A 111301-nucleotide genomic window follows, 5' to 3' on the forward strand; every position below is an offset into this window, starting at 1 on the left:
TTCGATCCGGCCCTGACCCTGACACCGGTGCCCGGAGAGACTCTCGTCGAGGGCTTCGTGCTCTTCCGCTACGGCCTCACCGGCGACGCGGGGCTGCTCGGCACCGAGCTGCGCATCGACGGGCTGGACCGCACCACAATCGACACGCTGGTCAATGTCGCGCTGCTGGACGGCACGCATCACAGTTTCCTGCTGCGCCCGCGCGAGACCAGCGTGACCATCCCCGAGGTGCCCTCGGCCTGGGCCGTGGTCCAGACCTACACTCGGCTCGGCGTGCAGCACATCCTCGAGGGGGTCGACCACCTGACCTTCGTCGCGGCGCTGATGCTGATCGTGCGCGGTTGGCCGATGCTGCTGAAGACCGTCACGGCCTTCACCGTCGCCCATTCGATCACGCTGGCGCTCGCCACCTTCGGTTACGTCTCGCTGCCACCACCCCCGGTCGAGACGCTGATCGCGCTCAGCATTTTGCTGGTCGCCGTCGAGGCCATCCACCTGCGCCGTGGCCGCTCCAGCCTCGCGACGCGCTGGCCCTGGATCGTCGCCTTCGCCTTCGGTCTGCTGCACGGCTTCGGCTTCGCTGGGGCGCTGGTCGAGATCGGCCTGCCGCAGGGAGACATCCCGCTGGCGCTGCTCTTCTTCAACGTCGGCGTGGAACTGGGCCAGCTTGCCTTCATCGGTGTGCTGCTGGTGCTGGTGGCGGTGCTGCGCCGCCTCGTCGCCCTGCCGCGGGCGGCCCCGGTCGCTGCTGCCTACGGCATAGGGACCATCGCGACATTCTGGGTCTTCGAGCGGTTGGAGGGGATGTTCTTTTGATGTGGCTCGTGCGCCAGGTTCCGGTGATCTGCTGACAGGGCCGCGTGAGACAATGAAGAGGGATTCCGAAGCTCCATTTTCCGGATGATTTTCGATGGCTGTGCCATCAGTGTATGCCCTGCGCCTGCGAGATTTGCCGCCGCCCGAACGTCGCAATAGGATACGATGCTGTTCTGCGGCGGCGCAGCTTAGGACAAAGCGCGGTCGCCCTCAGTTGGGATCGGTCACGCAATCGCTCTCACATGGGATGACTTGGTGACTCAATTGTGAGGCCTTGCTACGCTCAGTCGGAACGGCGCACAATCTTGGTGGTTCGATGAAATTTTTCGAATGTGTTCGTGGCGTTGCTGCTGCAAGTTTGCTCTGCGCTCCCCTACCATGCCAGGCCGATGCGGCCTCACCTTATTGGATCCGCGACGCGCAGGTTTCGCCAGATGGCGCGTCTATTGCTTTCACCTACCGAGGCCAAATCTGGATCGTCCCAAGTGAAGGCGGCGATGCCTCCCCGCTGACTGAGCGCCAATTCAGAAGCACTGCGCCTGTCTGGTCTCCCGACAGCAGCCGCATTGCTTTCGCCTCGGACAGGTTCAATGTCTCCGACGTGTTCGTCATGCCCGTCGAGGGTGGCGAGATAACGCGGCTCACGCATCACTCGGCACCGGAAGCGCCGCTCGCCTTCTCGGCCGACGGGCAGGAAGTCTTTTTCCACGCGGCACGGCTCGGGTCGCCCGAAGTGGATTATCTCGACGGGCTCGGACAGTCTGTGGGCGTGCTCATGAAAGTGGCTGCGACCGGCGGTCGGGCAAGGATGGTGCTGCCCTTGCCTATGTCGCAGGCCGACCTGAGTCCGGACGGCCGCAAGCTGGCCTATGTCGAGCGCAAGACGGTCGAGAACCTCTGGCGTAAGGGCGAAATTTCGGACAGCACTTCCGACATCTGGCTCTACGACTTCGAGAGCGGCAGCCACGAAAAACTGACGACCTATCGCGGCGTCGACCGCAGCCCGGCTTTCGCGCCGGATGGGCAGAGCCTCTACTGGACCACCGAAATGCCGCAAACCGGCATCGAGGATCCGAACGCCGCGCCGGACACCTTCAACGTCTGGCGCATGCCGCTGCATGGCGGTGTGCCGGAACAGGTGACGTCGCACGACACTCTGCCGGTGCGCTTCGCCTCCGTCGCGGATGACGGCACGCTGGTCTACACGTTGGACACGCAGCTCTGGCGGCTTGATCCCGGTGCGCAAGAGCCGGTGCAGGTGCCGGTCAATATCCGTCAGGGCACGCTCTATACTGGCGAGGTCTGCAGCGATCTGGCCGGTCAGGTCTCCGAAGCCGTCACCTCGCCCGACGGGACGGAGATCGCGCTGATCGCCCGCGGCGAGGTCTTCGTTGCGTCCCCCGAAACCGGCGAGGTCCGCCGCATCACCGACACGCCGGAGGCGGAGCATTCCGTGAGTTACGCGCCGGACGGCAAGCGGCTGCTCTACGCCGCCGAGCGCGAGGGCGACTGGGACATCTACGAGACCAAGCTGGGTGAAGAGGATACGGGCTTTCTGACGGCGCTGGCGATGTCGGAACGGCGCGTGATCGACACGAAGAGCGACGCACTGCAACCGGCCTATGCGCCCGATGGCAAGCGCATCGCCTACCGCGACGACCGCAACGCGATCCGCATCTTCGACCCGGGCACCGGCACCAGCACCGAGATCCTCCCCGACAGCGCCAGCTACTTCTACACCGTCGACCAGTTCGATTTCGAATGGTCCCCCGACGGGGGCTATATCCTGACCACGACTGGCTTCATCTCGACCAATACCGAGATCGAGATGATCGAGACCACCGGCGCGCACCGTCGCTACAACCTCAGTGACAGCGGTTTCGGCGATGACGAGGCAGGGTTCAGCCCCGATGGCAGCGTCGTCTCCTGGGTGAGCGACCGGTTCTCGCAGCGGAACCTGTCCTCCGAAGGCGCCATGGTCGATGTCATGGCAACCTGGCTCACGGCAGACGGCTATCTTGCCCGCGAATTGGGCGAGGCAACGGCTGCGGACGCGGGGACGGAACCGGACTTCGATGGCGTGCCCTACCGCACGTCGCGCATCACAGACAGCCCTGTCTTGCCGATCCTGACCCGCATGACCGCCGACAACAGTGAGCTGCTTCTGGTCACCCTGCAGGTTACATCCGGCATGATCGAGGCCGAACTGATCGACCTTGCCACTGGCCGGCCCCGACAGGTCTTTGCCAAGCCTGGCACCGGCATCGAGCAGATCATCGCGAGCAAAGACGCCTCGACCCTCTTCCTGATCAAGGCCGGGTCCATCGAGACCGTACAGGTCGCCAGCGGTGCCAGTACCCAGGCGCCGTTTCAATTGCGCGCCAGCTTCGATCCGGTCGCCGAGATGCAGTACATCTTCGACCACCACTGGCGCTTTGTGCAGTCGAAATTCTACGATCCCGCGCTGCATGGCGTCGACTGGACGGCGATGCGGGACGCTTATGCAAAATACCTGCCACACATCACCCATTGGGAAGATTTCGTCACCCTGATGAACGAATTCCAGGGAGAGCTGAACGCCTCCCACATGGGTGCGCGCTTCGACCATGACAACGCTGGCTGGGACAGCACCGCAGAGCTTGGGCTCTACTACGACACGGCCCATACGGGCGCGGGTGTGAAAATCGCAGCGACGCTGCCCGGCGGATCAGCGGCATTGGCAGGCGGACCGCTCGGTCCCGGCGCAGTGATCCTCGCGGTGGACGGGGCCCGTATCGGCCCCGAGGATGACATCTATCCGCTCCTGAACCGTATGGCGGGGCGCAAGCTTCGCCTCACCGTTGCCCCGGCGGATGGCGGGGGTCCTGTCGACGTCACCCTGCGCGCGGCCGATCCGGGAAGCGACGGAGAGTTGGCCTACAGTGCCTGGGTCGAGAACCGGCGGGACATGGTGCTGGAACTCTCGGGTGGGCGTCTTGGCTATACCCATGTGCGGCGCATGATGGATGACTCCTACCGGCAGGTCTATTCCGACCTGATGGGGCGTGACCGTGACAAGGAGGGTGCCATCGTCGACACTCGCTTCAACTTCGGTGGCAATCTGCATGACCAGCTGAGCGCGTTCCTCACCGGCAAACGCCATTCGGGGCTGGTGACGCGGAACGGCGTCGATCTGGGGACGACGCCCTATCTCCGTTGGGCCAAGCCGAGCGCGCTCCTGATGAACACCTGGAATTACTCGGATGCCTCGGTCTTCCCCTACTACTACATCCGCGAGGGCATGGGCCCCTCGGTCGGCGACCGCGTGCCGGGCACCGGGACTGCGGTGCTTCGGCCCGATCAGCTTGATACGCGGGTCGTTCTTGGAGTGCCCCAGTTGGGCTTTCGGACGATCGAGGGAGATTTCTTCGAGAACCGGGAAATTGTTCCGGACGAGGTCGTCCATACGCCGCCGGAGGCAATGCTGAGCGGTCACGACCCCCAGCTTGAGGCAGCGGTTGCAGCCCTGTTGCGGGAGCTGGGCGAGTGACGCCCCACCGACGAAGGATAGGACGATGATGGCACGAACCCGGCGCAGTATTGCTCTTGTCTTGATGGCCGCGCTTGCGGGACCAGTCGCCGCTCAGGATACCCGCACCATCGAGGTGCGCTTCGCGCCAGGGACGACGGGTGCGACCTATAGCGGCGAGATCACCGGCTACGCGTCGGTCGACTATTACCTGCAAGCTGGGGTGGGTCAGACGATGAAGGTCGAGCTGCAGACCTCCAACCTGTCGAACTACTTCAATGTCTGGGCTCCGGGGGCGGATGCCGCGATGTTCGTTGGCGCAAGTTCCGGGGACCGCTTTTCCGGGCAACTGCCTGTGAACGGACGCTATCGCATCCAGGTCTTCCTGATGCGCAATGCCGCCCGCCGGGAGGAAACCGCGCGCTACAGCCTCGACATCTCGATCACCGATGGCGCGGGCGCGACTCCTACCGACTTCGCCGACGGCCTTGCAGGAGGTCCGGACTGGTACGTCGTCAGTGATCTTCCACCGCAGGACAGCCTGAACGTGCGGGCTGGGCCGGGGACCGGACACGACGTCGTGGGAACCGTGTCCAATGGCGCCGAGCTACGCAAATTCGGATGCCGAAGCGCTGACAACTCGCGCTGGTGCCAAATCGAGAATGCTGCGGGCAGTCTGCGCGGGTGGGTGAATGGGCGATACCTGCGTGAGGGCGCAGTTTCCGCAGCTCCCGGCGGCGCGGCTGGGGCTCCGCCGGAACTGCTGCGCCGGGACAGTGGAGAGTTCGAGGTTCGTTTCGACTCTGGCTGCACCCTGCTGTTCGCCCCCGCCGGCAGCCTGATCACCGCCGGCTCCAGCTGCTCGGCAGAGCAATCCATTCACGCAAGCAAGGCGGTCGATGCCTATCGCCGCGAGCAGGGCTTGTGACCGTTCCACGGCTGGTAGATTGCAATAGCTGCTGGTGGCGCGCATGCCCCTGACCGAGACCCCCTCAGGGTCCAAGAACTCCGCGTCAGGACTGACTATTCTGCTGGTGACATGGGTCACGGTTACGATCTTCGGGGCGAAGGTAGTCCACCCGAGCCCTCAACCGCTGCAGGAGCTGCTGACCAGCACCCTCGCTTGGCAGGTGCTTCTTGCCGGGGTCTTTCTGGCAGCCGTCATCACATGGGGGCCCGGATGGCGGGAGGTGGGATTCAGACGCCCGCGCGGGCGCGATCTTCCACTGCTTTGGTTCCCCGTCCTCGTGCTTGCCCTGATCCTCGGCCTCGCGGCGCTCATGGGGCTGCCTCCTGCAGGAGTTACGCTGCTCGTTCTCGCGAACTCGCTACTGGTGGGGTTCTCGGAGGAAGCGATGTTTCGGGGGCTGCTGTTCGATGGCCTGCGCGCGAGAGTTTCCATCTGGCCAGCCATCCTTTGGACATCGGGGCTTTTCGGCGCCGTTCACCTGTTGAATGGCTTTGTCACGGGCGACTTCGGTCCTGCCTTGGTTCAAGCCGCGATGGCCGCTTGCACGGGCCTTTTCCTGATGGCGATTTTCCTGCGCACCGGATCGCTCTGGGTCTCCGTCATCTACCACGCGCTTTGGGACTTCGCGATTTTCATGATCGGCCTCGCGTCGCAGCAGGCCATGGAGCAGCAACATGCTCTCGAGGAGGCAGGCAAAGGCCAGCAGATGCTGGTACCCCTCCTGCTGATATTGCCGAACGTTCTCTATGGAGCGTGGCTCCTTAGAAAAGTCAGACCCACAACCGCATATAGGTGAGTGGCACTTTCGAGCGCGGTTTCCATCCGCCGGGCGAGGGGAATGCCGGCGAGTTCGAAGCGTTTGCATTTCAGATGATGACATTTCGCGAGCCAGACCCCCGAGTTCGGCCTCAAAGTCAGCAATAAGCTTCGTGCCGCGACAAGATCGAATGTCGTGTTCGGGCTCGTAGGGGCCGATCGCTCCACTCAACCCGAACGGCAGGACGCCCGGATAACCGTTATCCATCCTTGCAACTCCCATAGAGATTTTCGGGAGATGTCGGTCGACATGGTGTTGGGCCAACATGGCCGTGAGCCGCAGGCTGCACCATTTACTGCAAGGGACTGGGACAACACGACGCCGTCCTTTCTCCCGCCCCTGTTCCGGGACGGGAGAATTTGTTCATCAGACTCGCGACATCTCCAGCAGGACGTGCTGCGCAGAGAGGTGGTCGAGCACCTCCTCGCGGAGGAACCTGAAGCGCTCGTAAGCGCGCTGAAGCTGAAGGAGTTCTTCACCGCGCTCAGTATAGGTCATGACTTCTGCGGCCTCGTAGCGTGGCCCATCGCCGTCTTGGCCAGCCAGTACCGAGTGCCACGCCTGCCCGAGATACTCTCCCTCGAGTTCACGCCCAAGGACTTGGGCGACGGCATCGAGGCCGACTTCGAGATCGGGGCCGAACGGCCGGCGTTCACCCGACTGCGCCAGGTAGCGGGCAACAATAGCAGGCTCGTGCGCCGTCCGGCCGAGATCAAGTCTGCGCGCCGCCCGGGCAATCTCGCGACCAAGTCCGACGGCCTCCGCCGCGAGATTACCAATGACTGGGGGGCTCTGTTTCTGGTCGTGCATGAACGGGCCTCCCGAATTCTGACTGATCCCTCTGACCAGTCTCAAGCAGCCGGCCCTGAGGAGGCCGGCGGGATTGCGGGAGGCCATCACACCGCATCTCCAAGGTAGGCAGCCGTTGCGGCGTCAGATGCGGCTTCCGGCGCAGCGATGCGCTCGAGGAGCTCTGTGAGCAGGTAGGTGAGCAAGCAGATGTCTTCGACCTCCGGCGACGACAGGTCGATTTCAGCGAAAAGCGCCGCTTCCAGGCTGCCGGGGTTGCCGACATTTTCGAGCGACAGCTGGTAGTGGAGATAGCTGAGCTCTCGGCGGTGAGCTCGTGTGAGTCGCCCACTCTCCTTGACCGCCTCAATGAAGCGCAAGACGCGCCCACGGGCGGCGCTGCCTCCGAGAAGATGGGCGGCGCTTACCAGCGCACTGCCGTGCTCGTGCATGAAGTCACGCTGTTGATTTCCACCCAGAACTGACCCGGGAGAGCGCGTAATTTTCATTGAGAATTGACCCATGTGACCCTCCCCGCGACGCAGCTTGCAGCGGGGGATTCCGGAGTGATCCACATGGGACTTTTGAACGTCATCCGCCGCATGGCTTTGCGGGAAAAGCTACCGATCCGAGAGATCGCACGCCGAACCGGTCTGTCGCGGAATACCATCAAGAAGTATCTGAGAGCAGGCACGATCGAGCCGAAGTTCAGCATTCCGGCCCGGTCGAGCAAGCTTGATCCCTACGCTGAAAAACTCGCTGCGTGGCTGAAGACGGAGGCTGCGAAGTCACGCAAGCAACGCCGAACCCTGAAGCAGTTGCATGGCGACCTCGTGGCGCTCGGCTACACCGGGTCCTACAACCGGGTTGCGGCCTTCGCCCGAAAATGGCGGGTAGAACGCCAGCGCGAGCAGCAGACCACCGGGCGCGGCATCTTCGTCCCCTTGTCGTTCCGGCCCGGGGAGGCCTTCCAGTTCGACTGGAGCGAAGACTACGCGGTGCTTGGCGGAGAGCGCACGAAGCTGCAGGTCGCGCATATCAAGCTGTCTCACAGCCGCGCCTTCCTCGTCCGAGCCTATATGCTGCAGACCCACGAGATGCTGTTCGATGCCCACTGGCACGGCTTCCGCGTCTTTGGCGGCGTTCCGGAGCGTGGGATCTACGACAGCGGGAATTGTCCGCCGTTGGTCCGAGGACAATGGACGCGAAGACGGCGGTGGACCGGGTTGGCCGTGGCAAAGAGCGTCAGGTGAACATGCGCTTCCTGGCCATGGCAAACCACTACGTGTTCGAGCCAGAGTTCTGCAATCCCGCGGCGGGTTGGGAAAAGGGTCAGGTCGAAAAGAACGTCCAGGACGCCCGGCCGCGCTTATGGAACCCCATGCCGACCTTCCCCGACCTTGCTTCGCTGAACGCATGGCTGGAGCGGCGCTGCATGGAGTTCTGGCGCGAGACACCCCATGGCACCCTCGCGGGTAGCATCGCGGATGTCTGGGGCTGGGAGCGAGCGGCGCTCATGCGGTTGCCACCCGCCTTCGACGGCTTTGTCGAGCAGAGCAAGCGCGTGTCACCGACCTGCTTGATCAGCTTCGAGCGCAATCGCTACAGCGTCCCCGCCTCCTTCGCCAATAGACCAGTCAGCCTCCGGATTTACCCCGATCGCCTCGTGGTCGCTGCGGAAGGGCAAATCCTGTGCGAGCACGAGCGGCTGATCCAGCGATCTCACCATCTGCCCGGCAGAACGATCTACGACTGGCGCCATTACCTGACCGTCATCCAGCGAAAGCCCGGAGCCCTGCGCAATGGCGCGCCCTTCGTGGACCTGCCGCCCGCCTTCCGACAATTGCAGAGCCAATTGCTGCGGCGGCCCGGGGGAGACCGGGAGATGGTCGATATCCTTGCCCTGGTCTTGCATCATGACGAGCAAGTGGTGCTGACCGCGGTCGAGCTGGCGCTCTCCGAGGGCGTAGCGACCAAGACCCACGTCCTAAACCTTCTGCACCGCCTGATCGACGGGAAGTCGACCGACGCTCCCTCCATCGACCCGCCGGGTGCCTTGGCCCTCAAGCGAGAGCCCCGGGCCAATGTGGAGCGCTATGACGAGCTGCGGCCTCGCGATGCTGGTGGCCGCCATGCGTCATGACCCAGCCAGCGGTGCCATCGTGATCATGCTGCGCAGCCTCAAGATGCACGGGATGGCTCAAGCCGTGACCGACCTGATCGAGCAGGGTGCGCCGGCGTTCGAAGCCGCCGTGCCGATCCTGACGCAGTTCCTAAAGGCTGAGGTCGCGGAGCGCGAGGTGCGCTCGATCGCCTACCACATGAAGGTGGCACGCTTCCCGGCCTACAAGGATCTGCCCAACTTCGACTTCTCGTCCAGCGAGATGAACGAGGCAACGGTGCGCCAGTTGCATCGTGGCGAGTTCATGGAAGGAGCGCAGAACGTCGTTCTCATCGGCGGCCCCGGCACTGGGAAGACCCACATCTCAACCGCGCTCGGCATCCATGCCATCGAGCATCATCGCCGGAGAGTGCGCTTCTTCTCGACCATCGAACTCGTCAACGCTCTCGAGCAGGAGAAGGCCAAGGGAAAAGCCGGACACATCGCGGAGACCCTCACCCGCCTCGACCTGGTGATCCTGGACGAGCTCGGATACCTGCCGTTCAGCGCTTCAGGGGGCGCCTTACTCTTCCATCTGCTGAGCAAGCTCTACGAGCGCACCAGCGTGATCATCACCACGAACCTCAGCTTCAGCGAGTGGGCCACAGTGTTCGGTGACGCCAAGATGACCACCGCGCTCCTCGATCGGCTGACCCATCGCTGCCACACCCTCGAGACCGGAAACGACAGCTTCCGCTTCAAGGACAGCGCGGCCGCAGCCACCCGGAAAAAGAGGGAGGGAAGCCATGTCTTGACCCAATCATGACCCGCTCAGCATAATCCAAGGTGGGTCACTTCTCGATGGAAAACCCGGGTCAGTTCTGGTTGGAAATTAACAAAACGCCCCCCTACTGGCGTCAGGACCGTGAAGCGACCTCCGACCGGAAGTCTGACGGGGTCTGGCCGAAGCGTTTGCGGAACATGCGCGAAAAGCTCTGAAAGTTCACGATTCCACGGTGATAGGCGATCTCACTAATCGAGCGATGGGACAGCTGACTGTTGGCGAGATCTGCCGCGATCCTATTCAGCCGAGCTGTTGCGATCTCGCGGGAAATGGAACTGCCCTCGATTTGGAACAACTCGTTAAGCCGGCGCACCGAAAGCCCCGTTTCCCCTGCGACCGCCGTCCGGTCCAGATCCGGGTTGCCCAGGTGCTGAGAGATGAAGGCACGCGCCCGCAACAGGATCAGTTGATCGTAAGAATGGAGGTCAGCAACCGCAGGTTGGATCGTGGCAAAAACCGCTACGAGGAGGTCCATGATCGCATTCTGGCTTTGCGCCTGCGCACAGTCCGGCGTCTCGTCCAGTGAAGCCACCAATCGGGGAAGGATCTCTGCGGCCAGCTTGCCGAACCCGCTGAGCGTCGGGGCCTTGATCGCGGTCAGCGCTTCAGCACAGGGCAGGCGGTCAAGGAAATCCGCCTTCGGAAACTGAAGGACGACCTGCGAGAAATCGTCTGGCAGCGTCAGCCGGTAGCTGCTGGAACTGCAGTAGAGCGCAAAATTGCCCGGCTCGAGCCGAGCCAGTCGCCCAGCCTGTTCCACGAACCCCGTCTTCTGCAGCTGCAAGCTGACGAGAAAGGTCTCTTCGCCGCTTCGGGATACATGGGTCTGACTCCGGGTCACGGTCTGGTTGCTGCCCTTCACGTAGGATGTGGAGAGATGCGCGCGTCGCTTGAGGTCGATCTGCCCGTGAAAGGACCGAGGTGTCGCCGTGGCGCAATCGAGTTCGACATAGCTATCGCAGACCGCCTCACGCCAATAGGCGAACCGATCCGTGGGGCGTGCATCCTGCGTCGTGAATCGCTTTTCCATAACGGAATCTTAACAGAGGCCTCACGAAACCCAAAAAAGACCTCTCCCCTCCGCTCAAAAATACACCACCTTCCGCCCAGGCGGACACGCGCGGCGATACGAGACGTGTCTATCCTCTCTTCATAACAACAAGACGCCAACAGAGAGATAGCACCATGACCGGACCCACCAAAGTCGCTGCCGTTCAGGCCGCCCCCATCTTCATGAACCTCGATGCCAGTATCGACAAAGCCATCGGCCTGATCGAGGAGGCTGCCGCCCAAGGCGTCAAACTGATCGCCTTTCCGGAAACCTATCTGCCGGGCTATCCGTGGTATATCTGGCTCGACGCTCCGGCGATGACTATGCACAATGTGCCGGTATATGCGGCGAATTCTATCACCGAGGGCAGCCCGCAGGACAAACAGCTGGCCGAAGCCGCCCGGGCGAACAAGATCCACGTGGTCATGGGCCTGTCGTGGAACCGCAACGGCACGCTCTACATCGCGCAGTGGCACTACGGCCCCGACGGGCAGGTCATTTCCCGCCGGCGGAAGCTGAAAGCAACCCATGTCGAGCGCACGGTCTATGGCGAAGGCGATGGCAGCGACATGAAGGTTTATGACACCGACATTGGTCGCGTCGGCGCGCTGTGTTGCTGGGAACACCTGCATCCGCTGAACAAATACGCCATGTTCGCGCAGAACGAGCAAATCCATATCGGCGCCTGGCCAAGCTTCTCGGTCTACGAGGGCGGGGCCTATGCGCTCGGGCCGGAGGTGAACACATCCGCCAGCCGCATGTACGCGGTCGAGGGTCAGTGCTTTTTCATCGCCCCCTGCGCCACCGTCTCGGACGAGATGATCGAGGCGCTCTGCGACACGCCGGTGAAGCAGCAGCTGCTGAAGAAGGGGGGCGGCTATGCCCGCATCTTTGCCCCCGACGGCTCGCCCATGGGCGAAAACCTCGCCCCGGACGAAGAGGGTCTGGTGATCGCCGACATCGACCTCAACATGATCGCCATCGGCAAGGCCGCCGCCGATCCCTGTGGGCATTATTCGCGCCCGGACGTGTTCCGGCTGATGGTCAACAACAAGCCCGCTCCTGTCGTCATGGCCTTTAACAACGAATACGCACAGCCGGTTGAGACGGCCGACAGCGAAACCGACGACGCGCTGGCCGAGTAGTCGGACTGGCGCCTGGCTTCGGTCGGGCGCCGCTATGCACGGGAGAGATGGACATGTTGACACCTGATCAATTCTACACCGAAGAGCAACGCAGCCTTCAGGCGCGCCACGACAGTCTGAAACTGGCCGACGCGGTGGTCCACGCCATCGTGCGCGATGAGATCGAAGAACCGCACATTCCCTTCATCGAAAGCCGGGATTTCTTTTTCCTCTCGACCGTCAGCGCCGATGGCGAACCGACCGTCAGCTACAAGGGCGGCCCCGTGGGCGCGGTCAGGTTTCTGGATGCCAAGACGCTCGTCTTCCCAAACTACGACGGGAACGGAATGTTCAAGTCGATGGGCAATATTGCCGCCGCCGCCAAGGTCGGACTGTTGTTCATCGACATGGAGACACCGCACCGCATCCGGGTGCAGGGCACCGCAATCCTGAGCGAAGACCCGGAGCTTCTGGCTGCCTTCCCCGGTGCCAACCTTGTGGTGCGGGTTGAAGTGACCGGCTGTTTCCTTAATTGCGCGCGCTACATCCACAAACACGTCCGCGTTTCCGAAAGCCCCTAGGTGCCGGATGCCGAGGGCCAGCAGCCTTTCCCGTCGTGGAAACGCATCGACATGCTGCAAGACGTCCTGCCCCCTAGGGACAAGGGCCGGACCGAAGCTGAAGGTGGCGAGATCACCTTCGACGACTATATGGGCAAGGTTATGGATGGCACGTCGTGAAGTTGGCGACGCACCCCTGATCGGCCCATTTAGACGTGGCAGGTGACATCGATAAATGTCGCAGCCGGGCAGGCAAAACAGATCGAAGCGCAGAGCGAGGCCAGTGTCGTCTCGGAGCCTTTCGCAACGACACTCCGCGACCTGACGGTCGAAGTCTCGGGCGGACAGGAGTTGCCGCAAGAGCTTGATGCAGTGCATCTTGGTCTCGGCGCGGCTTCCGAGGTGATAGCCGCTCCATCGTCGCCAGATCGACCGGCCAACACGCTTCATTGTCCGCAGGATTTCGTTCCGAACGATGGCTCCTGCGGTGTCAGGCTTGCATGGTTCGGCGTTGTTGCGGTGTGGGATGATCGCGGCATCTCCACGGGCGGCGATGGCGTCCTGACACTTGCGGGTATCGAAAACCCCGTCGGCAGTGACGCTGGCGATCTCCCGCACCGGCGGTATCTGGTCAAGCAGTTCGGGTACCATCGGGGCGTCGCCGATCTCGCTGGAGGTGAACTCCGCCGCCCGGATTTCCAGCGTTTGCTCGTCGATCCCGATGTGGATCTTCCGCCAGACGCGCCGCTTGGAACCACCATGCTTGCGGGCGTTCCACTCGCTTTCACCCTCGACCTTGATGCCGGTGCCGTCCACTGCCCAGCAGGGCATTGCAAAGCAATGTCCCGAGAGGGGATCAGCAGGTGCAGAGGGCCGTTCGATCCACAATAGGGAATATTGACCTTCAGGGTCTTCTGGCGCCGCGACAACGTGCTGAAGTCTGGCACGGCCCAGTCCAAGCCGATCAGTCGCTGCAGACTCTCGCCGAACCCTGTTGTCTGTCGAAGCGCCATGCCGAACAGCACCTTCATCATCGGGCAGGTCTGGATAGAGGCATCACCATAGGCGGGATGCCGTCCGCGCTTGCCGGTCGGCGCGGCTTCCGAGGTCATCGCGGGGTCGAACCAGATCGTCAGAGAGCCGCGGCGCTTTAACGCTTCGTTGTAGCTCGGCCAGTTCCGGGACTTCTAGGTCGGGGGTGTCTGTCTGCTCATGCAGCCCAGCTACAACGCTGTATTCACGATATAAATCTCTCACGGGATTTGTGCAATAGAGCCTCCGGGCGGGTTCCAATGCGGCAAAGGATAAGGCTCCTGCCGCGATGGCCCGGCGATGATCGCTGTCACGGCGCGAGGCTTCGATCTAAGGGCAGTCAATAGCCGACGGGTCGCAGCGGCGCCCCCGATCCGATTGGGCGTTACAGTGGCGCGAGCGGAGTTTGGCTGTCGAGCCCGCCGAGCTCGCTCTTCGCGAAATCGATCCAGTCCTGTACGTCGACGAGTTGCCCCACCAGACCCAATCCCTGCGTCAGCCTGACGGCGTCGGCTGTGGTCAGCTGCTCAAGCGAGCCGATCCCATTCGCATGAAGCAGCCATACGAGCCCGATCCCGGCGCCGGGGAGGCGATTCAATGAGCTGGCACGCAGCTCCGCCTCCGTCCAGCACAGCGTGCTGTCCGGCGCTTCGGCTGTCTCGCTGGACACATCCGCGCAGGGAGCCTCTGGCGACGTCGGCGCCATGGCCGGGGCTTGCGGGGCTTCGTGATCAGCCTGTTCCCCCGCCGACTCCGCATCGCCGGGAAGTTGCTGCGGATCCGCGTCTCCCCCGGTCGGTCGCGCCTCACTGGTCTCGCCCTGGGGCTGCATGGGCTCGGCCCCTGCCCCATCCCCTGTCACATCGGCGGCCTTAGGCGCCTGCGACGCGTCAGCGGACAGCGGGTCGCCCACCTCTGAGCGCACCATGTCAGCCGTCTGACGGGAGACCAAAATCGGAAGCTCCTCTGCAAGGGCTCCCTGCGGCGACCGGGCCACTGCAGCGCGCCCTGGAGAACTGCGCCGCGCGAGCCGGTCTTGGCGCAGCGACCGCAGACTGCGCCTTGCTTCGGCACGGACGGAGCGCACCCAGTCCGCGTAGGTTTCGTGATCGCTCATGCGCGCTCCTTTCGCCCCGTCCCATCTCGAAGGCCGATCCACTGCGGCAGCGCCAAACCGGCAAGGCGGCGCAACCGCTCGGCCCGACGCGCCTCGCACAGCCAGGTTTCAAGCTGCTCGAGCAGCGCCCGGGCATCTTGGGGATGAGCTGCATCGCGGCGTTGCGGCCGGCACGCCGCCTCAATCCAGTCGAGGGCCGCGCCGAGATCGGCAACAACGGCCGCGTCGTCTTTCCCATCAAGCCGCAGCGATATCGCCAGCCGCCCATCGGTGCGCGCCCAGAGCGCCAGTTCGTCCGGCGGAGCCCCTGCCCCTGCCCCTGCTCCGGTGCACCAGACCGTGCGGCTGGCTTTGCGCCCCATGAAATTCAGCGGCTTGCGACCGGCCCGAGGCAGGATCACGCGCCGCGGATCACCAGCATCGGGCAGCCTGGCAGGGTCGGGGCACACCTCGGGCGCGGTCAGGGCCTTGGCCGAGGTCATTCCGCGTCACCTCCTTTCAATGACATCCCGGGGCGAGCCTGAGGGAAATACGCTAACCGAAAGTGAAGAAAAAAACTGAGGCGATTCTAGCAATGGAAGGGAAACCACTTAAGGATTGTTCGTTTGGAGATCCTGTACGCGTCGCTTACTCCGAAGCCACGGAAAAGTTCACGATAGAGCAGTCTTCTAAGCGGCTGAAAGGAGCGTTCCGAGTATGGAAACGATTGGATACCTGAAGGAAAGCGGAGGTCGCTTCGAATTCCACTCAGATCAGTTCGGCCTTGTCGTCCGCGGAAATTATCCCGAGTGGGTTCTCGCCGCCGCAGCCGAGATCATTCGTGACAACACGAAACTCGAAGCCGACAGCCGGATGGAGGAATTGACTGCCCTGGTGGAATTCGGCGAGGCGAGCGAGATCGATATAGACGCGCATAAAGTCGACATGAAGTTCCGCTACGAGGTGCTTCCGCAATGCGTCGTGACCATGGGCACGATGGATTATCGCTGGGCGGACCAGGAGGGGCGCGAGAAGCTGACCGAGTTCGACGGTCACACGATGCGCCGGCTGCATGACATGTCCCTGACCCGCAACGACAGCTTTCTCGACGACGAGGACGGCGTGGACAAGAGCTCCGACGGAGCGGCGTGAACGAGCGAGGATCGATACATGGAAATCATTCCCTTTGGCAGCCAGGACATCGACAACATCCTGAGCCGCGAGCCCCAGCGGGCCGAATACCTTCCCTTCGGCGCCGTCCTGCTTGATCGCATGGGCAAGATCATCAAGTACAACAAGTCCGAAGGCCTGATCTCCAACCGGGTTCCCGCCGAGGTGATCGGGATGGATTTCTTCAACCAGATCGCCCCCTGCGCCAAGGGCAAGCGGTTCCACGGGGAGTTCATCAAATTCCATCGCAGCGGCCAGGTGAACGTCATGTTCGACTATAAGTTCGCCTACAAGGGCACGGACGTGAACGTGAAGATCCACATGAAGTCGCAGCCGGACGGACAGTCCTGCTGGCTCTTCGTCAAAAGGGTCTGAGCACGGGGGCGAGCATGGTGGCCGAACAGAAATTCCTGATCCGGATCAAGCCGGAGCTGCGGCAGCTTCGCGCGAGGGCCGAGGCGGCGCCGCCGCTTGCTCTGCCGGCCGCCGCACCCGCCCGGCTTGTCCAGGGCGCCAGCCCCTCCGCGATCGTCACCGCCGGCGGCGATGCGCCCGCGAGGGCGGGAACCCGGCCGCCTCCCCGGCCGATCAGGTTGCGCAGGGATGGCCTGCGACCGCTGTGTGTCGAGGCAGTGCCCGTGCTCGTGCTCCCTCTCGAGTCAGGGCCTGTTTCGGCCGGCCGCGGCGAGGAGAGGCGCGAGGCGACCCCGGTTGGGTGTTCCGTCGGTCCGCAGGAGCGCGGGCACTTGGCGCTCTACCTCGATCCCGAGGACCGCCTCGTCGCCCACATCAGAGAGCCGCAGGACGACACCAGGCGCCCGGCCTTCCGCGCCGCCTGGATCACCAATCAGTCTGATCTTCGAGCCCTTCTTGGGACGGCCCGCCCCGACGGATGCGCCACACTGCCCGCCGGTCCGCGCGGGCCGGAAGACGCGCGACCCCGGACCCGCCCATGGGACTCCGGTCCCGACCCTGTCACTCGAGCCCGAGCAGCCGGACCCACCCGGCAAGAGGAGTAGCGATGCCCTACATGACAGACCGACAGCCGAACGACCATGTCCTGCCCCTCCACGACGCCCCGTCCGACACCCACCCCGCCGACGCATTGACCTATTGCCTGCGGCGGGTCGGGGCTCGCCCGCTCGAGTTCACCGGCGTGGAGCTGGGCATGGCGATGAGCTTCAATCCTGAGCTGCCCTGGTGGTACGAGTTCAACATCTTCCGCAGCGACTCTGGCTTCGTGGTGAGCATTAAGCGGTTCCACGTGTCAGAGGACGAGACCGACTATTGCCGGGCCTGGCACTTTTCCGATCTCGACGCCGCCATGTCTGCGCTCGAAAGCTATGACGCTGCGCAGGATGTCCCCGTGGGTCGGCACATGCCCCCGTCCGATGCGACCGCAGCCGAGTTGGCCGCCACGGCCTTCCAGCTGCGGGCCGAGATCGCCGAGACCCGCGCGCATTTCGCAAGCCTCGTGGGCGAGTTCCTGCACGATCTGGATGAGACCTGAGGCCGGGGGGCCTCGCCGGAGGGCGCCATGATCCGCCGCAACGATGCCCTGCGCTTGTGCAAGTCCGTAATCTTCGAGGAGCTTCAGCGGCTAGACCCGTCGCGCGCACGGCGCATGCCGGCGGCGCTCTGGACGGATGAGACGCGGATCGACGAAGACGGTCTCGGCTTCGACAGCCTCTCGAGGATCGATCTCGTGTCGGCAATGACCGCAAGGTTCGCGCTGCATCGCTCGGGGGTCGAGGATTACATGCTGCTGCATCCCGAGCTGGGAACCTGGGCGCAGCTTCTCGAGTCGCATTTTCAGGGCGCGGCGCCAGATCTGTCCCTGGCCTTCCACAGTTCCGGCAGCACTGGCACGCCCAAGGTCGTGCAGCACCCTCTGGGGTTCCTGGTCGAGGAAGTCGAGGCACATGCGGCACGCAGCCTTGTCGAAAGGCCCGGTCGGGTTGTCGCGCTGGTGCCGCCGCATCACATCTTCGGCTTTCTGTTCACCGTGCTCCTGCCCGCGCGGCTGGGGGTGCCGGTGCTCGATCTCGCCAGCAGGGGGCCTGGCGCGCTGTCCCGGGAGCTGCGGGCGGGCGATCTGATCGTCGGCACGCCGCACATCTTCGGCCGGGTGTTGACGCTGCTTTCTGGCAAGCCCGTCGCGGCCCATGCGCTGAGCTCCACCGCCCCGGCCCCGCCGGAGCTCTGGACGGCGGTCGCCCGGGCGGGTCTGGGCGCGCTGACCGAGGTCTTCGGCGCCTCCGAGACGGGGGGCGTCGGGCACCGCGCCGACACCGATGCGCGCTTCCGCCTCATGCCCTATCTCGAACCGGGCAATCCGCCACGGCGCCGGGGCGCCGCCATCGCCCTGCAGGATCACCTCCGCTGGTCGGAGGACGGACGGGCCTTCACCGTTCACGGCCGCCACGACCGGAGCGTGCAGATTGCCGGTCACACTGTCTCGTTGAACGCCGTGGTCGCGGCGTTGGAGGCGCAGCCCGAGGTCGCCCATGCCTGCGTCCGGCAGGACGGCGATCGACTCAAATGCTACATCGTGCCCTGCGCCGGAGCCGATGCCGCCGCGCTGGAGGAGCGGTTGCGCGCGGAGATGGCGGCGCGCCACGCGCCGGCCGCACGCCCGCTTAGCTACACATTCGGTCCGCAACTGCCGCGAGATTCCATGGGAAAGCTGGCCGACTGGCAGTCTTGAGTGCGCCATCCCGCAAAAAACTCCGCCCGCGATTAAGACCGGATTCACCACCATCGCGCTAAGACAAGACCAGAGACCGTCCCGCGTTCGATGTCGAGGAAAGGAGTTCGCCATGGCCCAGCCCGAGTGCCCCGCAGATTTCCGGCTGCCCATGCAAGAACGCCCGCTGTTCGAAGATGACGAGATCGTCTCGCTGCAGAGCCGCGCCATGGCCTATCTTGCCGCGGATGTCCCGGTGCACCTGCGCGGCCCTGCCGGCATGGGAAAGACCACCCTGGCGCTGCGCATCGCCGGCCGTCTCGGGCGACCTGTCTCCTTTCTCACCGGCGATCGCTGGCTGACGCGAGAGGATCTCGTCGGCCGCGAGATCGGTCGCATCTCGCGCCAGACCGTGGATGCCTACGTCAGCCGCGTCCGGCGTACCGAGACCCAGGAGCGGACGGACTGGCAAGACGCGATCCTGGCCGACGCCATGCGCCTGGGGCACACGCTGGTCTACGACGAGTTCACCCGTGCCCCGCCGACGGCCAATGCCGTGCTTCTGCCGGTGCTCGAGGAGCGTGTCCTTGTGTTCCACGACGCCCGCGCGGGGCGGCAGCGCCTCGAGGCGCATCCCGACTTCCGCATGCTGCTGACGTCCAATCCGCACGAATATGTCGGGGTCGAGCATCCGCCGGACGCGCTGATCGACCGGGTGGTGACCTTCGATCTCGACAGCATGCCTGCCGAGACCGAAAGCGGCATCGTCGCGGCGCGCACCGGGCTCGACAGGGCCAAGGCGGCGCAGCTGGTCACGCTTGTGCGATCCCTGCGCCGGATTTTGCCCGGCACCCCCGCCTCGCTGCGCACGGCGCTGCTGCTCGGGCGCCTCCTCGCCGCCCAGAAGGTCGAAGTCGACGCGCGAGACAGCCGTTTCGTGCAGATCTGCGTCGATGTTCTGCGCAGCCGCTCAGTGCGTGGATCGGGTTCGGCCGATGGCTTCGAAGCCGCCCTGAAGACCGCGCTGGACGGGCTGCGCGCCGGCGACGCGCCCGCCTCCGACACCCCCATGCAGGTGGCTTCATGAGACGCCCGCCCGCATGCCCTCCGCGGCGCCCCAACTCCGCTCTGCGCCGCCCACCCCGCACCCGAACCGAAGCCGCGGTGGAACTGGTGAAGGTGGAGTTCAAGCGCGATCGCCTCCGCCGGGAGCTCGAGGCTATGAAACGCCGCGCCGGTCTTTCCGCGGCCGAACTTCGCGCCCACGCGCTTCGGGCGCAGCGGCTGCTGGCCCGGCTGGCCACGCCGGAGGAGGATCCCTGGCCGTGACCGCCCGCAAGAGACCCGCCCCCCCGGCCCCGGCAACGGCCCCGGCCGCGCAAACAAGTGATCCGGGCCGCCCGATCTCCCTGCAGCAGGCGATGGACAGGGCGCGCGCCGCGCTGCAGGACATCACCCCGCTGCCGGTCGAGGGCATCGCGAGTTCCGAGCGGGACCCCGGCGGATGGCGCATCGTCGCCGAGGTGCTCGAGGCACCCGCCCGCATGGGCGACAACGACCTCCTGGCTGCCTACGAACTCGCGCTTGACCCCACCGGCGAGTTGACCGGCTTTCGCCGTCTGCGCCGCTACCATCGAGAGGATCGCGAAGAATGACCCATAGCAGCCATCACGGGCAGTCCATGCAGCCGGACGGGCTTGCTGACATCCTCGAGCGCATTCTCGACAAGGGCATCGTCATCGCCGGCGATGTCTCGGTCTCGCTGGTCGGCATCGAGCTGCTCTCGATCCGGCTCAGGCTGCTGGTCGCCACCGTCGACAAGGCCAAGGAACTGGGCATCAACTGGTGGGAAAGCGACCCCCACCTTTCGGCGGAGGCACGCCGCCTGGAGCAGGAGAACGCGGCCCTGCTTGAGCGGGTGAGCGCCCTCGAATCCCGGCTGGAGCAGCTGCCGATACCCGGAGCGCGCGCATGAGTCCCCGAAACCTCGGAACGGGTCCGGCGGACGATACCGGGCAGGAGCCGCCCTCGGACGGGGCCTCCGAGTCAGCCGCGCGGATCGAGGCGCTCAACCTGCGTCTGCGCGGGCTGATCGGCGCGTTTGCAGAGAGTTTGCAGAGGATCGGTGAGAGCCTGCCTCCGCGTTCCGAAACCGCCATTGCCGAGGTTTCGCGCAACGTCCGTCTCGGCACCCTCGCCGATTTCCTGGCAGCCTCCTCGCACCGAGACCGCAGCGTGCCGGAGCACCGCATCGTGCAAGACGCCACCGCCTGGACGCTCGAGGCGCATCTTCCTGGCGTCCCCCTGCACGAACTCCGCATCGAGGTCCATCGGGGCCGCCTGACCCTGACCTCGCCTGGGCACCAGCTCCGCTGCTCGCTTCCCCAAGACCTGCGGGAAGGCGCGCTCCGGATGCGCTTTCAAGGGGGCTGGCTGACGTTGGAAGCCGCGCGCGGGGGGACCTCGGCATGACTGCGGCCTACCTCTACGGGTTGCTGCGCTGCGACACGCTCGGCGCCCGGCTGGCCCGCCATCCGATCGACGGCGCTTTCGGCCCGGTGCAGGCCCTGGCGATGGACGGTGCGGTGCTCGCAATGACGCCACACGACGGGCAGCCGGTGCCGCAACGCCGGCGCTATCTCATGGCGCATGCCCGCGTGCTCGAGGTGCTGATGTCTCACGGCCCGGTGCTGCCGTTCCGCTTCGGCCATGTGGTGCGCGACACCGCGCACCTCAGCGGGATGCTGCGCGCGGCAAAGGCGCAGATCACCCGGAACTTCACTCGGATCGAGGGCCATGCTGAGGTCGGTCTGCGGGTCGAGTTCGACCGCACCGCCGCGCTGCAGGCAACGCTCGCGGCCGCGCCGGGCCTTGCCCGGCAGCGTGACGCGCTGCTCGCGCGCGGCGGGGGCGGGCGCCTCGCCCAGATAGAGCTCGGGCGCCGGGTCGCCGAGGCGCTGGAGGCGCGGCGCACCGTCTGCCAGCACGCTTTGCTCCGGCGCCTCGCGCCCCTCGCCCGCGCTCATGTGCTCCATCCTCCCGAGGACGATGTGCAGGTGCTGCGTGCGGCCTTCCTCTTGCCTGAAACGGCGGTCGAGGCCTTTTCCCAGGCCGCGGACCAGGCCGCCTCGGCCTGTGATTTCGCCGGCGCGCCCCCGCACCTGCGCCTCGTTCATCCCACGCCGCCCTTCAACTTCGTCTCCTTCTCCCTGGCGGCGGAGCCGGACCCCGAGGTCGTCTGATGGGTCTCTTGCGCAAGCTTCTCTGCGTCCCGGTGACCGCGCCTTTCTCGGGCGCACTTTGGGTCACCGCGCAACTCGCGCAGGCGGCAGAGGCCGAATTCTACGACCCGGTCCGCATCCGGCGCGAGATCGAGGCGCTGGCCCGCGCGGTCGATCGCGGCGATCTCGACGAAGCAAGTTACGACGCAGAAGAAGAGGTGCTGATGGCGCGCCTGGCCGAAGCCGCGCGGCGGGGCGCACCATGATGGCGCCGCTCGCCATCTTGCGGCGTGACGCGCCGATGCCGCTGCCGGCGGGTCTCTCGACCGAGCCCTGCGGCGCGCTCCTGCTCGTGCGCGCGCCTGACATGCCGGGTCGCGGGGTGACCTTCGGCAAGGGACGCCGCGCGGTCCTGCAGCGCGCCGGACACCGCCAGGCGCAGATCGAGTCCCTTCTGCCCCTGGGCCCGGTCCTCGCGATTCAGGCCGGAACCCGGCTCACGCCCGGCGACCTGTCTCCCTCCCAGGCGGAACTGGCCGAGTGGTGCGACCGGCTTGCCGGCCGGATCCAGTTCCAGCTGACCGCCGCCTGGGACGGTCCTGCGCCGCGCCCACCGGCGCCGGCGTGGGCCGCGCTGAAATCTTGCATGGAAGAGCGGCTGTCGCACCTGGCGCGCGACAGCATCGAGCTGCCGCTCGGCGGCGGCGATACGCTGGTCAATCGAATCCTGCTCATCGACAGCAGCGACGCAGACCGGCTCGACACGTTGCTGGCAGAGATCGACGCGCGCTGCCCGGACCGGCTGCGCCTGCGGCTCGTCGGGCCGAGCCCCGCGGTGTCCTTCGCGCTCGCGTCGCTGCATCGGGTCTCCGGTACGGATGTGTGCGCCGCGGCAGCCGCGCTTGGCCTGGCCCTTCCCGCACCACCAACCGGCGCGGCGCTCGCCGCATTGGCCCCCCTGCTCCCCGAGCGCCGCAGGCAGGCGCTCATGCAAGGCTGCAGCACCGAGCACAGCCGACTTCTGGCCCGGGTCTGTGCGCTCACCCTGCCCTCGGGGCCGGTGGACGACGTGCCGATCCTCGCCGTCAGGCGCGAGGGATGCGCCGCTCCGGTCGGGCCACGCAGCCTTCCGGGGCCGAGCGCCGCGCCACGACACCACGGGACAGGCCGATGAGGGTGCTCCAGCTGCATGGGCTGATCAGCCCGAGCGGCCCCGCGCCCGCCCCTGCCGCACCGCCGCACCGGCAGCTTCCGCTTGGCCCGGTGACCGCGATAGTGACCGAGGGCGCCCTCGCACCGACGGAGCAATCCGCCCTCGACAGCTTGCTGGCGCATGACCGGCTGCTCTCGTGCTACCTCGTCCAGGGCCCCGTGATGCCCGTGCGCTTCGGAACCTGGTTTTCCGGTCTGCGCGCCCTGCAGGCGGCGCTGACCGAGCGTCTCGACGAATGCGCAGCCCGGCTCGAGGCGCTGCGCGGCCACGCGGAATACGCGCTGACGGTCGAGCCCGGGGAGGCGGCCCAGGCGGTCGATGCCGCGCCCTCTCCGAAGACCGGGCGGGAGTTCCTGTGGCGCCGCAAACTGCGGCGAGACGCAAGGCTCGAGGCATCCGGGGCGCGGGGCCTGGCGCTGCGCACGCTCGGCCAACGCGCGGTCGAGCTCGCCGCCGAAGCCGAGCCACGCCCGGCCCGGGCGCCTCGCCTCTCGGAGCTATCGCTGCTGATGACCTCCGCGAAGGCCGCGCATCTTCGCCGGCCTCTGCCTGGCTGGGGCGCCGAACACGGCCTGGTCGCGCGCCTCGCCGGCCCTTTCCCGCCCTACAGCTTTGCCCACGTCAGCATGGAGACGCCCACCGATGTCTGATCCGTTTCTCATTTCCCCCGCCGCCGCCGCCCGCAGCGACACCCCGGCGCTGGTCGACCTCGTCGACCGGGTGCTCGACCGGGGCTGCGTCATCGAGGGCGAGCTCTGGCTGACGGTGGCCGATGTCGATCTGCTCTATCTCGGGCTCAAGGCCGTCTTGACGACACCGGAGCGTCTGTCCCGGAGCAGCGGATGAGGGTGCTGGGCCTCTGCCCGGTCGAAGAGAGCGGCGCGCGGCCGCATCTGCGCGCCGGCCCGCTGGCGTTGCTGACCGCCGATGGGCCGGCGCAGGCCAGGCTCGGGCTGTGCCTGTCGGCGCATCGCGCGCTGCCCGCCTTCCTGCCGTTCGCGGTGAGGTCCGCACCCGAACCCGAGGTCGCCCGGTCCTGGGCCGCGGCGCGCAGCAGCCTGTTGCTCGAGGTGCTGGAGCGTCTCCGGGGGCAGTCAGAGATGATCCTCACCCTGTCGCAGCCCGAGCGCCAGACCGCCGCACCCGTCGATGGCCGCGCCTACCTGCGGGCGCGGCTGGAGAGGATCGAGGCGCAGCACCGGCTCGGCACCCAACTTGCGGCTCTGGCGCCGCGGGCGCTGGTTCTGCGCGGGGACAGGGGCGCGGCGCGGGCCGAGTCGGCCTTGCTGCTGCCCGGTGGCGAGATGAGGGCGCAGGCCCGGAGTCTTGCCGCCGCCTGCCCGTCCGAGCTTTGCCTCAGCCTGAGCGGACCTTGGCCCGCCTTCCTTCACGGCGCGCGGCTCTGCAACGCGGCCGATCGGACGGGCGACGCAGCCAGCGCCAAGGAGTCCGCGTGATGTCAGACCCGTCCGCCCCCCACGATGATGCCCGCGACGACCCATTGGCCGACGCGCTGCCCGACATGACAAGGCTCCGCATCGACCCCGAGCGGGTGGAGCAGGACCTGGCGCGGCTTGTCCTCGGACTGATGGCCTTCCTGCGCCAATTGATGGAGCTGCAGGCGGTCCGCCGGATGGAGGCGGGCAGCCTGACGCCCGAGCAGGAAGAGCGGCTTGGAACAACCTTGATGCGCGCGGAAGAAGCGCTGCACCGTCTGGCGGCGCAGTTCGGCCTCTCGCCCGAGGATCTCTCGCTCGACCTCGGCGCGCTGGGGCGCACGATCTGACGGCACTTAACCCCCTGTTAGCCCTCCCTATCTAGGATCGGACTCACCTACGACGGGAGACTGGCTTTTGGCTTCTGCACACGCGAATGAGCAGGTGATCACGGCTCTGGACGATGTGTCTGCGCCCGCTGCGCCTGCGACGGTCGATGCCGCCGAAGGCCGCGCGACCCGCGACGTCGGCGCAGCCGCTCAACATACGCCTTCAGAGCACGAGCCCCGTGCGACCCCGGCGGAGCAGCGGTCGCCCGAGCCGCCGTCCACCGGCCCCGCCTCGGACGCGGCGTCGGCCGTGGTCGCGATGGCGCAGGCCGAATTGGACCGCCTGCCCGAAGAGGACGGCTCCGCCGAAGCCCCGGTGACCCACGGCGAGGAGACTGAAAGGCCGGGGGCCGAACGCTGCGAGACCGCGCTCCCCGAGGGACCGGGGCTGCCGCTTTCATCCCGGGCCGAGAGTCCGGAGGCTCCTGCCCCACCGCGTCCCGGTCCGTCCGAAGCCGAGCCAGCGCCGCAACCAGGGGCGGCGGCCGAGCCGGCCAAGGTGGACCCGCGCGCCGCGACGGACGGACCGTCCAGGCGTCAGCCGAGCGAGATCTTCGGGCTCATCGACGTGGGCGGCTGCCGCCTGGCCATTCCGGCCCACAGTGTCCGCGAGGCAGTGCCCTTCCCCACGACCCTCAGCACGCTGGCGGCGCCCCTTCCGGGGCTGCTGGGGGCGATGGTGCTGCGCCGCGACACGATCCCGCTGGTCGATCTCGGGATGCTCCTCGGCCTCCCGTCGACCCTATCGCCGCAGGAACGCGTTGTGGTCATTCTCATCAGCCCCGGGACCGAGCGGCTGGTCGGGCTCGTGGTCGACAGCCTCGAGGGCATGACCGCACTCGAGCCCGAGCGGATCACCCGCATGGGAATTTCCGGGCACAGCGATCTCTTGGCCGGCGCGCGCAGCTTCGTGCGGGACGGCGTGGTGGTTGGGCTTCTCGATCCGCAGCGGCTCTTCGACCTGCCCGAGCTCCCCTACGCCTTGCCGCGCGACAGGGGCGCCGCAGCCGCGGCGGGCCCGGCGCGGGATACCCTGGCCGTTCTGCTCTGCAGCTACGCCGGCCAAGGCATTGCCTTTCCCGTGGCCGAGATCCAGGCCACCATTCCCATGCACCCCCTGTTGCCGAGCCCCATGGCCCATGCGCCCTGCGATGGCGTGATCGAACACCATGGCCGAGAAATCCCGATCCTCGACAGCCTGCATCTCTTGGGGTTCGGAGGCAACTTCTCCCGCCCCGAAAGGTCGGCCTCGGTCGCGATGCGGGTCCCTGGGGGCGGGCTGATCTGCGTCGAGATCGATCGCTTCTTCGACATCACGCATGTGCCGCGCGACGCGCTTCTCGCGCTGCCGCCGGCGATATCGCAGCGCAGTGACCTCTTCACCGGGGTCTACATGCACGGCGACGGCACGCACTTCATGGTCATCGACAGCGCGGCCCTGCTCTCGGAGGAGGTGGTGGTGCAACTCGCGGGCACGACGATCGCCGCCAGCGCCGGTACCGGCGCCGATCCCGCCATGGACCACGGTGCGCAGGGTGCGGATCCGTGCCTCATCTACCACGCGGCGCAGCGCCGGATGGGATGCCGACTGACCGACATCGTCGAGATCCTGCACCTGCCCGAAGAGCTGCTCTACGCCGAGGTCCGGCACGACGCCTACATGGGCTGCCTCCACCACCGCAGCCAGGTGATCCCGATATTTTCCGTGGCGCATGTCTTCGGTGAATTCGACTTCTTCGAAGAGGGCAAGGCCTGCGTGCTGCTCTTCCGCATCGGTCCGAACCTGGTCGGCGCGGTGGCGGAAGGACTTCTCGAAGTGGCGCAGTGCTGCCGGGCCGGAACCGCCGCCGACAAAATGCTGCGCAAGACCGACACCGGCGAGTTCATTCCCTTTTTTGATGTCCTTCAGGACCTGCCGGTCGCCGCGGTCATCGGAGGGCCGACGTGACCTGCAACGACGAGCCGACCCTGCCGGAGCCGGACGACAGGCCCGAGGCCGGCAGCGCCATCGCGTTTCCCGACGTCGCGGGCCTGATCCAGGGCACAGAGGCAGAACTCAACCGGCGGTTCGACGACATGGAACTGGTGCTGATGGAATTGACCCAGCAACTGGCGAGCCCCGACCCCGAAGTGTCTCCCGACGCCATGCCCCTCCGGTTGCAGGCGGGCTTCGAGCGGTTGGCCAAGGCGCTGGAAGATGTCCGCTCGGACCGCGCCGAAGTGGTTGCGCGCGTCGAAACCATGCAGTCCGACCTGCTGCGCGGCTTGGAACGCCTGGGCCGCAAGGTGACCGGCAGCGCCGCAGCGCGCAGGAAGGAGCAGGCCCTGCTCACGAGGCTGGAGGAGGCGCTCGAGCTGCGCGCCCCGGCCGGCCCGCCGCCAGACCAGGCCGAGCGGATCGACACGCTCGCTGCCAATGTCCAGCAGATCTCGGCCATCCTGCCAGACACGCTGGCGGAGATTCGGCGCGGGCTTGACCGGCTGAACGAGGGACATGCGCCGGACCTCGATCCGCTGCGCGGAGAGGTCGGGCGCGGCTTCGATCGTCTGGCCAGCGCCCTTGGCAGCAGCGACAAGCGCCTCGCTGCCGAGCGCAAGGCTCTCGGCCAGTATCTGGGGGGCCTCGAGACGCTCATCCGCCGCTTCGAGGCGACCGCTCAACGACTCGAAGCCGCCTCCCCCCGACAGGCGGAGGCTGCGGACCCGGGGATGGGCGCGCGTCTCGGCCAACTCGAGACGCGGCTTCTTGGTCAGCAGGCCAGCTCTGCCGAGGCGCTGCGCGACCTGACGATGATCGTCGCGGAATGGATGGCGCGGCAGGAGCGGCTGATCTCCGAAGAGCGCCGCGGCACCAGATGAGGGGCGATGAGAATTTTAACCACATGAATTTGGGGCATTCACCCGGGATTATGGTTTCGGCGCTATCCGTCGTTCTGGGCGATCCATGGCGTTTCGCAACGCGAAACGACATCGGCCAGATCAACGGGGGCCATTGGACCTCGCTCTTTGAAACGGGCCGCATGACACGGGCCTACTGAAAACGGGCTTCTGAAAGACGGGCCAACGGAAAACAGGCCAAAAGAAAACGGGCCAGAAAACCACAGGAAAGGGTATCCCATGGCAGTTGAGAAAACTTTGGCATCCACCAGCCTAACCGAGGTGGTGGATCGCGTTCTGGACAAGGGGATCGTCGTCGATGCCTTTGTGCGAGTGTCGCTTGTCGGGATCGAGTTGCTTTCGATCGAGGTGCGTGCGGTCATCGCCTCGGTCGAAACCTGGCTCAAATACGCGGAGGCCATCGGGCTCACGGTCGATCCGCAAGCCGCCTGAGGCCGGCGCGACCCGGGCAAGACAGGGTGCCATCAGGGCTCCCTCCCGTCTGCCCCAACGCGCGCGCCCGCGGTCCGCTGGAACCGCGGGCTGAGCACCCGTTCTGCGGGGGGCTTTGCGGGGAGCGACCTTGCTGCGACTTCTCTGAAAAGGAACCCGGACCGTGACCGATCTCACGCGCGGCCTGTCTCTTTCCGACCTGTGCCAGGACATCCTCAATTCAGGCTTCACGGCGCGCCTGCGGCTGTCCGACGGGATGGTCCTGGCGCTCTCGCCCGACGCTCGCAAGGGCCTAGCCACGAAGACCCGGCTGCCCTGCCCGCCGAGCGAGCTTTTCGACAGCGCCGCGCCGCTGCTGGACGCGCTCAAGAGCCTTGCGGCCCCGCAGGAGCTCGCGCTGACGCTCCGCGACGACCAGCGTCTCGCCGCCCGGCTGATCGCCGTGCCGGACACGGAACCGGCCGAGGCGCTGCTGATCGGCACGCGGTCCGAGCCTGCGCGCCGAAGCCGCTTTTTCGACGTGATCAACGCCACTCAGGGCCTGCTCGAGTTGACCGCGGATTTGACGATCCTGTCGTGCAATCCCCGCGCGCTCGCCATGCTGGCCAGACCGGAGAGCGCGGTTGTCGGCCTCGCGCTGGCAGAGCTCAGCGCCACGCCCGAGCAGATCGCGCCGCTCCTGCGCAGCATCGCGGCACGCCGGAGCGACTGCCACCGCCTGGATTTTCCCCTCGGCGACGGCAGCTGCAGACATGTCACCAGTAGCCTGGTGCCGCTGCTCGGCCAGTCGGGCCAGGTGGAACGCGTCTTTCTGGTGCTGCGCGACGCCACCGAGGAAACCACCGAGACCCGGCGCGCCCAGAGCATCGCCTCCGCCGTGGAAGAGACAATGTCAGTGGTGGAATTCGATTCCATCGGGACGATTCTGGAAGTGAACCCCTGCTACCTTGCGCTGACGGGCTACGCCGCAGAGGAACTCCTGGGGCAGAACCAGAGCATCCTCTGCGCGCCCTCTCAGACCGAGGATGCGGCGCAGGCCGAGTTGTGGCGCCGGCTCACCGCCGGCGAGATCGTCACCGGCACCTACAAGCGGCGCACCAAGGACGGTGGCACGATCTGGATCGCGGCCTCTTACACCCCCGTGCCGGACCGCGAGGGAAAGCTCGACCGGGTCATCAAGGTCGCCCAGGACATCACCGAGAATATCCTCCGGAACGCCGATCTTCGGGCGATGCAGAGCGCGCTCGACCGTTCGAGTGCCCTTGCGGAATTCGATTCATCGGGTGTGATCCTGCGCGCCAATGACAACTTTCTGGCGGCGCTCGGCTACGAGCTCGAAGAGGTCGTCGGGCGGCGGCACCGCGACCTCTTCCCCGCCCGAGTGGCGCAGGGCCCGGATCAGCGCGACTTGTGGAACAAGCTGAAGGCCGGCAGCCCGCAGTCCAGGGTCTTGGAGCACCTGGGCAAGGACGGCGCAAGCGTCTGGCTGCGCGCCAGCTATACGCCCGTGCGCGATGGCGAGGGCAAGGTCGGCAAGGTGCTGCAGATCGCCTATGACATCACCGCCGCGATGCAGGAGCAGGCCGAGGTCAGCGGCAAGCTGGCGGCGATCGATCGAAGCCAGGCGGTGATCGAGTTCGCGCTCGACGGCACGGTGCTCGGCGCCAACCGGAATTTCCTCGACCTGATGGGCTACGCGGAGCCCGAGATCTCCGGCAAGCACCATCGGATCTTCTGCGAGCCGGACTACGCCAAGACCAACAGCTATGCCGAGTTCTGGAAGGCGCTGTCGGAGGGCGACTACCACCAGGGCGAGTACAAGCGGCTCAGCAAGGAGGGTCGCGAAGTCTGGATCCAGGCCACCTACAACCCGATCCTCGATGCCTCCGGCCATCCGGTGAAGGTGGTAAAATTCGCCATGGATGTCACCGCGCGCAAGCGTCACGAACTGGACGCCCAGAACCAGCTGCGCGCCATCGACCGAAGCCAGGCAATGATCCAGTTCGACATGGAAGGCCACGTGATCACCGCGAATGATACCTTCCTGCGGACAATGGGCTATTCGCTGCGCGAGGTGCAGCACCAGCATCATTCGATGTTTTGCGACCAGGACATGATCCGCTCCGAGGAATACCGCGACTTCTGGGCCGACCTGCGCTCGGGGAAATTCCAGACCGGCCGCTATAGGCGGCTCGGGAAATTCGGCCGCGAGGTGTGGATCCTCGCGACCTATTCGCCCCTGCTCGACAGCCGCAATCGGCCGGTGGGCGTGGTGAAATGCGCCCAGGACATCACCCAGCAGGTGACGCTCGAGCAAGAGATCCAGAAGCAGGCTGACCGGATGAACGGCATCGTCGCCGAGCTCTCCGCCTCGATCAACAAGATCTCCGAGGCCACCCGCGCCTCGCTCGACGCCTCCGATTCCACCACGCGGACCGCCAGCGATGGGCTGGAGTTCCTCAATGCGGCGATCGAAGCGATCGAGCTCATCGAGAAATCCTCGTCCGAGATTGCCGAGATCACCCGGGTGATCTCGGAGATTGCCAACCAGACGAACCTTCTTGCCTTCAACGCCGCGATTGAGGCGGCGCGCGCCGGCGAGCACGGCGTGGGCTTCTCGGTCGTGGCCGACGAAGTGCGCAAGCTGGCCGAGCGCAGTTCCAAGGCGGCCCAGGAGATCGGCAAGCTCATCATCATCTCGGGCGAGCGGGTCAACCAGGGCACGGCGCGCTCGCGCAGCGCCCTGCAGAGCTTCGAGCAGATCGTGAATTCCTTGGGCCACACCGCGGACTCGATCCGGACGATCGCGGACTGCGCAAGCTCTCAGGAAAACGTGTCGAGCGTTGTTGTTAGGATGATCGCGGATCTGAACAAGGCCGTGATCGCCAGATCGGGAAAATCCGATGGCGCGTGACGCTACCACGCGATTGGCAGGGCGCCGGATGCCCACCGCACTCGAGATACTCCCGAATGCGGCGGCGTCCGCAAATTCGGCAGGGACAGCGCTGGGCGCCGTCCGCCCAGATGTACCGCCCCCGCGCGCCCATTTGGCCGTTGCGAGCGGGGGGCGCCTGACCCGCGCCTGGGGCCGCCTGTTGTTCGATCTGGCGCAATCGCGCTCTACGCCCGTCCGACGTGCCGATCTACGCGGCGCTTGGCGCTCTCGCTGGCGGTGCCGCCGTGCTGGATCTCCTACGGAATGCGCTCCTTCTGGGCGCTGTGCTGGGAGAGAAGGGCGTGGTGATGAACATCTTCGTCGGGCTTGGCCTGCTGGCGGAACCGGTTCAGGTTCGACCGGAACCAGGCGGTCCTGGTCCCGAGACGAAGGCCGCCGCATGACCCGCGCGCCACACCGCATCCCGCCCAAGGACGGGTACCGCCAACGCCCTGTCGGCAACGGCATTACCTGGATTGACGAGCGCTTCATCCAGGACTTCGACCGCTGCAACATCTGGCTCCTGCGCGGGCGGGAGCGGGATATCATGGTCGACAGCGGCATGGGCGTGCTGCTCTCGGGCGACATCGTCCATGACGGCCCGTTGACCGAAGCCCCCCTCACGCCAAGGCAGATGCCTACATCCGTTCGATGCAACGCCGCGCGCGGCTGCCGGTGCGGATCGTGCACAGCGGGCATTTCCCGTCGGTCTCCGGCGAGCGGCTGACCGAGATCTTCCCCGACTGGCTCAGGGACACGCGCGTCTAGAGGGCGTCTAGAGCGCCCCACCCGGATTGAGCGGCGGCAAGGCGGCCTGCCGCGCGCCGCGCGCTTCGCGGGGGCGGGCCGCCTCGAGTGCGCCGCGCAGGCCGGTCCAGGCCGTGTCCCCCGCCCCGGTCTCCTGCCCGCCGTAGCGCTGCGCCCCCAGCGCCAGCAGCGCCGCCTCGACCGGCGCGGCGCGGCGCGGGTCCGGCCCCTCCACGCGCCCGGCCCAGAGATCGAGCGCAGGGCGCAGCGCGACATGGTCGCGCGCCGCGATGACCCGCATCAACGCCCGCCAGGCATGGCCCTCGGAGGCCAGCACGCGCGCGCGCCGCTCGGCCCGCCGCCGCGACAAAGCCGGCAACAGGACGCGCAGCCCGAAACAGAGCAGCCCCAAGGCCAGCACGGCGGCCCCTGCCAGCAGTGCGAGGCGCGCCGGATCGAGCGGCGCGCTCCGCCCCGGCGGCGGCCCGTCGATCCGCAGCTCGATCCCGGGCGCAGAGGCGGTCTTCACCACCCCGTCGTCGGTATCATACCACTCGAGCCGCACCTCCGGCAGCGCCCCCCCGCCGCCCGCCTCGGCAAGATAGGTCACGCTTTCGACCCGCGTGCCGCTGAGCGCGCCCCGGTCGTCACTCTCGGACAGCCGTGGCTCGTCCGGGTAGGCGGCGACCCCCGGCAGCTCCGCCGGCGCCAGCAGCTGCGGCAGGAACATCGGCGACACACCCGTCACCGCGACCGTCACTTGCCGCTTGAGGCTATCGCCGGGCACCATCGTGCCGGGCTCGCCTTCGATCTGCTGCGTAAGCGACAGCTCAGAGGCGGCGATGAAGGGATCGAGCCCTTCGGCCCCGTCGGGCACCACCCCGGAAAAGGCAATCGGCCCGGTGGTCAGCGTCACCTGCCGCGCCTCGCCCGCGCCCACGTCCTGCCAGGTCACAAGCACCTCCTGCGGCGGCAGCACCACCTGCCCGGGCACCATCGGCGAGATGCGATAGTGCCGCGAGATGCCCGCCCAGGTCTCGCCGCCGATCCGCTCCGACACCGGGTTGGTCGAACGGGACGGCAGGCGCACCAGCAGGTTCGGCGCTTCGAGGCTCGGCCAGACCGGCGGCCTTGGCATGAAGCTCGGGACCAGCACGGTCAGCCGCAGGCTGAGCGGCTGACCGGGGATCGCCTCGGTCTCGGGGAAGTCGACGATGAGCTGCGGCATGTCCTCGGGCTCCTGCGCCCTGAGCGGCAGCGGCAGAAGCAGGACGAGCACGCAGAGGATACGGATCATTGTCCACCCTCCGAGGGCGCCGGAGCCGCAGGCTGTGCCGCCGCATCGCCATCTTGAGGCGGCTGTGCCGCCTCAAGCGCGAAGCGCATCCGCAGGAAGTCCTCGGTCCGCGTGTCGACGGTGTTCATCCATTGATCGGCGGTCAGCAACCCGCCGCCTCCCGCGTCCGCAGCCTCGCGCAGCGTCTCCTCGCCCTGCCCGCTCTCGTTGTCGTAAACCTCCTCATCGGCCCCGATCCCCTGGTCCTCGCCGGTGTCCGAGGCGAGCTGCGCTGCCTCGACATAGGCGACGATGCGCTGCGCAGTCTCGAGGTTCTCCGCCGCGCCGGGATAGTCCGGATCGCGCGCCAGCGCTGTCTCGAAGGCCCGCACGCCGTCCCGATAGTGCCGCCCCTTGATCTGCGCCACGCCCTGAAGGAAGGCCGCCTCGGCCGTCTCGACCCGGTCCAGCACCAGCACGGCATCCTCATATTGCCCGTCCCGGTAAAGCGCGTAACCGCGCCAGAGCGGATCGACGAAAAGATCGGCCGCGCGGTCGTAGTGCTTGTTCTCAAAAGCGATGCGCCCCTGCTGGTCTGGCGTCAGGAACCAGTCGGCGATCCCTTCGGCCCGCGCGCCCTGCGGCGTGAGCAGCAGCGTCAGCCCGGCGATCGCCGCCCACCGCATCGTCCAGCCCCGACGGAAGCTCAGCAGCAGGATCAGCGCGGCGGGCCAGGCCAGCCAATGCGCCCCGTCCTCCCAGGGCTGGTCCACGTCATCGAGTTGCGCACGCCGGTAAGCCGCGTTGAGCAGCCCGTCGAGCCTGCGGATATCCGACGGATCGGGCGTGGCCTCGACCACCGGCGCCGAGAGCGCATCAAGCCCCCGGTCGCGGCTGCCCTCCGGGCGCATCGAGAGCACCGCGAGCGGTGCCACGCTGGCATTGAGCGGCGCCACGTCGGCGGGGTCCAGACTGTCAGTGACAAAGAGGATGCCCCCCGGCGCGGTCTCCTCAGCCAGCATCGCGGCGGCCAACGCCAGCGCCTCGCCCGCCACCGCGCCTTCGCGCGGCATGACCTCGGGGCTCAGCCCCTCGAGATAGGGCACCATGACCTGCGCGTCCTCGGTCATCGGAAGCACCACATGGGCCGTGCCCGCATAGGCGACCAGCGCGGTGCGCGCCCCGGCGCGCAGGTCGAGGAAGTCGCGGATCTTCTGCTTGCCGCGCTCGAGGCGCGACGGGGCGAGATCGGTCTGCTCCATGCCCGTCGTCACCGCGAGCACGATCACCGCGGGGGCCGATTGTGCCGCAAAGGGGTCAGGCTGGCGCGACCAGCTCGGCCCCGCGGCCCCGAGCGCGGCAAGGAGCAGGATCGCCGCGGTGCTGTCGATCGGCAGGACGCGCCGGCGCTGCGCCCGACCCACCGTCAGCGCCTCGCGCAGGTGCGGGGCGATGCCCTCGGCTAGAATCGCGCCGCGCTGGACCGGGCGGCGCACCCACCACCAGGCAAGCAGGATCAGCGGCACCAGCAGCAGCCAGAGCGGGCGCAGGAAGTGAAAGGCCTCGAGGAAGAGCGGCAGGTCGGTCATGCCGCCTCCTCCGCCTGTCGCGCCGCCCGTGCCTGTCTGCGGCGTCCGCGCAGCTGCAGCCAGAGGACCGCGCCCAGCCCGAGCAGCGCCGCCAGCCCCATGGGCACCCAGGACAGCGAGCGGCGCGGGCGGAAAGACAGCGTCTCGGTCTCGCGCGGGGCAAGCGCGTCGATGCGGGCATAGACCGCCTCCAGCGCGGCGGCGTCCTCGGCGAAGAAATACTGCCCCCCGGTGCGCGCGGCGATGGTCTGCAGCGTGGCAAGGTCAACCCGGTTCTCGCCGGTGGCCTCGGGATCGCCGACGCCGATGGTAAATATCTCGACACCCCGATCGGCGGCGATCTCGGCGGCGTTGACCGGGCTCATCCGGCTGGCAGTGTCCGAACCGTCCGACAGCAGGATCAGCAGACGCTGGTCGATGTCGCTGGCCTCGAAGGTGCGGATCGAAAGGCCGATGGCATCGCCAAGCGCGGTGTGCGGCCCGGCCATGCCGACCTCGGTGGTGCCGAGCAGCTCGGTGATCGTGGCCAGATCATCGGTGAGCGGCGCCTGCAGGTAGGCCGCGGTGCCGAAGACGATCAGCGCCATGCGGTCGCCGTCGCGCCCGGCGACAAAATCCCCCACCACCTGCCGCACCCCGGCGAGGCGCTGGATCCGGGTGCCATCCGGCGTGGCGAAATCCTTGGCGTCCATCGACCCCGAAATGTCGATCGCCAGCACCACGTCGCGCGCCGCCTTTTCGATGGTGATCGGCGCGCCGACCCGCTCGGGCCGGGCCAGCGCCAGCACCAGCAGCGCCCAGCAGAGCCCAGCGGTGATCGCCGAGACCACCGGGCGCGACAGGATCACCGCCCCGGCGCGCGGCTCGGCCCCCGCCGCCTCGGCCATGCGCCGGAAGAACGGGAAGCGCAGCGCGCTTTCGCGCTCGCGGTGCGGCGGGAGCAGCCAGCGCACGAGCAGCGGCAGCGGCAGCAAAAGCAGCATCCAGGGCGCGGCGAGCGAGATCATGCCGCCAGCTCCCGCGCGGGCGCGGCGGGTGCGGCGCGATGGGTCTTCAGCCAGTGCTCGGCGGCGCGGCGCAGCTCGGGCGACGGGGCCGCCCCCGGGTCGCGGTAGGGCGCGCGGCGCAGCTCTTCGCCGGCGGTGTCGGGAAAGCGGCTCCTCGCGGTGCGCGACAGGAAATTCGTCCAGTCGGTGCCGGTGAGCGAGGCCACCTCGGCGCGCGGAAAGGCGGCGAGCGCGGCGCGGCGCAGGACAGCGGCGAGCTCGGCAGTGGTACCGGCCCGGTCCAGTTCGGCCAGCGCGGCGCGGCGATAGGCACTCGCCACGCGGCGGCGGTGGCCGAGCCCGAGCCCCCAGAGGGCGAGCGCCGCGAACAGCACCGCCAGCGCCACCCAGCCCCATGTCTGGGGCACCAGCGGCACCGGCGCGGGCGGAACCGGCTCGATCAGCTGATCGATCAGGCCCACGAGGCTTTCGGCTTCCGCTCCCTCCTCGTTCATCGCGGCCCGAGCCCCAGCAGCCGTCGCATCTGCGGCAGCGTTTCCTCCCCGGCAGAGAGCGGCAGGATCGCGACGCCGAAGCGCCGCTGCCAGTCGAGCACATCCGCCAGCCGCCCCTTCGACATCTCGATGAGCCCCTTGCGGGTGCCGGGCGCGGCCGTGTCGATCTCGGCCTGCAGCGCGCCGTCGGTGACGATGAGCTTCAGACCCGCCGGGATCTCGCCCGCGCTGGGGTCGGTCACCGGCACGAGGATGAGATCGTTGTGCCGGGCCAACCCCGAGACGATGCGGTCGGTCTCGGCGTCGATGCCGTCGAAGTCGCTCAGCACGATGATGAGGTGATTGCGGCTGACAATTCGGGCGACCGCGCGCAGCACCTGCGTCAGGCCGATCGGCGCGACGTTGGGCGCCTCGGCATGCAGCAGGGTGTTGGCCTCGGCCAGCGCGGTGAGGAAGCGGTTGAGCGCGGCGCGGCTGCGCTGCGGGCGGATCTCGGCGATCATTTCGTCGCCAAAGACGATGCCTCCTACCCGGTCGCCCTGGTCGAGGATGCGGAAGGCGGTCATCGCGGCGGCCTCGGCGGCGGTGACCGATTTCATCGCGCGCCGGGTGCCGAAGAACATCGACATACGCTGGTCGACGACGATCAGCGCCGGACGGTCGCGCTCCTCGGTCATCACCCGGACGTGCGGTTTGCCGGTGCGGGCGGTGACCTTCCAGTCGATGGCGCGGATGTCGTCGCCGGGCAGGTAGTCGCGCAGTTCCTCGAAGTTGAGCCCACGGCCGCGCAAGCGCGACGCGTGACGTCCGTTCAGCACCGACTGCGCCGGCTGGCGCGGCAGGAAGCTGAGGCCGCGCGCCGGACCTTCGAGGCTGCGCAGGTAGGCCAGATCGGTATGAATGCGCGGGTCATCCAAGACCTGCGGGGCCTTGCCCAGGGTGCCGGTGCGGATGCGGGCGGCGCGGTCCTTCATCTTGCCTCCTCAGGGCAGCGCCACCTGCCGGACGATCTCGGCCACCACGGTATCGGGGCTGACGCCCTCGCCCTGCGCTTCGTACGACAGGCCCAGCCGGTGGCGCAGCACATCGGGCACCACGGCGCGGATGTCCTCGGGGTCGACATAGTCGCGCCCCGCGAGCCAGGCGTGGGTGCGCCCGCATTTGTCGAGCGCCAGCGAGGCGCGCGGGCTGGCCCCGACCTCGATCCAGCGCTTGAGGTCGTCACCGAACTCGGCGGGCACGCGGGTGGCGTTGACCAGGTCGGCGATGTAGCGCTCCATCTCGGGTGCCACGCGCAAAGCGGCGATCTCGCGGCGGGCGGCGAAGACCGCCTCCTGCGGGATCGGAAGCGGCGCGTCGGCAGCGCCTTTCCCGGCGCCACCCTGCGCGGCGATCTCCTCGCCGCGCACGAGGCGGATCACCTCGACCTCGTCCTCGACCGGCGGATAGGTGATGTTCACATGCATCAGGAACCGGTCCATCTGCGCCTCGGGCAGCGGATAGGTGCCTTCCTGCTCGATGGGGTTCTGCGTCGCCATGACCATGAAGAGCGGCTCCATCTTGTGGGTGGTGCCCGCCACGGTCACCTGCCGCTCTTCCATCGCCTCGAGCAGCGCCGCCTGCACCTTGGCCGGGGCGCGGTTGATCTCGTCGGCGAGCACGAGGTTGGCAAAGATCGGCCCCGCCTCGAAGCGGAACTCGCCGCCGCCCTCGCCCTGGTAGTAGACCTCGGTGCCGGTGACATCCGAGGGCAGCAGGTCGGGGGTGAACTGGATGCGGCTGAAATCGCATTCGAGGTTGCGGGCAAGCGCCTTGATGGCGCGGGTCTTGGCGAGGCCCGGCAGCCCCTCGACCAGCAGGTTGCCATTGGCGAGAAGCCCGATGAGCAGCCGCTCGATCACCTCGCGCTGGCCAATGATCGCCTCGCCCATGCGGGCGCGCAGGCTGTCGATCTGCGCCCGCGTGCCGCTTTGGGTCATGCCTTCCATACCGTCCTTACCTTTCCACGCAACTCAGTCGGTGGGGAACACCTTGGCCCAGTCCTGCGCCATGTCGACGATGGTCCAGCCAAAGCCCGGTCCCTCGTCGAGGCCGCGGTTCAGCGTGCCGATATGGCCGTCGCGGTCATAGGCAAACTCGCGCGCCGCGTCGGTGTGATGCACCAGCAGGCCAAAGCTCGGCCCCTCGCCCGAGGTGGTGTATTGCAGCATGGCGAAATCACCGTCGGAATTGCCCGCGGCAAAGATCGGCTTGCGGCCGATGTGGCGGATGATGCCGACCGGCTTGCCCTCCTTGTCGTCGATGAAGGTGACGCCGCCGTTCTTGGTCAGCATCGGCAGCCCGTCGACCACCTCGAAGGAGGTGTTGCCCTCGGTGCCGACCACCTGCCACGGCGGGATGCCATAGGTTTCCTCGGAGAAGGCGCGGATGAAGTCGATGCCGCCGCCCGAGACGATATAGGTGGTGAACCCTTCGTCGCGCAGGTAGCTCAGAAGCTCGAGCATCGGCTGGTAAACCATTTCTATGTATGGTTTTTCCGTCGTTGGGTGGGTGTAGTTCATGAGCCAGTCGCGCGCATCGGCCTGAAACTCGTCCACGGTTAGCCCCGAATGCGAGACGTTGATCACCTCGAGCAGCCCGTCCATGCCGGTGGCGAGAACGCCGCCGACGTCCCCCTGGGCGCCAGCCTTCAGCGCGTCGGTGGTGAGGATATCGGGATCGGCCTTGGCCTTTTCCTGCAGCACGTCGAGCGCGTAGAGCGCCTGAAAATAGACCGGCTGCTCGGTCCAGAGCGTGCCATCATTGTCGAAGGCGGCGATGCGGTCCTCGGGGGTCACGTAGTCGTCCGAGGCTGGATCGGTCACCGCCTCGACAAATTCGATGATCGCAGACTTGGCGCCGGTGTCGTTCCACGAAGGCAGCGGATCGGCGAAGGCGGGGGCGGCAAGCCAGAGCGCGGCGAGAGCGGCGGCGCAGGGCGCGTGCGTGTGGGGCATGGGTATATCCCTTCGAGGGCGGGCGTCTGCGCTCGTCAGCGCGCCGGTATCAATCGGAACATAGAAGAAAGGTCGGGCCGGCGGTCTGTGCCGGCCCGAGACAGGCGGAGCTGGATCAGTTGCTGCCCATGTTTGCGAGGCTGGAGTTCAGTTCTTCCTGGATCTGGTCGATCGAGAAGCTGTCCGGCCGCTGCGAGGGCGGGAACTCCTTGAAGGTCTCGAAGAACTTCGCGACTTCCTGCGACGCCGGGGCGACGAGATAGGCGTGGTCGCTCACCCAGTCCCAATAGGTGTTCGAGGTGATGTCGGCCCGCTCGTAGGGGTCAGCCCGCAGATCGAACAGCTTGGGCACGCGCAGTTCCGTGAAGGGTTCAGCCCAGACCGCCATGGTGCCCGGCATCCGCTGCTCCTTGAAGACGACCTTCCAGTTCTCGTAGCGCAGGGCCACGATCTCGCCGTCGTCGTTGATGTAGAAGAACTCGTTGCGGGCGCCCTCATCCGACGCCCCGGTGAGGTAGTCGAGCTGGTTATAGCCATCGAGGTAGTTGTTGTACTCCTTGCCGTTGATGGTCGTCCCGTCGAGCAGCCGCTGCTTGATGTCGGTTTCGCCGACAGCCGCCATCAGGGTCGGGAACCAGTCGAGGCCCGAGAACATCTCGGTATAGACGGTGCCGGGCTCGATGGTGCCGGGCCAGCGGATGAGCGCGGGGACGCGGTAGGCGCCTTCCCAGTTGGTGTTCTTTTCGGAACGGAAAGGAGTGGTGCCGGCATCCGGCCAGGTGTTCTGGTGTGGCCCGTTGTCGGTGGTGTAGATGACGATGGTGTTGTCGGCGACGCCGAGTTCGTCGAGCGCGTCCAGAACCTCGCCGATCACGCCGTCATTCTCGATCATGCCGTCGGCATATTCGGTCCGTGCGGTCAGCCCCGGCTCGCTGCGGTTCTCTTCGCGCACGTGGGTTTTGTAGTGCATCCGCGTGGTGTTGTACCAAGTGAAGAACGGCGTGTTCGATTCCACCGCGCGCTTCATGAAGTCGATCGCCCCGGCGGCGGTCTCCTCGTCAACCGTTTCCATGCGCTTGCGGGTGAGCGGGCCGGTGTCCTCGATCTCGCCGTCGGCGTAGGAATGCAGCACCCCGCGCGGGCCGAAGCGTTCGCGGAATTCCGGGTCCTGGGGATAGTTGAACTGCTCGGGCTCTTCCTCGGCGTTGAGGTGGTAGAGGTTGCCGAAGAACTCGTCGAAGCCGTGCGCGGTGGGCAGGAATTCGTCCCGGTCGCCCATGTGGTTCTTGCCGAACTGGCCGGTGGCATAGCCCAGGTCCTTGAGCGCCGAGGCCAGCGTCACGTCCTTGTCCTGCAGGCCAGCGTTGGCGCCCGGAAGCCCCACCTTCGACAGGCCGGTGCGCAGTGTCGACTGGCCGGTGATGAAGGTCGAACGACCGGCGGTGCAGCTCTGCTCGGCATAGTAGTCGGTGAATTTCGCACCCTCGGACGCGATCCGGTCGATGTTCGGCGTGGTATAGCCCATCAGGCCGAAACTATAGGTCGAAAGGTTGGTCTGGCCGATGTCGTCGCCGAAGATCACGAGGATGTTCGGCTTGGCCGCAGCATCGTCTTGCGCCCAGGCCGCCGAGCCCAGAGCCATCGCGGAACTGACGACGACGGCCGTCAACATTGTCCGTTTCATGTAAATCTCCCTAAAAATCAGTTAAAAAGCGAAACCACTTATATAACTCACTAGCTCCGGCTGAGCGGGTCACCGGTTGTCTCATGAGACTTACGCCGCCCCCCAAAAAAACGGGGCAACCGAGGTCCGGGTGTACAAATTTCCGTCGAAACCAGCCCCTCATCAGCGGCGACCTGCCTCATGCGGCCAGTATCATGTTGCCCTAACGTAAATGCAACCATTCCATTGTGATCTATCGGAATATTAGACTTCTCGGCGGCAATGCGCTGCCGAGACTGTGCATATTTACGTCCGCAATGCGGCGCGAGGCCGGCTCGGCGCCGCTCAAGGGCCACATGGCGCGCAATCAACCGCGTTGCTGCCAAATTGCAAATGGCTGCCCCGCAACGATTTTGCGGGGCTGCAGAACCAGTTTGAGGCAGGGCCACGCCTTGGGGCCGCTTCGATCCATCGCCCCGACGCAGATCGCCTCGCCGGCGCCGCCGGGCGGCGGTTTGGCACCGATCCCGCCATGGCCACCGACGTCGGGGTACATTCATCTCGGGGACAAGTCGCGGCCCGGCCCGCGTCATCGCAACGTGCCCCTTGCGCGGGGCCCGTGATCGCGCCGCGATGACCAATCCATGGTGTGCCGTGTCAATCGGGCTGGCCGCGTCCGCCAGCGCCTCTGTTCGGCGCGCCACGACGCGAAACTTCAGGAAACATCGCAAAGACCTGCCCGAGACCCGACTCATGCCCGCCCGTCTTCCGTGACCCACAGCGCCCGGTCGCACCACCTAAAGCTGTCAAATAGCGCGGATTTCACACCTTTTGAGAGAGTTTGCCTGACAGAAGCGCCTCTGGACTTCACATCTCGGAAACACTGAGTTTGCACCAAGCGAGGCTTTGCCATCCTATCGGCAAGATTTAGCCCATGATTTCCGTACATTACCTTGCGGCAACGCAGAAAGGCCCCCAGTTACCGCGATGAAACACAGAAATTCCGGGATAGCCCAAGCGGACAAAGCCTGTATTCTGACCCTGTTACCAGTCTGACGTCATTTAGAATCATTTGTTTTTACGAGTCCCGCTAGGTCGACCAAGCGTCTTTGCGGCTCGGCGTTAAATTTTCCCTCAACGCCGGGCTTCCCCAGGAAAGGAGCCGCGTCCCAAGGCTCCAATCCTCAAGTCCCGAACCGACTCTGCCTGCCTCTGGCATCCTCGTCTCCCCAGCGATCATGGCCGGGGTGGAGGAGTCGCTCAAGGACCAAGAAGCCGCGCAGCTTTCTGCGCGGCTTCATACGCGTTCCCGACAGCGCGTTTCCTCAACTACGGCGTGGCGCATCCTCAGCGGTCCGCCGGAGCGATTTCTGGGCTCTTGCGCACACCCTCCACCAGCCCGTCCCCCACGGTCTGCAGCACGTCCGCGAGCTCGGTGAACCAGCCCTCGCGGTGACTCGACGCGCGGCGCGCCAGCGCCACGATTCGCGCCGGCTCCGGCGTCCCGAAGCGCCGCAGGTGCATGCCCGGCGACGCGCGCAGTTCGGTCAGCGCCGCAACCTCCGGCATCAGCGTCAGACCAAAGCCCGCCGCCACCAGCCGCGACAGCGTCGAGAGTGACGTCGCCCCCATGTTGATCCGCGCGTTGCCCCTGCCCCGGCCACAGACCGCCAGCGCCTGATCGGTCAGGCAGTGCCCGTCTTCAAGTAACAGAAGCTGGCTCTCCGCAAGGCCCTCGGGGCTGGGCACGCCGCCGATCGACGCAAGCCGCGCGGCGCTGCCGGCCAGCAGGAATCGGTCCTCGAAAAGCGGCAGCACTTCAATCCCCTCCTGCTCGATTGGCAGCGCCACCAGCGCCGCGTCGAGCGCGCCCTCGGCGAGCCGGGCAAGCAGCGTCTCGGTCTTGGTCTCGGTCACCTCGACGTCGAGCGAGATGTCTTCGGCCCGCAACGCGGCCAGCGCCTCGGGCAGAAAATAGGGGGCGATGGTCGGGATGACGCCGAGCGAGAGCGTGCCGGTCAGCCCGCCGCGCCGCCGCGCCGCGTGCTCCAGCCCCGCGACCTCTGCGAGGATGCGCTCGGCGCTCGCCAGCACCTCGCGACCGAAGGGGGTCAGCAGAACGTCGCGCGCCTGCCGCTCGACCAGCGGGCCGTTCAGCGCCGCCTCGAGCTCGCGGATCTGCACCGACAGCGCGGGCTGCGAGACATTGCAGGAGTCCGCGGCGCGGCGGAAATTGCGCTGCGCGGCGAGGGCACGGAAATAGCTCAGCTGACGAAGGGTGACAGGCATAAGAAATTCCTATCACTCCGACAAGGATCCGCAATTGGGAACTTACGTCCGCCCCTCTAGTTCATCGCACACAAGGGCACTCCCGCCTCATCTCCATGGAGGACTCATGAGCAAGCGACTGACCACATCCGCCGGCGCGCCGGTGCCGACAAACGAAACCTCGGCCACCGCCGGTCCGCGCGGTCCGGTGCTTCTGGAAGACTACCAGCTGATCGAGAAGCTCGCCCACCAGAACCGCGAGCGCATTCCCGAGCGGGTGGTGCACGCCAAGGGCTGGGGCGCGCAGGGCACCTTCACCGTGACCCATGACATTTCCCAGTACACCTGCGCCAAGATTTTCTCGCAGGTCGGCAATACCTGCGACATCCTCTCGCGCTGGTCGACGGTCGCGGGCGAACAGGGCGCGGCGGATGCCGAGCGTGACGTGCGCGGCTTCTCGCTGAAGTTCTACACCGAGGAAGGCAACTGGGACATGGTGGGCAACAACACCCCCATCTTCTTCATCCGCGACGCCTACAAGTTTCCCGACTTCATCCGCACGCAGAAGCGCCACCCCAAGACCAACATGCGCTCGCCCGAGGCCATGTTCGACTTCTGGGCCGGCCAGCCGGAGTCGGTGCATCAGGTGACGATCCTGATGTCGGACCGCGGCATTCCGAAGAACCCGATGCACATGCATGGCTACGGCTCGCACACCTATTCGCTGTGGAACGCGCAGGGCGAGCGCTTCTGGGTGAAATTCCACTTCCGCTGCCAGCAGCCGATCGCAAACTACACCAACGAGCAGGCCGAGAAGATCGTCGGCGAGACCCGCGAGAGCTTCCAGGAAGACCTGTACAATGCCATCGACAGCGGCAACTTCCCGAAGTGGGAGATGAACATCCAGGTGATGCCCGAAGCGCAGGCGGCCGAGCTCGACTTCAATCCGTTCGATCTGACCAAGGTCTGGTCGCACAAGGATTTTCCGCTGATCCCGGTGGGCATGCTCGAGTTCAACAAGAACCCCGACAACTATTTCCAGATGGTCGAGAACGCCGCCTTCTCGCCGTCGAACAAGGTGCCCGGCATCGGCTATTCGCCCGACAAGATGCTGCAGGGCCGGCTCTTTGCCTATGCCGACGCGCACCGCTACCGGCTTGGCACCCACTACGAGGCGCTGCCGCCCAACGCGCCCAAAAGCCCCGTCCACACCTACCACAAGGACGGCGCAATGCGGTTCTTCCCGCCGCAGACCGGACATATCGACGCCTATTACGAGCCGAACCAATACGAGGAGTCGGCCAAGGCGGACCCGTCGGTCATGGAGCCGCCGCTGAAAATCTCGGGCGACGCCGACCGCTACACGCAGGAGGACAAGGATGCCGACTACGTCCAGCCCCGCGCCCTCTACAAGGAGGTGTTGGGCGATGACGAGCGCGCGCGTCTGCATCTCAACATGGCCCGGGCCATGGCGCCGGTCTCGGACGGCGTGCGCGAGCGCTGGTACGCGGTGCTGGAGCGGGTGCACCCGGACTACCTTGCCGGAGTGAAGAAGGCCGCGGCGGACCTCGAGAGCGGCAATATCGACGACTACCCGGGGATCCCGGTCACCGGCGACACGCCGGTGCGCGCGGCAGAGTAAGCCCGCCGCGACCCAAGACACTGGGGGCGAAGCTGGCAGCTTCGCCCCCTTTTCATGCCCGAAGCGGTGGTCAGGTGCTCAGCCGATCAGCCCACCGCCCGACGAGTCCAGCGCCTCGTAGTGCCGCCGCAGTCGCTGCAGGGCGATGCGCAGCACCACCTTGCCCGAGCGCGCCGCCCACCCCAGGGTGCGTTCGGTTTCTTCGAGGCCCTCGAGATAGCAGCAGCACCGCAGCGCGACATCGCCGAGCCCCGGCCCGAGGTCGCGCAACGCCCCGGTAAAGCGCACCCGCGCCGCCTCGGAGCCCTGCGGGAGCCGCGTGGCAGACCCGGGCTTCACACCCGCCGTCAGGAAGTGATCCCAGTTCTGGGTCGTCCGTGGCCCCATCTGCGCCAGCTCGAAATCCTCGCGCAGCCGCTCGCCGGCGCGCACCAGCGCCTCGTCGAGAAAGGGCTTGCCGTCCCGGTCGCGACGGCGTCCGAGCGAGGCCAGCGGGCTTTCGGTCGCCGCGTAGCGCCGGCGGCCGCGCGGGTCGGCCTCTTCCTCGGCCATGGCCGCCTCGGCCGCGCGGCCGCTTTCGAAGCCGGCCTGCGCCTCGGCAAATCCGCGCAACCGGCTCTCCTGTTCGGCCATCAACTGCCCGAGCGCCCCGCGTCCCGCCGCGGTGATGCGGTAGCGCGAGATCCGCCCCGGCGCGTCGCAGCGGATCCAGCCCTTGAGCGCCATGGCCTCGGCCACCGGCGCATCGACCACCGCGGTGCGCGCAGAACCACCCCCTCCGGTGTCGCGAACGACCACGGCCTTGTCCATCTCGGTGGCCACCGCCAGCACCGCGCCGCTCTCGCAAAGCCGCCGCAGCACCCGCCGCGCCTCGCGCGAGAGCGTTGCCGCATCCAGGGTCGGAGCGCCGCTGCCGGCCTCTTCGCGATCTTCCTCGGGCTGCGTCATGCACGCCACCTCCTTTGCTGGCGCGGCGCAGGCGGCGCGCGCCGCCCCGAGCCGGCGCAGGGCCTCGTCCACCAGCGGGTCGTCCCGCAGCGTCTCCATCCGCCGCACCTGGCGCAGCACGGTCGAGGCATGGCATCCCGCCGATCGCGCCAGCGCTCGGATCCCCGCACCATCCTCGGTATGGGCCAGGTAGTGGCGGGCCATCTCGGGCACCCAGGCAGGAAGACCGGGTACCTTGTTGAAGTCCTTGGAAAAATCACTGTATCGCATCATTGCAGATGTCCCCTAGGTTGCACCCCGCCGACGCAGGGCTTGCGGAAGTGAACCTGAAAACTGCTCGCCTCAAAGTTATCTAAAAGTTAATGATTTTAGACATTTAACAGACTTCTCTACAAATTATAAACATCGGTAAACGCCGCGCGCGCAGCGCCACGCGCCGGGGCAACATCGCTGCCCCCCGTGTCACTCTCCGGGCCTATCCACCAAATGGGAGACGACCCGATGCAGGACCTCCAGAGCCTTCTTTGCGCCTTGCGCCGCCCGCGACTTCTCGTGCGCGCCGCGCGCTATGGTGCCGCCGACTACCAGCGCGAGGCGCATCTGCCACGGCTGCTCGGCACGCCCTATCCCGAGCGCCACGGAGCGGCGCTTCTGCGTCTGATGGAAATGGAAGACGGGATCGATGGCAGCCGCCGCGCCCGCGCTTCGAGCTACTCGGCGACGCGTCACGTGGAGGTGCTGGCGGCGATTATTGCGGAGGACCGCCTGCGCGAAGCCCAGCGCCACACCTCCGCTTGAAGCGGCGATCCGTCACAGAAATGCGTCGGGCATGGCGGCCTTGCGGCGCGCCACGAAATCGCCCAGCGCCTCGCTCGTGGCGGGATCCATCGCCGGCTGCTCGTAGCTTTCCAGCAAGGCTTTCACCCGCGCCGAGGCCAGCTGCATCGTGTCGCGCCCGCCCTCTTCGGACCATGTCTCGAAGGGCTTGTAGTCGAAGAGCTCGGAGCGCCAGAAGGCGGTCTTGAAGTTCTCCTGGGTGTGGGCGCAGCCAAGGTAGTGCCCGCCCGGCCCGACCTCGCGGATCGCGTCCAGCGCCTGCGTCGTCTCGTCGACGGTCACCCCCTGCGCGAACTTGTGCAGCGCGCCCAGCTGATCGGCATCCATCACGAATTTCTCATAGGAGGCGACCAGCCCGCCTTCGAGCCAGCCGCAGGCGTGCAACATGAAGTTGACCCCCGACTGCAGACCCATGCTGAGCGAGTTGGCGCTCTCGTAGGCCGCCTGGGCGTCGGGCAACTTGGAGCCGCAGAAAGCTCCCGCCGAGCGATAGGGCAGCCCTAGCCGCCGCGCCAACTGGCCGACGCCGTAGCTGATCTGCGAGGCCTCGGGCGTGCCAAAGGTGGGCGCCCCTGAATTCATGTCGATCGAGGTGACGAAGGCGCCGAAGATCACCGGCGCGCCTTTGCGTACCAGCTGCGCGTAGGCGATGCCCGCCATGCCCTCGGCCAGCACCTGCGTCAGCGTGCCCGCCACCGAGACCGGCGCCATCGCCCCGCCGACGATGAAGGGCGAGACGATGCAGGCCTGATTGTTGCGCGCGTAGACCTCGAGCGCGCCCATCATCGTGTCGTCGAAGGTCAGCGGCGAGTTGATGTTGATCAGCGAGGTCATCACGGTGTTGTGCTGCACGAAGTCCTCACCGAACAGGATGCCGCACATGTCGACGCTGTCCTGCGCCCGGCTCGGCTCGGTCACCGAGCCCATGAACGGCTTGTCCGAGAGGGTCATATGGGCGTGCAGCATGTCGAGGTGGCGCTTGTTCACCGGCACGTCGGTGGGCTCGCAGAGCGTGCCGCCCGAATGGTGCAGCCAGCGCGACATCTGCCCCAGCTTCACGAAATTGCGGAAATCCTCGATCGTGCCGTAGCGCCGCCCCTTCTCGGCGTCATGCACGAAGGGCGGGCCGTAGACCGGCGCCAGCACCAGCGAGCGGCCGCCGATTTCGACCGACCGCGCGGGATTTCGGGCGTGCTGGGTGATCCGCGAGGGCGCATGGCCGCACAGCTGCCGCGCCAGCCCGCGCGGGATGCGCACCCGTTCCCCCTCAATCTCGGCGCCAGCGTCCTTCCACAGCGTCAGCGCACCGGGGTTGTTGACGAAATTGACGCCGATCTCCGCCAGCACCGTCTCGGCACCGGCCTCGATCATCTCCAGCGCCTCTGCGGAGAGAATCTCGAAGTTGGGGATGTTGCGCTCGATGAAGCGCGCCGTCTCGACCTGGGCAGAGCCCCACGCCGCCCGACGGGCCGCGCCGCCGCCGCTGCGTGTCCGTTTCCGCGTTTCTGTCTCCGACATGGCGCCTCTCCCGTTCCGTCACACCCCCGACAAGTAGTAGCCGAGCCGCCCGAGGACCAGCGACGAGTTTGCGCCCCCTGACGGATAAATACGACATCCGCGCGGGCCCGCGGCGGCTGAAAGGGCATCTTAAGGTGTCTCTGCGCAGAATGTTTCACGGGGGTACTGCGCTTCGACCGGCCAAGGCTTCGACTGGCCAGGCTTCGATGGACAACTCGGGGGAGCAGATGAAAGACGTGCAACTCGAAATCGGCGGGCGGCCGCTCGACGGGGCAGAGCTCGGCGCGCTGGCGCATCTCTACCGCGGCGAGGTCTACCGCTGCAGCGTCTGGCGCACGCGGCTCGACACCACCACCAACTGGGCCGTCGTCACGCTGGGCGTGGCCCTGTCGATCGCCTATGCAGCGCCCGATGCGTCGCCGCTGCCGCTGGTGCTGGTGGGCATCTCCAACCTTTTCTTCCTGACGCTCGAAGCGCGGCGCTACCGCTATTGCGACCTCTGGCGCCGCCGCTTCCGCAGCATGGAGATGAACCTCTACGGACCAATCCTCAGCGGCACCGCCGCACCGGACGCCTCCTGGGCAAGGGACCTGCGCGACGGCTACGTGCGGCCCGAGTTCGGCATCACCTACCTGCACGCGATGGGGCGGCGCATCCGGCGAAGCTATTTCTGGATCATGCTCATCCAGCTCCTCGCTTTTCTCGGCAAGATCACCGTGCATCCCAGCCCCGTCGAGAACTTTGAGCAGGCCATGCAGCGCGCCTCCGTAGGGGTGATCCCCGGCGAAGCCATGGCCTTGGGCGGGCTGATTTATGCCTTAGTCTTGACCACACTCGCGCTCTGGTCGCTGCTGGCCGACAGAAGGACTCGAATCGCGGAGGACCTCTCCGCGCCCGACGCCACCTACTGAGCTGCGTTAAGCAATGCGTCAGCTCTTTGCGTCAGGGTCAGGTGGAGACGGGTCTCGGGATGGGGCGGCGAATCCCCAGGGCCGAGGCGCGGGCCGCCATACCCTGCCCCAGTGAATGCCAACCCACTGCCACGGCCACTGCCACGGTCGCCGGAGAGTCCACAGGAGGTTCCCATGACGCCCCCCCACGTCCTTCTTGCCCTGACGGTTTGCACGGTGCTGGTCCTGTCCTCGGCCGCAGGGGCCGACAACAAGATCACCTACCCGCCCACGGGCCATGACACGGCGCCCTCCCACGGCAGCGCCCCGCCCGGCGCGCCCGGCGCCCCCCCTGCGGCGGATCATGGTGCCGGACACGCTGCCCAGACCGCCAGCGCGCATGACGCCGATCCCGGGGGCGAACACGGCTCTGCCGACGGCCCGCTCTGCACAGGCTTCGGCCCGCAGACCCCGCGGGATATCGGCAATCCCTATGGCCGGAACACCGTTTCCTTCGGCCTTGCCCCGCCGCCGGAAGAGTTGACCCTGTGCAACATCCACACCCACACCAATGCCGAGCATCTCGGACCAGGCTTTTCCATCTACGCGGGCCCGGGCGAGCACGGCGGTTTCAAATGCGCGGGCTCGGCCAATCTCAGCGCCGCCGAACTCTCCCGCCCCGGCAACGGCCCCGCCCGCTTCGAAGGAGTCGAGCCCGGCGACACGATCGAGGTCCATTGGGTCTATTCCTCTTGCGACGTGGCGCCGGGCCCGGGTCTCGGCGCCTGCCTCTCGGCGTCCTGCTCGAACCCCGAGTTGCGGGTCGAGTCGCAGGTCTTTCTGGTGGTCAACGACCCCAATGCGCTCGACTTTCGCGATTTCATCTACCTCGGAACCATGCGCAACGGTCGCCACCAGGCCCGCGCTCTGCCCAGCGGCACCGGCGCGCCGGTGGTGTTCCGCGGCTCGACCACCGGGCCCAGCTACTCCCAGCAGGTCTGCTCGCCGCTGCAGGTCACCTGGTCGGTCCGCCCGCGCTGCGCCCGGCTCGACATTGCTACGCTCGACGCCTGGGCGGGCATGGGCAACGTTTTCGAGGAAACCCACAGCCACGGCGTGCGCCGGCTGGTCACGGCACCGGCACTGCTCAGCCAGATCGAATGAACGCGCGCCCGCCGATCCCCCGGCGCCGCGCCATTTCCCTCTGCGCGGCACCCAGCCTCTTGCGCGCCGGGCGCGGCCCGCCTAAAGCAGCCGCATGACCCAGCATGATCGCCTCCTTATCATCGACTTCGGAAGCCAGGTGACGCAGCTCATCGCCCGTCGCCTGCGCGAGCTGAATGTCTACTGCGAAATCCACCCCTATCAGAACGTCACCGATGCGTTCCTGAAGGAGTTCGCCCCCAAGGCCATCGTCTTCTCCGGTGGCCCCGACAGCGTGACGCGCGAGGGCTCTCCTCGCCCGCCCAAATCCGCCTACGAGCTCGGCGTGCCGATCCTCGGGATCTGCTACGGCCAGCAGGTCATGATGCACGACCTCGGCGGCAAGGTCGAAGCCGGCCAGAGCCACACCGCCGAATTCGGCCGTGCCTACGTGACGCCCAAGGAAGACCGCCTCGACCTGCTGTCGGGCTGGTTCCTCGATGGCTCGGGCCGCGAGCAGGTGTGGATGAGCCACGGCGACCACGTCTCGGAAATCGCCCCCGGCTTCGAGGTCTACGCGACCTCCCCCGGTGCGCCCTTCGCGATCACCGCCGACGTGACCCGCAAGTTCTACGCGGTGCAGTTCCACCCCGAGGTGCATCACACCCCGAACGGCAAGACGCTCTACGAGAACTTCGTCCGCGAAGCCGGTTTCACCGGCGACTGGACGATGGATGCCTACCGCGAGGAAGCGGTGCGCAAGATCCGCGAGCAGGTCGGCGCGTCCAAGGTGATCTGCGCGCTTTCGGGCGGCGTCGACAGCTCGGTCACCGCGGCGCTGCTGCACGAGGCGATCGGCGAGCAACTGACCTGCGTTTTCGTCGACCACGGGCTGCTGCGCCTCAACGAGGCCGACGAAGTCGTCGCGATGTTCCGCGACCACATGAACCTCTCGGTGATCCACGCGCAGGAACAGGACCTGTTCCTCGGCGAGCTCGAGGGCGTGTCCGACCCCGAAACCAAGCGCAAGATCATCGGCAAGCTCTTCATCGACGTGTTCCAGAAATACGCCGACCAGATCGAGGATGCGACCTTCCTCGCGCAGGGCACGCTCTACCCCGACGTGATCGAGAGCGTCAGCTTCTCTGGCGGCCCCTCGGTGACCATCAAGTCGCACCATAATGTGGGCGGCCTGCCGGAGAAGATGGGCCTCAAGCTGGTCGAGCCACTGCGCGAACTCTTCAAGGACGAGGTGCGCGCGCTGGGTCACGAGCTTGGCCTGCCGGCCAGCTTCATCGGCCGCCACCCCTTCCCCGGCCCGGGTCTGGCGATCCGCTGCCCCGGCGAGATCACCCGCGAGAAACTCGATATCCTGCGCAAGGCGGATGCGGTCTATATCGACCAGATCCGCAAGCACGGTCTCTACGACGAGATCTGGCAGGCCTTCGTGGCGATCCTGCCGGTGCGCACCGTGGGCGTGATGGGCGACGGCCGCACCTACGACTACGCCTGCGCCCTGCGGGCGGTGACCTCGGTCGACGGCATGACGGCGGATTACTACCCGTTCAGCCACGAGTTCCTCGGCGAGACCGCGACACGGATCATCAACGAGGTGAAGGGCATCAACCGCTGCACCTACGACATCACCTCGAAGCCTCCGGGCACGATCGAATGGGAATGATCAGCCAGTGATCGGGCAGTGATCATGAAGGCCGGGGAAACCCGGCCTCCTTTTGCGTTCGGGCCACGCATCAAGATCACACCCCGCCGCCAACCGCGGAGGGGCGGCCCGATTGCCTCTTGCCCCTTGCCGTGCCGCGCGCCAGTGTCCGCAGCGAGAGGACCCCCATGACGACCAGAGTTTTCGCGCAGCCGCGCCCCGCCGCCTTCCCGCACAGCCAGCCAACCCGGAGCGCGACATGAGCGCCGTGCAGCTGACCGGCCGCATGACCGCGCCGCCCGAGCGCTGCCCCAACGTGCGCGCTGCCATGGCCGACCACATCCGCCTGACGCGCGCTGAGCCCGGCTGCCTCTACTTCGATCTGCGCGAGAGCGAAGACGGGGTCTTCGAGGTCTCGGAACTGTTCCAGAGTCGCGACGCCTTCGAGGCGCATCAGCACCGCACCCGCGGCAGCGCGTGGTTCCGCATCACCGGCGATCTGCCGCGCGACTACGAGGTGGCAGAGCTGTGAGCACGCGCCCCCTTGCCGCTCCGAGCCTGGGCGCTGTGCCGAAGGCCGCGCTCTGGATGCTCGGCTCGATCGTCTCTTTCAGCGCCATGGCGGTGGCCGGGCGCTATGTCAGCTCCGGTCTCGACACCTTCGAGATCATGCTCTACCGCTCGCTGCTCGGGGTGGCGATCATCAGCAGCATCGTGATGCTGACCGGCAAGCGCCGGACCGTCGCAACACGCCATATCGGCACCCATATCATCCGCAATATCAGCCATTTCACCGGGCAGAACCTTTGGTTCTACGCGATCACGGTGATCCCGCTGGCGCAGGTCTTCGCGCTGGAATTCACCGGCCCGATCTGGGCCATGCTGCTGGCGACGCTGGTGCTGGGCGAGCGGCTGACCTGGCCGCGCAGCCTGGCAGCGCTGGTCGGCTTCCTCGGCATCCTGATCGTCACCCGCCCCTCGCCCGAGACGCTCTCACCCGGCCTCTTCGCCGCCGCGGGCGCGGCCATCGGTTTTGCCGGCTCGGCGATCTTCACCCGCAAGCTCACCCGCACCGACAGCACCCTGTGCATTCTTTTCTGGCTGACGCTGACCCAGGCGATCATGGGACTGGTCTGCGCCGGCTTCGACGGCGACATCGCCGTGCCCTCGGCCGAGGCCGTCCCAGGGGTGATCGTCATCGGCCTCGCCGGGCTTTGCGCCCACTATTGCCTGACCACGGCGCTCAGCCTCGCGCCCGCCTCGGTGGTCATGCCGATCGACTTCACCCGCCTGCCGGTCATCGCCATCGTCGGCATGCTGCTCTACGCAGAGCCGCTTGACCCCTGGGTGCTGCTTGGCGCGGCGATCATCTTCGCCGCCAATTACGCCAATATCCTGCGCGAGACCCGCGCCGCGCGCCGGGCCTAAGGATGAGGGCGGTGTTTGACGCGGCGCACGGGCGCAACTACCTGTCGGCGCAGACGACACAGGAGCCCTTTGATGCTGTATGAAACCGCCGCCGACTGGCAGGATGCCGCGCGCAAGCACGTCGTGCTCTTTGCCATGTCGGGGCTTGGCAAGACCCATGTGTCCTCGATGCTGCGGCAGTCCGGGGACTGGTTCCATTACTCGATCGATTACCGCATCGGCACGCGCTACATGGGCGAATACATCGCCGACAACGCCAAGGCCGAGGCGATGAAGAACCCCTTCCTGCGCGAGCTGCTGCTGTCGGACTCGATCTATATCGGCTCGAACATCACCTTCGAGAACCTGACCCCGGTCTCGACCTACCTTGGCAAGCCGGGCGATCCGGCACGGGGCGGTCTGCCGATGGACAGCTACCGCATGCGGCAGGATCAGTTCCGCCGCGCCGAGGAGCAGGCGCTGCTGGACACCGGCTATTTCATCGAGCGCGCCCAGCAGCTCTACGGCTACCCACATTTTGTCTGCGACACCGGCGGTTCGATCTGCGAATGGGTGGATGCCGCGAACCCGCGCGATCCGATCCTGTCGGAGCTTTCGCGCCAGGCGCTGATGGTCTGGATCCGCGGCAGCGAGGCGCACACCGAGGAGCTGATCCGGAGGTTCGATCGCGCCCCCAAACCCATGGCCTACCAACCCGAGTTCCTCGAGGCGGCCTGGAGGCGCTACCTCGACGAAAAGGGCGTGTCGGAAACGGTGGTGGATCCTGACGCCTTCATCCGCTGGACCTACGCGCAGGCGCTGGCACACCGGCAGCCGCGCTACCAGGAGATGGCGCGCAACTGGGGTGTGACCGTTGAGGCATCCGATATGGCCACGGTGCGAGACGAGGCGGACTTCGTGGCGGTGATTGCTGCGGCCATCAGCGCCAAGGAGTGAGCGCAGCTCAGGCCGCAACGCTTGCCCTTTCCAAAGCCACGGGTCCATTTTCGGCGACATTGAAGCCGCGCATCAGGTCAGACAGACGGCCCGCGTCGCCACGCAACATATGCGCCGCAGCGGTGCTTTCCTCGACCATGGCCGCGTTCTGCTGGGTGACCCGGTCGAGGTTGCTCACGCCCACGTTGATCTCGTTGAGTCCCTGTGCCTGTTCGGCGGCCACCCCCGCGATATTGCTGACCAGGGTCGAGATCTGGTTCACCTGCGCGACCACCTCGCCAAGCGCTTGACCCGAGCGCTCGACCAATTCGACGCCATCTCGGACCCGGTCCGCCGATCCGCTGATCAGCGTCTTGATCTGCTGCGCCGCGTCCGAGCTGCGCTGCGCCAGCGCCCGCACTTCTGAGGCCACCACCGCGAACCCCTTGCCCGACGCTCCCGCGCGCGCGGCCTCGACGCCGGCGTTGAGGGCGAGCAGGTTTGTCTGGAACGCGATGTCGTCGATCACACCGATGATCTCGTTGATCTGCTGAGAGCTGCGTTCGATGCCCGCCATGGCTTCGATTGCCGAGCGCATGACCTCGCCGTTCTGTTCGGCGAGCTTCGATGCGGTTTCAACACTGGTCTCCGCATCCTTTGCAGATTGCGCCGCTTCGCGCACCCGCGACAACATTTCGTCCAGTGCAGCGGCCGTCTGTTCGAGCGTAGCCGCCTGGGTTTCCGTTCGGCGCGACAGGTCATCCGAGGCGCGCGCGATCTCTTCGGCGCTGCTGTGTATGTTGAGCGCACCGGAATTGACCTCTGTCATCGTGGCCCGAAGGCTCTCGACCGCCCGGTGATAATTGCCGCGCAGCTCTTCGTATTCGCCGGGGAACTCCTCGACGATGCTGTGCCGCAGCGAGCCTGCTGCGAGTGCGTCCAGCGCATCGCTCAGGTGACGCACGACGAGGTTCTGCGCCTCATGGGCGCGGCCCCGTGCCTCTTGCGCCTCTCGTCCGCCCGCAAGTGTCTTAGTGAGATCTGCCAGATTGCGGGCCAATTCGCCGAATTCGTCGCGGCGCCGCTCGGCACGGAGCGTGACGTTGTAATCCCCCGCCGCCACCCGCGACATGCCCCTGCGCAGCGCGCTGAGGGGCGCGAGCACGATACGGCGCAGAAGCACCAGGGAGACGACCAGCATCAAGCAGAGGCTTCCTGCCGCTATGGCAAGCATGATCTTCTTCTCGCGCAGGATCGAGGCGCGCATGGCATTGTCGGTCCAGGCCATCGCCAGCGCGCCGAGCGGCGCCTCGCCCCCCGGCAGCGCGACGGCTTCGGTCGCGACGAAGTTACCCAGCACGCCTTGACGCTTCCCCTCTGTCAGGGCCTTGCGCGCCAACGCGACGAGCTCGGCCTCGCGGTTGCCTAGATCGCCCGTTTTCCCGAGCACCTCGCCCTCCGCGCCCAGCACCAGCGCACCGAGAAGATCACCTCCGGCGCCTTGAAACTTCTCCGTCAGGAGTTGCGTCAGACGGTTTTCATCGCGGAACCGCACCGAGGGTAACAGGCCTGCGGCCGTTGCTTCGGCTGAATGCTGCGCCATGCCGGCGATCCCTGCCACGGTCACCCTGTCGCTGAGACGCCACACCTGCACCGCGAGAACCGTGGCGACAACGAGGCTCGACAAGACTACGAGCCCCGCCACTTGCGCAAACACCGATCCCACGACCCGCCGGATTCCTGTCGCTGGCTCCCCCGGGATCCAGACTTGGTCTGCCGGTCTGCCCGCGTTCGCATTGCCTGCCTCCGCCCCGCCGGCAGACGTGCCCCCCGACCCGCCCCCTGACCCGAACAACCGGAACACCCGCAGCTTCACGGCAGCATCTCCGCATCGAGCCCGAGGGTCAGCGCGCCGAGCGGCTCGCCCGACTGGGGGTCACTGACGGTCAGCGAGAGTTGCTGCGTGTAGACCTGGGTCGATTCGTCGAACTCGATGGCGCCGACGTGGATTGCTCCGGCACCGCGTGGGAAGGTCTCGAGATACTTCTCCTCGTCCCCCTGCCAATAGTCCGAGGTCAGATGCGAGACCGCGACGTTGAGCCCACGGGCATCCATCACGAACATCTCCTTGATCAGCCCGCCGGACATGTCGACCTGCGCGCGCAGCGCGTCGGAAACCGGGTTGTCCCAGACAGGGGTGATGGTGGGAATCATGGTGGAACCGATCTCCGCCTGCCACTTCGAGTCGAGTTCGCCGATCTTTGCATCGTCGTAGCCGGCGGTGACCGCGTTCTGCGCCTTCATCGCCGCGATCAGCTGGGGATCCTCGAGGATCGGCTGCACGTATTGCGCGATTACCGCCTGAAGCGGCGCGTCGATCTCGGCCGCAGGGGCGGCCGGCGCGAGAAAAAACAGCGCGCCGACGGCAAGCGCCGTCCATTCGGAAACGATCAGGCAGCGGGACGAGGCTGGCGAGCGACGGGTAGACATGGAACACCTCCGCAACAGGAATTTCCGCCCCGGTCTAACCGTGATTTCCTCACACCAAGTTAAGACAGGCAGATTTTTGACACCCTGCGCCACCACACCCGTCCGTCCCCTTGGCGCCTCCCGGCTTGCAGCGCCGCGCGGCCCGGGCCAGAACGGCGCCAGCCTCAGCGGAGTTCGCAATGCCCTACATTACCCTCGCCCTTGCCGTCCTCGCCGAGACCATCGGCACCGCCGCGCTGCAGGCCAGCCAGCAGTTCACCCGGCCGCTGCCCTCGGCGATCGTGGTGGTCGCCTATGCCGCCGCCTTCTACCTTCTGTCGGTTGTGCTGCGCAGCATGCCGGTGGGGCTGGCCTACGCCATGTGGTCGGGGCTGGGGATCGTCTTCATCTCGGTGATCGGGCTCTTCGCCTTCGGGCAGAAGCTGGACCTTGCCGCGGTCGTCGGAATGGGGCTTATTGTGGCCGGAATACTCGTGATTCACCTGTTTTCCGGGGCCTCGCCGCATTAAGGGCTGGCAATTTCCCCCTTCCCCAGCTAACCCGCGCGCAAACCTCCCTTCAAAGGCATTCCTATGGACCTGCGCAATATCGCGATCATCGCACACGTTGACCATGGCAAGACCACCCTGGTGGACGAGCTGCTCAAACAGTCCGGCGCGTTCCGCGAGAACCAGGCCGTGGCCGAGCGCGCCATGGACAGCAACGATCTCGAGCGCGAGCGCGGCATCACCATCTTTGCCAAGCCGACCTCGGTCGAGTGGAAGAACACCCGCATCAACATCGTCGACACCCCCGGCCACGCCGATTTCGGCGGCGAGGTCGAGCGCATCCTGAGCATGGTCGACGGCGTCGTGCTGCTGGTGGACGCGGCCGAAGGCCCGATGCCGCAAACGAAGTTCGTGACCTCCAAGGCGCTGGCCCTCGGCCTGCGGCCGATCGTGGTGCTGAACAAGGTCGACAAGCCCGACGCCGAGCCCGACCGCGCGCTCGACGAGTGCTTCGACCTCTTCGCCTCGCTCGGCGCCGACGAAGACCAGCTCGACTTCCCGCACATGTACGCCTCGGGCCGCAACGGCTGGGCCGATGCCGAGCTCGACGGGCCGCGCAAGAACCTCGATGCGCTGTTCCGCCTGATCGTCGACCACGTTCCCGCGCCGAAGCAGATCAAGCACCAGGACGACGACTTCCGCATGCTGGCGACGACGCTGGGCAGCGATCCCTTCGTGGGCCGCCTGCTCACCGGCCGCATCGAGACCGGCCGCGTCAAGGTTGGCCAGACGGTGCAGGCGATCAGCCGCATCGGCCAGAAGATCGAGCAGTTCCGCGTCACCCGCGTGCAGGCCTTCCGCGGCCTCGCGCAGGCCGACATCGAAGAGGGACTCGCAGGTGACATCGTCAGCCTCGCCGGCATGACCAAGGCGACCGTCGCGGACACCATCTGCGCGCTGGCCGTGGACGAGCCGCTCGACGCGCAGCCGATCGATCCGCCGACCATCACCGTGACCTTCGGCATCAACGACAGCCCGCTCGCAGGGCGTGACGGCAAGAAGGTGCAGTCGCGCGTGATCCGCGAGCGCCTGATGAAGGAAGCCGAGGGCAACGTCGCGATCAAGATCGCCGACACCCCGGGCGGCGAGGCCTTCGAGGTTTCCGGCCGGGGCGAACTGCAGATGGGCGTTCTCATCGAGAACATGCGCCGCGAGGGCTTCGAGCTCAGCATCTCGCGCCCTCAGGTTATCATGAAGGAAGAAGACGGCCAGCGCATGGAGCCGGTCGAGGAAGTCACCATCGATGTGGATGACGATTACACCGGCGCGGTGATCGAGAAGATCACCGGCCCGCGCAAGGGCGAGCTCGTCGAGATGAAGCCCGCCGGCGCCGGCAAGACCCGCATCGTGGCCCATGTGCCCTCGCGCGGGCTGATCGGCTACCACGGCGAATTCCTCACCGACACGCGCGGCACCGGCGTTCTGAACCGCGTGTTCCACGGCTGGACGGCGCACAAGGGCGCGATCGAAGGCCGCCGTGCGGGCGTGCTGATCTCGATGGAGAACGGCGAGGCCGTGGCTTACGCGCTGTGGAACCTCGAGGATCGCGGCAAGATGTTCCTCGGCGCCCAGGCCCCGGTCTACACCGGCATGATCATCGGCGAGCACAGCCGTGACAACGACCTGGAAGTGAACCCGCTGAAGGGCAAGAAGCTGACCAACGTCCGCGCCTCGGGCACCGACGAAGCCGTCCGCCTGACCACGCCGATCACCCTGTCGCTGGAAGAGGCCATCGCCTACATCAACGACGACGAGCTGGTGGAAGTCACCCCGACCGCGATCCGCCTGCGCAAGCGCTACCTCGACCCGCACGAGCGCAAGCGCCAGTCGCGCAGCCAGTAAACCCGGCGCGCGGGCTTCGGGGGCTCTGCCCCCGGCCCCCCGGGCGTAGTTGCCAAGAAGAGAAGATGAAAGCGCGGTCCCACTGGGACCGCGCTTTTTTCATGCCCCGGTACAGCGGGATCAGCCGAAGGGGCCGCGGAAGATGAAGAAGGCGCCGAGCGCGATGAAGCCAAAGCCGACGGCGTGGTTGAGCGTCAGCGGCTCCTTCAGCCAGAAGGCAGAGAAGCCGGCGAAGACGATCAGCGTGATGACTTCCTGCAAGGTCTTCAGCTCGGCGGCCGAATAGACCCGGTGGCCGAGCCGGTTGGCCGGCACCGCGAGCCAGTATTCGACCAGGGCAATGCCCCAGCTGATAAAGACCACGGCCCAGAGCGGCGCGCCGGGAAAGCGCAGGTGCCCGTACCAGGCCATGGTCATGAAGAGATTTGAGGCCACCAGCAGCAGGACCGGCAGCAGATGCGCGAAGCTCAATCGCGGGCGCTCACTCGCTGGTTTCGACGATCAGCAACTCGCGCTCCGATGCGCCACGCGCGTGGCCCAGGGCCTCCTGGTACTCGGGCGAGTGGTAGCAGGCCTCTGCAGCCTCGACCGAGGGGAATTTCGCCACGACATTGCGTGGCCGCTCCTTGCCCTCGAGCTGCACGTAACGACCGCCGCGGGCGACGAATTCCCCGCCGTGCTTGGCGATCGCGGGACCGGCGAGCTTGGCGTACTTGCCGTAGGCCTCCTCGTCGGTGACGGTGACATGGGCGATCCAGAGAGCGGGCATTAGAGTCCTTCCACGATGACGAGATCGCGCGTCGAGGCGCGCAGGGCGATGGGCAGGATGCGCTGGTATTCGGGTGAGTTGTACCAGCGTTCGGCGGCGATGCGGCTGGGGAATTCCACCACCACGTGACGGCCCGGCCCCTCGCCTTCGACAAAGGCCTGCGGCCCGCCTTTCACAAGGAAGCGCCCGCCGAATTTCTCGGCGAGCGCAACGGTTTGCCCAGCATAGACGGCATAGTCCTCGGGGTCTGTGACCTCGATGCGGGCGATCATGTAAGCAGTCATAAGCTCCTCCCTAAGCGATTGATTAGCCTACCAGAACTGCCTCGGCCGCCGCAATGGCCGCCTCGGCCTGGCTGGCATCCTTGGCGCCGCCCTGTGCAAGGTCCGGACGCCCGCCGCCGCCCTTGCCTCCAAGCGCCGCGACCGCCGCCTTGACCACATCCACCGCCGAGACGGTGGCCTTGAGGTCCTCGGTGACGCCAGCGGCCACGGCCACCTTGTCACCGGTGTCGGCGATCAGCAGCACCACGCCGGAGCCAAGCCGCGACTTGTGCTCGTCGATCAGCGGGGGCAGATCCTTGCCCTGGACGCCCGAGAGCACCTGGCCGACGAACTTCATGCCGCCCACCTCGCGGGCCTCGCCGCCGCCGCCTTGACCGGCACCGCCAGCCATGGCGAGATCGCGGCGCAGCTGGGCGACCTCGTTCTCGAGCTTGCGGCGCTCGTCGAGCAGCGCGGAGACGCGGGTGACCGCCTCTTCGCCGCTGACCTTGAGCAGCCCCTCGATGCCCGAGAGGGCCTTGTCACGGCGGCGCAGCGCGGCCATGGCAGCCTCGCCGGTCAGCGCCTCGATGCGGCGCACGCCGGCCGAGGAGGCGGTTTCCGAGGTCAGGGCGAACAGGCCAATGTCGCCGGTCTGCGCGACATGGGTGCCGCCGCAGAGTTCCAGCGAGTAGGTCTGCCCGTCCGAGCCCTTGCCCGATCCCGGCAGCGCGCCCATGGAGACCACGCGCACCTCGTCGCCGTACTTCTCGCCGAAAAGCGCCTGGGCGCCGAGTGCGCGGGCATCGTCCGGGGTCATGATCCGGGTGCTCACCGCCGAGTTCTGGCGGATGAAGGCGTTCACCTCGGTCTCGACCTGCGCGATTTCCTCGGCACTGAGCGCCTTGGTGTGCGAGAAGTCGAAGCGCAGGCGATCCGGCGCGTTCAGCGAGCCGCGCTGCGCGACGTGATCGCCGAGCGCGCGGCGCAGGGCCTCGTGCAGCAAGTGGGTTGCCGAGTGGTTGGCGCGGATCATGCCCCGGCGCGTGTGGTCGACCTCGAGCACCGCGGCCTCGCCACGCTTCACGCTGCCCTCGGAGACCTCGCCGATGTGGAGGAAGACGCCCTCGACCTTGCGGGTGTCGGTCACGGTGACCTTGCCGCCCTCGGTGCGGATCACGCCGGTATCGCCGACTTGGCCGCCGCTTTCGCCGTAGAAGGGCGTCTGGTTGAGCACCAGCGTCACCTTCTCGCCTTTGGCGGCGGTCTCGGCCAGCGCGCCGTCCTGCACCAGCGCGAGGATCTGGCCCTCGGCGGTCTCGGTGTCGTAGCCGAGGAAGTCGGTGGCGCCGTGCTTGTCGGCGATGTCGAACCAGACGCGGCTGTCGGCGGCCTCGCCCGAGCCGGACCAGGCGGCGCGCGCCTTGGCCTTCTGTTCGGCCATGGCGACGTCGAAGCCTTCGGTGTCGACGGTGCGGCCCTGCTCGCGCAGCGCATCCTGCGTCAGATCGAGCGGGAAGCCGTAGGTGTCATAGAGCTTGAACGCCGAGGCGCCGGGCAGCTCGGCCCCTTCGGGCAGGCCGATCAGCTCTTCGTCGAGCAGCTTGAGGCCGCGGTCGAGGGTCTGGCGGAAGCGGGTTTCCTCGAGCTTCAGCGTCTCTTCGATGAGCGGCTGCGCGGCGCGCAGCTCGGGGTAGGCCTCGCCCATCTGGCGCACCAGCTCGGGCACGAGGCGGTGCATCAGCGGATCCTGCACGCCCAGGAGGTGCGCGTGGCGCGCGGCCCGGCGCAGGATGCGGCGCAGCACGTAGCCGCGACCGTCGTTGCTGGGCATCACGCCGTCAGCGATGAGGAAGGAGGTCGACCGAAGGTGGTCGGCGATCACCCGGTGGTGGGTCTTGCCGGGACCGTCGGGATCGCTGCTGGTGGCATTGGCCGAAGCCTCGATCAGCGCGCGCATCAGGTCGGTGGCGTAGTTGTCGTTGGTGCCCTGCAACAGCGCCGCGACCCGCTCGATGCCCATGCCGGTGTCGATCGACTGCATGTCCAGCGCGCGCATCGAGCCGTCCTCGAACTGCTCGTTCTGCATAAAGACGACGTTCCAGATTTCGATGAAGCGGTCGCCATCCTCCTCGGGCGAGCCCGGAGGGCCGCCCCAGAACTTCTCGCCATGGTCGAAGAAGATCTCGGTGCAGGGGCCGCAGGGGCCGGTCGGCCCCATCTGCCAGAAGTTGTCCGAGGTGGCGATGCGGATGATCCGGCTTTCCGGCACGCCGATCTTCTTCCACAGCTCGAAGGCCTCGTCATCGGTGTGATAGACGGTGGTGTAGAGCCGCTCGGGCGAGATGTCGAAATGCTTGGTCACCAGTTCCCAGGCAAAGGGGATCGCCTCGGCCTTGAAGTAGTCGCCGAAGGAGAAGTTGCCGAGCATCTCGAAGAAGGTGTGGTGCCGCGCGGTGTAGCCCACGTTGTCGAGGTCGTTGTGCTTGCCGCCGGCGCGCACGCATTTCTGCGCGGTGGTGGCGCGCTTGTAATCGCGCTTCTCCACCCCGGTGAAGCAGTTCTTGAACTGCACCATACCGGAGTTGGTGAACATCAGCGTGGGGTCGTTGCGGGGAACAAGCGGGCTCGAGGGCACGATCTCGTGGCCCTGCTTGGCGAAGTAGTTCAGAAACGTCGAGCGAATGTCGTTCAGCGTGGGCATGGGTGTTCTCTTGCGCCTCGTCTGCGGGTTCCGGACGGGTGTATCTCCCCATCCCGCGCCTGTCCATAAGCCGCCCGCGAAAAGCGCGATCGGCGTGAGGAGCTGCGTTCTGTCCCGATCAGATGTGGCACCGACGCGGCGACGTCTGGTCTAGAGCCGCAGTCGCCGCCGTGCCGGCAGGGCCTCGTCGGCCACCAGCCAGAGACCCGAGCCGATCACCAGCGCCGCGCCGAGACTGGCGCCGACGCCGGGCATCTCGCCAAAGCCGAAAACCCCGATGCCCACCATCCAGACGAACTGCAGGTTCATCAGCGGTGTCGCCACATAGGCCGGGAGCAGCCGCAACGCCTCGACCGAGACGAAACGCGCACCGAAAAGGAAGAGCGCGTAGCCCGCGACCCAGAGCCAGTCGGCCAGCGGCATTGGCTGCCAGACGAAAGGGAGCGCCACGCCCATGACCAGCGCCAGCGCGAGGTTGGGCCAGAAGACCTGTGCCAGCGGCTTGCGCTCGCGCCGCGCAATGGCGCGGGCGGCGACCATCGACGCGGTTCCGGAAACGGCCCCCAGCAGCGCCCAGACATGCCCCGCATCCACCCCTGCCCGGCCCTCGGGCACAAGGGCGAGAAGGCCCGACGCACCGAGCGCCAGCGCCAGCCAGGCAGCGGGGCGCACCGGCTCGTCGAGAGCCACGCCCGAGAGCGCGGCGGCGATGAGCGGCATCAGCCCGATGAAAAGGAAGACGTCGGCGAAGGGCAGAAGGCGAAACGCCTGGAAAAAGCCGATCGCCGCAAGCACGGTCAGCAGCGATCGCAGCGCCATGGTGCCCCGGCTCTGCACCCCCAGCGCCGCGCGCAGCGACCCCTGCCGCCGCGCCGCACAGAGCGCGAAGAGCAGCACCAGCGCCGAGGAGACGGCCAGGAATTGCGGCGCCGCGTAGCTTCCCGCGATCAGCTTGGTGATCCCGTCAGCAGCGGCGATGAGCGCGGTGTAGAGCGCGACCAGCGCGGCGCCGGCGAGCGCGGCCCTCATGCCCGGCCCGCCCGGGCGAAGCCCTCGAAGAAGGCGTCGAAATGCGCCGTCTCGCGGGCCATGAGGTCGAGCAGGTCGATCACCCCGGGCGGCAGCGCCCCCTCCATGCGGCGGCGCATCACCGTCCAGTCGGCGCTGCGCCGCCCCTTCATCGCAAAGAGCGCCCGCGACAGCTCGCGCAGCGGCGCCATCCGCCGGGGCGCCCGATCGAAGTGCATCCGCCCCGGCTCCAGTGGCTTGCGAAAGGGCTCCTCTCCTGCCAAGGCCAGCTGCCAGTTGCAGACGAGGAAATCGTGGTAGCCGTCCTGCAGCGGGCCCTGCGGGTCCGTGTCGACATGGAAAAGCTGCGTCTCGCGGCTCAGCCAGCCGGTCCAGAGCGGCGGCGGCAGCTCCCCAGCGTAGCGCAGCGCAATGCAGACCTCGGCCAGCAGGTCGGAGTTCTGCTCGAGAAAGGCAAGGTTGCCCGCGAAGTGCAGGCTGGTCAGTGCCTCGGACTCCAGCCGCGGATCGCGGCGCCCGTATTCGCTGAGGTAGAACACGATATGGGTAAGCTCGTAGGCGGCCTTCTTATTCGGCAGCGCAAAGATACCGGGCCGGGCGCAGAAGCCGCGCAGCCGGTCCTCGAGGCCCAGATCGGCCGGACCGGAGACCCCCCGCCGCGCCAGCAGCCGCCGCGCTTCCATGCGCTGCAGATCCGACAGCTCTGCGCCGGGCGCAGCGGACGCGGCTATGCTCTGCGCCATGCGCGCCCCGGTCTCGCCCGGCATGCCGAGGTCTTCGAGATCGAGCACCATGGACAGCAGGAAGCGGTAGTATTGCGGGAAGAAGGCCAGCCGCGCCTCTGCGCTGGCATAAAACTCGACATGCGGCAGCAGCGCCCGGGGGCCGATCCCGGCCCATGTCGCCGCGCCGGTGCAGTCGAGGATGTTGAGCAGCTCGGCGTTCTCCTTGAGCCAGAACACATCCTCCTCGCTGCGCCGATGCTGCGCGAAACAGGCGATCAGCGCCGCGATGCGCGTGTCCGGGTCGGCGATGCGCGGCACCGGGTGGAGGGCGATGACATTGGACATGCGGAGGGCCTTTCTGCGCGGGCGTGCGGGAAACAGGCAAGGGACAGGCGGGCACCAAGACGGTGCCCGCCCGTGCGCGACGGGCTCAGGCGCCCGATGTGAAGAGCGCCGTGGCGTCGCCGGCGCCGAGCTCCGAGCGCAGCGGCGCAGCGCCGGAGGTGAAGAGACCGACCGCCTCGCCCGCGGCGGTCACCGGCCCGGCGCCCGAAGTAAAGAGCGCCGCACCCTCTCCCGAGGCGATCTCGACGCCGGCAGGTGCTGCCCCGGAGGTGAACATCTCGATCCCGCCGCCGAGCAGCGTTTCGGCCTCGGCAGGCGCCGCGCCCGAGGTGAACATGGCGCAGCCCTCGCCGCCGAACATATCGGCCTCGACACGGTGCTGCGCTTCTGCGGTCACGAATTGCTTGAGTTGAGCAGTCATGGAAGTTCTCCCTGGTTGGATTGACACGAGAAACGTGCTTCAGGGTTTCTTGCGATGATTGCTTCAGGCAATATGGTTTCTTGTTAAGGTAGATTAATACAGGAGTTCTTCACAGAAACAATGACTTACAATTTCGTCGCTTCGCGCGACAATCTCTCTTCCCCACAGAAGATTCTTTTCTGGGGATAGTTTCCGCTGCGTCATTCAAATCACAGAATTGGCGACGAATCGTCGGTGCCGGCCGCCGAATCACCCGCGAATCCGGCCCGCCGCACTTGTCCCTCAGCCGGCTTTGCGCGATAGCTGGCGCAACTTCCGGAGGGCTCCAGATGAAGATCGCCACCTTCAACATCAACGGCATCAAGGCGCGCGTCGGTGCGCTGACGGACTGGCTCGACGAAGCGCAGCCCGATGTCGCGCTCTTGCAGGAGATCAAGTCGGTCGACGAGGCCTTCCCGCACGAGCTTTTCGAGGAGCGCGGCTACAACGTCGAGACCCACGGCATGAAGAGCTTCAACGGCGTGGCGATCCTGTCCAAGCACCCGCTCGAGGACGTGAGCCGCGGCCTGCCCGGCGACGACAGCGACGAGCAGGCGCGCTGGATCGAGGCGACCGTGGTGGGAGAGAAGGAGGCCCTGCGCCTCTGCGGGCTCTACCTGCCGAACGGCAACCCGGTGGAGTTCGACGCCGATGGTCAGCCGATCCGGGACGGCAAGTATGGCTACAAGCTGGACTGGATGGACCGGCTGCACGCGCGCGCGCAGCAGCTTCTGGCCGACGAGACCCCCGCCCTCATGGCCGGCGACTACAACATCATTCCTCAGGCCGAGGATGCCGCCAAGCCGCAGGCCTGGGAGAACGACGCGCTCTACCTCCAGCAGAGCCGCGACGCCTTCCGCCGCATCCTCAACCTCGGCTACACCGAGGCCTTCCGCGCCCGAGTGCAGGGGCCGGGGCATTATTCGTTCTGGGATTATCAGGCCGGGGCCTGGCAGCGGAACAACGGCATCCGCATCGACCACGTGCTGATGACGCCGTCCTGCGCCGACCTGATGACCGACTGCGGCATCGACCGCGACATCCGCGGCCGCGACAAGCCGTCGGACCACGTGCCGGTCTGGGTCGAGCTGGATCTCTGAGCCCCGCCCCCTCGTCCGTCCCGGTTCCGCCCCCGAACCAAGCCAAGAAAATGGCCCGCGCTTGCACCCGCGCGGCGCCCGTCTTACATCTGAGTAGAACAGTCTGACAGCGGAGTCCGCCCACATGGCAATAGAAGCGACGGAGATCGAACAGCTCATCCGCGCCGCCTTCCCCGAGGCCAAGATCACCATCACCGACCTCGCCGGAGACGGCAATCACTATGCCGCGGAGGTCATCGACGAAAGCTTCCGCGGCCAGAACCGTGTCCAGCAGCAGCGCGCCGTCTACGCCGCGCTGAAGGGCAAGATGGACGGCAATCATGGCGAGCTGCACGCGCTGGCGCTCACCACCAAGGCCCCCGAGTAAGACACACACAGCAAGATTAGACATCCACGCCGCGCCCCTGCCGGGCGGCGCGCGCAGACAGGAGACAGAGATGACGACCGACGCAACCACCCGTATCGAAGAAACGGTGAAGGCGAACGACGTGGTGCTCTTCATGAAGGGCACCAAGACCATGCCGCAATGTGGCTTCTCCAGCCGCGTCGCAGGCGTGCTCAACTACATGGGCGTCGACTACCTCGACGTGAACGTGCTGGCCGATGACGCCATCCGCCAGGGCATCAAGGATTACTCGGACTGGCCGACGATCCCGCAGCTCTACATCAAGGGCGAATTTGTCGGCGGCTGCGACATCATCACCGAGATGACCCTCTCGGGCGAGCTCGACACGCTGTTCGAGACCAGCGGCGTGACCTACGACAAGGATGCCGCCGAAAAGATCCGCGAAGCCAACGCCTGATCCGCGTCCGGATCTGCAAACGTGACCCAGATCACCCTCCGCACGGCGGCGAGTCCCGAGGATTTCGCCGCCGTGCGTGCGCTCTGCCTCGCCTACCGCGAGGACCTGCGCGCCCACCATCCCGCCGCCCCGGCGCTGGTTGCGCTTTTCTATCCCGACCCCGCATACAACGAGCTGCTGGATGCCCTGCCCGGCAAGCATGACGCCGTTCTGCTGGCCGAGCGCCAGGGCGCCCCGGTCGGCTGCGCCATGTCGCAGCGGCTGCCCGACGGCAGCACCGAGATCAAGCGGGTCTACGTCGCCCCCGAGGCGCGCGGCCAAGGGCTCGCGGCTCAGCTGGTGGAAGAGTTGGCCACCCGCGCCCGCGCCGCCGGTGCGCCGCTTCTGCGGCTCGACACGATGAAGACGCTGGCTGCCGCCTGCCACCTCTACGCCAAGCTGGGCTTTGTCGAGCGCGGCCCCTACCAGCCCATCCCGGACGTGGCGCTGCCGCACCTGCGCTTTTTCGAACGAACGCCTTGAACACGGGTCATCCCGGCTGGGTGACCACCAGCGCGCCGGTTTCGGTCGCGACCACCGTGTGCTCGTATTGCACGACCGGCGCGCAGGGCTCGCTGTAGAGCGTCCAGCCGTCCTCGCCCTCGCTGGCCCACTGCCCTCCCATCGACAAAAACGGCTCGACGGTGAGCACCAGCCCCTTGGTGATCCGCCGCCGCTCGCCGCGCACGGGCCAGGTAGGGATCTCTTCGGGGTATTCATGCAGGGAATGGCCGACACCGTGGCTGGCGAGATTGCGGATCAGCGTGTAGCCCTTGCTGCCGGCAAACCGCCCGATGGCCGCGCCGATCCCCGCGAGAGGCCGATCCGCGCCAACCTGTGCAATGCCGATCTGCATGGCTTTCTTGCCATCGCGGCACAGCCGGTCGAGTGGCGCTTTCACCGGCGCCACCCGAAAGGTCGCGCCGGTGTCGGCAAAGATCCCGGCCTTCGAGGCCGAGACGTCGATGTTCACCAGATCGCCGCGCTGGATCACCCGCGGACCGGGGATGCCGTGGGCGATCTCCTCGTTGATGCTGATGCAGGTGGCGCCGGGGAAGTTGTAGCTCGTCTCGGGAGCCGATTGCGCACCCTCGGCTTCGAGCATCGCGCGGCCGATCTCGTCGAGCTCCAGCGTCGTCATGCCCGGCTCGATCGCCTTCGCCATGCCCTGCAGGGCGTTCGCGACGATCCGGCCGATGTCCTTCAGCCCGGCAAGGTCGTCCATGTCGTTGATCGTCATCTGCAAATCCCACGTTGCGAGGGCGCAGACTAGCCGGAAGCGGCGGCAATGTCTTCCGTCACAAGCGGGCAGCCCGCTTGCACCAGCTGCAATCCGCAGCCGATACGCCTAAGCGCCAAGGCAGTGTCAGCTCCCGGCGTTGGGATCCTCGTAGACGCCCTGTTCCTTCAGCGCGTCGATCACCTCTTTGGGCATGTAGGTTTCGTCGTGCTTGGCGAGGATCTCGCTCGCCCGGAACACGCCATCGACATAGCGCCCGGTGCCGACCATGCCCTGGTTCTCGTCGAAGAGGTCCGGCAGCACGCCCTCGAAGACCACCGGCACCGAGGCGCCGCCATCGGTCACCGAGAAGCTGATCTCATGCCCCTGGCCGCGCACGAGCGAGCCTTCCTCGACCAGCCCGCCAATGCGGAAGGTCTCGTTCGGCGAGGGCGGTGCCTCGACCACCTGGCTCGGCGAGCGGAAGAAGTTGATCCCGTCGCGCATCGCATAGCCGATCAGCGCGGTCGAGACGACCAGCGCCACCGCGGCCAGCGCCACGACCTGGATGCGCCGCTGCTTCTTCAGCGATTTGAGACCCATTGCCTTCCCCCCGACATGCATGCGGTTCTCTCTATATGGCACCTTAAGGCGCCGAGAGCACCGCTCCAAATCAAATTGCGTCACCGCGCCGCGGCCCGCCCGCTCTTCGAGACGGAACTATCCCCGAGGTGTGGGGCCTGCGCGCCCGCTTTGTCCTGCCCGCGAGCAGCACGCCCCGCCCTGTCGTGCCCGTCGGGGGCGGGCGCTAGGCAGCCTCGAAGCTCAAAGGCCGCTTGAGGAACTGGGTCGCATGCACCGAGACCTTGCGCGGATCGCCGGTGGTCAGGAAACGGCTCTCGGTCCCGCTGCCGTACATGTCTGGATGGCGCTGGAGGTAGTCGGCAAGCGACTCTGCCACGAGGTTCGCCTGCGAATAGACCGCGACTCCCTCTCCCAGAGCCTCCTGGAAGACCTCGAGCATCAGCGGATAGTGGGTACAGCCAAGGATCGCCGCCTGCGGCTCGGGCATCTTGCGTTTCAGCGCCTCGACGTGGCTGCGCACCAGCGCCTCGGCGAGGATCATGTCACCCTCTTCGATGGCATCGACGAGACCGCCACAGGCCTGCGCCTCGACGTCGACGCCGATGGCACGGAAGGCCAGCTCGCGCTGGAAGGCACGCGAGCGCACCGTGGCCGGCGTGGCAAAGAGCGCGACGTGCTGCACCGCGACCTCGCGCGGCGGCGAGTTGTCGCCCCATTGCCGCTCGGTCAGCGCCTCGATCAGCGGCACGAAGACCCCCAGGACGCGCTTGCCCTTGGGCAGGCCGCCCTCCTGCATCCGGCGCAGCGCCGCCGCCGAGGCGGTGTTGCAGGCGAGGATCACCAGATCGCAGCCCGCGTCCCAGAGGCGGTGCACCGCATCGACGGTCAGTTTATAGATGTCATCCGCGTCGCGCACGCCATAGGGCGCGTGCCGGTTGTCGCCATAGTAGACCAGCGGCACCTCGGGCAGCCGCTTTGCGACCGCGTCGAGAACCGTGAGCCCGCCAAGCCCGGAATCAAACACACCAACCGCCATTCTCTGCCCTCCTTGCCGGGACGCACACCCGGCCTGCCTCACGTGACGCTGCGCCGACTCACGTGGCGCAAGCCCCGAAGACCGGTCTTACGGCGCTTTGGGATGGAGATCCATTGCGCCCTGTGGCGACGCCCGCGCCCCCGGGAGGGCGCGGGACGCGGGGGCACTGACCCGGGACTCCGGGGGTATCTTGCCCTGCAAGAAAGGCGCGAGACCTCTGCGCCTATTCGGCAGCCCTGACCATGGAGCTGCCGCCGGCGTGTATGGCGGCAAGCAGCTCTTCGCGACGCTTGGCGGCAGCGCGTTCGGCCTTTTCCTTCACCGGGCCGTAGCCGCGGATCTGCAGCGGCAGTTCGGCGAGCGCGACCGTGGCGTCGAGCGTCTCGGGCCTCACCTTGGGCAGCACCTCGGCCATGTCGCGCTCGTATTGCGCGATGAGGGCGCGCTCCATCTTCCGCTCCGCCGTGCGGCCAAAGGGGTCGAGCGCAGTGCCGCGCAGCCACTTCAGCTTTGCCAGCAAGCCGAAGGCCTTCAGCATGCCCTCGCCATAGGTCTTCTTCTGCGGACGGCCGTCGGAGCCTTCCTTGGAGAGCATCGGCGGGGCAAGGTGGAAGCTCATCTCGAAGCCGGGCTCGAAGGTCTGTTCGGCCTTCTTGCGGGTCTCGAGATGCATGCGGGCCACCTCGTACTCGTCCTTGTAGGCGAGCAGCTTGTGGTAGCCCTTGGCCACCGCCTCGCGCAGGCGCTTGTCGGGTATGCCGTCGAGCAGGGCGCGGTATTTCTTCGCCAGCCGCCTGTTCTGGTAGACCGCAAGATGCGCTTCACGGAAGGCGATCTTCTCGTCCAGCGACTTCGGCTTCTCCACCACCTTGGGGGTGATCAACGCCGCGGCCTCGGCAGGGTGGACCACCGCCCAACGGCCGATCTCGAAGGCGCGCAGGTTGCGCTCCACCGCCGCGCCGTTGAGGCGGATCGCCTCCTCGATGGCATCATGCGGCAGCGGCAGGAGCCCCTGCTGCCAGGCGGCGCCGAGGATCATCATGTTCGAGAAGATCGAGTCGCCCATGGCGATCCGTGCCAGCTCGGTCGCGTCGAAGATCGCCAGCCGGTCCTGCATTCGCGCCTCGAGCGCCACGCGGAGCTGGTCGAATGGAAGCTGGAACTCGGTGTCGCGGGTGAACTCGCCGGTGATGATCTCGTGTCCGTTGACCACCGCCCCGGTGCGGCCGCGTTTCGTCAGCCCCAGCGTCTTGGCCCCGGCGCTGACCACGAGGTCGCCGCCGATCAGCGCGTCGGCCTCACCGGTCGCCACGCGCACCGCCGAGATGTCCTCGGGGCGCTTTGCAAGCCGCAGGTGGATGTGCACCGCGCCGCCCTTCTGGGCGAGGCCCGCCATCTCCATCATGCCCGCACCCATGCCGGCGATCTGCGCCGCCTGCGCCAGCACCGCGCCCACGGTCACCACGCCGGTGCCGCCGACGCCGGTGATCACCACGTTGTGGGTCTTGTCGATCTGCGGCAGTTGCGGCTGCGGCAGATGCGGCAGGTCGATCTCGGCGGTCTCGCCCTTGCGCATCTTCGCGCCCTTGAGGGTGACGAAGGAGGGACAAAAGCCCTTGAGGCAGGAATAGTCCTTGTTGCAGCTCGACTGGTCAATGGCCCGCTTGCGACCCAGCTCCGTTCCGGCGGGGACGATCGAGACGCAGTTCGATTGCACGCCGCAATCGCCGCAGCCCTCGCAGACATCGGTGTTGATGAAGACCCGCTTGTCAGGGTCGGGGAAGGTGCCCTTCTTGCGGCGGCGGCGCTTCTCGGCAGCGCAGGTCTGGATATAGAGGATGACCGAAACGCCGCCGATCTTCTCAAAGCGCTTCTGCACGGCGTCCATCTCGGCGCGCTCGAATTTCTCGATGCCGCGGGGGAAGAGGTCGAAGTTCACCTCCTCCTTCTCGTCGTAGACCACCGCGAGATGCTCGACGCCCATGGCCTTCAGCTCGCGGGCGATGCGGTCTGCCGTCAGCCCGCCCTCGTTGGGCTGGCCGCCAGTCATGGCGACGGCGTCATTGTAGAGGATCTTGTAGGTGATGTTGGTGCCCGCGGCGAGCGCGGCACGGATCGCCAGCGAACCGGAGTGGTTGTAGGTGCCGTCGCCGAGGTTCTGGAAGACATGGCTGCGCTTGGAGAAGGGCGCCTCGCCGACCCAGTTCACCCCTTCGCCGCCCATGTGGGTGAAGCCGGTGGTCTCGCGGTCCATCCATTGCACCATGTAGTGGCAGCCGATCCCGGCATAGGCGCGCGCGCCCTCGGGCAGCTTGGTCGAGGTGTTGTGCGGACAGCCCGAGCAGAAATACGGCAGCCGTGCCGCGAGGTCGGGGGCGTTGTCGGCCTTGCGCGCCTCGTCGAGCGCCGAAAGCCCGGCCTTGATGCCCTCGGTGCCGCGGCCCTCCTCGACGAAGATCTCGCCGAGCTTCTGCGCGATCCACACCGGATCGAGCGCGCCGCGGGTGGGGAAGAGCTCTTCGCGGTGCATGCCGCCTGCCCCGCCCTTGTACCAGCCATAGACCCGGCGGCCGCGACGGTCGTCGAAGATCGCTTCCTTGACCTGCACCTCGATCAGCTTGCGCTTTTCCTCGACGATGACGATCAGCTCGAGCCCCTCGGCCCAGTCGTGGAAGCCCTTCATGTCGAGCGGGAAGGTCTGGCCCACCTTGTAGGTGGTGAGGCCAAGACGCTCGGCCTCGGCCTCGTCGATGTTCAGCAGCGACATGGCGTGCTGCAGGTCGAGCCAGTTCTTGCCCGCGGCGACGAGGCCAATCTTGGCGCCGGGCTTGCCCCAGACGCGCTTGTCCATGCCGTTCGCGCGCGAGAACGCTTCGGCCGCGAAGCGCTTGTAGTCGATCATCCGCGCTTCCTGCGCGTGCGGCGTGTCGCCGAGGCGGATGTTCAGCCCGCCTTCGGGCAATTGGAACTCGGGTGTCACCAGCGACATGCGGTCCGGGCGACCGTCAACCACCGCGGTGGCCTCGACCGTGTCCTTCATCGTCTTCAGGCCGACCCATAGGCCCGAGAACCGCGACAGCGCGAAGCCGTAGATGCCGAAGTCCAGCACTTCCTGAACGCCAGCGGGCGAGACCACGGGCATGTAGGCATCGACCAGCGCCCATTCGGACTGGTGCAGCACCGTCGAGCTCTCGCCGGTGTGGTCGTCGCCCATGGCCATGAGGACGCCGCCATGTTTCGACGTGCCCGCCATGTTGGCGTGGCGCATGACGTCGCCCGAGCGGTCGACGCCGGGGCCCTTGCCATACCAAAGGCCGAAGACACCGTCGTACTTGCCCTCGCCGCGCAGCTCGGCCTGTTGCGAGCCCCAGAGCGCCGTGGCCGCGAGATCCTCGTTCAGCCCTTCCTGGAAGAGCACGTCATTCTCGGACAGCAGCTTTCCGGCGCGCTTCATCTGGATGTCGACGGCCCCCAGCGGCGAGCCGCGATAGCCCGTCACGTAGCCCGCCGTATGCAGCCCGGCGGCGCGATCGCGCTCTTTTTGCATCAGCATCAGGCGAACCAACGCCTGCGTGCCATTCAAAAGTACCGGACTCTTGCTTAAGTCGAACCTGTCCTGCAGGGAAATTGCTTGCTTGCTCATGCGCGCCTCCCATCGCTCATAGTGCTTGCAGCTCCGCACCATGATAGGTCACACATGCTGACCCGGATAGGGAAATTTTCGTGAATTTCCCACACTCGGCGAAGATGTGTTCCCGTTAACCGTTCCTGTCGTATACAGGGCGCCAAAGTTGAATAAGATGCCGCCATGGATTGGGATAAGCTCAGGATCTTTCACGCTGTCGCTGACGCAGGCAGCCTGACACATGCGGGAGATGCGCTGCATCTGTCGCAATCCGCCGTGTCGCGCCAAATCCGGGCGCTCGAAGAGGCACTGGATACCACCCTTTTCCACCGTCATGCCCGGGGACTGATTCTCACCGAGCAGGGCGAATTGCTGTTCGACGCGACAGCCGCCATGGTGAAACGCATCGACAGCGCCACCGCGCGCATCCGCGACAGCGAGGAAGAGGTCTTCGGCGAACTCAAGGTCACCACGACCCACGGCTTCGGCGTGCTCTGGCTGGCCCCGCGCCTGACCAAGCTTTACGAAAAGTTTCCCGACCTGAAGATCGACCTGATGCTCGAGGAGCGCGTGCTCGACCTGCCGATGCGCGAGGCCGACGTGGCGATCCGCATGAAAGAGCCCAGCCAGGCGGACCTGATCCGCAAGCGGCTGATGTCGATCCGCATGCGCATGTATGCCTCGCCTGCATACCTCGAGGCGAACGGCCTGCCCGAGTCGCTCGAGGATCTCTCGTCGCACCGGCTTATCTGCCAAAATCCCAACTCGGCGCAGGTGCTTTCCGGCAAGGCGCTGGTGCAGAAGCTGCTCACCTATGACATTCGGACGGGTCTCACGGTGAACAACTACTTCGGGGTGCTGCAGGCGGTGATCGCCAACCTCGGCATCGGCGTGCTGCCCGACTACATCATCGAGGATTTCCCGCACGTGGTGCGGGTGCTGCCCGACGTCGAGAGCAACGAGGTGCCCGTGTTCCTCGCCTACCCGGAAGAATTGCGTCATTCCAAGCGGGTAACCGCCTTCCGCGACTTCGTGCAGGACGAAATCTTCGCGCATCGGCGGCAACTCAAGGCGATGGGCGCCGACTGACGGCGCCCAATAAACAGGCGCCATGCAAACAGTGCATGGCAGCAATGTCCGATTGAGACCGTTTCTTCCCTTGATCGACTCAAGACTGATCACATATTCAGCACACGAAGCTTGAAGCGCCCTAGTGCGCGTCATCTTCAACCTCCCTGTTGGACTTCGGCCGAGCTTTGTGCTCGGCCTTTTTTTTGCGGCTGGCCCCGCAGCCCCGCCGCGAGGCGCGCCGCGACCCTCTGCCCTGCCGGCGCAAAGGCGGGAAAGATTGCAACGCGCCGGGGCGCTCGGGCCCTGACCCCTCTTCCCCCTTTGCCGCCCTTGCCTTAAAGAGCCCCCAACCACGCTAAGGGGAGCAAGGATGCAGGAACCGTCCATCACCGAAGAGCTCATCGCCGCACACGGGATCAAACCCGACGAATACGAGCGGATCCTGCAGATCATCGGCCGCGAGCCGACGTTCACCGAGTTGGGGATCTTCTCGGCCATGTGGAACGAGCACTGCTCCTACAAGAGCTCGAAGATCCACCTGCGCAAGCTGCCGACCAAGGGCCCGCAGGTCATCTGCGGCCCGGGCGAGAACGCCGGCGTCGTCGACATCGGCGACGGCCAGGCGGTCATCTTCAAGATGGAAAGCCACAACCACCCCTCCTACATCGAGCCCTACCAGGGCGCGGCGACGGGCGTGGGCGGCATCCTGCGGGACGTGTTCACCATGGGCGCCCGCCCGATCGCGGCGATGAACGCGCTCAGCTTCGGTGAAAAGGACCACCCCAAGACCCGCCAGCTCGTGCACGGCGTCGTCGAGGGCGTCGGCGGCTACGGCAACTGCTTCGGCGTGCCGACGGTGGGCGGCGAAGTGCGCTTCCACCCGGCCTACAATGGCAACTGCCTGGTCAACGCCTTCGCGGCGGGCCTCGCGGACACCGACAGCATCTTCTACTCCGCCGCCTCGGGCGTCGGCCGCCCGGTCGTGTACCTCGGCGCGAAGACCGGCCGTGACGGTGTCGGTGGCGCGACCATGGCCTCGGCCGAGTTCGACGAGACCATCGAGGAAAAGCGCCCCACTGTGCAGGTCGGCGATCCCTTCACCGAAAAGCGCCTGATGGAAGCCACGCTCGAGCTGATGCAGACCGGCGCGGTGATCTCGATCCAGGACATGGGCGCGGCGGGCCTGACCTGCTCGGCCGTTGAAATGGGTGACAAGGGCAACCTCGGCGTGCGCCTCGACCTCGAGAAGGTACCGGTGCGCGAAAAGAACATGACCGCCTACGAGATGATGCTCTCGGAGAGCCAGGAGCGCATGCTCATGGTGCTCGACCCCGCCAAGGAGGCCGAAGCCAAGGCCGTCTTCGACAAGTGGGACCTCGACTTCGCCATCGTGGGCGAGACCATCGCCGAGGACCGCTTCCTCATCGTGCTGAACGGCGAGGTGAAGGCCGACCTGCCGCTCAAGGCGCTCTCAGGCACCGCGCCCGAGTACGACCGCCCCTGGGTCCCCACCCCCGCCGCTGAACCGCTCGCCGACGTGCCCGGCATCGATCCGATCGACGGGCTGAAGGCGCTTATCTCCTCGCCGAACTACTGCTCGCGCGAATGGGTCTACGAGCAGTACGACAGCCAGGTCATGGCCGACACCGTGCGCATCCCTGGTTTCGGCGCCGGCGTGATCCGCGTGCATGGCACCGACAAGAAGCTGGCCTTCACCTCGGATGTGACGCCGCGCTACGTGCGCGCCAACCCGGTCGAAGGCGGCAAGCAGGCGGTGGCGGAAGCTTATCGCAACCTCGTCTCCGTGGGCGCCCGCCCGCTGGCGACCACCGACAACATGAACTTCGGCAACCCCGAGAAGCCCGAGATCATGGGCCAGTTCGTCGGCGCTATCGACGGCATCGGCGCGGCCTGTCTTGCGCTCGACACGCCCATCGTCTCGGGCAACGTCTCGCTCTACAACGAGACCGACGGCGAGCCGATCCTGCCGACGCCGACCATCGGCGCGGTTGGGCTGATCGCCGCCGGCGAAGAGCCGATCCTCGGCTATGCGCGCGACGGCCATGTGGCGCTGCTGGTCGGCGACACCGCCGGCCACCTCGGCCAGTCCGCCCTGCTTGCAGAGGTGTTCAATCGCGAGGAAGGCGACGCGCCCGCGGTCGATCTCGAGGCCGAGCGCCGCAACGGCGAGTTCATCCTCGCCAACCGCGACTGGATCCGCAGCTGCTGCGACCTGTCGGACGGTGGCCTCGCCATGGCGGCCTTCGAGATGGCAGAAGCCTCGGGCGTCGGCGTGCAGATCGACGCGGCGGATACCCCTACCCTCTTCGGTGAGGACCAGGGCCGCTACCTCATCGCCTGCAGCTTCGACGCCGCCGAAGCGCTGATGAGCGCGGCCTCGGCAGCGGGCGTCACGCTGGCGACTGTCGGCAAGTTCACCGGCGACACGGTCCGCTTCGGAAGCAGCGAAGCCCCGCTCTCGGAACTGGCGGCCGCCTACCGCGGCAGCTTCGGCGGCTACTTCGGCTGATTCGCACCGGCGCGCATCGCGCGCGCCGGGCTCCGCCGCAGCACTAAAAACGGCGGTTCTCCGCCCATGAAAACGCCGCGTCCCGTCCCGGACGCGGCGTTTTTCCTTCCCCAGCGTCAATCTGATACAAATTGTCACCAATTTGGGATCACCCCCTGCTTGCTTGCCCAGAGCAACGTCCTAAATTAATCGGTAACTCATCCGTTAAGAGCGCGCGCCGAACCTTACACAACCGACGAGGGAAAAGCGCGCGGCCGACCGCCGATCTAGGCGACCCAAAAGCCCGAGCAGAAAAAGACCATGAACAATTGGGACGACCTTCGGTTCCTCGTAGCACTTTCCAAGACCGGCACGATGACCGCAGCGGCGAAGCTGCTGGGCACCAATACCGCGACCGTATCGCGCCGGATCGAACGCCTTTCCGAAACGCTCGGTGTGCCCGCCTTCGTCAAGACGGCCGATGGATGGCGCCCCTCCGAGGCGGTGCGCGAGTTGATCAACGTCGCGCAGAACTTTGACGGTCAGCTCAAGTCGACGCTCAACAACCAGGGCGCGGGGCTCGACATCGACTCCGTCTCTCTGAGCCTCGGCGCCTCGCCGATCATCGCCTCGCTGGTTCTGTTTCCCGGGCTCGGCCCGCAGGCCGACCTACTGGCCAATGTGCAACTGACGGTCACCGAGCGTCGCGAGCGCGAGGGCCTGGGCGAGAATGACCTCGTGGTGCAGTTCGGACGCCCCGACCAGGGCCGCATCGTTGCCCGCAAGGCCGGCGAAATGAGCTTCCGCCCCTATCGGTTCCGCGACAGCGATGCAGAGGGCGGCTGGGTCGGGCTGAACACCAGCACGAGCCGCTCGCGCATCTTGCGGCAGGCCTATGATGTCTTCGGCAAGGAGCCGAAGATCACTGTCGACAACTTCATCGCCCTGCACCGGCTCATGCAGATCACGCGGATGGCAGGCCCCTTGCCCGATCTTTTGGCATGCCAGACACCGGATCTCGTACCCGCTGCACCCGAGGCGGCGCCAGAAAAGCTGGAATGTTGGCTCTTCTATCATGAGAGCCGCAGGACGGACTCTGGCATGCGCCGCGCCGTGGACTGGATTATTCAATGTTTCGAGGCGTCTGACGCCCTAGCCGCGACAGCTGCGGCGCGTGACTAACAATGTTTACGCAAAGGCAAACTTGAAAAGTTCCCGGTTGATTTGTGCTGGTCAAGTGTAACAATGGCGACATGTAACCGGCCGGGCCATTCGATTCCGGATTAACGAGCAGGACGATTGTGAACTTTTTTTCGACTTTTCAATGCGCGCTGCGAATTCTTCTCGCCTTGTTGCTGGGCTATACGGTCGCGCTGGAAATCTTTACCAATGATCCGGTGTTCACGGGCACCCTCGATGTACGCATCCCCGAGCCGTTGGTCGCGCTGACCTGTGCAATCCTGGCGTCGATCAGCATTTGGCTGATCCTCGGTGTCGCGACCCGCACCGTCGCCCTCATCGGCTTTGTCATCTACCTCTGGCACGAGCTTTTGCTGCCCGACTTCGCGGTCCTGGACCTCGAGGTAACGCAGCGGTTGGTCGTCGTTGCGCTGCTGGCGCTGCCGCTGGTCATCTTCGGTGGAGGCCGCTTCAGCGTGATATCTCCGCACATCCCCGAAACAGTTTAAGTCCGGTCCACCACTCACGCACCCGGATACCAGAAGCGGCCCCTCGGGGCCGCTTCATTGTTTTTGGCCGGTGCCTCAGAGATCGTATAGAGCCCCGAATTTGGCCTCGAGATACTCGAGCAGCGGCACCTCCGAGGGGGCCGTGCCGCAGGCGCGCTCGATGACGTCGCGCGGGTGATAAAGCCCGCCGTGACGCTGCACGGTCTCACGCAGCCAGCCGGTGGCGGCGGAAAGATCACCCTCGGCCATCTGTGCGTCAAGGTCGGGCACCGCCTGCCGCAGCGCCTTGTGCAGGCAGCCGGCATAGACATTACCAAGGCTGTAGGTCGGGAAGTAGCCGAAGAGCCCAGCCGACCAGTGCACGTCCTGCAGAACCCCGTCCGAGGGCTTATCGACGGCAAAGCCGAAGTCCGCGGCGAAGCGCTCGTTCCAGGCGGCCTCGAGATCGTCCACGGAAAGATCGCCCGAGATCAGCGCCTGCTCGAGATCGAAGCGCAGCAGCACATGAAGGTTGTACTGCACCTCGTCGGATTCGGTGCGGATGTAGTTGTTCTGCACCGCGTTGACACTGGCGTAGAACGCCTCGGCGCTCAGCCCCAGATCGCCGAACTGCGCCTGCATCTGACGGTGGAGCCATCCGGTGAAGGCCCGGGAGCGGCCCAGCTGGTTCTCGTAGATGCGGCTCTGGCTCTCGTGCACGCCCATCGACACACCCTCGCCCAGCGGGGTGAAGCGATACCCCGGCGCGATGGCCTGCTCGTAGGCGGCATGGCCGGTCTCGTGTATGGTCGAGTAGATGCAGTTGAACGGGTCGAGCGGGTTGGTCCGCGTGGTGATCCGCACGTCATCGCCGCTGCCCGAGCTGAAGGGGTGAACCGCCTTGTCGACCCGGCCCCGCGCCATGTCGTAACCGAAGACCTCGGCCAACTTGCGCGCCAGAGCCATCTGCCCCGCGTCATCGAAGGTGCCCGAGAGCGCCTTGGGTGCGGGTTTCTCGAGGATCGCCTGCCGCAGCGCCACCAGACGCGGCCGCAGCGCGCCGAACATCTCGGAAAGCTGCTGCGCCGTGGCGCCGGGCTCGTAGTCATCAAGCAGCGCGTCGTAGACGTCTCCACCGTCCGCCAGCGCCGCGCCCTCCTCGCGCTTCAGCGCGACGACATCCTTCAGGATCGGCGCAAAGGCCGCGAAGTTGTCGTCGGCCCGCGCCTCGGCCCAGATGCGGTGCGCCCGGCTGGTGATCCGGGCGAGATCCGCTGCCAGCTTGCCCGAAACGCGACCGGCGCGGGTGAAGCTGCGCTGGATGTGCCGCAGCTGCGCCTGCCCGACCTCGTCCAGCGCCGCGGCATCAATGGCCGCCAGCCATTCGCCGACGCGCGGATCGGTGCGCCGGGCGTGCAGCACGCTTTCCAGCGCCGCCATCTCCTCGGCGCGCTGGTCGGCAGCGCCATGCGGCATGGTGGTTTCCTGGTCCCAGCCAAGGCGGCCCGCCACCTGCGCCAGCGCGCCGGTGTCACGCTGGAACGTCATCAACTCGTCAAATGCACTCATCTCAGCGGGCCTCGCGGATCGATTGGGTTTTGGGGAACTGCGCCCCGAAGCGGGCGCGCAGGATCAGCACCCAGAGCACCACGGCCCCGAGCTGGTGGGTGATGGCAATGTGCCAGGGCGCGACGTAAAGCACCGTGGCGATGCCCAGCACGACCTGCACGCAGAGCATGGCCAGCACCGCGTTGTAGCGGAAGCGGGTGTCCGCATTGGCGGACTTGCGACCGCGCAGCCAGACCACCACGCCGAAGACGAAGAGCAGATATCCGACGATCCGGTGCATGAACTGCACGAGGCCCGGGTCCTCGAAGAAGTTGCGCCAGACCGGCACCAAGTCGAACGGCTGCGGCGGGAAGAAGCCGCCCGCCATCAGCGGCCAGTCGGTGAAGGAGCGGCCCGCGTCGATCCCCGCCACCAGCGCGCCCAGCAGGATCTGCAGGAAGGCGGCGTGCAGCAGGCCGGTGGACATGGAGAAGAGCTTCGGCTCGCGCAGGCGCCGGGCCTGCATCAGCTCGCGTTCCTGCCGTCCAAGCAAGAAGATGTCCCAGGCAATGAACCCCAGGATGATGAAGGCAAGCCCGAGGTGGATGGCGAGCCGATAGGAGGCCACGGCGATCATCTCGCCGACGAGTCCCGACGAGACCATCCACCAGCCCACGGCCCCCTGCAGCCCGCCAAGCCCGCCAAGAAGCAAGAGCCGCCCGGTCCAACCGGTTGGGATCTGCCGCGCCACGAGGAAGACGAGGAATCCAAGCGCCCAGACGAGGCCGATCACCCGGCCCAGTTGCCGGTGCCCCCATTCCCACCAGTAGATGCCCTTGAACTCCGACAGGGTCATGCCCTTGTTGAGCAGCTCGTATTGCGGGATCTGCTGGTAGAGGGTGAATTCTTCCTGCCACTCGGCCTCGCTGAGCGGCGGGACGGCGCCATGCAGCGGTTTCCATTCGGTGATCGACAGGCCGCTGTCGGTCAGCCGGGTCAGCCCGCCGACGCAGATCATCGCCATCACCAGCACAAAAAGCAGCATTAGCCAGACCCGGATCGCCCCCCGCGCGCCGGTGCGCCCCCTGTCGATCATGCCGCCCGTGGGGGCGGCCTTCGGGGTCTCCGCCCCAACCTCCTCAAAGAGCTTGCGGTTTCCGGCCATGATCTTCTCCTACATCCGTCGCGGCGACGATAGGGGCGCACCCCGCCCCCTTCAAGCCGCCATCAACCAAGCAAGGCGCGGCTCAGCCGCGCTCTTTCCAGCGCACCATCTGGCGCATCACCCCATGCAGGGTCTTCACGTCCTCGCGGGTCAGCGGCATGCGGCTCCAGAGGTTGCGCAAGGTGAGCTTCATGCTCTCCGCCTTGTGCTCGGGGAAGAAGAACCCCGCCTCGGTCAACCGCTCCTCGTAATGCTCGGCCAGCTTCTCGACCTCGATGCCGCTGGCCCATTCGGCGCCCGCCATCTCGACCCGCAACGCCGCGATCTCCGACGAGGCCCGCTGCCATTCGTAGGCGCAGAGCAGCACGCATTGCGCGAGGTTGAGCGAGGGGAACTCGGGGTTCACCGGCACGTTGATCAGCGCATTGGCCAGCGCCACGTCGGAGTTTTCCAGCCCGGCACGCTCGGGGCCGAACATCACCGCGACCTTGCCGCCCTGGGCGATGCGCTGGCTGGCTTCCTTCATCGCCTGCTCGGGCGAATAGACGGGCTTGGTGAGCCCGCGCATCCGCGCCGTGGTGGCAAAGACCAGATCGCAATCCTCGACCGCCTGAGCGGTGGTCTCGACCAGCTGCGCCTCGTCGAGCAGCCGCCCGGCGCCCGAGGCCATGGCGGTGGCCGAGGGGTTCGGCCAGCCGTCGCGCGGGCTGACCAGACGCATCCGGTCCAACCCGAAATTCCACATGGCCCGCGATGCGGCCCCGATATTCTCACCCATCTGCGGCCGCACCAGCACGAATGCGGGCTGCCTCGTCTCGCTCGGCATGACAAACTCCGTAAATCCGGCTCCCGCATAGTCCCGCGCGGGCCGAAGAGCAAGAAAGCGACACCTCGGGGCCCGGATTTCTCGGGCCCATTCCCATCCTTGCCGCTCCCGTCCCGGGCTGCCAAAAGGGGCGCAGCCTGACAGCGGAGCCCGCATGACCCTCAGAGATGCCAGACCCGACGACGCCTCCGCCCTCGCCGCCCTGTCGATCGAGGTCTGGCTCGGCACCTACATCCGCCGCGGCGTGACCGCCGAATTCGCAGACTACGCGCTCGAGACCTTCACGAAGGCGCAGTTCGAGCGCGGGCTGGCCGATGCTTCGCAGCGTTTCATCGTGTCCCAGAACGAAGAGGGCATCGACGGCTTCCTGCGTCTTTCCCAAGGCGCCCCCGGGCCGCTCCCGGGCTGCTCGGACACCGAGATTGCCACGCTCTACGTCCAGCCCCGTCACAAGGGCCACGGCATCGGGCGCGACCTTCTGCAGGCGGGCCTCGGCGCGGCCCTCGCGCTGGACGCTCCCTCCGTCTGGCTGGCCACCAATTCCGAGAACACCCCCGGCATCGCCTTCTACAGGGCGCAGGGTTTCGAGCGGATCGGTCGGACCTATTTCCGCTTGGGCGAAGAGGCCTACCCCAACGAGGTCTTCCGCTTCACCTTCCCCCGGCACTGAGCGCTGCGCTTTCTTCCGGGCAGAAATATCCCCGCGCGGGGGTCTCCGAAGGATATGCTGCACGCATTCCCCGCAAGGAGCGCAGCGCATGAGCTTTGACGAAGGCCTCGCCGAAACCGTCCGCGACGACATCGGCCCTCTGCCCGGTCTGACCGAGAAACGCATGTTTGGCGCGCTGTGCTTCCTGCTCGACGGCAACATGATCTGCGGAGTGCGGGCCGACGGCGGGCTTTACCGCGTCGGCAAAGAGGCGCAGGCGATGGCCACCGCGCTCGACGACGTCGGCCCCGCCATCATGGGCGGGCGCCGCATGGGCGGCTATATCGAGGCCGCGCCCGAGGCCATGGCGGACGATGCCACCCGCGCCCGCCTGACCACGCTGGCGATCGAGTTTGTCCGCAGCCTGCCGCCGAAATGACGCTGCCCCCTTCCTTGTATCCTAAAGCCGCGATATAGGAGCGCAATTCGCAAGTCAGGAGCCGCGCCATGGCCGAAGCAGACCAGCCTCAGCTCTATCTCGTCACCCCGCCGGAATTCGACCTTTCGGTCTTTCCGGACAAGCTTTCCTCGGTGCTCGATGCCGCCGAGATCGCCTGCATGCGTCTGTCGCTCGCCACGCGCGACGAGGACCGGCTGCTGCGCGCCGCCGACGCGGTGCGCGAGGTGGCGCATCGCTACGACATCGCGCTGGTGATCGACACCCACGTGGTGCTGGCTCAGCGCCTCGGGCTCGACGGGGTCCACCTCACCGACGGGTCGCGCTCGGTCCGTGCCGCGCGCAAGGACCTTGGCCCGGACGCCATCGTCGGCGCCTTCTGCGGCAGCTTCCGGCATGACGGCATGGTCGCTGGCGAGGCCGGAGCGGATTACGTTTCTTTCGGCCCGCTCAGCGGCGAGGTGCTCGGCGACGGGACTCTGGCGGACTTCGAGATCTTCGAGTGGTGGTCGCAGATGATCGAGGTGCCGGTGGTGGCCGAGGGCGGGCTGACCCCCGAGCTGGTGGCCAAGCTGGCGCCGGTGACCGACTTCCTCAGCATCGGCGAGGAGATCTGGAGCGCCGAGGACCCAGCCGCCGCGCTGAAGGCCCTTATCGCCGCGATGCGCTGACTTTTCAGCGCGTTACAGGATATTTCTCACGCGATGCCTTCGGAGGGATGCGCGGATCGAAGCCGCGCTTCCGCCGCCCGCGCCAGACCCTTGCGATGGGCGAAATCGGCGACCCTAAGCGGCTCGTGGTAGACCACCTCCACGTGCCCCTGGCAACGCGCTCCCAGCACGTGCAGCAGATGCGGCCCCAGAGCCATGTCCCCCCACCAACCGTAGAAGGCGGGATCAGCGCCCGGCGGCGCATGATAGACCACCGTGACTGGCTGGACCTGCAGATGGGACTTCAACTCCTCTGACAAAAACGCCTCAAAAAGCGTTGTTTTGAAAGGCAGAATTCGCCGGCCATCGGTCGAGGTCCCCTCCGGGAAGAAGAGCAACCTGTCGCCTGCCAGAAGCCGCGCCTCGATCAGCTTGGGCTGTGCCTTGGCCGCGCGCCGGTCGCGATTGATGAAGACCGTGCCGGTGAGCTTCGCAAGCACCCCGATTCCCGGCCAGTTGGCCACCTCGGCTTTCGACACGAAGAGCACGTTGCGCCTTGCGTTCAGCGCGAAGATGTCGAGCCAGGACGAGTGGTTGGCGACATAGGCTCCCGGGCCGGTCATGCGCGCGCCCCGCGCCTCGAGGCGCAGGCCGAGAATGACGAAGACCAGACGGCAGACCCCCTGTGTGACGACCGGCGACCAGACCCGCCGCCCGCCCCGGACCAGCCGCTCGACCAGCAGCACTGCCAGCTTCACCGTGATCCCGCAGATCAGCAGCAGCACGACCAGAAGCCCGCGCAGCGTCGCCCGCGCGTAGTCGGCCCAGCCAAGCGCGATTTCCGGGGGTTCTGCCCCGCGCCAGGTCGGGTCCGACGGCCCCGAAGGACCGCTCATCCGCGCCCCCGCCGGACCCGCGCCGCCGCCTGCGCGTTGAGCCTCTGCGTGTCCATCACCAGGCAGACATCCGTGGTGTTGAAGGCGTGGTCGACGAAAGCACCCTCGCCCACCATGCCACCGAGCCGCAGGTAACCCTTGATCAGCGCCGGCGTCTCGACCATGGCGCGGCGGCGGTCGATCTCCGCCTCTGGCAGCAGGTCCATCGGCTGGAACACCCGGCTGCGCACGCGCAGCTCTTCGGGCGCAAGATGGCGCGTGTGCAACAGCGACAGCGGATGCGCAAGGCGCTGCACGTCGGTGCCGTGGAAAGAGGCGGTGCCGAAAAGGATCTCGATCCCGTGCTCGGCCACGTAGTCCGACAGCGCCTGCCACATCAGCATGACGCCCGGCCCGCCGCGATAGTCGGGATCCAGGCAGGATCGGCCGAGCTCCAGCAGCCTCCGCCCGCTCGCGCGCAGCAGCGAGAGGTCATATTCATCCTCGGAATAGAATTGTCCCGCCGCCTCGGCCTGGTCATCGCGCAGCAGCCGGTAAACGCCCACCACCGCGCCTTCCTTGCGGGCATCGGTCAGCAGCAGGTGATCGAAGAACGGGTCGAACCGATCCCGCTCGAGCCGGTTTTCGTGATCCACCAGAGTCCCGCCCCCGCCCAGTTCGGCGACGAACACATCGTAGCGCAGGCGCTGCGCCGCCGCGATTTCGTCTTCCGTGCGCGCCAGCCGCACCGTCAGGTTCCTGTCGTCCAGCGCCATGGCCGTCCTCTGCTTGTTGGCGCGGTTCTAAAGCGGAAGAGCGCAAAGGAAAACAGATTTTCCGCGGCCCGCCCCGAGCTGTCCGACGCGACCGATCAGCCACGGGCGAGGCTTCGGCGAGCTTGGTTAACTATTCGTAAACGACTGCGCCCTAAGCCTAGACGTCGAACACCGGCAGGAGGGTCACACGCTCGCCGTCGAGCACGACCTTGCCCTGCTCCCGAAAGTTGACAGTCACACGGCCGCCGATATTGGATTGCACCTGCCCCAGCCCCCAATCCGGTCTGTCGGGATGCTGTACCAGCATGCCCGGCTCCAGCAATGCGTTGAGATCGTTCATACCCATCCCCTTTCCACGAGGCCTTGATGCAACAGCATAACGCCAAACTCGCGACGCTGGTAGCCTCGCGGCTCTGCCACGACCTGATCAGCCCTGTCGGGGCCATTGCAAACGGGCTCGAGCTTCTGGCGCTCTCGGGCACGCCGCTCGACACGCCGGAACTGGCGCTGGTGGACGACAGCTGCCGCGCCGCCCGCGCGAGGATCAGCCTGTTCCGCGTTGCCTTTGGCCATGCCGAAGGCGAGCAGATGATTGGCCCGCCGGAAGCCTCGCGCCTGCTTCGCGACTATTGCAAAGGCGGGCGGCTCAGCTGCGACTGGCGCCGCCAGAGCGCCGCGCCGCGCCCCGAGGTTCAGCTCGCCTTGCTGGCGGTGCTCTGCTGCGAAAGCGCCTTGCCCCTGGGCGGGCAGATCGAGGTGGAAGAGTTGAACCAGGGCTGGCGGATCACCGGAACCGGCAAGCGGATCGCCCATGATGCGGCGCTCTGGAGCCTGCTCGCCCACCCCGGGAAGCTGCCCGCCCTGTCGAGCGCGCAGGTGCATTTCCCGGTCTTGGCCGCCCTCGCCGAGGAGCGCGGTCGCAGCATCGAAGTGACCGCCGGTGACGCGGCGGTCACGATCGAGATCAGCTAAACTCAGCCGCGCACCGCGCCATCCGAGCGCACGACGTATTTGAAACTGGTCAGCTGCTCGGCACCCACCGGGCCGCGGGCGTGCATCTTGCCGGTGGCGATGCCGATCTCGGCCCCCATGCCGAATTCGCCGCCGTCGGCGAACTGGGTCGAGGAGTTGACCATGACGATGGCGCTGTCCACGCGCTGGATGAATTTCTCGACCGCCGCCTCATCCTGCGACAGGATGCAGTCGGTGTGCTGCGAGCCGTAGCGACGGATGTGGGCGATGGCGTCGTCCTCGTCGGCGACCACTTTTGCAGCAATGATCTTGTCGAGATACTCGCGGCCCCAGTCGCCCTCGGTGGCCGGGGTCACCCCCTCGACCTGCTGCACGCCCGCGTCGCCGCGCACCTCGACGCCGGCGTCGAGCAGCGCGCGAACCACGCCCTGGCCGATGGTGTCCATCGCCTCGCGGTGGATCAGCAGGCATTCTGCGGCGCCGCAGATGCCGGTGCGCCGGGTCTTGGCGTTGAGCACCACCTTGAGCGCGGTCACCGGATCCGCGGCGCGGTCGATGTAGATGTGCACGATGCCCTCGAGATGGGCAAACACCGGAACCCGCGCCTCGCGCTGCACGAGGCCGACAAGCCCCTTGCCACCGCGCGGCACGATGACGTCGACATAGTCGGTCATGGTCAGCAGCTCTTGCACCGCGGCGCGCTCGCGCGTCGGCACCAGTTGGATCGCGTCCTCGGGCAGGCCCGCCTTGCGCAGGCCGTCAACGAGGCAGGCGTGGATCGCCGAAGAGCTGTGGAAGCTCTCGGACCCCCCGCGCAGGATCACGGCATTGCCGGACTTGAGGCACAGGGCCCCGGCGTCGGCGGTGACGTTCGGCCGGGATTCGTAGATCACCCCGATGACACCGAGCGGCGTACGCACGCGCTTTATCTGCAGCCCGCTGGGGCGGTCCCACTCGGTGATCACCTCGCCCACGGGATCGCGCTGCGCGGCTATGGCACGCAGCCCGTCGACGACGCCCTGCAGGCGCTCCTCGGTGAGCAACAGCCGGTCCATCATCGCCTCGCTGAGCCCCTTGTCGCGGCCGAACTGCATGTCCTTTTCATTGGCGGCGAGAATCTCGGCGCGGCGGGCCCAGACCGCATCCGCCGCGGCCTCCAGCGCCTCGGTCTTGCGCTCTGGCGGGGTAAAGGCGAGCTCCGCGGCGGCGGCCTTGGCGCGTTTGCCGAGGTCGATCATGGTCGCGTGGATGTCTGTCAGGTCTTTCATCGCTCTTTACCCTAGGTTTGGGGTTTGGAGCTTTCTTATAGCGCCGTGACCCCGGGGGATACAGAGCGGATTGCGCGCCGTCCGCGCGCCGCTCCGGACGACCAGGGCCCGGTCAGCGCGTCCTTGGAAAGAGGAAGAGTCCATGCCCTTCTTCTCTGCGCAACCACGCCTCATTTCCCGTGCCATCGGCGCGACGGATCAAAGCGCCATGTCGTCGCGGTGGATCAGCACGGCGCGGCCCGGATAGCCCAGCACCTGTTCGATCTCGGAGCTGTGGTGACCGATGATCGCCTGCGCCTCATCGGCGGTATAGCGGGTCAGCCCCTGCCCCAGCGCGCGCCCGGCCTCGTCGCGGATGGTCACCGGATCGCCGCGACCGAAGGCGCCCTCGGCCCGGGTCACCCCGACCGGCAGCAGCGAGCGGCCCTGCGCCAGCGCGGCGGCGGCGCCAGCGTCGACGGTCAGCACGCCGCAAGGCTTCATCGCGAGGATCCAGCCCTTGCGCGCCGCATGCGGGTCCATCTGCGGCGTGAACCAAGTGGCGTTGGCGCCGTCTTCCAGCGCGCTCAGCGGGTGCAGCACCGAGCCCTCGGTGATTGCCATGGCACAGCCGGCGCCGGTGGCGGTCTTGGCGGCCATGAGCTTGGTCTTCATCCCGCCCTTCGACAGGCCCGAGCCGGCGTCGCCGGCCATGGACTCGATCTCGGGGGTGATCTGATGAATGACGTCGTAGCGCCGCGCCTTGGGATCCTGCGCCGGATTGGCGGTGTAGAAGCCATCGACGTCCGACAGCAGGATCAACTGGTCGGCCCCCACGGTCACGGCGACCTGCGCCGCCAGCCGGTCGTTGTCGCCGTAGCGGATCTCGTCGGTGGCGACGGTGTCGTTCTCGTTGACGATGGGCACCGCGCCGAAGCCGATCAGCGTCTCCATCGTGGCACGGGAATTGAGATAGCGGCGGCGCGAGGCGGAATCCTCGAGCGTCACCAGAACCTGCGCGGTGGTGATCCCATGCGGGGCCAGCGCCTCTTCCCAAGCGCGGGCAAGGCGAATCTGACCCACCGCGGCGGCGGCCTGGCTCTGCTCGAGCGGCAGCGCCACCGGGGGGAGTTTCAAGATGCCGCGCCCGAGCGCGATCGAGCCCGATGAGACCAGCACAACGTCGGTGCCGCGCGCCTTCACCCGGGCCACATCGGCAGCCATGGACTTCAACCAGTCCTGGCGCAGCGCGCCGGTCTCTTTGTCGACCAGAAGGGCCGAGCCGATCTTTACGACGAGGCGGCGCGCCTCGCTCAGGGTCGCCATGTGGTGTCTTCCTCGGGCGCCTCGCGCAGGCGGTTCTCGTCGATGAAGCCTCGCAGGGCGCGCAGCACCTCGGTCACGCCCTCGCCCGCCGCGCCGGACATGAGCATGACCTTGCCGCCCGTCGTGGCCTCGAGCTCTTCTTTCAGGAAGGCCCGCTCCTCGTCGTCCAGCGCGTCGATTTTGTTGAGCACGGTGACCCGGGGCTTGTCGGCGAGCCCTTCGCCATAGGCCTCGATCTCGGTGATGATCGTCTGCCAATCCTCGAGCAGCGTGCCCGAGGTGCCATCGACGAGGTGCAGCAGCACGGCGCAGCGCTCGACGTGGCCAAGGAAGAGATCGCCGAGGCCGCGGCCTTCATGCGCGCCTTCGATCAGCCCGGGGATGTCGGCGACGACAAATTCCTTGCCGTCCACGCCGACGACACCAAGGTTCGGGTGCAGCGTGGTGAACGGGTAATCGGCGATCTTTGGCCGCGCATTGGAGGTCGCCGCGAGGAAGGTCGACTTGCCGGCGTTGGGCAGGCCCAGCAGGCCGACATCGGCGATGAGCTTCAGCCGCAGCCAGATGGTGCGCTCGACCCCAGGCTGGCCGGGGTTGGCGCGCCGCGGCGCCTGGTTGGTCGAGGTCTTGAAGTGCAGGTTACCCCAGCCGCCGTTGCCCCCCTTGGCCAGCATCACGCGTTGGCCAAGCTCGGTGAGATCGGCGATCACCGTCTCCTCGTCCTCATCGAGAATCTCGGTGCCGACGGGCACGCGCAGCACGATGTCATCGCCATCGGCGCCGGTGCGCTGGCGCCCCATGCCCGGCACGCCGTTGCCGGCGAAGAAATGCTGCTGGTAGCGGAAATCGATGAGCGTATTGAGCCCGTCCACCGCCTCGGCCCAGACGTCGCCGCCCCGGCCGCCATCGCCGCCATCGGGTCCGCCGTATTCGATGAACTTCTCGCGGCGGAAAGAGGTGCAGCCTTTGCCGCCCTGGCCGGATCGGATGTAGACCTTGCAAAGATCGAGGAATTTCATGGTCTGGCTTTCCGGCTGGGTGACGTCGCGGCGCGAATTCGACTGGGTTGCGGCGCGGTTTAGCGCGACTCGGCGCGCGGCTCAAGTTACTGGCGGAGCGTCATGGGGGCGCCGCCCCCGCCGCGCTGCGCGCGACTCCCCCGCGATAATTCTGCCCAGAAGAAACGGCGGTCTGCTCCGCGCTTCCGGTCCGGGCGACCGAAATCGGAGGCCCCAAAAGCAGAAACGCCGCGCGGCCCGAAGGCTGCGAGGCGTCTGCGTTCCGAAGAAAGTGGCGCGGTTGACGGGGCTCGAACCCGCGACCCCCGGCGTGACAGGCCGGTACTCTAACCAACTGAGCTACAACCGCGCTTTTCTGCCGGTCATCAATCCAAGGTAGCGGTGGCGCGGTTGACGGGGCTCGAACCCGCGACCCCCGGCGTGACAGGCCGGTACTCTAACCAACTGAGCTACAACCGCTCGCTACCGTCTGGACTGTGTCCCGAACGTGGGGCGCTTTTAGGCGGGGGGCCGGACCCCGTCAAGCGCTTTCCTAGGGGCAGTTGCGGATTTTTCTGCCGAGCCCGAAAAAACCCGCCGGACCGGCTGCCCGCGCGGGCAGACTGGCGGGATGTTTTCCAGATTACGTCGCTATTCCAGACGCTTACGCCTGGTAACCCCGGGCACGACAAAGCTCACTGCGCCGCGGCCTCGCGCGCCATGCGTTCCAGTTCCGCCGAAATGAGGATGATCCGCGACACCTGTCCGCGGCCGTCGTTGCGCGCCATCTCATAGGCGCAATGTTCCAGCAACGCCGCCGAGAGGCGCAGCAGTTCCGAGACCGCGCGATTGCCCTGCATTTCATGCGCCATGGCAATCACGTCTTCGAACGCGGCATTTTCGGCCGTGGATTCCCTTACCGAGTGAAGCATTCCCAGTCCCTTCCCCGTTCCCCCGTTTCCTTCCCAGACGCCCAGGCTTCGTCAGCACCCTGATGCGCCCACCCCCACCCGACTCCCCCGTCTGGCGCGATGCAATCCCCAAGCGCGGCGCATGCAATCCCCTTGTGTCGCCCCGCTGTTCGAGGACCATGGTGCGTGTCTGGCGGCCCCTTGCGCCGCGCGCCCCGCGAAGGGGATGCAAAAGCTCTTGACGCCGAACAGCATCCGGATAACACAGTCGGCGCCCACAAAAAGCCATTTTTTATACGAACGGATATGTACGGGCGGGGCTGCTCCGCCTCGACAGCCCGGCGGGCACCCTTTACCCCGGCGCGCGCTTTTCCTATATCTTCGGTCAGGAACCCCGAGGAAGGACCCGCCATGACCGACGCACCGCTCGAAGGCGCCCCGCTGATCGCGCCCTCCAGCACTGATCACCCGTTGTACGATTCGGTCGTCGAAGCGTGCCGCACCGTGTTCGACCCGGAAATTCCGGTGAACATCTACGACCTCGGCCTGATCTACACGATCGAGATCGCCGGCGAGGGCGACGTGAAGGTGATCATGACGCTGACCGCACCGGGTTGTCCGGTCGCGGGCGAGATGCCAGGCTGGGTGCAGGACGCCGTCGCCTCGGTCCCGGGGGTCAAGGATGTGGATGTAGACATGGTCTTCGATCCTCCCTGGGGCATGGACATGATGTCCGACGAGGCGCGGCTGGAGCTGGGCTTCATGTAAGCCTCCGCCGCCGCGGACCAGAAATGCCAAGCGCGCCCCGGTGGCGCGCTTTTTCTTTGGCGCTCTGCCATCTCTGCCACGCCCCGCGACTGCAGGGGCGGAACCAACGGGGCGCGCCTGCCGTTGATCTGCGATGACCCTGCTCGCCCGCCTCCTTTCGCTTGCGCTGCTGACGCTGCTTCTGGCCCTGACTGGCCCCGGCCGCGCGCAGCAGGGCGAACTCGACCGCTGGTACGAGGTCGAGATGGTCAACCCCGGCCTCGGCAACGCCCCGCAGAACATCGACAGGTCCACCCCGCGCGCCGCGCTCGAGAGCTTCCTCTTCCGTGCCGATGCCGAGGACTGGGAAGGCGCGGCGCACCTGCTCGATCTTTCGCCCATCGAGCCTGGCGAGCAGGCAGAGCTCGGGCCCGAGCGCGCCCGCCAGTTCGCCACGCTCATGGATCGCAAGATCATGATCGATTGGTACGACCTGCGCGATCGGCCCGACGGCGTCGATGCCCGCACCAAGGATGCCCCCATGGCGGGCGAGCCGCGCCGCTCGCTGCTGCTGTGGTATGTCAAGCTCGGCGACCGCCCGGTGCCGATCCGGATCAACCGCGTGAAGCCCGAAACCGGAGATCCGGTTTGGCTTGTCTCGCGCCAGACGGTGCAGGCGCTGCCAGCGCTGGCCGAGGCCTTCGGCCCCACGGAGCTGGAAATCGTGCTTCCGGCGCCGCTGCGCGAGCGGGCCTTTTGGGGCCTGCGCTGGTGGGAGGTCATCGCGCTACCACTGGTGCTGATGGCCACCGGCTTCATCGGCTTGCTGGTGAACAGGCTCATGTCGCGAGGGCTGAACCGCACGCTGCGCGATGCGCCCTACTCGACGCTCGTGGCCCTGCGCGGCCCGACCACGCTGGCCGTCGTCACCCTGACCATGTCCCTGCTCACCCGGCACGTGCTGGTGTTCTCGGGGCGAATCGACACGATTCTCTCGCCGCTGCTCATCCTCGGCTTCGTCTCCACCGTGCTCTGGCTGGTGATCAACGTGGCGGACGTGATTCTCAACCGACTGGTGAAATTCGACGGCGACGAGCTGGCCGAGATGGGAGACGGCCAGGAACAGCGCCGCAATATCGCGACGCGCGTCTCCGCCGCCCGCCGCGCAGTGATCGTCCTTGTGGCGCTGGTGGGCGCTGGCATCGTCATCTCCGAAGCCAGCGTCATGCGCTCGCTGGGCATTTCGCTGCTCGCCTCCGCGGGTACGGCAACGATTATCCTCGCATACGCCGGCCGCAACGTGCTGACCAATATCATGGCCTCGATGCAGATCGCGCTGAACCAATCGGCGCGCATTGGTGACAAAGTGCTGTTCAAGGGCCATCTGTGCTCGGTCGAGCGCATCCATTTCACCTATGTGCAGCTGCGCGTCTGGACCGGGCAGCGGCTGGTGGTGCCGGTGGTCGACTTCGTCGCCGAGCCCTTCGAGAACTGGACCATGCAGGAGCACTTCCTTATCCGGGAAGTGGTGCTGCGCCTGTCCCATAGCGCCGACGTGGAGGCGCTGCGCCAGCGCTACGAACAGATTCTCGATGATATGGAAGGGCTCGCTGACCGTCCCGAATCGCGCGGCGTCTATGTCTCCGGTCACGATGTTTTCGGCAAGGAAGTGCTCTTCCTGATCCCCTGCCCCGATCCCAACATCGCCTGGTCGCTCGAATGCGAGGCCCGCGAGCAGCTTCTGGTCGCGGCTCAGGAACTCGACAGCACGGCGCAGCCGATCTTCCCCGACGCGCGTCCCGCCGAGGCAGCCTGACCCTCCGCCCCTTGTTTCCCCGGCCGCAGGGGCTTAAATTCCTGACAAAGCTCATAGGAGACGCGGATGTTCGGCATTCCCGGAAAACAGGCGGTCACCATCACCCCGGCCGCGGTGACGCAAGTGCGCAAGCTCATGGAACGCGACGGGCGCGCGGGCCTGCGGATCGGCGTGAAGAAGGGCGGCTGCGCAGGCATGGAATACACCATGGACTTCGTCGACTCGCCCGAGGCCAATGACGAGGTCGTCGAGCAGGACGGCGCGCGGGTGCTGATCGCGCCGATGGCGCAGATGTTCCTCTTTGGCACCGAGATCGACTACCAGACCTCGCTGCTGGAATCCGGCTTCAAGTTCAACAACCCCAATGTCGCCGACGCTTGCGGCTGCGGCGAGTCGATCAAGTTCAAGGACATCGAAGAGCTCGAGGCCGAGCGCCGCGGCTCAGAATAAGCCTACCGCCACTTCGCCTTGGGCCGTTTCCGCCCTATCTCCTTGATTGCGCAACCAAGCTTGACGCTGCTGGCTGCGCCGCGATGATACGCGCGAACTTCAACGAGAGGAGCGACGATGCGCAGGAAACTTGCCGCCGGCAATTGGAAGATGAACGGGCTGGCCGCCGCATTGGATGAGCTGAAGGCCATGGCGGATGCGGATGGTGGCGAGACCGAGGTGCTGATCTGCCCGCCCGCCACGCTGCTTGCGCAGGCTGCGGCAGGCTCGGGAGACATTGCCATCGGGGGGCAGGACTGCCACGCCAAGGCCTCGGGCGCCCACACCGGCGACATCTCTGCGGACATGCTCAAGGACGCGGGCGCAAGCTACGTGATCCTCGGCCATTCCGAGCGCCGCACCGATCATGGCGAGACCGACGAGGAGGTGCGCAACAAGACCCGCGCCGCCTGGGACGCCGGGCTGACCGCCGTGGTCTGCGTCGGCGAGAGCCTCTCCGAGCGCGAGGCGTCGAACACGCTCGACATCATTGCCGGACAACTCGCGGGCTCGATCCCTGACGGCGCGACCGGCCACAATCTCGTGGTCGCCTACGAGCCGATCTGGGCCATCGGCACCGGCAAGGTGCCCACCACGGACCAGATCGGCGAGGTGCACGACTTCATGCGCGCCCGGCTCGAGAAACGTTTCGGAGAAGGCGTCGGCCGCTCGGTCCGCCTGCTCTACGGCGGCTCGGTGAAGCCGGGCAACGCGGGCGAGATCTTCGCGGTCTCGAACGTCGACGGCGCGCTGGTGGGCGGCGCCAGTCTCAAGGCGGCAGACTTCGTGCCGATTATCGAGGCCCTCGGAAAAGCCTGACCGGCTAGCAATGCGTATTTAGAATGAGAAGAAGCCGGGGGCCCTGCGCAGCCCCCGGCTTCTTTTCTTTGCAAATACGCCCGACGGAGGTGGTCCTGCCCCAAAAGAACGTGCGGCGCCCGGTGAGGGGCGCCGCACTCTTTTCCTGGCCCCTCCCGGCAGGGCTCAGTTGGTGATGATCTCGGGTCCCATGAAGGTGGTCGGCAGCCAGGTCGACAGCCAGGGGATATAGGTCACCATGATCAGGAAGACGAAGAGCACCGCGAGGAAGGGCAGCGCCGCCTTGACCACGCGCATCATCGACATGCCCGCCACGCCAGAAGTGACGAAGAGGTTCAGGCCGACCGGCGGGGTGATCATGCCGATTTCCATGTTGACCACCATGATGATACCGAGGTGGATCGGGTCGATCCCGAGCTCGATGGCGATCGGGAAGACCAGCGGCGCGACGATCACGATGAGACCCGAGGGTTCCATGAACTGGCCGCCGATGAGCAGGATCACGTTGACGATCACCAGGAACATGATCGGCCCGAAGCCGGCGTCGAGCATCATCCCGGCGATGCGCTGCGGGATCTGCTCGTCGGTCAGCACGTGCTTGAGGATCAGCGCGTTGGCGATGATGAACATCAGCGTGATCGTCAGCTTGCCGGCCTCGAACAGCGTGTCCCGGGTGTCGCGGTGGAAGAAGGCGGTGACCAGCGCGATCGGCTTGCGGAGCAGCGACAGGTTCGGCGCGCCGTCCTTGCCTGCGAGCGGACCCATGTCACGGTAGACGAAGTTGGCGATGAAGAAGGCATAGACTGCCGCCACTGCCGCCGCCTCGGTCGGCGTGAAGATGCCGCCGTAGATGCCGCCCAGGATGATAACGATAAGGAAAAGCCCCCACATCGCGTCGCGGCCCGAGCGGATCACTTCACCCCAGCCGTGCCAGTCGCCCTTGGGCAGGCCGCGCACCCGGGCGATGGCGTAGATGGTGATCATCAGCATGGTGCCCGCGAGCAGGCCCGGGATGACCCCCGCGAGGAACATCCGGCCAACCGAGACGTCCGTGGCCGAGGCGTAGACCACCATCACGATCGACGGCGGGATGAGGATGCCGAGCGTGCCCGCGTTGGCGATGACGCCGGCCGCGAAATCCTTGGAATAGCCCACCTGCCGCATGCCGGCGATGACGATCGAGCCGATCGCGACCACGGTCGCCGGGGACGAGCCCGAGAGCGCGGCAAAGAGCATGCAGGCAAAGACGCCGGCGATGGCGAGACCGCCGTGGAAGTGGCCCACCAGCGAGATCGAGAAACGGATGATCCGCCGCGCCACGCCGCCCGTCGACATGAAGGACGAGGCGAGGATGAAGAAGGGAATGGCGAGCAGCGTGTAGTGCCCGGCCATGGCCTGGAACATCGATTGCGCCACCGAGGCCAGCGAGGTGTCCGACAGGACCAGCAGGAAGATGATCGACGACAGGCCCAGCGAGACCGCGATCGGCAGGCCGATGAGCATCAGACCGATGATGCAGAAGAAAAGGAGAAAGACTTCCATCGGACTCAGTCCTCGCGGTTCAGGTGGGCGACGTCATCGACGGCGTCTTCGGCTTCGTGGCTGACGATCAGGCTGTCTTTCTGGCCGGTCCAGATGCGGACGCCGGCCTGGATGAAGCGGAAGAGCAGCAGCGCCATGCCGAAGGGCAGGATGAAATAGGGGATGAAGCGTGGCAGCTTCTCGTAGTGCTCGCCCTCGTTGATCCAGGGCTCGATGAAGCGCAGCCAGTCGGGCATCGGGATGTCGACGACCTCGTACCAGGACCGGTAGGAGGTGCGCTTCATCTCCTCGAAGCCGGTGGGGAACCAGCGCCCGGTGGTCTGCGGCAGGTTGGCGAAGTTGGCCCAGTAGTCCCAGGCGCCCTTCATCAGCAGGAAGGCATAGAAGATGCAGAGGACGGCCGCGATCAGTGCCAGCACTCGGCGCGCGGCGGGCGGCAGGAGGCCGGTGATCGCGTCGACCCCGAGATGCGCGGTGACCTTCACCGCGTAGCTCACCCCGAAGAGCACCAGCCAGGCAAACAGGAAGGTCACCGCCTCGAGGCCCCAGATCACGCCGGTGTTGAACCCGTAGCGCAGGACGACGTTGACGAAGGTGAGGAGCGTCATCAGCCCGAGGATCACGGCGATTGCCGTTTCCTCGAGCTCGTTGACGAAGCGGCCGAGTGCAGAGCCGCCGTGCATGGTATTGGACATCTAGTCCCCCGCTATGCCGTATGGGTTGCCCCAAGGTGAAAATTCGGGTGTGAAAAGGCCCGGCCCCGCGCTGCGCAGGACCGGGCCGAAGCCATCCGCGCCGGATCAGAACTGCGCGTTGAATTCCTGCGCGGCGGCGATGTTGTCGGCGCCGACCTCGCTCTCGAAGCGCTCCCAGACCGGCTTCATCGCGTCGACCCAGGCCTGACGCTGCTCGGGCGTCAGTTCGCGGATCACGCCGCCGGCGTCGAGGATCGCCTGACGGTTGTCGGCATCGACCTCGGCGATCGCGGCGTTGCGGCTGGAGGTCACCTCGTCGAGGATCTGGCCCATCTGCATGCGCACGTCCTCGGGCAGGCTCTCCCACCAGTCAACCGAGGTGACGACCATGTAGTCGAGCACGCCGTGGTTGGTTTCGGTGGTACCGTCCTGCACCTCGAAGAACTTCTGGCCGTAGATGTTGGACCAGGTGTTCTCCTGGCCGTCGACCACGCCGGTCTGCAGAGCGCCGTAGACTTCCGAGAAGGCCATCGGCTGCGGCGAGGCGCCGAGCTGCTCCATGTTCGCCTTCAGCACCTCGGAGGGCTGCACGCGGAACTTCAGGCCCTTTGCATCTTCCGGCGAGATCAACGGCTTGTTGGCCGAGAACTGGGTCAGGCCATTGTGCCAGAAGCCAAGGCCGAGCAGGCCACGGCGCACCATGGACTCCTTCATGTCCTGGCCGACGTCCGAGGTCTGGAACGCGTCCACGGCTTCCATGTTCTTGAACATGAACGGCAGGTCGAAGATGCGGAACACCTTGGTGAACTGCTCGAATTTCGACAGCGAGGGCGCAGCCATCTGCACGTCGCCGTTCAGCATTGCCTCGAGCACCTGGTCATCGTTGTAGAGCGTCGAGTTCGGGAAGACCTCGACACAGGCCTTGCCGTCCATCTCCTCGTTCACGCGGTCGGCGAAGAGCTGCGCCGCGATGCCCTTGGGGTGCTTGTCGGTGTTGGTGACGTGGCTGAACTTCACCACGATCTCGCCATCGTCGCAGGCGGCGGTTGCGGCCTGGGTGCCGGACACGAGTGCGGACACCGCGGCAGCGGTCATCAGGAACTTTTTCATGAAATCCTCCCGGAACTTCTGTTTGTCGAAGCACCGACCGCGACCTCCTACCGTCACGATCGATCTGAATATCAAGAGATACTCTGGTGAATTTTGTCGCAACGTTTTTGGGAGGATTTCGTGATGATAGATTTTTATGTTTTATTATACATATTTAAGTATCACCTTTCGCAGGCCAATTGTTCGGCGCGCATGATCTTGTGCGAAATCCCGCACGCTGATTGCGCATGACTGTGCGAGAATCCGCACAGTTCTCACCTCGCCCGAAAATGCGGCAGGGGGCGGAATCGCCGCTCAGCGATAGTCCTCTGCGCGAATGCCGTATTTCGCCAGCTTGTCGTAGAAGGTCTTGCGCGGCAGCTTCAGGGCCTGCGCGGCCGCACTGGCCTGCCCGCCGGTGCGCTTCAGCGCCTCGACCAGCAACGAGCGTTCGACCTGCGCCATGCGTTCGGTCAACCCCAGCCCCTCGCCCATGTCTTCGCTCTCGCCGAGCCCGAGCGCGAAGCGCATCGCCGCCGACATGAGCGAGCGCGTGTTGCCCGGCCAGTCCCGCGCGATGAGCGCCGAGATCACCTCCTCGGTGATCTCCGGCGGCTCGAGACCGGCCTGCTCGGCGGCCTGCGCCACGTAGTGGCGGAAGAGCACCGGGATGTCCTCGGGCCGCTCGCCGAGCGCCGGGATGTGGATCTGCATGACCTCGAGTCGGTAGAAGAGCTCGGCGGAAAACGCGCTGCTCTCCACCTCCCTGCCCAGATCGCGCACCGTGCCGGCGATCAGCCGGGGCCCTCCCTCCTCCAGCAGATCGACGAGCGCCAGTTGGCTGTCCTTCGGCAGCTGGCAGATCTCGTCGAGGAACACCGTGCCCGCCGCGCAGCCGCGCCAGAACTCGCCGAGCGCCGCGCGGTCCAAACCAGCCGCCGAGCGCTTCTCGAACGGGCCCTTGGAGCGATTCGAACAGAGGTGCACAACCTCGGCAACCTTCGAAAGACCCGAGCCCGGTGCCCCGGTGATCAGCACGTCGGTTCCGGCCCGCGCCGCCACACGGCAACGCGCGCGCAGCCCGTCCGCCTTGCGCGAGATGCCGAAGAGCATCCTTGCGGCGGCGTCGCCGGTTTCCAGCTCGGCCTTTAGGCGGCGGTTTTCCAGCACCAGCGCGCGGGTGCGCAGCGCGCGCTCGACCACGGCGGTCAGATCGCCCGGCGCGCAGGGCTTTTCGAGAAAGTCAAAGGCCCCTGCCGCCATCGCCCGCACCGCCATGGGGATGTCGCCCTCGCCGGTCAGCAGGATCACAGGAAGCTCGGGGTCCTTGCGGTGCGCGTAGTCAAGCAGGTGGAAACCGTCGCGGCCGGGCATGCGAATGTCGGAAACGATCACCCCCTCGAAGGCGGGCTCGATCAGCTCCTTGCACTCGACAAAGCTGCCCGCGGTCACCGCGTCGAGGTCGGCCAGCTCCAGCGTCTGGCCAAGCGCCTCGCGCACCGCCGCATCGTCGTCCACAAGAAGCACCCGCCGGGTCATGCGCGTTTCTCCATCTGCGTGATCTCCATGCCTGCCTGACGCAGATCCAGCGTGAACTGCGCCCCGCCGCCGGGCAAATTCTCGCCCCGCAGCTTGCCACCGAAGCCCTCGACAATCCCGTAAGAGATGGACAGGCCAAGCCCCATCCCCTCTTCCGGGCCGACCTCCTTGGTCGAGTAGAAGGGGTCGAAGATGCGGTCGGGCTCGCGGATGCCCGAGCCGGTGTCGCGGACCGTCAGCCGCACCATACCCGCGGCGTCTTCATGATTGATGCGCAGGGTCAGGCGCCGGACTTCCTGCCCCTGCATGGCATCAAGCGCGTTCGAAATGAGGTTCACCACCACCTGGCTCAACCGCACCTCGCCGCCCATGACGATGGCCGGGCGGTCTGGACGCTGCCAGTCGACCGTGGCGCCGGTTGTCTCGATCCGGCGTTGCATCAGCTCGAGCGCCTGCTCGACCACCGCCGCAAGACCGACGCGATGCGCGGGCCCCGGCTCGGCCTTGGCAAAGGCCCGCAGGTTCTTGATGATCCGCCCCATGCGCCCCGCCATATCGCTGATCCGCCCGAGGTTCTCTGCCGCCCGCTCGGGCTTGCCGCGCTCGAGGAAGGCGGCGCCGTTCTCGGCAAAAGAGCGGATCGCCATCAGCGGCTGGTTCAGCTCGTGGCTGATCCCCGCGCTCATCTTGCCGAGCGCCGTCAGCTTCGAGGCCTGCACCAGTTCGGCCTGCGCACGCTTCAGCGCGGCCTCGGCCTCCTGCCGCTCGACAACCTCGCGGCGCAGCGCGAGGTTGGCCTCTTCGAGATCGCGGGTGCGCGTGGTGACCCGTTCTTCCAGGTCGAGGTTGATCGCCGCCAGCGCCCGACGCCGCTCGAGCGCGAACCACAGCAGCGCGACGAAAAAGAGCACCCCCGCCGCCACCGCCTGCGCCTGCAGCAGCGCGTAGCGCCGCGCCGGGCGCACGTCGATCAGCAGCACGGCGGTCATGCCGATCACCGGCAGGTCGACAACGCGGCGCAGGGCGCGGGCGGGGATGTAGGGCGACCAATTTTGCGACAGGATTGTGTAGTCCCCCAGTTCCGTCGTCTCGGTCTCGCGCCGCTGCCCCGAGGGCGAGACCAAGGCGCCGTCCCCCTCGCGTCGCCAGCCCAGAAGCTCGGTCCGGTTGGTGACGAAGACCGTGCCGCTCTCGTCGAGAAAGAAGACGGCGGGCAACGAGCCGCGCCAGTCGCGCTCGAGCACCGCCGCATCGACCACCACCACCAACGCGCCGCGCACCTCGCCCGAAGGCGCGAAGTTCGGCGCGGCGAAGAAGAAGGCGCGGTCCACGTCGCCCGGCCCCTCGCCGTGGGCGATGCCAAGCGCACCGGTCAGGGCACGGCGAAAATAGGCGCTGCGCGCCACGTCCTTAGGGACCATGTCACCCGAACTGGCCAGCACCTCGCCCGAGCCCGCGACGTAAAAAGCACTGACCGCGCCGGTCCGGTCGGCGGCGGTGAGCAGCATCTCGTCCGCCGGGGCACGGGGCCCGCCGTCGAGCAGCGCCTCCAGCGCGGGGTGGCGGGTGGTCAGTACGGCAAACTCGCGGAACCGCTGCAGCTGGCTGACGAGGCGGTCCGACGCGAGGTCGAGGTCGCTCTGCCCGCGCGCGGCGAGCGGCCCGAGCGCCTGCAGGTAGCCATAGTGCCACACGCTGCCCGACAGCGCGGCCACGAAGGCGAGCGTCAGCGCCAGCCAGAGGGCGCGGCTCCGGGTCAGAAGGTCCCAGCTCATGACCCCTCATAGCAAGACCGCTCTTGCCAAGAAAGCGCGGGCGTGTCCTAGGGTTGCGCCATGACCACGATGAGACCCATGCAACGCTTCTCCAAATCCCCGACCGATCCCGCCTTCGTGCAGGATCCCTACCCGTTTTACGACGAAATGCGCGCCGCAGGCGATCTTGCCTTCTGGGAGGACTATGCCCTGCCCTGCGCCGTGTCGCAGCGTGCCGTCTCGACGCTGCTGAAGGACCGCCGCTTCGGCCGCGAGGTCCCGCCAGAAATCGCCCCCGAGATCCCGGCCCACCAGGCGCCCTTCTACGCGGTCGAGGCGCATTCCATGCTCGAGCTCGAGCCGCCGCGCCACACCCGGCTGCGCGGGCTGGTGCTGCGCGCTTTCACCTCGCGCCGGATCGCCGCACTCGGACCGGAGATCGCCGCCTTGGCGCACCGGCTGATTGACGAGATGCCCGAGCACGGCGAGATCGACCTGCTGCCCGCCTTCTGTCAGCCGATCCCGGTGATCGTCATCGCCCGGCTGCTTGGCGTGCCCGAGGCGATGGCGCCGCAACTGCTGCGCTGGTCTGCAGACATGGTCGGCATGTACCAAGCGCGCCGGGACAGAGCGATGGAGGTGGCGGCGGCGACGGCGGCCACCGAGTTCGCGGACTTCCTGCGCGGCTACGTGGAAACGCGCCGCAAGAGCCCCGGGGACGACCTGCTGTCGCATCTCATCGCGGCCGAGGAAGGCGGAGAGAAACTCTCGACCGACGAGCTGATCACCACCTGCATCTTGCTGCTCAACGCCGGGCACGAGGCAACGGTGCACACCATGGGCAACGGCATCAAGACGCTGCTGGAACAGGGCGTGACGATCACCGAGGACAACGCCGCGCCGGTGGTCGAGGAGGTGCTGCGCTACGACCCGCCGCTGCACATGTTCACCCGCTACGCCTACGAGCAGGTCGAGGCCTTTGGCCATACCTTCCAGCGTGGCGAGCAAGTGGCGCTCATGCTGGGCGCGGCGAACCGAGACCCGGCGGTCTGGGCGGAGCCCGCGCGCTTCGATCCGGCGCGCCCGGTGGTGACCAACACCAGCTTCGGCGGCGGGATGCACTTCTGCGTCGGCGCGCCTCTGGCCCGGCTCGAACTGGTGACGGCCCTGCCGATCCTTTTCGAGCGGCTTGCGGGGATGCAACTGGCCGGAACGCCGAGATACGCCGACCTCTATCATTTCCACGGCCTCGAGGCGCTGAAGATCACGCGCTGATCCGCCAGGGTTACTGATCGCAAAAGTAAAGGCGCGCCGCTCTCGCGGCGCGCCTTCGCTATGTCCGCCCGAAAGCCTCAGGACAGGCGGCTGATCACCACCGTCACCTCGGGTTTCTTGCCGATCTCGTTGACCGAGGAATTGCGCACGATGCGGCGCATGCCTTCCTCGAGCTTGTCGTCGTCGCCGAGGGTCTTCTCGCCGGCGCGGCCAAGGAACTGGCTGAGGTCTTCTTCCAGGATATCCACCAGCGGCGCGTTCGAACGGCCGATCTCCGGCAGGCCCATCAGCTCGCACCAGGGCTCGCCAAGCGGCTCGTCGTCCTCGTCGAGGATCACCGTCACCACCACGTGCCCGTTCAGCGCCATGCGGATACGATCGCGCACGATGCCGTCGAGCGCCCCGATCTGCACCGAACCGTCGAGGTAGGTGCGGCCGGTCTCGACATAACCTGCCACCGTGGGCTGGTTGCCCGACAGGTCGACCATGGTGCCGTTGATCGCCAGAACCCCGGCGCGGCCACGTCCCTCGGCCAATTTCATGTGCTCGCGCAGGTGACGGTGCTCGCCGTGCATGGGCACGACGATCTGCGGGTTCACGATGTCCTGCATCCGCTCGAGGTCAGGCCGGTTGGCGTGGCCCGAAACGTGGTACTTGCCGCCGTCATCGTCGACGATGTCCACGCCCTTTTCAGAGAGCGAGTTCATGATGTGGATCACGCCCTTTTCGTTGCCCGGAATGGTCTTCGAGGAGAAGAGGAAGAGATCGCCTTCCTTCAGCTCGATGCCATTGTACTTGCCGCGCGCCAGCTGCGCCGAGGCCGCCCGGCGTTCGCCCTGCGAGCCGGTGACGATCAGCATGACGTTCTCGCGCGGGATCTGCGTTGCGTCCTCGGGCGAGATCACCTTCGGGAAGGAGGTCACGACCCCGGTCTCGATCGCTGCCTCGACCATCCGGCGCATGGCGCGGCCGAGAAGGCAGATCGAACGCCCGGCGCGCTCGCCGGCCTCGGCCAGCGTCTTCACCCGCGCCACGTTCGAGGCGAAGGTGGTGGCAACGACCATCTGCGGCGCGCTGGCCACCAGCGTCTCGATCTCGGGGCCGACGGTGATCTCGCTGCGACCGGGGTGCTGCGAGAAGACGTTGGTCGAATCGCAGATCAGCGCCTTGACGCCATCTTTCGACACTTCGGCCCAGAGCTCGGGATCGAAGGCCTCGCCGACCACCGGGTTCGCGTCGAGCTTGAAGTCGCCGGTGTGGATCAGCCGCCCGCCGGGCGTGTCGATGACCAGCCCCGAGCTTTCCGGGATCGAGTGCGAGATCGGCAGGAAGCCGACGGTGAAGGGACCGGCCTTCACCGTTTCGGGCCAGCGCGACACGGTGGTCACCGTCTCGGGCGAATGGCCGTATTCCGCGAGCTTGCCGCGCGCGAGGTTGGCGGTGAAGGCACGCGCGTAGACCGGCACGCCAAGGTCTTCGAAGCAATGGCCGATGGCGCCGACGTGGTCCTCGTGGGCGTGGGTGATGAACACCGCCTCCAGCCGCTCGCGGTTTTCCTTCAGCCAGCTGATGTCGGCAAAGATGATGTCGACGCCAGGCGTCGTGTCCATGTCGGGAAAGGCAACGCCGATGTCGACGAGGATAAGGCGTTCCTCGCCCGGCTTGCCGTAGCCGTAGACATAGGCGTTCATGCCGATCTCGCCGGCACCCCCGAGGGGGAGATAGATAATGCGTTCGCTGCTCATGAGCTTTGGCTCCTGCCAAGATTGTATGCGTGGATGACGGTGAGACCATGCATGGTCAAATCCTCCCGCCAGTCGTCGAAGAGGTCTTCGGATTGCTGGAAGAGCGGTGCCAGCCCACCGGTTGAGATGACGCGCATCGGCCGGTCACGTTCGGCCTTGATGCGCGCGCAAATTTCGCGGACGAGGCCGACATAGCCCCAAAAAACGCCTGACTGCATGCAGGCGACGGTGTTTGTTCCGACCACGCGCTGTGGCTTGGTGATGTCCACATGCGGCAGCGCGGCGGCAGCCTGGTGCAGCGCTTCGAGGCTGAGGTTGACGCCCGGTGCGATCACCCCGCCCTCGTAGGCGCCGTCCTGCGCCACCACGTCGAAGGTTGTCGCGGTGCCGAAATCGACAACGATGATATCGCCGCCGTAAAGATCATAGCCTGCCACCGTGTTGACCAGACGGTCCGGGCCCACGTTTGTGCCGAGATCCACCCGCACGTCCACGGGAAGCGCGCATTCGGGCTTGCCTACCACCATGGCGCGGGTGTTGAAATAGCGATCCGCCAGCACACGCAGGTTGAACACCACGCGCGGCACGGTCGAGGAAACGATCACATCGGTGATCTCGGCCTCGATCTTCTGGAAGGCCATGAGCGTCGAGAGCCAGACGTAATACTGGTCGGCGGTGCGCTGGTGCTCGGTCGAGGTGCGCCAGGTCGCAAGGAAGCGCGCCCCGTCCCAGATCGAGAACACGGTGTTGGTATTGCCGCAGTCGATGGCCAGAAGCATGGGCCGCCCCCTCAGAAAAACACGTCTGCCGCGGCAATCGCCTGCCGCGCGCTGGCTGTCCTTAGGACAAGATTGCCGGCATCGTCCACCGTTTCGAACGTGCCGGTAAATTCGTGGCGCCCGGTGCGCGCGGTGATCACCGAGCCGAGCCGCGCGGCGCGCGAGAGCCAGGCCTCGCGAATACCGGCAAAGCCAAGCGTCATGAACCGCGCCTCTTCGCGCGCGTAAGCGGCGGCGAGCACGGTCAGGAACTCTTCTGGCGTCACCCGCGCACCGGCCTCAGACATCAGAGAAACCGGGCGCAGCGCTCCGGGCTCGACCTCGCCAACGTCCGGCGCCGCGGCGAGGTTTACCCCCATGCCGATGGCCAGCCAGTCGCGCCCCGCGTGACGCCCGAGGCTTTCCAGCAGGATGCCCGCCACCTTGCCGCCATTGACCAGCACGTCGTTGGGCCATTTCAGCGCCAACATGTCGGCCCTGCCGGTCACCGCGACAAAGGCCTCGTGCAGCGCCAGGGAAGCGACGAAGCTGCGCAGGGCAACCACCTGCGGCGGCTCGGCGACCGGCAGCACCAGCGTTCCCGCGAAGTTCCCGGCAGGCATGGTCCAAGGCCGGCCGCGGCGCCCGCGCCCGGCGACCTGGTTCAGCCCGAGGATCCACTCGGGACCAGTCAGGCCGGGCACGATCCGCGCCGCCTCGGCATTGGTGCTGTCCACTTCCGCCAGCACCCGCCGGCCATAGCCGTCAGGCCACATGCGCCTGCCCTTTCATCCGTTTCCATCCGTGCCCACAGTGAGAAATCAGCGCATAGGCGAAAACAAAGTGACGCGCCAGAGGCGCGCCACTCGGTGTTCTCGTGCTGGCTCGGTGCTCAGTTGACAAGCGTCGCTGCCGCGGCCGCTGCCGGGCCCTCGATGCCGAAGAGGTTCACCACGCCTGCGACCATGATGAAGGCCGAGACCACCAGGAAGCCCCAGAGCAGCGGCGAGCCACCGGCATCCAGCGCATCCTCGCGGTCCTCGCCGAAGTACATGAAGAAGACGATCCGCAGGTAGTAGTAGGCACCGATCGCTGAGGCGACGGCCGAGGCCACGACCAGCCAGACCATGTCCTGCGCGATGGCAGCCTGCCAGACGCCCAGCTTGGCGAAGAAGCCGAGCAGCGGCGGCACGCCGGCGAGGCTGAACAGCAGCACCAGCATGGCCAGCGCCCTGCCCGGCTCGCGCTTGGAGTACATGCCAAGCGCACGGATGTCGGTGACCGGCTGGCCATCCTTGCTCATCGACAGGATGAAGGCGAAAGTGCCGACGTTCATGGTCACGTAAACGACCATGTAGATCAGCATCGCCTGCACGCCCGCCTCGGTGCCGGCGGCAAGGCCGATCAGCGCGTAACCCATGTGGGCGATCGAGGAATAGGCCATCAGGCGCTTGATGTTGGTCTGGCCGATGGCGGCGATGGAGCCGAGGAACATCGACAGCACCGCGATCAGCGCAACCACCTGGCTCCAGTCCGCGACGGCGCCGCCAAAGGCGTCGTGCATCACCCGGGCGAAGAGCGCCATGGCGGCAACCTTCGGCGCAGTGGCGAAGAAGGCGGTGACCGGGGTCGGCGCGCCCTGGTAGACGTCGGGCGTCCACATGTGGAACGGCACCGCCGAGACCTTGAAGGCAAAGCCCGAAATCATCAGCACGAGACCGATCAGCAGGCCGAGCGACAGGTGCCCTTCGGTCGCCGCAAGGATGATGCCCGAGAAGAGCGTCGTCCCGGCAAAGCCGTAGGTCAGCGAGGCGCCGTAAAGCAGCATGCCCGACGACAGCGCGCCCAGCACGAAGTATTTCAGGCCCGCCTCGGTCGACATCTCGCTGTCGCGGCGCAGCGAGGCAACCACGTAGAGCGCGAGCGACATCAGCTCGAGCCCCATGTAGAGCGTCATCAGATCGCCCGCCGAGACCATGACCATCATGCCGACGGTCGAGAGCGCCACCAGCACCGGGTACTCGAACTTCAGCATCTTGGTCTTCTGCATGAAGCCGAGGCCCATCACCAGCACGCAGGCCGCGGCGATCAGGATGACCACCTTGGCAAAGCGCGAGAAGGCGTCGTCGATGAACATGCCGTGGAAGGCGGGGTTGGTGCCGGAGCCGGCGGTGCCGATCCACAGCGCGAGGATCGCCATCACCGCGGCGGTGAGCCAGACCAGCGCCGGGGCGAGCTTGTCCTTGCCGGTATAGACCGCGCCGATCAGCGCCAGCATGGCGTAGACCGCCAGCAGGATCTCCGGAAGGATGGTGTTCAGATCAGCCGAGATCATGCCTCGCCCCCTCAGTGGTTCGCTTGGGCCACGGTGTTGCCGCCGAGATCGGCGGCCGCCACGGCCGTATCATAGTGGTTGACCAACGCCTCGACCGACGGGCCGATGATGTCCAGCGCGGCGGCGGGGTAGACCCCCAGCCACAGGGTCATCACGACCAGCGGCGCGAAGGTCCAGCGCTCGCGGGTGTTCATGTCCTGGATGGTCTTCAGGCTTTCCTTGATGAGATCGCCGAAGACCACGCGGCGGTAGAGCCAGAGCGCATAGGCCGCCGAGAGGATCACGCCGGTCGCGGCCACGGCGGCGACCCAGGTGTTGACCTGGAAGATGCCCATCATGGTGAGGAATTCGCCGATGAAGCCCGAGGTGCCCGGCAGGCCGACGTTGGCCATGGTGAAGAACATGAAGATCAGCGCATAGGCCGGCATGCGGTTCACGAGGCCACCGTAGGCGTCGATCTCGCGGGTGTGCATGCGGTCGTAGATCACGCCGACGCAGAGGAAGAGCGCGCCCGAGACGAAGCCGTGGCTGATCATCTGGAAGATCGCGCCGTCGATGCCCTGCTGGTTGGCCGAGAAGATGCCCAGCGTCACGTAGCCCATGTGGGCGACCGACGAATAGGCGATGAGCTTCTTCATGTCCTCCTGCACCAGCGCGACGAGCGAGGTGTAGACAATCGCGATGGCCGACATCCAGAAGACCAGCGGCGCCAGCACCTCCGAGCCGACGGGGAACATCGGCAAGCTGAAGCGCAGGAAGCCGTAGCCGCCCATCTTCAGCAGGATCGCCGCCAGCACCACCGAGCCCGCCGTGGGCGCCTGAACGTGCGCGTCGGGCAGCCAGGTGTGCACCGGCCACATCGGCATCTTGACCGCGAAGGAGGCGAAGAAGGCCAGCCAGAGCATGGTCTGCAGACCGCCGACAATGTGGATGCCCAGCACCGAGAAGCCCGCCGTCGAGAACTCGTGGGTGAGCAGCGTGGGGATGTCGAGCGTGCCGGCATCGGCATACATCGCGACAATCGCCACCAGCATCAGCACCGAGCCGAGGAAGGTGTAGAGGAAGAACTTAAACGAGGCGTAGATGCGCTCCTTGCCTCCCCAGATGCCGATGATCAGGAACATCGGGATGAGGCCGGCCTCGAAGAACAGATAGAAGAGCACCAGGTCGAGCGCCATGAACACGCCAAGCATCAGCGTTTCCAGCAGCAGGAAGGCGATCATGTACTCCTTGACCCGGGTCTTCACGCCCCAGGAGGCGAGGATGGTCAGCGGCATCATGAAGGTGGTGAGCATGACGAAGAGCACCGAGATGCCGTCGACGCCCATCTTGTAACTCAGCCCCATGATCCAGGTGCCGGTCTCGACCATCTGGAAGCCGGTGTTGGACGGGTCGAACTGGAACAGGATGAACAGCGAGATCACGAAGGTCGCCGTGGTCGCGATCATCGCGAGCCATTTGGCGTTCCGATCCGCCGCGGCGTCTCCGCCGCGCAGGAAGAGCGCGAGGATAAGCGCCGCCAGCGCGGGCAGGAAGGTGACGATGGAAAGAAGGTTGGCCATTAGTGCGCCCCTCCGAGGATCGACATCCAGGTGACAAGAACGGCGATGCCGATCACCATGGCGAAGGCGTAGGTGAAAATGTAGCCGGACTGGGCGCGGCCCGCGAGCCGGGTGAAGAAGGGGATGATCCCCATCGCCACGCCGTTGATCGAGCCGTCGATGACCTTGCCGTCACCCCGCTTCCAGAAGAAGCGTCCGATCGCCTTGGCCGGCTGCACGAAGATGACGTCGTAAATCTCGTCGAAATACCACTTGTTGAGCAGGAAGAGGTACAGCGGACGCTGGTTCTCGGCGAGCCGCTTCGGCAGCGCCGGGTTCGCGATGTAGAAGAGATACGCGACCCCGAAACCGATCAGCATGGCAAAGAACGGCGAGACCTTGACCCAGACCGGCGCGTGGTGCGCCTCGTCCATGACGTGGTTGTCCGGCCCCATGAAGATCGCGCCCTCGGGGGCCATGCCGGTGGCGACATGCGTCGCTGCCTCGGCGTGGCCCTCTTCGGTTGCGGCCTCTGTGGCGACCTCCGAGGTCTCGGTGCCCTGCTCTTCGGTCGCGACGGCGGTTTCATCGCCGTGCGCCTCGGTGGCAGCGTGCTCTTCAGTGGCCACGTCGCCATGGCCCTCTTCCGAGGCTTCCGCGTGATGGGCGGGGATACCGAAGAAGCGGTTCACCTTATCATGGTCGCCGAAGAACGGGCCGTAGAACACCATCCCGGCAAAGACCGCGCCCACGGCGAGAACCGCCAGCGGAATGGTCATGACCTTGGGGCTTTCATGCGCGTGCTCATGCGTGTGCTTGTCGCCGCGCGGACGGCCGTAGAAGGTCAGGAAGATCAGCCGCCACGAGTAGAACGAGGTGAACAGCGCCGCGATGACCAGCATCCAGAAGGCGTAGCCGCCCGCGGTGCCGGCCCATGCGCTCTCGATAATCGCGTCCTTCGACAGGAAGCCGGCGAAGCCGATGTGGGTGAGCGGGATGCCGACGCCGGTGATCGCAAGCGTGCCGATCATCATCGCCCAGAAGGTGTAGGGGATCTTGCCGCGCAGCCCGCCGTAGTTCCGCATGTCCTGCTCGTGGTGCATCGCGTGGATGACCGAGCCCGCTCCAAGGAACAGCATCGCCTTGAAGAAGGCGTGGGTCAGCAGGTGGAACATCGCCGCCGAATAGACGCCGACGCCCGCCGCCACGAACATGTAGCCAAGCTGCGAACAGGTCGAATAGGCGATGACGCGCTTGATGTCGTTCTGCACGAGGCCGACCGTCGCCGCGAAGAAGGCAGTCGTGGCGCCGAGGAAGGTGACGAAGGCCATCGCTTCGGGCGCGTATTCCATCAGCGGCGACATGCGGCAGACGAGGAAGACGCCGGCGGTGACCATGGTCGCGGCGTGGATCAGCGCCGACACCGGGGTCGGGCCTTCCATCGCGTCGGGCAGCCAGGTGTGCAGCAGGAGCTGCGCCGATTTGCCCATCGCACCGACGAAGAGCAGGAAGGCCAGCAGGTTTGCGGCGTTCCAGTCGGTCCAGAGGAAGGTGAGCTGCGTTTCCGCCAGCTGCGGTGCCGCGGCGAAGATGTCGTCGAAGCGGATCGAGTCGGTCAGGAAGAAGAGGCCGAGGATGCCAAGCAGGAAGCCGAAGTCGCCCACGCGGTTGACAATGAAGGCCTTCATCGCCGCGGCGCCCGCCGAGGGTTTCTTGTAGTAAAAGCCGATCAGCAGGTAGGAGGCGACGCCCACACCTTCCCAGCCGAAGAACATCTGCACCAGGTTGTCCGAGGTCACCAGCGCGAGCATCGCGAAGG

Annotated in this window: 106 protein-coding genes, 2 tRNA genes and 2 pseudogenes (2 of these 110 running past the window's edge); 57 read left to right on the top strand and 53 right to left on the bottom strand. The window is 66.6% G+C overall.

Annotated elements, in window-relative coordinates:
• The 4 genes from CEW88_RS08525 to CEW88_RS08540 form a co-directional block, all read left to right on the top strand.
• Positions 1-816: the 3' portion of a HupE/UreJ family protein gene (locus tag CEW88_RS08525; RefSeq protein WP_217626429.1), read on the top strand. 177 nt of this gene lie to the left of the window's left edge; the window shows 816 of its 993 coding nt (coding positions 178-993); its start codon lies off the left edge, out of view; its stop codon occupies positions 814-816.
• 610 nt (positions 817-1426) lie between these two features.
• Positions 1427-4345, top strand: coding sequence for a S41 family peptidase (locus CEW88_RS08530; protein ID WP_254694461.1), 2919 nt, complete (start codon positions 1427-1429; stop codon positions 4343-4345).
• Between the two features lie 25 nt (positions 4346-4370).
• Complete coding sequence (locus CEW88_RS24470; protein ID WP_159099577.1) at positions 4371-5252, top strand: SH3 domain-containing protein; 882 nt, start codon at positions 4371-4373, stop codon at positions 5250-5252.
• A 43-nt stretch (positions 5253-5295) separates the two neighbouring features.
• Entirely contained in the window at positions 5296-6090 is a 795-nt protein-coding gene (locus tag CEW88_RS08540) for a CPBP family intramembrane glutamic endopeptidase (RefSeq protein WP_108965926.1), read from the top strand.
• 387 nt (positions 6091-6477) lie between these two features.
• Here CEW88_RS08540 and CEW88_RS08545 read toward each other — a convergent pair whose 3' ends face one another.
• Both CEW88_RS08545 and CEW88_RS08550 read right to left on the bottom strand, forming a co-directional pair.
• The gene (locus CEW88_RS08545) at positions 6478-6921 is read right to left on the bottom strand and encodes a hypothetical protein (protein ID WP_159099578.1); all 444 of its coding nucleotides are present in this window, start codon (positions 6919-6921) and stop codon (positions 6478-6480) included.
• A gap of 86 nt (positions 6922-7007) precedes the next feature.
• Positions 7008-7424, bottom strand: a complete 417-nt coding sequence (locus tag CEW88_RS08550; protein WP_159099579.1) for a hypothetical protein — start codon at positions 7422-7424, stop codon at positions 7008-7010.
• Positions 7425-7475: 51 nt separating this feature from the next.
• Here CEW88_RS08550 and istA point away from each other — a divergent pair.
• Positions 7476-9043: pseudogene (gene istA, locus CEW88_RS08555) on the top strand (IS21 family transposase).
• Positions 9033-9827: an IS21-like element helper ATPase IstB gene (gene istB, locus CEW88_RS08560; protein WP_108967657.1), complete on the top strand. Its 795-nt coding sequence runs from the start codon at positions 9033-9035 to the stop codon at positions 9825-9827. The pseudogene istA and the gene istB overlap by 11 nt, the downstream one beginning before the upstream one ends.
• A gap of 91 nt (positions 9828-9918) precedes the next feature.
• Here the strand turns inward: istB and CEW88_RS08565 are convergent, their stop codons facing one another.
• Positions 9919-10875, bottom strand: coding sequence for a helix-turn-helix domain-containing protein (locus tag CEW88_RS08565; protein ID WP_108965932.1), 957 nt, complete (start codon positions 10873-10875; stop codon positions 9919-9921).
• A gap of 155 nt (positions 10876-11030) precedes the next feature.
• Between CEW88_RS08565 and CEW88_RS08570 the strand changes: the two genes are divergently transcribed.
• Genes CEW88_RS08570 through CEW88_RS24805 form a run of 3 tightly spaced genes read left to right on the top strand, consistent with a single transcriptional unit; the run spans position 11031 to position 12760 of the window.
• On the top strand, positions 11031-12041 hold the full coding sequence (locus CEW88_RS08570) for a carbon-nitrogen hydrolase family protein (protein ID WP_108965934.1): 1011 nt from the start codon (positions 11031-11033) through the stop codon (positions 12039-12041).
• Positions 12042-12094: 53 nt separating this feature from the next.
• Positions 12095-12601, top strand: a complete 507-nt coding sequence (locus CEW88_RS08575; protein ID WP_254694462.1) for a pyridoxamine 5'-phosphate oxidase family protein — start codon at positions 12095-12097, stop codon at positions 12599-12601.
• Complete coding sequence (locus CEW88_RS24805; protein WP_217626450.1) at positions 12602-12760, top strand: hypothetical protein; 159 nt, start codon at positions 12602-12604, stop codon at positions 12758-12760. It abuts the gene before it with no gap.
• A gap of 132 nt (positions 12761-12892) precedes the next feature.
• On the opposite strand, the pseudogene CEW88_RS08580 reads toward CEW88_RS24805, so the two are convergent.
• The 3 genes and pseudogenes from CEW88_RS08580 to CEW88_RS08590 all read right to left on the bottom strand — a co-directional run.
• Positions 12893-13794: pseudogene (locus CEW88_RS08580) on the bottom strand (IS5 family transposase); the annotation flags it as partial.
• A gap of 203 nt (positions 13795-13997) precedes the next feature.
• Positions 13998-14729 (bottom strand): hypothetical protein, encoded by a 732-nt coding sequence (locus tag CEW88_RS24870; RefSeq protein WP_254694372.1) that lies wholly within the window; start codon positions 14727-14729, stop codon positions 13998-14000.
• Positions 14726-15211, bottom strand: a complete 486-nt coding sequence (locus CEW88_RS08590; protein WP_108965937.1) for a hypothetical protein — start codon at positions 15209-15211, stop codon at positions 14726-14728. The genes CEW88_RS24870 and CEW88_RS08590 overlap by 4 nt, the downstream gene beginning before the upstream one ends.
• Positions 15212-15425: 214 nt before the next feature.
• Between CEW88_RS08590 and CEW88_RS08595 the strand changes: the two genes are divergently transcribed.
• The 21 genes from CEW88_RS08595 (at position 15426) to CEW88_RS08695 (ending at position 31815) form a co-directional block, all read left to right on the top strand.
• On the top strand, positions 15426-15860 hold the full coding sequence (locus CEW88_RS08595; RefSeq protein WP_108965939.1) for a hypothetical protein: 435 nt from the start codon (positions 15426-15428) through the stop codon (positions 15858-15860).
• A gap of 18 nt (positions 15861-15878) precedes the next feature.
• Positions 15879-16253, top strand: a complete 375-nt coding sequence (gene pyp / locus CEW88_RS08600) for a photoactive yellow protein (protein ID WP_108965941.1) — start codon at positions 15879-15881, stop codon at positions 16251-16253.
• A gap of 646 nt (positions 16254-16899) precedes the next feature.
• Positions 16900-17388 carry a hypothetical protein gene (locus CEW88_RS08610; RefSeq protein ID WP_108965946.1) on the top strand — a complete coding sequence of 163 codons (489 nt, stop codon included), beginning with the start codon at positions 16900-16902 and terminating at the stop codon, positions 17386-17388.
• Positions 17389-17415: 27 nt separating this feature from the next.
• Entirely contained in the window at positions 17416-18585 is a 1170-nt protein-coding gene (gene pcl, locus CEW88_RS08615) for a 4-coumarate--CoA ligase (protein ID WP_108965948.1), read from the top strand.
• 112 nt (positions 18586-18697) lie between these two features.
• A complete protein-coding gene (locus CEW88_RS08620; protein WP_108965950.1) occupies positions 18698-19651 on the top strand; it encodes an AAA family ATPase in 954 nt (317 codons plus the stop codon).
• The gene (locus CEW88_RS24475; RefSeq protein ID WP_159099580.1) at positions 19648-19893 is read left to right on the top strand and encodes a hypothetical protein; all 246 of its coding nucleotides are present in this window, start codon (positions 19648-19650) and stop codon (positions 19891-19893) included. The genes CEW88_RS08620 and CEW88_RS24475 overlap by 4 nt, the downstream gene beginning before the upstream one ends.
• Positions 19890-20219, top strand: a complete 330-nt coding sequence (gvpO, locus tag CEW88_RS24480; RefSeq protein WP_159099581.1) for a gas vesicle protein GvpO — start codon at positions 19890-19892, stop codon at positions 20217-20219. Before CEW88_RS24475 ends, gvpO begins: the two co-directional genes overlap by 4 nt.
• Positions 20216-20539: a gas vesicle protein gene (gene gvpJ / locus CEW88_RS25285; protein ID WP_108965955.1), complete on the top strand. Its 324-nt coding sequence runs from the start codon at positions 20216-20218 to the stop codon at positions 20537-20539. Before gvpO ends, gvpJ begins: the two co-directional genes overlap by 4 nt.
• Complete coding sequence (locus tag CEW88_RS08635; RefSeq protein ID WP_108965957.1) at positions 20536-21036, top strand: Hsp20/alpha crystallin family protein; 501 nt, start codon at positions 20536-20538, stop codon at positions 21034-21036. The genes gvpJ and CEW88_RS08635 overlap by 4 nt, the downstream gene beginning before the upstream one ends.
• On the top strand, positions 21033-21806 hold the full coding sequence (locus CEW88_RS08640) for a GvpL/GvpF family gas vesicle protein (protein ID WP_108965959.1): 774 nt from the start codon (positions 21033-21035) through the stop codon (positions 21804-21806). Before CEW88_RS08635 ends, CEW88_RS08640 begins: the two co-directional genes overlap by 4 nt.
• Positions 21806-22051, top strand: coding sequence for a gas vesicle protein GvpG (locus CEW88_RS08645; protein ID WP_108965961.1), 246 nt, complete (start codon positions 21806-21808; stop codon positions 22049-22051). The genes CEW88_RS08640 and CEW88_RS08645 overlap by 1 nt, the downstream gene beginning before the upstream one ends.
• Positions 22048-22959, top strand: coding sequence for a GvpL/GvpF family gas vesicle protein (locus tag CEW88_RS08650; RefSeq protein WP_108965963.1), 912 nt, complete (start codon positions 22048-22050; stop codon positions 22957-22959). Before CEW88_RS08645 ends, CEW88_RS08650 begins: the two co-directional genes overlap by 4 nt.
• Positions 22956-23648, top strand: coding sequence for a GvpL/GvpF family gas vesicle protein (locus CEW88_RS08655; protein WP_159099582.1), 693 nt, complete (start codon positions 22956-22958; stop codon positions 23646-23648). Before CEW88_RS08650 ends, CEW88_RS08655 begins: the two co-directional genes overlap by 4 nt.
• Positions 23641-23844: a gas vesicle protein gene (locus tag CEW88_RS08660; RefSeq protein WP_108965967.1), complete on the top strand. Its 204-nt coding sequence runs from the start codon at positions 23641-23643 to the stop codon at positions 23842-23844. The genes CEW88_RS08655 and CEW88_RS08660 overlap by 8 nt, the downstream gene beginning before the upstream one ends.
• Entirely contained in the window at positions 23841-24455 is a 615-nt protein-coding gene (locus CEW88_RS08665; RefSeq protein WP_108965969.1) for a hypothetical protein, read from the top strand. The genes CEW88_RS08660 and CEW88_RS08665 overlap by 4 nt, the downstream gene beginning before the upstream one ends.
• Complete coding sequence (locus CEW88_RS08670) at positions 24455-24784, top strand: gas vesicle protein K (protein WP_108965971.1); 330 nt, start codon at positions 24455-24457, stop codon at positions 24782-24784. Before CEW88_RS08665 ends, CEW88_RS08670 begins: the two co-directional genes overlap by 1 nt.
• A 67-nt stretch (positions 24785-24851) precedes the next feature.
• Positions 24852-26771 (top strand): chemotaxis protein CheW, encoded by a 1920-nt coding sequence (locus CEW88_RS08675; RefSeq protein WP_159099583.1) that lies wholly within the window; start codon positions 24852-24854, stop codon positions 26769-26771.
• A complete protein-coding gene (locus CEW88_RS08680) occupies positions 26768-27682 on the top strand; it encodes a hypothetical protein (RefSeq protein WP_108965975.1) in 915 nt (304 codons plus the stop codon). The genes CEW88_RS08675 and CEW88_RS08680 overlap by 4 nt, the downstream gene beginning before the upstream one ends.
• Before the next feature lie 258 nt (positions 27683-27940).
• Positions 27941-28153 (top strand): gas vesicle structural protein GvpA, encoded by a 213-nt coding sequence (gvpA, locus tag CEW88_RS08685; RefSeq protein ID WP_095882104.1) that lies wholly within the window; start codon positions 27941-27943, stop codon positions 28151-28153.
• A gap of 163 nt (positions 28154-28316) precedes the next feature.
• Positions 28317-31067 (top strand): PAS domain S-box protein, encoded by a 2751-nt coding sequence (locus tag CEW88_RS08690; RefSeq protein ID WP_108965976.1) that lies wholly within the window; start codon positions 28317-28319, stop codon positions 31065-31067.
• A gap of 421 nt (positions 31068-31488) precedes the next feature.
• Positions 31489-31815, top strand: a complete 327-nt coding sequence (locus CEW88_RS08695; RefSeq protein WP_254694373.1) for a hypothetical protein — start codon at positions 31489-31491, stop codon at positions 31813-31815.
• 48 nt (positions 31816-31863) lie between these two features.
• Here the strand turns inward: CEW88_RS08695 and CEW88_RS08700 are convergent, their stop codons facing one another.
• From CEW88_RS08700 to CEW88_RS08740, 9 genes are all read right to left on the bottom strand, one after another.
• Positions 31864-33132 carry a BatD family protein gene (locus CEW88_RS08700; RefSeq protein WP_108965978.1) on the bottom strand — a complete coding sequence of 423 codons (1269 nt, stop codon included), beginning with the start codon at positions 33130-33132 and terminating at the stop codon, positions 31864-31866.
• Positions 33129-34700, bottom strand: a complete 1572-nt coding sequence (locus CEW88_RS08705; RefSeq protein ID WP_108965979.1) for a vWA domain-containing protein — start codon at positions 34698-34700, stop codon at positions 33129-33131. The genes CEW88_RS08700 and CEW88_RS08705 overlap by 4 nt, the downstream gene beginning before the upstream one ends.
• Positions 34697-35707, bottom strand: coding sequence for a VWA domain-containing protein (locus CEW88_RS08710; RefSeq protein ID WP_108965981.1), 1011 nt, complete (start codon positions 35705-35707; stop codon positions 34697-34699). Before CEW88_RS08710 ends, CEW88_RS08705 begins: the two co-directional genes overlap by 4 nt.
• Positions 35704-36201 carry a DUF4381 domain-containing protein gene (locus CEW88_RS08715; protein ID WP_108965982.1) on the bottom strand — a complete coding sequence of 166 codons (498 nt, stop codon included), beginning with the start codon at positions 36199-36201 and terminating at the stop codon, positions 35704-35706. The genes CEW88_RS08710 and CEW88_RS08715 overlap by 4 nt, the downstream gene beginning before the upstream one ends.
• Positions 36198-37175 (bottom strand): DUF58 domain-containing protein, encoded by a 978-nt coding sequence (locus tag CEW88_RS08720; protein WP_108965983.1) that lies wholly within the window; start codon positions 37173-37175, stop codon positions 36198-36200. The genes CEW88_RS08715 and CEW88_RS08720 overlap by 4 nt, the downstream gene beginning before the upstream one ends.
• 9 nt (positions 37176-37184) lie before the next feature.
• Entirely contained in the window at positions 37185-38189 is a 1005-nt protein-coding gene (locus tag CEW88_RS08725) for an AAA family ATPase (protein ID WP_108965985.1), read from the bottom strand.
• 24 nt (positions 38190-38213) lie between these two features.
• A complete protein-coding gene (locus CEW88_RS08730) occupies positions 38214-39197 on the bottom strand; it encodes an HAD family hydrolase (protein ID WP_108965987.1) in 984 nt (327 codons plus the stop codon).
• 115 nt (positions 39198-39312) lie between these two features.
• The gene (locus CEW88_RS08735) at positions 39313-40881 is read right to left on the bottom strand and encodes an arylsulfatase (protein WP_217626431.1); all 1569 of its coding nucleotides are present in this window, start codon (positions 40879-40881) and stop codon (positions 39313-39315) included.
• A 1326-nt stretch (positions 40882-42207) separates the two neighbouring features.
• Positions 42208-43149 (bottom strand): LysR substrate-binding domain-containing protein, encoded by a 942-nt coding sequence (locus tag CEW88_RS08740; protein ID WP_108965990.1) that lies wholly within the window; start codon positions 43147-43149, stop codon positions 42208-42210.
• Between the two features lie 106 nt (positions 43150-43255).
• Between CEW88_RS08740 and CEW88_RS08745 the strand changes: the two genes are divergently transcribed.
• Complete coding sequence (locus tag CEW88_RS08745) at positions 43256-44770, top strand: catalase (protein WP_108965992.1); 1515 nt, start codon at positions 43256-43258, stop codon at positions 44768-44770.
• Between the two features lie 78 nt (positions 44771-44848).
• On the opposite strand, the gene CEW88_RS08750 is transcribed toward CEW88_RS08745, so the two are convergent.
• On the bottom strand, positions 44849-45991 hold the full coding sequence (locus tag CEW88_RS08750) for a DUF6456 domain-containing protein (protein WP_254694374.1): 1143 nt from the start codon (positions 45989-45991) through the stop codon (positions 44849-44851).
• Positions 45992-46219: 228 nt separating this feature from the next.
• On the opposite strand from CEW88_RS08750, the gene CEW88_RS08755 reads away from it, so the two are divergent.
• On the top strand, positions 46220-46516 hold the full coding sequence (locus CEW88_RS08755) for a DUF6477 family protein (protein WP_108965994.1): 297 nt from the start codon (positions 46220-46222) through the stop codon (positions 46514-46516).
• A 12-nt stretch (positions 46517-46528) separates the two neighbouring features.
• Here the strand turns inward: CEW88_RS08755 and CEW88_RS08760 are convergent, their stop codons facing one another.
• Entirely contained in the window at positions 46529-48073 is a 1545-nt protein-coding gene (locus CEW88_RS08760) for a trimethylamine methyltransferase family protein (RefSeq protein ID WP_108965996.1), read from the bottom strand.
• 227 nt (positions 48074-48300) lie between these two features.
• Here CEW88_RS08760 and CEW88_RS08765 point away from each other — a divergent pair, with 227 nt between their 5' ends.
• The 6 genes from CEW88_RS08765 (at position 48301) to CEW88_RS08790 (ending at position 54130) form a co-directional block, all read left to right on the top strand.
• On the top strand, positions 48301-48984 hold the full coding sequence (locus CEW88_RS08765) for a DUF2270 domain-containing protein (protein ID WP_193989023.1): 684 nt from the start codon (positions 48301-48303) through the stop codon (positions 48982-48984).
• Between the two features lie 174 nt (positions 48985-49158).
• Entirely contained in the window at positions 49159-50127 is a 969-nt protein-coding gene (locus CEW88_RS08770; protein ID WP_108966000.1) for a delta-class carbonic anhydrase, read from the top strand.
• 94 nt (positions 50128-50221) lie between these two features.
• A complete protein-coding gene (gene guaA, locus CEW88_RS08775; protein ID WP_108966002.1) occupies positions 50222-51787 on the top strand; it encodes a glutamine-hydrolyzing GMP synthase in 1566 nt (521 codons plus the stop codon).
• A 238-nt stretch (positions 51788-52025) separates the two neighbouring features.
• Positions 52026-52298 (top strand): putative quinol monooxygenase, encoded by a 273-nt coding sequence (locus CEW88_RS08780; RefSeq protein ID WP_108966004.1) that lies wholly within the window; start codon positions 52026-52028, stop codon positions 52296-52298.
• Between the two features lie 56 nt (positions 52299-52354).
• Positions 52355-53194 (top strand): DMT family transporter, encoded by an 840-nt coding sequence (locus tag CEW88_RS08785; RefSeq protein ID WP_108967665.1) that lies wholly within the window; start codon positions 52355-52357, stop codon positions 53192-53194.
• 72 nt (positions 53195-53266) lie between these two features.
• The gene (locus CEW88_RS08790; RefSeq protein WP_108966007.1) at positions 53267-54130 is read left to right on the top strand and encodes an ATPase; all 864 of its coding nucleotides are present in this window, start codon (positions 53267-53269) and stop codon (positions 54128-54130) included.
• Between the two features lie 7 nt (positions 54131-54137).
• On the opposite strand, the gene CEW88_RS24880 is transcribed toward CEW88_RS08790, so the two are convergent.
• Positions 54138-55985, bottom strand: a complete 1848-nt coding sequence (locus CEW88_RS24880) for a methyl-accepting chemotaxis protein (protein WP_254694375.1) — start codon at positions 55983-55985, stop codon at positions 54138-54140.
• Positions 55982-56599, bottom strand: coding sequence for a hypothetical protein (locus CEW88_RS08800; RefSeq protein ID WP_254694376.1), 618 nt, complete (start codon positions 56597-56599; stop codon positions 55982-55984). Before CEW88_RS08800 ends, CEW88_RS24880 begins: the two co-directional genes overlap by 4 nt.
• A 179-nt stretch (positions 56600-56778) precedes the next feature.
• Here CEW88_RS08800 and CEW88_RS08805 point away from each other — a divergent pair, with 179 nt between their 5' ends.
• Together CEW88_RS08805 and typA are read left to right on the top strand one after the other, a co-directional pair.
• Positions 56779-57108: an SMR family transporter gene (locus tag CEW88_RS08805; protein WP_108966008.1), complete on the top strand. Its 330-nt coding sequence runs from the start codon at positions 56779-56781 to the stop codon at positions 57106-57108.
• Positions 57109-57171: 63 nt separating this feature from the next.
• A complete protein-coding gene (typA, locus tag CEW88_RS08810) occupies positions 57172-58989 on the top strand; it encodes a translational GTPase TypA (RefSeq protein WP_108966010.1) in 1818 nt (605 codons plus the stop codon).
• Between the two features lie 120 nt (positions 58990-59109).
• Here the strand turns inward: typA and CEW88_RS08815 are convergent, their stop codons facing one another.
• From CEW88_RS08815 to CEW88_RS08845, 7 genes are all read right to left on the bottom strand, one after another.
• Positions 59110-59406: a DMT family protein gene (locus tag CEW88_RS08815; protein ID WP_217626447.1), complete on the bottom strand. Its 297-nt coding sequence runs from the start codon at positions 59404-59406 to the stop codon at positions 59110-59112.
• Between the two features lie 64 nt (positions 59407-59470).
• On the bottom strand, positions 59471-59758 hold the full coding sequence (locus tag CEW88_RS08820; RefSeq protein ID WP_108966014.1) for a DUF1330 domain-containing protein: 288 nt from the start codon (positions 59756-59758) through the stop codon (positions 59471-59473).
• Positions 59758-60042 (bottom strand): DUF1330 domain-containing protein, encoded by a 285-nt coding sequence (locus CEW88_RS08825; RefSeq protein ID WP_108966016.1) that lies wholly within the window; start codon positions 60040-60042, stop codon positions 59758-59760. Before CEW88_RS08825 ends, CEW88_RS08820 begins: the two co-directional genes overlap by 1 nt.
• A gap of 22 nt (positions 60043-60064) precedes the next feature.
• Positions 60065-62725, bottom strand: a complete 2661-nt coding sequence (gene alaS / locus CEW88_RS08830; protein WP_108966018.1) for an alanine--tRNA ligase — start codon at positions 62723-62725, stop codon at positions 60065-60067.
• A gap of 150 nt (positions 62726-62875) precedes the next feature.
• Complete coding sequence (locus CEW88_RS08835) at positions 62876-63754, bottom strand: DMT family transporter (RefSeq protein ID WP_108966020.1); 879 nt, start codon at positions 63752-63754, stop codon at positions 62876-62878.
• Entirely contained in the window at positions 63751-64824 is a 1074-nt protein-coding gene (locus tag CEW88_RS08840; RefSeq protein ID WP_108966022.1) for a DUF6902 family protein, read from the bottom strand. The genes CEW88_RS08835 and CEW88_RS08840 overlap by 4 nt, the downstream gene beginning before the upstream one ends.
• 85 nt (positions 64825-64909) lie before the next feature.
• Positions 64910-65245: a DUF6749 family protein gene (locus CEW88_RS08845; protein ID WP_108966024.1), complete on the bottom strand. Its 336-nt coding sequence runs from the start codon at positions 65243-65245 to the stop codon at positions 64910-64912.
• Between the two features lie 329 nt (positions 65246-65574).
• On the opposite strand from CEW88_RS08845, the gene xth reads away from it, so the two are divergent.
• From xth to CEW88_RS08865, 4 genes are all read left to right on the top strand, one after another.
• Complete coding sequence (xth, locus tag CEW88_RS08850; protein ID WP_108966026.1) at positions 65575-66384, top strand: exodeoxyribonuclease III; 810 nt, start codon at positions 65575-65577, stop codon at positions 66382-66384.
• A 124-nt stretch (positions 66385-66508) separates the two neighbouring features.
• A complete protein-coding gene (locus CEW88_RS08855; protein WP_092426344.1) occupies positions 66509-66751 on the top strand; it encodes a BolA/IbaG family iron-sulfur metabolism protein in 243 nt (80 codons plus the stop codon).
• Between the two features lie 70 nt (positions 66752-66821).
• A complete protein-coding gene (gene grxD, locus CEW88_RS08860; protein ID WP_108966028.1) occupies positions 66822-67187 on the top strand; it encodes a Grx4 family monothiol glutaredoxin in 366 nt (121 codons plus the stop codon).
• 21 nt (positions 67188-67208) lie between these two features.
• Entirely contained in the window at positions 67209-67709 is a 501-nt protein-coding gene (locus tag CEW88_RS08865; RefSeq protein ID WP_108966029.1) for a GNAT family N-acetyltransferase, read from the top strand.
• Between the two features lie 7 nt (positions 67710-67716).
• Here CEW88_RS08865 and map read toward each other — a convergent pair whose 3' ends face one another.
• The 4 genes from map to CEW88_RS08885 all read right to left on the bottom strand — a co-directional run bounded on the left by map (position 67717) and on the right by CEW88_RS08885 (position 73709).
• Positions 67717-68466, bottom strand: coding sequence for a type I methionyl aminopeptidase (map, locus tag CEW88_RS08870; protein WP_108966031.1), 750 nt, complete (start codon positions 68464-68466; stop codon positions 67717-67719).
• A gap of 126 nt (positions 68467-68592) precedes the next feature.
• Positions 68593-69048, bottom strand: coding sequence for a cytochrome c maturation protein CcmE (gene ccmE / locus CEW88_RS08875; protein WP_108966033.1), 456 nt, complete (start codon positions 69046-69048; stop codon positions 68593-68595).
• 205 nt (positions 69049-69253) lie between these two features.
• Positions 69254-70066 (bottom strand): glutamate racemase, encoded by an 813-nt coding sequence (murI, locus tag CEW88_RS08880; protein ID WP_108966035.1) that lies wholly within the window; start codon positions 70064-70066, stop codon positions 69254-69256.
• Positions 70067-70289: 223 nt separating this feature from the next.
• Positions 70290-73709 (bottom strand): indolepyruvate ferredoxin oxidoreductase family protein, encoded by a 3420-nt coding sequence (locus tag CEW88_RS08885; protein ID WP_108966036.1) that lies wholly within the window; start codon positions 73707-73709, stop codon positions 70290-70292.
• 165 nt (positions 73710-73874) lie between these two features.
• Between CEW88_RS08885 and CEW88_RS08890 the strand changes: the two genes are divergently transcribed.
• The 4 genes from CEW88_RS08890 (at position 73875) to CEW88_RS08905 (ending at position 78959) form a co-directional block, all read left to right on the top strand.
• Positions 73875-74780 carry a LysR family transcriptional regulator gene (locus CEW88_RS08890; protein ID WP_095883359.1) on the top strand — a complete coding sequence of 302 codons (906 nt, stop codon included), beginning with the start codon at positions 73875-73877 and terminating at the stop codon, positions 74778-74780.
• 352 nt (positions 74781-75132) lie between these two features.
• A complete protein-coding gene (purL, locus tag CEW88_RS08895) occupies positions 75133-77292 on the top strand; it encodes a phosphoribosylformylglycinamidine synthase subunit PurL (protein ID WP_108966038.1) in 2160 nt (719 codons plus the stop codon).
• A 300-nt stretch (positions 77293-77592) separates the two neighbouring features.
• Positions 77593-78453, top strand: a complete 861-nt coding sequence (locus CEW88_RS08900; protein ID WP_108966040.1) for a LysR family transcriptional regulator — start codon at positions 77593-77595, stop codon at positions 78451-78453.
• A 119-nt stretch (positions 78454-78572) separates the two neighbouring features.
• A complete protein-coding gene (locus tag CEW88_RS08905) occupies positions 78573-78959 on the top strand; it encodes a hypothetical protein (protein ID WP_108966042.1) in 387 nt (128 codons plus the stop codon).
• A 75-nt stretch (positions 78960-79034) separates the two neighbouring features.
• Here the strand turns inward: CEW88_RS08905 and CEW88_RS08910 are convergent, their stop codons facing one another.
• The 3 genes from CEW88_RS08910 to CEW88_RS08920 form a co-directional block, all read right to left on the bottom strand.
• Positions 79035-80507 (bottom strand): carboxypeptidase M32, encoded by a 1473-nt coding sequence (locus CEW88_RS08910; RefSeq protein ID WP_108966044.1) that lies wholly within the window; start codon positions 80505-80507, stop codon positions 79035-79037.
• Position 80508: 1 nt separating this feature from the next.
• On the bottom strand, positions 80509-81651 hold the full coding sequence (gene ctaA, locus CEW88_RS08915) for a heme A synthase (protein WP_108966046.1): 1143 nt from the start codon (positions 81649-81651) through the stop codon (positions 80509-80511).
• Positions 81652-81733: 82 nt separating this feature from the next.
• Positions 81734-82477, bottom strand: a complete 744-nt coding sequence (locus tag CEW88_RS08920) for an RNA methyltransferase (RefSeq protein ID WP_108966048.1) — start codon at positions 82475-82477, stop codon at positions 81734-81736.
• Between the two features lie 154 nt (positions 82478-82631).
• Between CEW88_RS08920 and CEW88_RS08925 the strand changes: the two genes are divergently transcribed.
• From CEW88_RS08925 to CEW88_RS08935, 3 genes are all read left to right on the top strand, one after another.
• The gene (locus CEW88_RS08925) at positions 82632-83147 is read left to right on the top strand and encodes a GNAT family N-acetyltransferase (protein ID WP_108966050.1); all 516 of its coding nucleotides are present in this window, start codon (positions 82632-82634) and stop codon (positions 83145-83147) included.
• A gap of 88 nt (positions 83148-83235) precedes the next feature.
• On the top strand, positions 83236-83565 hold the full coding sequence (locus tag CEW88_RS08930; protein WP_108966052.1) for a TfoX/Sxy family protein: 330 nt from the start codon (positions 83236-83238) through the stop codon (positions 83563-83565).
• Positions 83566-83633: 68 nt separating this feature from the next.
• On the top strand, positions 83634-84254 hold the full coding sequence (locus CEW88_RS08935) for a thiamine phosphate synthase (protein ID WP_108966054.1): 621 nt from the start codon (positions 83634-83636) through the stop codon (positions 84252-84254).
• A 26-nt stretch (positions 84255-84280) separates the two neighbouring features.
• On the opposite strand, the gene CEW88_RS08940 is transcribed toward CEW88_RS08935, so the two are convergent.
• The 3 genes from CEW88_RS08940 to CEW88_RS08950 all read right to left on the bottom strand — a co-directional run bounded on the left by CEW88_RS08940 (position 84281) and on the right by CEW88_RS08950 (position 86224).
• Complete coding sequence (locus CEW88_RS08940) at positions 84281-85129, bottom strand: lysophospholipid acyltransferase family protein (RefSeq protein ID WP_108966055.1); 849 nt, start codon at positions 85127-85129, stop codon at positions 84281-84283.
• The gene (locus CEW88_RS08945) at positions 85126-85884 is read right to left on the bottom strand and encodes a GNAT family N-acetyltransferase (protein WP_108966057.1); all 759 of its coding nucleotides are present in this window, start codon (positions 85882-85884) and stop codon (positions 85126-85128) included. Before CEW88_RS08945 ends, CEW88_RS08940 begins: the two co-directional genes overlap by 4 nt.
• A gap of 157 nt (positions 85885-86041) precedes the next feature.
• On the bottom strand, positions 86042-86224 hold the full coding sequence (locus CEW88_RS08950) for a DUF3553 domain-containing protein (RefSeq protein WP_108966059.1): 183 nt from the start codon (positions 86222-86224) through the stop codon (positions 86042-86044).
• Positions 86225-86250: 26 nt separating this feature from the next.
• Between CEW88_RS08950 and CEW88_RS08955 the strand changes: the two genes are divergently transcribed.
• Positions 86251-86856, top strand: a complete 606-nt coding sequence (locus tag CEW88_RS08955; protein WP_108966061.1) for a histidine phosphotransferase family protein — start codon at positions 86251-86253, stop codon at positions 86854-86856.
• 2 nt (positions 86857-86858) lie between these two features.
• Here CEW88_RS08955 and CEW88_RS08960 read toward each other — a convergent pair whose 3' ends face one another.
• The 6 genes from CEW88_RS08960 to CEW88_RS08985 all read right to left on the bottom strand — a co-directional run bounded on the left by CEW88_RS08960 (position 86859) and on the right by CEW88_RS08985 (position 91359).
• Entirely contained in the window at positions 86859-88124 is a 1266-nt protein-coding gene (locus tag CEW88_RS08960) for a glutamate-5-semialdehyde dehydrogenase (protein WP_108966063.1), read from the bottom strand.
• A gap of 198 nt (positions 88125-88322) precedes the next feature.
• Complete coding sequence (proB, locus tag CEW88_RS08965) at positions 88323-89429, bottom strand: glutamate 5-kinase (RefSeq protein WP_108966065.1); 1107 nt, start codon at positions 89427-89429, stop codon at positions 88323-88325.
• Entirely contained in the window at positions 89417-90448 is a 1032-nt protein-coding gene (obgE, locus tag CEW88_RS08970; RefSeq protein WP_108966067.1) for a GTPase ObgE, read from the bottom strand. The genes proB and obgE overlap by 13 nt, the downstream gene beginning before the upstream one ends.
• Before the next feature lie 272 nt (positions 90449-90720).
• Positions 90721-90797: transfer RNA gene (locus CEW88_RS08975), tRNA-Asp, on the bottom strand.
• A 33-nt stretch (positions 90798-90830) separates the two neighbouring features.
• A tRNA-Asp gene (locus CEW88_RS08980) sits at positions 90831-90907 on the bottom strand.
• A 215-nt stretch (positions 90908-91122) separates the two neighbouring features.
• On the bottom strand, positions 91123-91359 hold the full coding sequence (locus tag CEW88_RS08985) for a hypothetical protein (protein ID WP_108966069.1): 237 nt from the start codon (positions 91357-91359) through the stop codon (positions 91123-91125).
• 390 nt (positions 91360-91749) lie between these two features.
• On the opposite strand from CEW88_RS08985, the gene CEW88_RS08990 reads away from it, so the two are divergent.
• From CEW88_RS08990 to tpiA, 4 genes are all read left to right on the top strand, one after another.
• Positions 91750-92106 (top strand): SUF system Fe-S cluster assembly protein, encoded by a 357-nt coding sequence (locus CEW88_RS08990; protein ID WP_108966070.1) that lies wholly within the window; start codon positions 91750-91752, stop codon positions 92104-92106.
• Between the two features lie 133 nt (positions 92107-92239).
• Positions 92240-93901: a mechanosensitive ion channel family protein gene (locus CEW88_RS08995; protein ID WP_108966072.1), complete on the top strand. Its 1662-nt coding sequence runs from the start codon at positions 92240-92242 to the stop codon at positions 93899-93901.
• A 66-nt stretch (positions 93902-93967) separates the two neighbouring features.
• Positions 93968-94351, top strand: a complete 384-nt coding sequence (locus CEW88_RS09000) for a HesB/IscA family protein (protein ID WP_108966074.1) — start codon at positions 93968-93970, stop codon at positions 94349-94351.
• Positions 94352-94468: 117 nt separating this feature from the next.
• Complete coding sequence (tpiA, locus tag CEW88_RS09005) at positions 94469-95209, top strand: triose-phosphate isomerase (RefSeq protein WP_108966076.1); 741 nt, start codon at positions 94469-94471, stop codon at positions 95207-95209.
• 165 nt (positions 95210-95374) lie between these two features.
• Here the strand turns inward: tpiA and CEW88_RS09010 are convergent, their stop codons facing one another.
• The 5 genes from CEW88_RS09010 to CEW88_RS09030 all read right to left on the bottom strand — a co-directional run bounded on the left by CEW88_RS09010 (position 95375) and on the right by CEW88_RS09030 (position 101849).
• A complete protein-coding gene (locus CEW88_RS09010) occupies positions 95375-96751 on the bottom strand; it encodes a TRAP transporter large permease (RefSeq protein WP_108966078.1) in 1377 nt (458 codons plus the stop codon).
• 5 nt (positions 96752-96756) lie between these two features.
• Positions 96757-97446, bottom strand: a complete 690-nt coding sequence (locus CEW88_RS09015; protein WP_108966080.1) for a TRAP transporter small permease — start codon at positions 97444-97446, stop codon at positions 96757-96759.
• Between the two features lie 105 nt (positions 97447-97551).
• Positions 97552-98556 carry a TRAP transporter substrate-binding protein gene (locus CEW88_RS09020; protein WP_108966082.1) on the bottom strand — a complete coding sequence of 335 codons (1005 nt, stop codon included), beginning with the start codon at positions 98554-98556 and terminating at the stop codon, positions 97552-97554.
• Positions 98557-98850: 294 nt separating this feature from the next.
• On the bottom strand, positions 98851-100074 hold the full coding sequence (locus CEW88_RS09025) for a sigma-54-dependent transcriptional regulator (protein WP_108966084.1): 1224 nt from the start codon (positions 100072-100074) through the stop codon (positions 98851-98853).
• Positions 100071-101849: a sensor histidine kinase gene (locus CEW88_RS09030; protein WP_108966085.1), complete on the bottom strand. Its 1779-nt coding sequence runs from the start codon at positions 101847-101849 to the stop codon at positions 100071-100073. Before CEW88_RS09030 ends, CEW88_RS09025 begins: the two co-directional genes overlap by 4 nt.
• A gap of 78 nt (positions 101850-101927) precedes the next feature.
• Between CEW88_RS09030 and CEW88_RS09035 the strand changes: the two genes are divergently transcribed.
• Positions 101928-103103, top strand: a complete 1176-nt coding sequence (locus tag CEW88_RS09035; RefSeq protein WP_108966087.1) for a cytochrome P450 — start codon at positions 101928-101930, stop codon at positions 103101-103103.
• Positions 103104-103180: 77 nt separating this feature from the next.
• On the opposite strand, the gene CEW88_RS09040 is transcribed toward CEW88_RS09035, so the two are convergent.
• From CEW88_RS09040 to nuoL, 6 genes are all read right to left on the bottom strand, one after another.
• Positions 103181-104848 carry a ribonuclease J gene (locus CEW88_RS09040; protein ID WP_108966089.1) on the bottom strand — a complete coding sequence of 556 codons (1668 nt, stop codon included), beginning with the start codon at positions 104846-104848 and terminating at the stop codon, positions 103181-103183.
• Positions 104845-105627 (bottom strand): type III pantothenate kinase, encoded by a 783-nt coding sequence (locus CEW88_RS09045; RefSeq protein WP_108966091.1) that lies wholly within the window; start codon positions 105625-105627, stop codon positions 104845-104847. The genes CEW88_RS09040 and CEW88_RS09045 overlap by 4 nt, the downstream gene beginning before the upstream one ends.
• Before the next feature lie 11 nt (positions 105628-105638).
• The gene (locus CEW88_RS09050) at positions 105639-106382 is read right to left on the bottom strand and encodes a biotin--[acetyl-CoA-carboxylase] ligase (RefSeq protein WP_108966093.1); all 744 of its coding nucleotides are present in this window, start codon (positions 106380-106382) and stop codon (positions 105639-105641) included.
• Between the two features lie 116 nt (positions 106383-106498).
• A complete protein-coding gene (nuoN, locus tag CEW88_RS09055) occupies positions 106499-107941 on the bottom strand; it encodes an NADH-quinone oxidoreductase subunit NuoN (RefSeq protein ID WP_108966095.1) in 1443 nt (480 codons plus the stop codon).
• 11 nt (positions 107942-107952) lie between these two features.
• Positions 107953-109503, bottom strand: a complete 1551-nt coding sequence (locus CEW88_RS09060; RefSeq protein ID WP_108966096.1) for an NADH-quinone oxidoreductase subunit M — start codon at positions 109501-109503, stop codon at positions 107953-107955.
• Positions 109503-111301: the 3' portion of an NADH-quinone oxidoreductase subunit L gene (gene nuoL, locus CEW88_RS09065; RefSeq protein WP_108966098.1), read on the bottom strand. The gene runs 373 nt beyond the window's last position; only the last 1799 of its 2172 coding nucleotides appear in the window; its start codon lies off the right edge, out of view; it ends in the stop codon at positions 109503-109505. The genes CEW88_RS09060 and nuoL overlap by 1 nt, the downstream gene beginning before the upstream one ends.

This window comes from Alloyangia pacifica (assembly GCF_003111685.1).
Taxonomy (GTDB): Bacteria; Pseudomonadota; Alphaproteobacteria; order Rhodobacterales; family Rhodobacteraceae; genus Salipiger; species Salipiger pacificus_A.

Excerpts from the sequence above, each read along its gene's own strand:
- CEW88_RS08530 (WP_254694461.1), top strand. The coding sequence starts at position 1,427 with ATGCCCGTCGAGGGTGGCGAGATAACGCGGCTCACGCATCACTCGGCA.
- CEW88_RS24470 (WP_159099577.1), top strand. The coding sequence starts at position 4,371 with ATGATGGCACGAACCCGGCGCAGTATTGCTCTTGTCTTGATGGCCGCG.
- CEW88_RS08540 (WP_108965926.1), top strand. The coding sequence starts at position 5,296 with ATGCCCCTGACCGAGACCCCCTCAGGGTCCAAGAACTCCGCGTCAGGA.
- CEW88_RS08545 (WP_159099578.1), bottom strand. The coding sequence starts at position 6,921 with ATGCACGACCAGAAACAGAGCCCCCCAGTCATTGGTAATCTCGCGGCG.
- CEW88_RS08550 (WP_159099579.1), bottom strand. The coding sequence starts at position 7,424 with ATGGGTCAATTCTCAATGAAAATTACGCGCTCTCCCGGGTCAGTTCTG.
- istB (WP_108967657.1), top strand. The coding sequence starts at position 9,033 with ATGCGTCATGACCCAGCCAGCGGTGCCATCGTGATCATGCTGCGCAGC.
- CEW88_RS08565 (WP_108965932.1), bottom strand. The coding sequence starts at position 10,875 with ATGGAAAAGCGATTCACGACGCAGGATGCACGCCCCACGGATCGGTTC.
- CEW88_RS08570 (WP_108965934.1), top strand. The coding sequence starts at position 11,031 with ATGACCGGACCCACCAAAGTCGCTGCCGTTCAGGCCGCCCCCATCTTC.
- CEW88_RS08575 (WP_254694462.1), top strand. The coding sequence starts at position 12,095 with ATGTTGACACCTGATCAATTCTACACCGAAGAGCAACGCAGCCTTCAG.
- CEW88_RS24870 (WP_254694372.1), bottom strand. The coding sequence starts at position 14,729 with ATGAGCGATCACGAAACCTACGCGGACTGGGTGCGCTCCGTCCGTGCC.
- CEW88_RS08590 (WP_108965937.1), bottom strand. The coding sequence starts at position 15,211 with ATGACCTCGGCCAAGGCCCTGACCGCGCCCGAGGTGTGCCCCGACCCT.
- CEW88_RS08595 (WP_108965939.1), top strand. The coding sequence starts at position 15,426 with ATGGAAACGATTGGATACCTGAAGGAAAGCGGAGGTCGCTTCGAATTC.
- pyp (WP_108965941.1), top strand. The coding sequence starts at position 15,879 with ATGGAAATCATTCCCTTTGGCAGCCAGGACATCGACAACATCCTGAGC.
- CEW88_RS08610 (WP_108965946.1), top strand. The coding sequence starts at position 16,900 with ATGCCCTACATGACAGACCGACAGCCGAACGACCATGTCCTGCCCCTC.
- pcl (WP_108965948.1), top strand. The coding sequence starts at position 17,416 with ATGATCCGCCGCAACGATGCCCTGCGCTTGTGCAAGTCCGTAATCTTC.
- CEW88_RS08620 (WP_108965950.1), top strand. The coding sequence starts at position 18,698 with ATGGCCCAGCCCGAGTGCCCCGCAGATTTCCGGCTGCCCATGCAAGAA.
- CEW88_RS24475 (WP_159099580.1), top strand. The coding sequence starts at position 19,648 with ATGAGACGCCCGCCCGCATGCCCTCCGCGGCGCCCCAACTCCGCTCTG.
- gvpJ (WP_108965955.1), top strand. The coding sequence starts at position 20,216 with ATGACCCATAGCAGCCATCACGGGCAGTCCATGCAGCCGGACGGGCTT.
- CEW88_RS08635 (WP_108965957.1), top strand. The coding sequence starts at position 20,536 with ATGAGTCCCCGAAACCTCGGAACGGGTCCGGCGGACGATACCGGGCAG.
- CEW88_RS08640 (WP_108965959.1), top strand. The coding sequence starts at position 21,033 with ATGACTGCGGCCTACCTCTACGGGTTGCTGCGCTGCGACACGCTCGGC.
- CEW88_RS08645 (WP_108965961.1), top strand. The coding sequence starts at position 21,806 with ATGGGTCTCTTGCGCAAGCTTCTCTGCGTCCCGGTGACCGCGCCTTTC.
- CEW88_RS08650 (WP_108965963.1), top strand. The coding sequence starts at position 22,048 with ATGATGGCGCCGCTCGCCATCTTGCGGCGTGACGCGCCGATGCCGCTG.
- CEW88_RS08655 (WP_159099582.1), top strand. The coding sequence starts at position 22,956 with ATGAGGGTGCTCCAGCTGCATGGGCTGATCAGCCCGAGCGGCCCCGCG.
- CEW88_RS08660 (WP_108965967.1), top strand. The coding sequence starts at position 23,641 with ATGTCTGATCCGTTTCTCATTTCCCCCGCCGCCGCCGCCCGCAGCGAC.
- CEW88_RS08665 (WP_108965969.1), top strand. The coding sequence starts at position 23,841 with ATGAGGGTGCTGGGCCTCTGCCCGGTCGAAGAGAGCGGCGCGCGGCCG.
- CEW88_RS08670 (WP_108965971.1), top strand. The coding sequence starts at position 24,455 with ATGTCAGACCCGTCCGCCCCCCACGATGATGCCCGCGACGACCCATTG.
- gvpA (WP_095882104.1), top strand. The coding sequence starts at position 27,941 with ATGGCAGTTGAGAAAACTTTGGCATCCACCAGCCTAACCGAGGTGGTG.
- CEW88_RS08695 (WP_254694373.1), top strand. The coding sequence starts at position 31,489 with ATGACCCGCGCGCCACACCGCATCCCGCCCAAGGACGGGTACCGCCAA.
- CEW88_RS08700 (WP_108965978.1), bottom strand. The coding sequence starts at position 33,132 with ATGATCCGTATCCTCTGCGTGCTCGTCCTGCTTCTGCCGCTGCCGCTC.
- CEW88_RS08705 (WP_108965979.1), bottom strand. The coding sequence starts at position 34,700 with ATGACCGACCTGCCGCTCTTCCTCGAGGCCTTTCACTTCCTGCGCCCG.
- CEW88_RS08710 (WP_108965981.1), bottom strand. The coding sequence starts at position 35,707 with ATGATCTCGCTCGCCGCGCCCTGGATGCTGCTTTTGCTGCCGCTGCCG.
- CEW88_RS08715 (WP_108965982.1), bottom strand. The coding sequence starts at position 36,201 with ATGAACGAGGAGGGAGCGGAAGCCGAAAGCCTCGTGGGCCTGATCGAT.
- CEW88_RS08720 (WP_108965983.1), bottom strand. The coding sequence starts at position 37,175 with ATGAAGGACCGCGCCGCCCGCATCCGCACCGGCACCCTGGGCAAGGCC.
- CEW88_RS08725 (WP_108965985.1), bottom strand. The coding sequence starts at position 38,189 with ATGGAAGGCATGACCCAAAGCGGCACGCGGGCGCAGATCGACAGCCTG.
- CEW88_RS08730 (WP_108965987.1), bottom strand. The coding sequence starts at position 39,197 with ATGCCCCACACGCACGCGCCCTGCGCCGCCGCTCTCGCCGCGCTCTGG.
- CEW88_RS08735 (WP_217626431.1), bottom strand. The coding sequence starts at position 40,881 with ATGAAACGGACAATGTTGACGGCCGTCGTCGTCAGTTCCGCGATGGCT.
- CEW88_RS08740 (WP_108965990.1), bottom strand. The coding sequence starts at position 43,149 with ATGCCTGTCACCCTTCGTCAGCTGAGCTATTTCCGTGCCCTCGCCGCG.
- CEW88_RS08745 (WP_108965992.1), top strand. The coding sequence starts at position 43,256 with ATGAGCAAGCGACTGACCACATCCGCCGGCGCGCCGGTGCCGACAAAC.
- CEW88_RS08750 (WP_254694374.1), bottom strand. The coding sequence starts at position 45,991 with ATGATGCGATACAGTGATTTTTCCAAGGACTTCAACAAGGTACCCGGT.
- CEW88_RS08755 (WP_108965994.1), top strand. The coding sequence starts at position 46,220 with ATGCAGGACCTCCAGAGCCTTCTTTGCGCCTTGCGCCGCCCGCGACTT.
- CEW88_RS08760 (WP_108965996.1), bottom strand. The coding sequence starts at position 48,073 with ATGTCGGAGACAGAAACGCGGAAACGGACACGCAGCGGCGGCGGCGCG.
- CEW88_RS08765 (WP_193989023.1), top strand. The coding sequence starts at position 48,301 with ATGAAAGACGTGCAACTCGAAATCGGCGGGCGGCCGCTCGACGGGGCA.
- CEW88_RS08770 (WP_108966000.1), top strand. The coding sequence starts at position 49,159 with ATGACGCCCCCCCACGTCCTTCTTGCCCTGACGGTTTGCACGGTGCTG.
- guaA (WP_108966002.1), top strand. The coding sequence starts at position 50,222 with ATGACCCAGCATGATCGCCTCCTTATCATCGACTTCGGAAGCCAGGTG.
- CEW88_RS08780 (WP_108966004.1), top strand. The coding sequence starts at position 52,026 with ATGAGCGCCGTGCAGCTGACCGGCCGCATGACCGCGCCGCCCGAGCGC.
- CEW88_RS08785 (WP_108967665.1), top strand. The coding sequence starts at position 52,355 with ATGCTCGGCTCGATCGTCTCTTTCAGCGCCATGGCGGTGGCCGGGCGC.
- CEW88_RS08790 (WP_108966007.1), top strand. The coding sequence starts at position 53,267 with ATGCTGTATGAAACCGCCGCCGACTGGCAGGATGCCGCGCGCAAGCAC.
- CEW88_RS08800 (WP_254694376.1), bottom strand. The coding sequence starts at position 56,599 with ATGTCTACCCGTCGCTCGCCAGCCTCGTCCCGCTGCCTGATCGTTTCC.
- CEW88_RS08805 (WP_108966008.1), top strand. The coding sequence starts at position 56,779 with ATGCCCTACATTACCCTCGCCCTTGCCGTCCTCGCCGAGACCATCGGC.
- typA (WP_108966010.1), top strand. The coding sequence starts at position 57,172 with ATGGACCTGCGCAATATCGCGATCATCGCACACGTTGACCATGGCAAG.
- CEW88_RS08815 (WP_217626447.1), bottom strand. The coding sequence starts at position 59,406 with ATGACCATGGCCTGGTACGGGCACCTGCGCTTTCCCGGCGCGCCGCTC.
- CEW88_RS08820 (WP_108966014.1), bottom strand. The coding sequence starts at position 59,758 with ATGCCCGCTCTCTGGATCGCCCATGTCACCGTCACCGACGAGGAGGCC.
- CEW88_RS08825 (WP_108966016.1), bottom strand. The coding sequence starts at position 60,042 with ATGACTGCTTACATGATCGCCCGCATCGAGGTCACAGACCCCGAGGAC.
- alaS (WP_108966018.1), bottom strand. The coding sequence starts at position 62,725 with ATGCCCACGCTGAACGACATTCGCTCGACGTTTCTGAACTACTTCGCC.
- CEW88_RS08835 (WP_108966020.1), bottom strand. The coding sequence starts at position 63,754 with ATGAGGGCCGCGCTCGCCGGCGCCGCGCTGGTCGCGCTCTACACCGCG.
- CEW88_RS08840 (WP_108966022.1), bottom strand. The coding sequence starts at position 64,824 with ATGTCCAATGTCATCGCCCTCCACCCGGTGCCGCGCATCGCCGACCCG.
- CEW88_RS08845 (WP_108966024.1), bottom strand. The coding sequence starts at position 65,245 with ATGACTGCTCAACTCAAGCAATTCGTGACCGCAGAAGCGCAGCACCGT.
- xth (WP_108966026.1), top strand. The coding sequence starts at position 65,575 with ATGAAGATCGCCACCTTCAACATCAACGGCATCAAGGCGCGCGTCGGT.
- CEW88_RS08855 (WP_092426344.1), top strand. The coding sequence starts at position 66,509 with ATGGCAATAGAAGCGACGGAGATCGAACAGCTCATCCGCGCCGCCTTC.
- grxD (WP_108966028.1), top strand. The coding sequence starts at position 66,822 with ATGACGACCGACGCAACCACCCGTATCGAAGAAACGGTGAAGGCGAAC.
- map (WP_108966031.1), bottom strand. The coding sequence starts at position 68,466 with ATGACGATCAACGACATGGACGACCTTGCCGGGCTGAAGGACATCGGC.
- ccmE (WP_108966033.1), bottom strand. The coding sequence starts at position 69,048 with ATGGGTCTCAAATCGCTGAAGAAGCAGCGGCGCATCCAGGTCGTGGCG.
- murI (WP_108966035.1), bottom strand. The coding sequence starts at position 70,066 with ATGGCGGTTGGTGTGTTTGATTCCGGGCTTGGCGGGCTCACGGTTCTC.
- CEW88_RS08885 (WP_108966036.1), bottom strand. The coding sequence starts at position 73,709 with ATGAGCAAGCAAGCAATTTCCCTGCAGGACAGGTTCGACTTAAGCAAG.
- CEW88_RS08890 (WP_095883359.1), top strand. The coding sequence starts at position 73,875 with ATGGATTGGGATAAGCTCAGGATCTTTCACGCTGTCGCTGACGCAGGC.
- purL (WP_108966038.1), top strand. The coding sequence starts at position 75,133 with ATGCAGGAACCGTCCATCACCGAAGAGCTCATCGCCGCACACGGGATC.
- CEW88_RS08900 (WP_108966040.1), top strand. The coding sequence starts at position 77,593 with ATGAACAATTGGGACGACCTTCGGTTCCTCGTAGCACTTTCCAAGACC.
- CEW88_RS08910 (WP_108966044.1), bottom strand. The coding sequence starts at position 80,507 with ATGAGTGCATTTGACGAGTTGATGACGTTCCAGCGTGACACCGGCGCG.
- ctaA (WP_108966046.1), bottom strand. The coding sequence starts at position 81,651 with ATGGCCGGAAACCGCAAGCTCTTTGAGGAGGTTGGGGCGGAGACCCCG.
- CEW88_RS08920 (WP_108966048.1), bottom strand. The coding sequence starts at position 82,477 with ATGCCGAGCGAGACGAGGCAGCCCGCATTCGTGCTGGTGCGGCCGCAG.
- CEW88_RS08925 (WP_108966050.1), top strand. The coding sequence starts at position 82,632 with ATGACCCTCAGAGATGCCAGACCCGACGACGCCTCCGCCCTCGCCGCC.
- CEW88_RS08930 (WP_108966052.1), top strand. The coding sequence starts at position 83,236 with ATGAGCTTTGACGAAGGCCTCGCCGAAACCGTCCGCGACGACATCGGC.
- CEW88_RS08935 (WP_108966054.1), top strand. The coding sequence starts at position 83,634 with ATGGCCGAAGCAGACCAGCCTCAGCTCTATCTCGTCACCCCGCCGGAA.
- CEW88_RS08940 (WP_108966055.1), bottom strand. The coding sequence starts at position 85,129 with ATGAGCGGTCCTTCGGGGCCGTCGGACCCGACCTGGCGCGGGGCAGAA.
- CEW88_RS08945 (WP_108966057.1), bottom strand. The coding sequence starts at position 85,884 with ATGGCGCTGGACGACAGGAACCTGACGGTGCGGCTGGCGCGCACGGAA.
- CEW88_RS08950 (WP_108966059.1), bottom strand. The coding sequence starts at position 86,224 with ATGAACGATCTCAACGCATTGCTGGAGCCGGGCATGCTGGTACAGCAT.
- CEW88_RS08955 (WP_108966061.1), top strand. The coding sequence starts at position 86,251 with ATGCAACAGCATAACGCCAAACTCGCGACGCTGGTAGCCTCGCGGCTC.
- CEW88_RS08960 (WP_108966063.1), bottom strand. The coding sequence starts at position 88,124 with ATGAAAGACCTGACAGACATCCACGCGACCATGATCGACCTCGGCAAA.
- proB (WP_108966065.1), bottom strand. The coding sequence starts at position 89,429 with ATGGCGACCCTGAGCGAGGCGCGCCGCCTCGTCGTAAAGATCGGCTCG.
- obgE (WP_108966067.1), bottom strand. The coding sequence starts at position 90,448 with ATGAAATTCCTCGATCTTTGCAAGGTCTACATCCGATCCGGCCAGGGC.
- CEW88_RS08985 (WP_108966069.1), bottom strand. The coding sequence starts at position 91,359 with ATGCTTCACTCGGTAAGGGAATCCACGGCCGAAAATGCCGCGTTCGAA.
- CEW88_RS08990 (WP_108966070.1), top strand. The coding sequence starts at position 91,750 with ATGACCGACGCACCGCTCGAAGGCGCCCCGCTGATCGCGCCCTCCAGC.
- CEW88_RS08995 (WP_108966072.1), top strand. The coding sequence starts at position 92,240 with ATGACCCTGCTCGCCCGCCTCCTTTCGCTTGCGCTGCTGACGCTGCTT.
- CEW88_RS09000 (WP_108966074.1), top strand. The coding sequence starts at position 93,968 with ATGTTCGGCATTCCCGGAAAACAGGCGGTCACCATCACCCCGGCCGCG.
- tpiA (WP_108966076.1), top strand. The coding sequence starts at position 94,469 with ATGCGCAGGAAACTTGCCGCCGGCAATTGGAAGATGAACGGGCTGGCC.
- CEW88_RS09010 (WP_108966078.1), bottom strand. The coding sequence starts at position 96,751 with ATGGAAGTCTTTCTCCTTTTCTTCTGCATCATCGGTCTGATGCTCATC.
- CEW88_RS09015 (WP_108966080.1), bottom strand. The coding sequence starts at position 97,446 with ATGTCCAATACCATGCACGGCGGCTCTGCACTCGGCCGCTTCGTCAAC.
- CEW88_RS09020 (WP_108966082.1), bottom strand. The coding sequence starts at position 98,556 with ATGAAAAAGTTCCTGATGACCGCTGCCGCGGTGTCCGCACTCGTGTCC.
- CEW88_RS09025 (WP_108966084.1), bottom strand. The coding sequence starts at position 100,074 with ATGACCCGGCGGGTGCTTCTTGTGGACGACGATGCGGCGGTGCGCGAG.
- CEW88_RS09030 (WP_108966085.1), bottom strand. The coding sequence starts at position 101,849 with ATGAGCTGGGACCTTCTGACCCGGAGCCGCGCCCTCTGGCTGGCGCTG.
- CEW88_RS09035 (WP_108966087.1), top strand. The coding sequence starts at position 101,928 with ATGCAACGCTTCTCCAAATCCCCGACCGATCCCGCCTTCGTGCAGGAT.
- CEW88_RS09040 (WP_108966089.1), bottom strand. The coding sequence starts at position 104,848 with ATGAGCAGCGAACGCATTATCTATCTCCCCCTCGGGGGTGCCGGCGAG.
- CEW88_RS09045 (WP_108966091.1), bottom strand. The coding sequence starts at position 105,627 with ATGCTTCTGGCCATCGACTGCGGCAATACCAACACCGTGTTCTCGATC.
- CEW88_RS09050 (WP_108966093.1), bottom strand. The coding sequence starts at position 106,382 with ATGTGGCCTGACGGCTATGGCCGGCGGGTGCTGGCGGAAGTGGACAGC.
- nuoN (WP_108966095.1), bottom strand. The coding sequence starts at position 107,941 with ATGATCTCGGCTGATCTGAACACCATCCTTCCGGAGATCCTGCTGGCG.
- CEW88_RS09060 (WP_108966096.1), bottom strand. The coding sequence starts at position 109,503 with ATGGCCAACCTTCTTTCCATCGTCACCTTCCTGCCCGCGCTGGCGGCG.